We start from the raw sequence: 115343 nt of genomic DNA on the forward strand, positions 1-115343 counted from the left end.
CAGCATCGCCGCCGAAGCCTCTTATGCAACCGAAGCGAAGGTCCCCGAAAGCCTTCCCGAAGGCATCGCTACCGTCGCCGACCTGGGTCTTGCCGATGCTGGGGTAAAGCTGCGCGGGATCGTCGGGAGCGACGGTCGTCCGCATGCGGCTTCCGACGACGCCACGCTGGCGCCGGGCACCAGCCTGGTGCTCGAGGGCGATGACGAAGCGCTCGACCGGCTGTTCGCGCGCGTCCCGCTCGAGCAAGCGCGCGACGTCAAGCAATTGTCGAAGGACGAGCCCAACGAGGAAATGCGCACCGTCGAGGCGGTGATTCAGCCAGGCTCGTCGCTGATCGGCGAGTCCGCCGAACGCGCGCGGCTACAGGACCGGCACGGCGTCCAGTTGCTGGGGGTCGGCCGCAGCGATGCGCGGATCACCGAGCGCTTGCGCGACATTCAGCTTCGCGCGGGCGATGTGTTGGTGCTGCGGGCCGGCGAGAACACCCTGCCCGAGACGATGACCGAGCTCGGGCTGCTCCCGCTGGTCGAACGGATGGTCAAGCTCGGCGACCGGCGCCGGCGCTATGTTCCGGTGATGATCCTCGCCGTGGCGATGGTTCTGGTCGCGCTCAAGATCGTGCCCGTGGTCAGCGCGTTTTTCGGGGCGGCAGTGCTGATGATCGTGGTCGGGGCGCTGTCGACGCGCGAGGCCTATGGCGCGCTCGAGCCCGAAGTGCTGGTGCTGATCGGCGCGTTGACCCCGCTCAGCGAAGCCGTGCAGCATAGCGGCGGTACCGGCCTGATCGCGCATGCGCTGTCGGCGATGTTGCTCGGCATCCCGGCGATGCTCGCGCTCGGCGTCATCATGGTCGCGGCGATGGCCTGCTCGCCTTTTCTGCACAACGCGCCGACGGTCCTGGTGCTCGCGCCGATCGCGGTCGGCGTGGCGAGCGGCCTCCACCTCAACCCCGACCCGTTCCTGATGGCGGTGGCGACCGGCGCCGGCTGCGATTTCCTCACCCCGATCGGGCACCAGTGCAACACGCTGGTGATGGGCCCCGGCGGCTATCGCTTCGGGGATTATTGGAAGCTCGGCCTGCCCTTGTCCGTCCTGGTGATCCTGGTCGGGACGCCGCTGATCGCGTTGGTGTGGCATCTGGGCTAGCGCACGGTACGAACCGCCAAAACCCGCGGATTTGTTGACACATGCCGACCGCGTTGCAAAGGGTTGCCATGCCTAGCCCTCAGAGTCGCACCGTCTCGCTCCCGTCCGAGCTTGAGCAGTTCATCGAGGAGCGCGTCGCGCTCGGCGCTTACGCCACTGCCGACGCGGTCATAAGCGACGCGATCGCGCGGCTGCGCGACGAGCGGTCAGTCGACACGAAGGCAACCGCCCCATGGCTGATCGGCGGCGGAAGCTGCGGTGCGATGATCCGTGAGCGCGACTGGTCGCCGACGCCGCTCGGCAGCCTCGTCAGCTGGCCGGGATCGCTGCGCGCGACGGTCAACAACATCGTCAATTCGCCCGTCGCCAAGGTGCTGATGTGGGGCAGCGAGCACGTCATGCTCTATAATGACGCCTATAGCGTGATCGCGGGCGACAACCATCCGCGCGCGCTCGGCGGCACGGTGCGCGAGATCTGGCCCGAGATCTGGGACTTCAACAAAGCGATGTTGGCGACCGGGTTCCGCGGCGAAGTCCAGTCGCTCCCCGACCAGTCGATGGTGCTCAATCGCTACGGGAAACCCGAAACGGCGGTGTTCGACCTGTTCTACACCCCCGTCTATGACGATCACGGCGCCGTCGGCGGGGTAATGTGTACCGTCCTCGAGAATACCGAGAAGGTCGCGGCGCAACGCCTGCTCGCATGGCGCGAAGCCGAGCTGCGCACCGTCACCGACGCGATGCCGATCCTGATCTCGTATATCGATCGCGACCTGATCTATCGCTTCGCCAACAGCTATTACGAAACCTGGACCGGCCGGCCACGCAGCGAGATCATCGGCCGGTCGATCCGCGAGGTGATGGGCAACAAACTCTACCTCCGGCGTGCGCCGATGATCGCGCGCGCGCTCGCTGGCGAGGATATCACCGTCGACGACGTGATGCCGCATACCGACGGCCCACGGCGCGCGGAGATCCGCTATATCCCGCGCATCGAGGCCGACGGGTCGGTGCCGGGCTTCCACGTGATGGTGTTCGACATCGAGGAGCGCGTCCGCCGGGCCGAGGCGCTCGAGCGCGAGGCCGCGCATCGCGCGCGTGCCGAGGGGCAACTGCGCCACCTCAACGAGACGCTCGAAGCGCGCGTCATCCAGGAAATCGAGGAGCGCCGCCAGACCGAGGCGGTGCTCGCCCAGTCGCAGAAGATGGAGACGATCGGCAAGCTCACCGGCGGCGTGGCGCACGATTTCAACAATCTGCTGCAAGTCGTCTCGGGCAATCTGCAGCTGCTCGCCTTCGACGTCGCAGGCAACGCGCGCGCCGAGAAGCGCGTGACCAATGCGATGGCGGGCGTGTCGCGCGGTGCCAAGCTTGCGGCGCAACTGCTCGCCTTCGGCCGCCGCCAGGCGCTCGAGCCCAAGGTCGTCAATGTCACCCGCTTCGTACGCGGAATGGACGACATGCTGCGCCGCGCGATCGGCGAGGGCATCGAGATCGAGACGATCGTCGGCGGCGGGCTGTGGAACACCTTTGTCGATCCGGCGCAGATCGAGAATGCCTTGCTCAACCTCGCGATCAACGCGCGCGACGCGATGGACGGCCAGGGCAAGCTGACGATCGAGCTCGGCAATGCCAGCCTCGACGATGCATACGCCCGGACGCATGCCGAGGTGACACCCGGCCAATATGTCATGCTCGCGGTCAGCGACACCGGTACCGGGATGTCACCCGACATCATCGACAAGGTGTTCGAGCCGTTCTTCTCGACCAAGAGCGAGGGCAAGGGATCGGGGCTTGGCCTGTCGATGGTTTACGGTCTCGTCAAACAGTCGGGCGGCCACGTGAAGATCTATTCGGAGCTCGGCGAAGGCACGACGATCAAGCTGTATCTTCCGCGCGCGATGGCGTCGGAAGATCTCGAGGTCGCGGCGACTGCGGGGCCGATCGTCGGCGGGACCGAGACCGTGTTGGTGGTCGAGGACGATGACGAAGTCCGCGCAACGGTGGTCGAGATGCTCGGCGAGCTTGGCTATCAAGTGCTCAAGGCGGTCGATGCCAGCAGTGCGCTGAGCGTGATCGAGAGCGGCATTCCGATCGACATGCTGTTCACCGACGTCGTCATGCCTGGCCAGCTGAAGAGCCCCGAGCTCGCGCGCCGTGCGCGCGAGCGGCTGCCCGATCTCGCGGTGCTGTTCACCTCGGGCTATACCGAGAACTCGATCGTCCATGGCGGCAAGCTCGATGCCGGGATCGACTTGCTGTCGAAGCCCTACACGCGCGAGGCGCTCGCCCGGAAATTCGAGCAAATGCTCGCAGGCCAGCGCGCGCGGCGCGGGGTCGCCGAGCCCGGTGCAACCCCGCTGCCGCCCGCCGATCCGGCATCGTCGGCACGACCGATGGTGTTGCTCGTCGAGGACGACGCGATGATCCGCGCCGACACCGCAGCGATGCTCGAGGCAAGCGGCGTCGGCGTCGTCGAGGCGGCGAGCGCCGAGGACGCGGCGATGGCGCTGCAGACCGCCGCGATCGACGTGCTCGTGACCGACGTCAATCTGCCAGGCATGTCGGGGCCCGAGCTCGCATCGCGCGCGCGGACGCTGCGGCCGACGGTCGGGATCGTGTTCGCTACCGGCGATGCCGAAGCCGTGGCGGGGCTCGAGGACGCGCGAACGATCGTGCTCGCCAAGCCGTATGACGCGGATGCTCTCAAACGTGCGGTGCGCGTGGCACTGGGGAGGCCCGAGCTCGTCGCGCTCGACGCCCCCGCTGCAGCGGAGCGCACAACGACGGACTAATGGTTGCGGCGCTCGATTGCCGGCGCGCTGGTCGCGGCCGACCGGCATGGCGCGCAGACCATCGAAGGAACCCCGCGGCGGTCGATACGCTGTTTGCGGAGATCCTGTGCGATCAACGGCACCAGGCCATCACGGTGTTGCGCGTCGCAACGGCGACGTCGTGGCGGTTCGGTGTCTGGTCGCTCGCCGATCAGGGCGATCGCGCGAGATTCATCGTCTGGTCGATCTGATGCAGCGGCTTGCGGCCGCGCCCGACCTTGCCATGCGCTGAGCGGCGCACGCCTCCCGACGAGGGCGCGAGGGCGCGAGGACGCCGCTGACAGCGCCCGACGATACCGCTAGCGAAAGGCGTCCGCCGCGCCGATGTCGGCGCGTGGCGAATGCGGGTGAAGCATGATCGATTTCAAGACGGCGCTCTGGTTGACGCTCGGCGCGCTGCATCTCGCGGTGATCGTGCGTGCGATCCTGCTCGAGGGGCGCGACGCCTATGCGCGCGCGGCGTGGCTGCTGCTGCTGATCGCGTTGCCGGGGATCGGGACGGTGCTCTACCTGCTGTTCGGCGAGCCGTGGATCTCCACCGCGTTCAAGCAGCGCGCCCGCGCGGCGTACACGACGCTGTTGCCCTACGCGCCGTTGGCGCCGACGCCGATACTGTCTCCCGCGATGGAAGGCGCCTTCCGGACGTGCGAAGCGACGAGCCGGTGGCCGGTGGCAACGGGCAATACGGCGCAAGTCGCATCGGGCGCGGATGCGGCGATCACCGCGATCGTCGCCGATATCGATGCCGCGACGCGGACGGTCCATTTGTCCTTCTACATCTGGCTCGGCGACGGCAACGGCACCAAGGTCGTCGACGCCGTATGCCGCGCCGCGCGCCGCGGCGTCGCATGCCGGATCGTCGCCGATGCGATCGGCTCGCGCGCGCTGATCCGCTCGCGACAGTGGACTGCGATGCGCGACGCCGGTGCGCACGTCTACGCGTCGCTGCCCGTCCCGCTCGGGCTTGGCGTGCTTTCCGGGCATCGCACCGACTTGCGCAACCACCGCAAGATCATCGTCGTCGATGGCAGGATCACGTGGTGTGGCAGCCAGAACTGCGCCGACCCGGCCTTCCTCCCAAAGCGCCACTTCGCGCCGTGGGTCGACATCCTGATCCGCTACGAAGGCCCCGTCGCGCGCCAGGCCGAACTGATCTTCGCCTCGGCGTGGATGGCCGAGACCGGCGAGGACATGTGCCCCGTACTCGCAGCCGCCCCGCCTGCGCCGCGCGCCGCCGGCTTCCCGGCGATCGCGGTCGGCACCGGCCCGCTGTCGCCCCATGCGACGATGACCAACATCTTCATCGCGGTGCTCGCGGCGGCGCGCGAGCAAGCGGTGATCACCACCCCGTATTTCGCGCCGGATCCGCCCTTGCTCAACGCGATCATCGCTGCCGCGCGGCGCGGGGTACAGGTCACGATCGTCTTTCCGCAGCGCAACGACAGTCGCATCGTCGGCGCGATCAGCCGCGCCTATTACCCGGTGCTGGCGCGCGCGGGCGTCCATATTCACGAGTTTCGCGGCGGCCTGCTCCATGCCAAGACGCTCGTCGTCGACGAGGCGCTGGGGCTCGTCGGGTCGGCCAACATGGACCGCCGGAGCCTCGACCTCAATTTCGAGAACAACGTGCTGTTCGAATCGCCCGCACTGGCGGCCGAGGTCGGCGCGCAGCAACGCCGCTGGCTCGCCGCTGCGACCGAGATCGATCATGGTGGCGTCGCCCAGCGATCGCTCCCCCGCCGCTTCGTCGACAATCTGCTGACGATGGCCGCGCCGCTGTTCTGACGGCGCCCGAGCAGGAATCATGGCGAGACGACGGCGCCTTCACCCGCTCGAGCCCGACAGTGTCGTCGATCCGCCGGATCCTGACGGTATGCGCCCCGGGGACGATGCGCCGGGAACCCCGCTTCGACGATGCGAAGATTGTGTTCGACGGCGGCGGGTCGCTCTCGTCGCGGCTGTTGCTGCGCGGCTGGCAGACGGGCCGTGCGCGCAAGACCGCGATGTTTGCCTGCGCGATGTTCGCTCAGCCGATCGCGTTGGCCGCGCAGGCGCCCAGTATGTGGGTCGCGGTGCTGTCGATCGGCCTCGCGTGCGCGGCGCATCTGGGTTTTTCGGTCAGCGTCTATGCGCTGCCGGGCGACCTGGTCCCGCGCGGTCGCGCCGTTCGGTGATCGGGCTTGGCGGGCTGTCGGCGGGATGATCATGGCGAAGTTCGCCGGGACCATCCTCGATATGCTCGGCAGCTATCAGCCGATCTTCCTCATCGCCTCGTGCGCGTATATCGTCGCGTTGGGCGTGATCCCCTTGCTCGTTCCGCGCTATACGCCGGTTGCAGCGGAGCGGACCGGGTGACCGCCACTGACCAACCGGGAGACCGCTCGATGCTCATTCGCTCGCTTACGGCGTTGCTCGCGCTGAGCGTGCCCGCGCTCGCCACCGCCGCTCCGGCCTGCACCGCAAGCTGGAGCGCGAGCTGGGCCTCGTCGCAGCGCGATGCCGACCCGGCCGAGACCGGCATCGCCGCCAAGCTGCGCGATGCGACGCTGCGCCAGACGGTCCGGCTCTCGCGCGGCGGCAAGCGCGTGCGGATCCATCTGTCGAACCTCGTCGGGACCGCCCCGCTGACGATCGACTCGGCGCACGTGGCGCTGGCCGAGGCAAGCGGTTCGCCGAGCATCCGCGCCGGCAGCGACCATGCCGTCACGTTCGGCGGCCAATCCCAAATCAGCATACCGGCCGGCGCCGACTACGTTTCCGATCCGATCGCGCTCGACGCTCCCGATCGCGCGACCCTTTCGATCAGCCTCCATCTGCCCGAAGCGCCCTCCGCGGTGACCAGCCACCCGGGCTCACGTACGAGCAGCTACATCGCCGCGGGCAACCATAGCGGCGACACCACGCTCGTCGGCGACCGCGTCGAGCATTGGTATTTCGCATCGGGTGTCGATGTCGCCGGCTGCGGCAGGACGATCGTCGCACTCGGCGATTCGATCACCGACGGGCACGGCGCCACCACCGACCGCGACGATCGCTGGACCGACGTGCTCGCGGCCCGGCTCCCCGCCGGCTCGGGGCTGTCGCTCGTCAACCACGGGATCGGCGGCAATCGCGTGCTGCGCGACGGGCTCGGCCCCAACGCGCTTGCCCGGCTCGACCGCGACGTGCTCGCGCAAGCCGGCGTGCGCTATCTGATCGTGCTCGAGGGGGTCAACGATCTCGGCGTTCTCACGCGCGATCACCCGGTGTCCGCGGCCGAGCATGCCGCACTCGTCGCCGAGCTCGAGCAAGGCTATCGCCAGATCGTCGCGCGCGCGCATGCCCGCGGGATCAAGGTCATTGGCGCGACGATCCTGCCCGATGGCGGATCGGCCTATTATCATCCCGGCACAGCGGGCGAAGCCGATCGCCTCGCCGTGAACGCCTGGATCCGGACGTCGGGCGTGTTCGACGCAGTGGTCGATTTCGACGCGGTGATGCGTGATCCCGCCGATCCCGCCCGGCTGGCGGCGGCATTCGACTCGGGCGATGGACTGCACCCCTCGGCCAAGGGCTATGCCCGGATGGGCCAGGCGATCCCACTCGCGCTGTTTCGCTGAGGCGACGCCGCCTCGCCGCGGGCACCGTGGCGTCGAGCATCTCCGCGACCTTGCGGCCAAGCGCGGTTGCGTCGCGCAGCACGCGGACGAAGCCCACCGCCATCCGGCATCGCTATAGAAACGCGCGCCAAACGACACCGTCGGCAGCGATCCCCACGGTCGGTGCCGTGCGGACTGCGGAGCCTGGGTCCGCTTCTTTCCACCGCGATATCCGCCGGCGAAATCAGTCGCGGTGCAGCCAGCGCCTGTGGCGAGCGCGTTTGGCCTCGTAGAGCGCGGCATCGGCGCGACGCCACGCCGCATTGAAGCGCTCGACCGCAGTTGCGCCATCGTCCGCCTCGTTCGACACCGCCCCTACGCTCGCGCTGATCGATACCGTGACGCCCGCGCTCACCATGGCGTGATTGAGCGCTGTCTCGATCCGTTCGGCGACGGCTGCGACGCGGTCATCGGTCGATTCGGGCAACAGCACTGCGAATTCGTCGCCGCCGAGCCGGACGACATGATCGGTCGGCCGAACCGCATGGCGCAGGCGCTCAGCGACCTCGACCAGCACGGCATCCCCGACCGAATGGCCGAAGCTGTCGTTGATCGACTTGAAGCGATCCAGATCGATCGCCAGCACGCCGAGCGGCAGGCGCAATGCGGGGTCGGCAAGGCATTGGTCGAGGCCCCGCCGATTGAGCAGCCCCGTCAAGGGATCGGTTCCCGCTTCGGCTTCGGCCTTGAGTTGGCGCTCACGGTCTTCCGAGACGTCGATCGTCACGCCGACGATGCGAAGCGGGCTGCCGTCGGGCGCGCGCAGCAAGCGGCGGTCGCACCGCATCCAGCGCGGCCCTGCAATGGTCTGCAACGCATATTCGACCGACGTCTCGTCGATCGTCCCGTCGAGCAACGCCTGGACCGACGCCGCCTCGCGCGTCGGGGGCAGGATTCGCTCGGCGTAATCCGCGAGATCGGAGGAGGCACCCGTATCGCTGCCGGTGACGAAACGCTGGAACGACGGCGACATCTCGAAACGCATGCTTTCGACATCGATATGCCAGAAGCCACCGCGCACCGCTTCCATCGCCAGCATCAGCCGCGCGGTGATCTCCTGCTGCTCGCGTTCGGCCGTGCGGCGTTCCGAAACGTCTTCGATCTGCGCGATGAGCCGCACCGGGACGGCGCCGTCCAGCCCCCGCACCGCGGAGACGGCAAGCGTCGTGTGGACGACCTCGCCATCGCCGCGCAGATAGCGCTTGTCCATGCGATAGCCGGCGCGCCGTCCGGCGACCAACTGGCGGAATTGGCGATCGTCAGCCGCGACGTCATCGGGATGCGTGATCGCACGGAAATCGGTTCCGGTCAGCGCTTCGCTCGACCGGCCCAGCATCGTCGCGAAGGCCTCGTTGACGCGCTCCATCCGCCCATCGACGTTGATGACGACCATCCCGATCGGGGCATGATCGAAGGCATCGTCGAACATGCCTTCGGTCTCGACGATCCGCGCCTCGAGATCTTCACGAACGCTGATGTCGGTAACGAGCGCGACGACGCCAAGCACGCACCCGGCCGGATCGATATCGGGAACGTAGCTGCCTTGTACGCGGCGCGCATTGTTCCCGTCGAACAGCGTATATTCGGCTGTGACCGTCTTGCCCTGAAGCGCTGCCTCGAGCCGCATCTCCACGCTTTGATAGTTCGCCTCGCCGACGATCTCGCGGCACGTCCGGCCGATGATCTGCGCGGGCTTAAGGCCGCGCCACGTCGCATACGTCGCATTGGCGTAGCGATACCGCAGGTCGGGTCCGAAATAGGCGACGAGCCCCGGCAACATATCCAGCAGGCGGGAAGCGGTCGGCAGCAGCGTTTGCGTGGGCCATATCGTATCGAGATCGAACTTGCTCATACCGTTGCATAGAGCCTGTTTCCTTAACTGATCGTACTCGTGCTGGATGCCGACGGCACTTGCCCGCGCGGTGCGCGAGCGACGCCGCGAGCAGCGGGACGATCATCGCAGTTCGGTCCATCGACAAGACCACCGAGTGACGGGTGGGCGTGCGCTACGCCAGGATCACTATTGAACGCTGCCAGCGGCCGGCCGGATCGCGCCGCGCGTCATTTGCGTCCCTTGACCCCGAGCATCGCGATGCCCCCAGCCAGCGACAAGGCGGCAAGCGTCAGCAGCAGCGGAGCGAAGGACTGCGGGGTCGCCAGCCCCCAGGCCAATGCCGGCCCGATCAGCACTGGTGCCGTGTTCGACAGGTTGATCAGCCCCAGATCGCGTCCGCGCCGTCGTGGGTTTGGCAGCAATTGCATGACGAAGCCGATCTGCAGCGTCAGAAAGACCGACCAGCCGATTGAATACAGGCCGAAGCCGATCGCCGCGACGGCCCATCCCTGCGCGCCCGCCATCACCACCAGCCCCGTCGCATCGAGTAGCGCCGCCGCGACGAGGAAGGGCTTGCGGCGTCCGATCCGGTCCGACCAGCGGCCGAGCACGAGCGCGATCGGCAACGGCACGATATTGGCGGCGAGGATCAGCCCGCCGACCTCTACCGGCACGGTGGCGCGCGCGGACGGCGCGACGAATTGCTCCATGAAGAACAGCAGGTAGGCAAACAGCACATTGCCCGCGATCTGGACGAGCAGTCGCGCAATCCAGGCAAGCCCGAGGTCGCGCGACGACGCCGCGACGGTCCGACCGCCGGGCTGCGCGGTCGGTCTGGCGGACGTCGCCAGCAGCGGGATCAGGCACAGCGTCGCGATCACCCCGATCGCCGCGAGGCGAAGCCCCAGTCCCGGCGCGGTCCAGGCGATCAACAGCGGGCCGATGGCCGCGGCAAACGGCTGCGCGGCGCCAAGCAAGCCGCTCATCACGCCCTTCTGCCGATCGAGGCTCTCCTCGGCCAGCAACGCGACGAGCGGCGCGAGCGCGGCGTTGAGCGCCACCTGAAACACCATCACCGCGACGACGAGCATTTCAGGCGTGCGCGCGACCGCGATGCCGGCGTACGAAGCGAGCGTCGCGATCAGCCCCGCCGCGATCCACGGCCGCCGCCCACCGCCGCGTTCGAGCGCGCGGTCGCTCAGCCAGCCGAAGACGATCCCCGACACGCTCGCCATCACCGCCCCGGCGATCAGCGCCGTCGCGAGCACGCCGAACCGCGCGTCCCCCGCGATCTGCTCGACCCGCAGCGGCAGCAGCAGCGTCAGCAGCGGGAGATAGGCAATGACGCATCCGGCATAGCCGAGCGCACCCAGCACCGGAACCAACAGGGTCGATCGCGCGGCGCGGCGAGCGGAGAAGAAGCGGTCCTGATACACGGTCATACGCGCGACGCTTAGGACGTAGCACCCGCCACGGCCAAGCGTTTGAACGCGGTCAGCGGCGCGGTGCGGTCGATTGCCGCAATTCGAGCTTCGCCGACACGATGATCGGCTGCTCGGGTGCCTCGCGTCCCGCAAGCTCGCCGATAATGAGTTCGACCGCGCGCGCGGCCAGATCGGCGATCGGCTGGTCGATCGCGGTGAGCGGCGGATGCGTGAAGCGGACGATCGGGGTGTTGTCGAAGCTGATCAGCGACACATCGTGCGGCACCGCGATCCCGCGCTCGCGGCACAGTTCGAGCGTGGCAAGCGACATCTGATCGTTGCTGGCGATGATTGCGGTCGCCGGCTCGGCCGCGTCGAGCAATGCCGCCGCTGCGGCCCGGCCCGACGCATAGCCGAAATCGCCACGCGCGAGCAGATCGTCGGCGAGCCCCGCCGCCGCCATCGCCGCGCGCCAGCCGTCGATGCGCCACCCGCTCAACGTGTATTCGGAAGGGCCGGCGATGAAGCCGATCCGCTGATGGCCAAGGGCAATCAGGTGCTTCGTCGCCAGCTGTGCCGCGCGCTCGTCATCCATCGTCAGCGCGAAACCCGCGCCTGCGCGCCGCGAGCCGATCCGCGCGAAGCTGATCCGCTGCGCCTCGAGCAAGTCGATGATCAGCGGATTTTCCGAATGCGGCGGCGTCAGGATGACGCCGTCGGGCTGGAGCGCGGCGATCGCCCCCATCAGCTCGCGCGCGATATGGTCGCTATGCGTGTCGACCAGCTCGACGATCATGCGATAGCCGTAGGTCGCGCAGGTCAGCATCCCGCCGAGCAGCATCTGGTCGACCCAGTCGGTTCCCTCCCGCGCGCGCCAGTCGGCAATCGTACGCTCGCGGTCGTTGAGCGCGACGATCAGATACGAGCGCGAACCGCCCATCCGCTGCGCCGCGATCGAGGGGACGTAGCCGAGCCGGTCGATCGCTTCCTGCACCCGCGCGACCATCTCGGGCCGGACGCCGGCCTCCTTGTTGACGACACGGCTGACGGTCTGCAGCGACACCCCTGCATCCGCCGCGACATGCTTGATCGTGACGGCCTGCCGTCTGCGCACCATTCCGCTCAGCCGCCGCAATATTGCGCGACATAGTCGGCATGTGACGGCAACCCGGCGACGGTGCGGGCGACATTCTCGCGCAGTTTGCCCAGAAACCGCGCCAGTTCTTCATCGGGCAATTTGTCGGCGATCGGATGATAGGCGGCAGGCTCAATCCCCTGCCCCAGCATCACTTGCACCCAGCTATTCTCGGCGAACAGTTCCTCGTTGCGACGGAACACACGGCCGGTCTCGCGGAACAAGGCGATCTTCTGTGCCAGGCTCTCGGGCACCTCCATCGCCGCGCATTGCCGCCAGAACGGGGAGTCGCGGCGGTTGGTCGCCTTGTAGTGGAGGATCAGGAAGTCGCGGATCTGCTCCATGTCGGCGAATTGCTGGTCGTTGAATTCGGCCACGTCGCGCGGCGAGATCCCGCCGCCCGGCATCATCCGGATCAGCCGCAGGATCGCGCGCTGGATGAGATGGATGCTGGTCGATTCGAGCGGCTCCATGAACCCGCCCGACAGCCCGATCGCGACGACGTTGCGGTGCCATTGCCGGCGCCGCGCGCCGGTCACGAAGCGGATATTGTTCGGCTCGGTCAGCACCGTGCCCTCGACATTGCCGAGCAGGCGCTCGAGCGCGGCGTCGCGGTCGAGGTAGCGGCTGCAATAGACGATGCCGTTGCCGGTGCGATGCTGCAGCGGAATACGCCACTGCCAGCCCGCATCGTGCGCCATCGCGCGCGTATAGGGAACGGGTGGCCGGACGTTCTCGGTCTGCACCGCGATCGCCGAGTCACACGGCAGAAAGTGGCTCCAGTCGTCATAGCCGGCGTGCAACGCCTGCTCGATCAGCAGCGCGCGAAAGCCGGTACAGTCGAGGAACAGGTCACCCTCGACGACCACGCCAGATTCCAGATGCAGCGCGGCGACGTCGCCGGTCTCGCCATCGAGCGCGACGCGCGCGATCTTGCCTTCGATCCGCCGCGTGCCGTCACCCTCGGCCATCCGTCGCAGGAATTGCGAATAGAGCGAGGAATCGAGCTGATAGGCGTAGTTCATCCGCTCGTCGGGGAGATGCGCGAACTTGCCCTCCATCGCGGCGACCAGCTCGAGGCAATAGGCGTCGTAAGCCGCGTCATGCCCGCGCTCGCGGCCGTTCATCCAGAAATGCTGGAAGCCGGCCGACCAATGGTCCTGCCCGGTCGTCCCGAACGAGTGGAAATACCGGTCGGTCCCGTCCTTCCAGCCATCGAACAGGATGCCGAGCTTGAAGGTCGCCTGCGTCGCGCGCATGAAATCGGCCTCGCCGATGCCGAGCAGCCGATTGTAGGTCACGAGCGGCGGGATCGTCGATTCGCCCACCCCGACCGTCCCGATCGCATCGGATTCGATCAGCGTCACTTCGGCGGTGCGGCCCATCGTCCGCGCGATCGCGGCGGCGGCCATCCAGCCCGCGGTTCCGCCCCCGGCAACGACGATCCGGCGTGGGCTGGCGATCATTGGCTAAGGTTCCTGAGCAGGAAGGCGCGGATGCGATCGGCGCTTTCCGGGGTGAGCGGGGCGAGGATGCTGCGCCCCGCCTCCGGAATATGCGCGGTCACGTCGTCGCCGTTGTCGAACACGTAATAGTCGAACAGGTCGCGCCAATGCTGCTTCTGGTCGGCGGGCAAATCGCGGATCGCGAGCAGCGCATGGTTGAGCGCATCCTGCGGCGAGCCCATCCAGCGCGGCGTCTCGCGCCACCAATAGTTCACCAGCACGTTGAAATCGGCGAGCCCCTCGACGTGATGCCACCACAGCGCGGGGATATAGAGCGCATCGCCCGCTTCGAGTTCGGCGACCTGGGCGTACGCGAGCGCGTCGGGGAAACGCGGGTGCAGCTGCGCGTCGGGCGCATGGAAGTCGACCATGCTGATCGCGCGCCCCGCAGGCGTATTGTCGATCGGCCCGAGATGGAGATTGCGGAACTGCTCGCGCGGGAACAGCGTGAAACGCCGCCGCCCCGCCGCCACGCAAGCCAAATTGTTGGGCAGGTCGTTATGCGCGGCGATCCGCGTCTTTGTGCCGATCCAGATGCTTGCAAGACACGTCCGATCGCCGAGATCGACATGGTTCGCCTCATACAGCCCATCGAAGAACTGGTGCATGTCGATCGAGGCGAGATAGACCGGCGGTGCCCCCGCATTGCCTTCGATCGCGTCGATCCGTCCGAAGATGTCGGGCAGCTTGGCGCGCAGCGTGCGGAAATTCATCGCCATCGCCGCATCGTAGAACAGCCGGCCATCGCCGCCGGGCTCGCCGATCGCGACGGTGAAGCCGGTGTCGCGGTGGTGGCGCAGCAGATAAGCGCGCGCGTCGCGCGACGAGCGGCGCCCCGCCTCGACCAGCGGCCAGTCCTTGACCAGCCCGCGCACGACGAACGGCGCATCGGCCGCGCGCAGCCGCGCGTCGAGCTCGGCCGCGTCGGCGACCTCGACCTCGGGCACGGACGCGAGATCCTTGAAGACGCCGGGAACGGCTTCAGCCACGCAGGTCGCCCCGTCGGCTCTTGCGCTCGACCAGCTCGGCGACGTTGGCGAGCGAGGCGAGCGCCATGAACACTGGCAGCAGATACCCGTCGGCGTGGAGTTCCCCCAGCGCCACGGTGTCGAGCTGCTGCAGCCGTTCCTCGGCGATTCCGTGATAGCCGACCAGCCGGTTGGTGCTGCCGTCGGCGAGCGTGATCTCGAGCGTCAGCGGCTCGAGCAATTCGTGCCGCGCGAGCGCAGCAAAGAAGCCTTCGCTCGCTTGCCAGCCGGCATCGAGCTCGCCGAGCTGCGCGGCGATTGTCTCGAGATACGGCGTCGCCCGGCCGAGATCGTCGAACACGCGTACCCCCTCGCCGCCGGTCGCGACGCGGGGATGGTCGAGGTCGAGATGGATCTGTTTGTCGCCGCCGTCGGTCGCGGGATGCCCGATCAGGAAGGGCTGGATCTCGAGCGCGAGCGGACGGTAGCGGGCTTCCGACCGCTCGCCAGCCAAGAACAGGTTCTCGCCAGGTTCGAAGCCGAACATCGCGAGCGCCTGGAAGCGATCGCGCTGTGGGGTGAGACGAAACAGGATCGGATACTCGTTCTGCACGCGCCGAAACTCGCTCGGCACGATCAGGCACGACATCACCGCGTCGCCAAGCGCGGCACTACGCTCGGAGGTGATGCGGAGCGTTCGGTGATCGTCGCTGGTGAGCAGGACGTGGTTGGCCATCAGTTCATATGCTCCATAGCGATCGGTTGAGATGCCGCCCGGCACGCGTCGAGATACGCGCGGATCGGCGGCAGCGTGGCGACCATGCCGCGCGTGCGCTGGGCGATCGGGCCGAACGACGGTAGCGGACCGCCACGCAGCGGGCCGGGATCGGGGACCCGTGCCCCCATGCCGTACAGGATATACTGATAGCTCGCCGCCGGAAACAGCTCATCGACCATCGGCAGATCGGCGCGCGTCGGCGGCCGGTGCTGCCACAACGCGAGCAGTTCGGCGAGCCGCGGCGGAATTGAAGCCGGATCGCGGTGGTCCTGCCAATACCGCCCTTCGCGTCGGCTGAGCACGTAGTGCAGCTTGAGGAATTCGACGATCCGGTCCCAGCGATAGCGGAACAGCGTGTTGAAGCGCGCCGCCGTCAGCGGCATCGTTTCGCGCGTCGGCCAGTCGTCGAGCAGCGCGTCGAGCGCCAGCTCGATCGTCACGATCGCCGACGCCTCGAGCGGCTCGAGGAACCCCGCCGACAGCCCGATCGCGAGGCAATTGCCGGTCCAGAAGCGGTCGCGGTGGCCCGAGCGGAAGGTCAGCCGGCGCGGCGTGATCGGTTCGGCGCTGCCAAGATACGCGCTCAGCGTTTCCAGCGCCGCGTCGTCGCTCATGTGCGCGGAGGAATAGACGCAGCCGACACCGCGCCTGGTGGGCAAGCCAATGTCCCAGATCCAGCCCGCCGCATGCGCGGTCGCGTCGGTCTGCGCGGCGATCGGGCTGTCGGCGGCGACGGGGACCTGCACCGCCAGCGCGCGATCGTTGAACAGCACGTCGCTGCGGTCGATGAACGGCACGTCGCCCACGAGCAGCGCGGCGTGGCCGGTGCAATCGAGGAACAGATCGCCTGCGACGGCGCCGGTGTCGCGGGTGTTTACGGCGATCACCTCGCCCGTCTCCGTGCGATCGACACCGATCACATGATCGCGCACGTGCCGCACGCCGAGCCGTTCGGTCGCATGCCGCATCAGCAAAGCCGCGAGCTTGCCCGCATCGAGATGATAGCCATAGTTCAGCGCGCCCGCATAATCGGGCATCGATCGCTGGCGTGGCGCGAGGCACTGTCCTGCAACCTGCGATTGCGGCGTGACCACGTCGGCGAACGCGGCACCCGCGGCTTCGGCCTGCCACGCGGCGACGAGCGCGCGCGCGTCGGCTTCCAGGGGCGGCGTGAAGGGATGGAAGTAAACATCGTCCGCCGCGCCGGTCGCCCAGCCGTGGAAGCGCGAGCCATGCTTGAACGAAGCATCGCAGGCGAGCAGGAATTCGGCCTCGCCGATCCCGATCCGCTCGAGCGTCGCGCGCATCGTCGGCCACGTCCCCTCGCCCACCCCGATCGTCGCAACGTCGGGAGATTCGACGAGGGTCACGGTGATCGGATGCGCCGCGGAGGGCCGCGCCGCCGCGGCGATACGACACGCGGCAAGCCAACCGGCGGTACCGCCGCCGACGATGACGACTTTAGAGATGGCCGTATCCAATTGGCCCGTCCTGTTGCGGGGTCCGTACTCGGGCCCGGTTCGCTGACGCTTGTGCCGCGTGGCCCCGGAAAACGCCACCCTCGCATCGCGAGGGTGGCACCGGTTGCTAGAAGGAGATCCGCGCCCCCGCCGAGTAGCGTGGATCCTGCTTGGTCACGAACGTAACATTGCGGTCCGAGCGAAGATGGCCGCTGCGATTCTCGCTGTTGACGTTGATACCCTCGACGAACACCGAGATGTTCTTGGTGATCGCGTAGCTCGCGCTGACGTCGAGCTGGCCGTAGGTATTGATGTAGGTCGGGTTGACGCCGGCCCCCGCCAAATACCCCTTGCGCCAGTTATACGCGGCGCGCGCCTGCAGCCCGTTCTTGTCGTAGAACAGCACTGCGTTGGCGCTGTCCGAAAGACCCGTGATCGCGAACTGCGGCACGCTCGACGGCAGGCGGTTGTTATAGTTCTGATTGCCGCGGACGATCGTGTAGTTGAGGATGGTGCCGAACCCGGTGTTCCAGAAATTGTGCTGGATCGCGAATTCGAAGCCGTCGACACTGGCGGTCTGCGCGCTGTTGAACGGCGTCTGGATCACGAAGTTGACGAGCGGATCGTTCGCCTGCGCAACGATCGTCCCATTGACCACGCCGCCCGGATAATTGGCGCCGATATAGTCGCGGATCTGGGCGAAGGTCGCATTCGCTCCGAGTGCATTGAGCGCCGCCTGATACCGCGGACCGTTCTGCGTCACGCCGTTGAACGTCGTCGTCGGCGAGGTGATGCCCGGGATCGTCTGATTGACCACGGTCGTGCTGATATAGTTCGACACGTTCTTGTGGAAATAGCCGACCGAGATGTAGCTCTCCTTGGTGTAATACCATTCTGCCGACAGATCGATGTTCTTCGACTTGAACGGGATCAGATTAGGGTTGCCGACCGAGCCGGTACCACCGCCGACCCGGAACAGCTGATCGAGCCGGCGACCGCCCTGCAGACTGCCATAGTCCGCACGAGTGATGGTGTGGCTGTACGACGCCCGCAGCTTGATAGTGTCGGTCGGCTCGATGTCGAAATCGACCGACGGGAGCCAGTTCTGATAGCTACCCTTGAACGACGTGAAACCGTTGCCGTTGAACAGGATGTTGAACTCGTTCTGCGAGTTCTGCCGCGCGCCCGATGGGTTCGGCACGAGCGCGGTCGCGCTGACGTCGGTCGTTTCGTAGCGCACGCCACCGATGATGTGGCCGGGCACCGAGAACACGTCGAACTTGCCGTTGAACTGGAAGTACGGCGCGATCGTCTTCTCGCGGACGCGTGAATCGGTGGTGTACGGAAGCAGGCACTGGCCGGCCCCGCCACAGATCTTGTACGCCTGGTCGAGCAGCTTGACGACGCTCGGCAGGTCGAACGTGTAGAACGACTTGACGATGTCCGCAGAATTCGCGCCGCTGATCCCGGAGAACTTGTCGGGAATGCTGGTCAGCGTGAACAAGCTGTCGGGCAGCAATGCCGCCGCCGCCGCGCGTTGCGCCGCGCTGTCGCCGCCGGTTCCGCCCCACGTGTCGTTCTGCAACACGCTATAGGCCGAGCGGACCTTGTTGTCGGTGTATTGCACGCCCCAGTCGAGGCTTTCGAGGAAGCCGTGGCTGTGATCGTAATGCCCCTTCAGCTGGATCTGGTTGATCTCGTCGCGGAAGTAGGAATTGCGGAAGGCGTTGCCGGTCGGGACGATGTTCGCGGCATTGAGCGGATCGATGCCCGAATACATGTTGTACGAGATGACAGGCAGCTGGTTCTGGAAGTTGATCGTCTGGTTCTGGACACCGAACACCGCGGTGCCGACCGAGTTGCTGTTGCCGTACGGGCTGTTGGGCTTCGACGTCGCGGTCGAGTGATTGACGTCGAGCACGACGGTGACCCCGCCCGGCCCCTTCCAAGTGAGGTTGCCGCCGATCGCCTTGTTCTCGCTGCGCGCCGACGTCTGCGACGCCGAATACGCCAGATCCTTGGTCTCGCCCGCGCCGAACCGCTCGGTGTAGAAGTTCGGGCCCGCGACAGGGCCGTTGGTCCACGAGCTCGACGTGTCGTTGTGGTTGTACCAGATGCCGACGCTGTTATCGCGAATGTCGACGGTGTTGCGCGAATAGGTATAGTCGAACGTCGCGGTCAGGGTGTCGGTCGGCTTGAACTGGAGGACCGCCTGCCCGTTGATGCGCTGGCGCTTGCCGTTGACGACGTCGTAGCCCGCGTTCTGCGGCACCTGATAGACGTCGGTCGCGCCCGGGCGATTGGCGATGTTGGCGGCGCGCGGGTCGCCTGGTTGCGCGAGCGAACCCCAATTGTTCTCGGCACCGAGATAGCCGTCGCGGAAGCCGACATTGGCCTGGTTCGCGCTGAAACGCCGCTCCTGGAACGAACCGAGGATGAGCACGCCGATACGATCGTCGGCGAAGGTGTCGGAGAAGATGCCCGAAACTTCGGGCGTCACGTCCTTGCCGCCATTCTGCGACGTGTCGACCACGCCGCGCGCCGACAGCGAACCGCGCATGCCGGGCTTGTCGAACGGACGCGGGGTGCGAATGTTGATCGTCGAACCGATGCCGCCCGACGGAACGCTCGCGCGGCCCGACTTGTAGACTTCGAGCGCGGCGACGCCCTCCGAAGCGAGGTTCGCGAAATCGAACGAGCGCGAGACCGGTGCGCTGTTGCCGTCGCCGATCGTCGAGGTCGCGAGCTGGCGGCCGTTGAGCGTGACGAGATTGTACTCGGGGCCGAAGCCGCGGACGGTGACGAACTGGCCTTCGCCGTTCGAACGGTCGATCGACACGCCGGTGATGCGCTGGAGCGATTCGGCCAGGTTGGTGTCGGGGAACTTGCCGATATCCTCGGCCGAGATCGCGTCGACAATGCCCTGCGCGTTGCGCTTGAGGTTGATCGAGCTGCGGAGCGAAGCGCGGATGCCGGTGACGACGATATCACCGCTCGCATCGGTCCCGTCTGCGGTCGCGGTGCTCTGCGTCGTCGCGGTGCCGGTCGGCGCGTCCTGCGTGGTCGACGGACCGGTGTTGCCCATCGTCGATGCCGCGTCCTGCGCAACGGCCATCATCGGATAGCCCGCGAGCGCGAGCGTCGATACGCCAAGCGCCAAACGCGTCGCCAAACGGCTGCTAAAGCCCCCCATCATCATCCTCCCTGAGTAGCGGCGCGTTACCCCTGCGCCCTCTTGATTTGAGAACGTTCACTTGTTCCGCAGCAAAGCGATTGTCAAGTCGACGAACTGGCGGAAACGGGTGGTTGTGAACGTTCCCGGGATGTGCTGTCTAGGCACTGCAGGCGGCGGCACTGCCACGCGGGGTAGCCCGCGTCGGCGAGGGCAGCGCGCCAAGATCTGGGAGGATTTCTGAAATGGCGAAGACGATTCACCGCTGGCTGCTGGGCGCAACGCTGCTTTCCGGCATCGCCTCCGCGTCGCCCGTCGTCGCGCGCCAATCGCCCGCGAAAGCTGCGGCGCAGGACGCGCACGCGCGTGCGGCGGCGATCGTTGCCAAAATGACACTCGACGAGAAAATCGCCCTCGTTCACGGACTCTTCCCGCCAATGGCCAAGGGCAAGACGCCGAACGAGCTGATTCCGTCGGCCGGCCATATCGATGGCATTCCGCATCTGGGTGTTCCGCTGATTCGCGAAAGCGACGCCTCGCTTGGCGTCGCCAACCAGATCGAACAGCGCAAGGGCGACGTCGCGACCGCCCTCCCCTCGAGCCTGGCGACCGCGGCAACCTTCGATCCTGCGATCGCGCGAGCCGGCGGCGCGATGATCGGCGCCGAGGCGCGCGCCAAGCGCTTCACCGTGCTGCTTGCCGGCGGGGTCAATCTGACACGCGATCCGTGGAACGGCCGCAACTTTGAATATCTCGGCGAGGATCCGCTGCTTTCGGGCATGCTCGCGGGCGCCCACATCGCTGGCGTCCAGTCGAACCACATCGTTTCGACGGTCAAGCATTTCGCCCTCAATTCGCAGGAAACTGGCCGGACCGTCGTCGACGCCAGGATTGGCGAGGCGGCGCTGCGGATGAGCGACTTGCTCGCCTTCCAGATCGCGATCGAGACGGGCAAGCCCGGCTCGGTGATGTGCGCGTACAACAAGGTCAATGGCGACTGGGCGTGCGAGAATGCGCATCTGATGAACGACGTGCTCAAGCGCGACTGGGGCTATCGCGGCTGGGTGATGAGCGATTGGGGCGCGGTGCATTCGACCGCCAAGGCGGCGAACGCCGGGCTCGATCAGGAATCGGGGCAGGAACTCGATCGCGCCATCTATTTCGGTGATCCGCTCAAGACCGATATCGCCGCCGGCCGCGTGCCGATGGCCCGGCTCGACGACATGGTGATCCGCTATCTGACCGGGCTGATCGAGACCGGCGCCTATGATGCGCCCGCCGATACCGCGCAGCCGATCTCGTACGACGCGCATGCCGAAGTCGCACAGCGCGCCGCCGAAGCCGGGATCGTCCTGCTCAAGAACGAGGGCAACCTCCTGCCGCTTTCCCGCACAGCGAAGCGCGTCGTGCTGATCGGCGGGCGTGCCGATGTCGGCGTCCTGTCGGGCGGAGGATCGAGCCAGGTGCGTTCGGTCGGCGGCGCGCCGGTCGAGATCCCGCTCACCAGCGGTGCCGCGTCGTCGTTTGCGCGCATCACCTGGCACGCCTCCTCGCCGCTGCTCGCGATCCGCGCGGCGATGCCGCAAGCGCAGGTCACATGGATCGATGGCCGCGACCCGGCCGCCGCCGCTGCCGTCGCCAAGGCTGCCGACGTCGCAATCGTGTTCGCGACGCAATGGGCGACCGAGGCGCAGGACGTCGCCGACCTTTCGCTGCCCGACCGGCAGGACGACTTGATCGCCGCAGTCGCCGCCGCGCAGCCCAGGACGATCGCGGTGATGGAGACCGGCGGCCCCGTGCTGATGCCGTGGCTGTCGGCGGTGCCAGCAGTCGTCCAGGCCTGGTATCCCGGCCAGCGTGGCGGCCCCGCCATCGCCAACATCCTTACCGGTCGCGTCAATCCATCGGGTCGCTTGCCGATCACCTTCCCCGCCAGTGCAAGCCAGGCACCGCGCGCCGCTCCCGTCGGGCTCGACCGCCTGACCAGCGCCGAGGCGCAGGCCGCCGCCGACCCCGGCCATGCCAGCGACCATCAACTGGCGAGCTTCCCGATCGAGTACACCGAAGGTGCCGATGTCGGGTATCGCTGGTATGAAAAGACGCGTGCCACGCCGCTCTTCGCGTTCGGATACGGGCTTAGCTACACGCGCTTCGCCTATCGCAACCCGGTGGTGACGGGCGGCGCCAAGCTCAGCATCAGCTTCGAGGTCGTCAATACCGGACGCGTTGCGGGCGCCGACGTGCCGCAGATGTACGTTACGCGCGACGGCACCGCGGTGCCGATGCGACTCGCGGCATTCCAGCGCGTGACGCTGAAGCCGGGCGAGGCAAAGCGCGTCACGCTCGTCGCCGAGCCGCGGATCCTCGCGGATTACGATCCGGCGCTGCCCGGCTGGCGGGTCGCGGGTGGCCGCTACCGGGTGGCACTGGCGCATGATGCGACCGATCGCGCGCTTGTTTCGACCGCGAACGTCTCGGCGGCGACGATGAAACCCTAACCGACCGACAGGAAGGCGGTGACCGTCAGCCGCCCGTCCGCGGGATCGCCCGACAGCAATGCGTCGGGCGCGATCGCGCCGCTGTGGAGCAGATAGCTCGGGTAGACGAGCGCGCGGTTGTAGCGCGCCTCGATTTCGAGCGTGCGCTCGAATAGCGGCGTATCGCCCGTGACATAGCGCGCGGGCGGCACGCCGCCGTGGCGGAGCTCGGCCTCGAGCTGGCCGAAGAAGATCGGTGCGCGTTCGTCGTCGATCGTCTCGAACCCGGTCGAGCGATGCCGGAAGAAGGCGGTCCCGTCGGCATGGTGCGGGGCGAGATAGTGGACCAGCGCGATCCGGTCGGCGCCGAACGCGTCGCAATGCGGCAAGCGCTGGCGGATATCGAGGGCGGCGGGCGGCGTCGTGACGATCGAGAAGCTCGCGTCGATCAGGTCGACCGCACCGCCGCGCCCGAGCACCGGGCCGAGCACGCTCGCCAACACCGCGAGGTGCGTGGGCACATACGCCGGCGGAAGCGCCGCGCGGATACCCGGGTAATGCTGCGCGGCAGGACCAAAGCTCGCCGCGATCGCGGCCGCGCGCAACGCATCCGGATCGGCGGAAAAGCGGTCGATCACCACCACCGGCTGCGCCTCGCGCCCGACGCGGTGGACGGTGATCGTGGGTTCGCTCACGGTGCGCGCCAGTAGCGGACGTAGTCGACCGACATGCGCTGCGGCAGCGCGGCATCGTCGATCCCCTTGACCCCGCCCCAATCGCCACCGACCGCGAGATTGAGGATCAGCCGATACGGCACGGTGAACGGCCAGGCGGCATGTCCGCCCGGCTGATCGTCGACAACGCGCATATAGCCATGCCCGTCGACGCCGATCGTGATCGAATGGGGCCGCCAGTCGAGTTGATACCGGTGATAGGCGGAGCACGCGCTGGCAATGCGGGTTTCGGCGCCGCGCTGCGTACCGCGTACATGGTTGAACGCCCCGCTATGCACCGTGGCATGCACCACGCGTGGCTGCCAGCCGACCATCTCCATCAGGTCGATCTCCCCCATATCGGGCCACGTTCCGCTCTGGGGCAGCAACCAGATCGCGGGCCAGGTGCCGCGCCCGCACGGCAGCTTGGCGCGCACTTCGTAAAAACCGTAGCCGAGCGACTCACGGCTGACGAGCTTGGCCGAGCTGTATGCCTGCCCACCCCAGTCGGGCTCGGCGCGCAGCGCCTCACGCCGCGCCTCGATCACCAGCGCCCCGTGCTCGATCCGCGCATTCTCGCGCCGGTCGGCGGCGTAATATTGCTTCTCGTGATTGGCCCAGCCTTGCAGGTTGCGCTCGGTGTCGAAACGCCAGCGGGTCTGGTCGATCTTTTGGTTGAACTCGTCCGCCCAGACCGGCGGCGCCACGGGCGCGCGCATCGGCACGTCGACCGAATAGTTGGTCGCGGCCAGGCTGACCGCCTGCGCCAGCAGGATCGCTACAGCCGTCATCGTGTCACCTCGTCCAGCACAGACCGAGCTCCCGTCGTCGTGTCTGCAAGCCCCTTAAAGCGCGGGGGCGACCGAAACCAGCGCAGCGGCGAGGGTCATGCGCGCGCGACTAAGCGTCGGACGCGAAAACGCCGTAGCGCGCGCGCCAGGCGACGACTTCATCGTGGAGTTCGGCGGGTGCGGGGTCGCCCGAGAGGACGAAGCCGGCAATTTCGGCGTCGGGGTGCATCAACATCTTCTCGGACCCGTCGCTGAACCAGACGGGGACCAACCGATCGCACACGCTGTCGAGCACCGCGGCGGCCATGCCGTTTTCGATCGCGTTGCTCCCCTCGAGCGCGCGGACGGTGATCGACACGCCTTCGAGGCAGTTTTGCGGGTGCTGGACGAAGGTGAGCGAGACGAGCAGGCCCGATCGGTCGGGGCGCGCGTCCTCGGGCATGCGCGCGATGCGCCGCCACGCGCAGAACCAGGTGCGGCAGATGCGGGGGCGCACGGCGTGGATGCCGCATCCTTGCGTCGTAAGATGAACGCACGGCGTTCCCGCGGGCTTTGCGAACTCGGGCGTGTTGACCGTGAGAACGGTGCAACACGCGGTGCAATCGCCACACGCGCGGTCGGCAAGGACCGGGCCGAGCAACGTGGTTTCCAAGTCGGGGTCTGTCTCCACCCGGCGGGAGTGCCGCACGACGGCGTACGCCGTCAACCATCGTCGGTCGGCGAGGATCTATTCCGCAAAGCGGTGCGCGCAGCTTGAGCGGGCGTCGGCAACTGCGTGCGTCCGTCCTCCGCCCGGGTACACGCGCGCGCGCGGGGACAGGGCGGCGGGGCTAGCGTTCGCCGAACAGCTCGCGCTGTGTCTTTTCGAGCTCCTCGGCATAGCGCCGCCGGACGAACGATTCCGACAGGATGCCGAGCACCGCGCGATTGTCGTCGAGGACGGCGAGTTCGTCGGCGCCCGATGCGTCGAAGCGCCGCATCACCTCGGCAATGTCCATTCCCGGCGTCAGCGCCGCGTCGACGTTGATCGCGAGCTGGCCGACCGCGGCGTGGGTATCGAGGCCCTCGGCATAGGCTGCCGGCGTCTGGACGATGCCGGCGTAATGCGTCGCGCCATCGACCAGCACGGTACGGCTCGACGATCCGAGCGGGACATGGCTGCGGAACGTGCCAAGCGGCGTGTCCGCCGCCACCACCGCGACGCCGCGCCGCATCATCTGCCCCGCGGTCAAGGTCTTGACCCACCCGACGTCGCGCGCGCTCTTGATCGTCTCGCCGCGCAGATGCAGCCGCCAGGTCGAGAAGCTGTAGCCGAACGTCTCGCGCACGATCGTCGAGGAGACCAGCGCAGCCGCCAGCACCGCGCCGGTCAGCGCGAAATCCTGCGTCGCCTGCAGCACGACCATGGCCATCGTCATCGGCCCGCCGACCACCGCGACCGCGAGCGCTGCCATCCCGACGAGCGCGGCATTGCGCGGATCGACGACATCGTGACCGATCGCCAGCGCCAATCCACCTGCGAACAGATGACCGACCAGCGTGCCGAGAAACAGCGACGCGAAGAACAGCCCACCGCGGAAACCGAAGCCGAGCGACACGATCGACGCCGCGCATTTCACCAGCAACACCATCAGGATGAGCGTCAGCGGCGCACCGAGCGCGAGATCGGCATGGAGCGCGCCATGCCCCGCCGACAGCGCCTGCGGCGAGATCATCGCGATCGGGATCAGCAACAGGCCGCCGATCGCCGGCCGTGCCCAATCGAACAGGGGCAGCCGCCGCGTGCCCGCCTCGACCAATGCCACCGCGCGCATCAGCACGATCCCGAGCCCCGCGCAGATCGCACCGAGCCCGGCATAGATGAGGTAATGATGCGTCTCGGTCGGCATCGTCGCAGCGTCGATGACATAGGGCTGCGCGCCCAGGCCTTGCGCGACCAACGTGCCCGCGAGCGCCGCTGCGACCACCGGCGCGAGCGCCGACGGCGTGTACGCACCGATCACGATCTCGAAGGCGTAGAAGGCGCCGGCCAGCGGCGCCCCGAACGCGGCGCCGATCGCCGCCCCCGTTCCCGCACCGACAAGGTTACGCAGATCGGCACGCCGCAGATTGAACGCCCCGCCCGCGAGCGACGCCAGCGCGCCGCCGAGCTGCGCATAAGCCGCCTCGAGCCCGACCGACGCACCAAATCCGTTCGAAATCACCGTCTGGCCCGAAATCACCAGGCTGTCGCCGAGCGTCATGCGCCCGCCATGGAGCGCATTCGCCTCGACCGCGTCGACCAACCGCCGCCGCCGCGCGCGCACGCCCCAGGAGAAGGCAGCGAGCACGAGCCCGCCGACCGGGAGCACGAGCAACGCAGCCAGCGGCAGGGACGGTACGGCGCTGAGCCGCTGGCCCGGCGGCAGCCCGAACAGGATTCGCTGGATCGTCCGCGCCAGCGTCCCCTGGACGACGCTCAGCAGACCGGCCCCCGCCCCCACGATCGTCGCGAGTACGATGAACATCGCTTCGCTCGCGCGCACGCGGCGGCGAAACCATTTCAAGAGGGCTACGGCGCGCAGGGGATTTCCTTGTCGACTGGGTCGACCCGCGCCGACGGCCTGCGCCGTCGCGGGTCGATCAGGCTTAGCGCTTCAGGCGCGGGATGCCGATGAAGTCGCGCTTACCAAGCTTGACGCCCTGCGCGCGCAGGATGGCGTACGCGGTGGTGGCATGAAAATAGAAGTTCGGCTGCGAGAAGGAGAGCAGGAAATTGGCGCCCGTAAACGGCATCCGCGTCTCGCCGAACGCGAACTCGGTATCGCTGTCGGCCAGCGCATCGAACTCTGCGCGGTCGATCGCCTTGAGGCTCGCGATGGCGTCCTGCACGACGCCGTGCAGGCTCGCAAAGTCGGTCGGCCAGGGCTTCAGATCCGGGGAGAAGGTGCCCGCGCGGACGCCGTCGATCCCGCCGATCGAATGCGCCGCGCACGACTTAACCTGATAGCCGAACGGCAGCATGTCGGGCGCGAGGCGGGCGTCGATCAGCTCGGCCTCGGACGTCCCCTGCTCGGCGCAAAACGCCGCGGCCTTGTCGAGCAGCGCGTCGATCGCCCCGAGGATCTGAAGGTTGGACGGCACCACGGCATCGTATAGCGAAAAGGTCATCGTCCGGCTCCCATTGCAGTCGCGGCCTTATGCAGCGTCGGGCGCTTCGGGTCCACGTCCGTTCTTGACCCGGTTCAACCTCTTATAATGGCAGGCCGACGTAATTCTCCGCCACCGCCGTCTGCATCGCGGTCGAGCTGGCGAGATAGGCGAGCTCGGCCGATTGCATGCGGTGTTCGAACGGGCCGTCCTCGGGAAAGCGGTGCATCAGCTTAGTCAGGAACCAACTGAAACGCTCGGCCTTCCATATCCGTGCCAGCGCCTTGGCCTGATAGCCGTCGAGCCCGCTATCGTCGCCGCGCCGGTAATGCGCGATCATCGCCTGGCTGAGATAGGCGACGTCGGACGCCGCGAGGTTGAGCCCCTTCGCACCCGTCGGCGGCACGATGTGCGCCGCGTCGCCCGCGAGGAACAGCCGACCGTAGCGCATCGTCTCGAACACATACGATCGCAGCGGCGCGATCGACATTTCGAGCGCGGGCCCGCGCGTCACCGGGCCGGCGGCGAGCGGCGCGAAACGCGCCTCGAGCTCGTCCCACAACCGCGCCTCGGGCCATTGCTCGATCCGGTCGGTCAGCGGCACCTGGATGTAATAACGGCTCCGCGTCGGCGAGCGCATCGAGGCGAGCGCGAATCCCTTGGGGCCATTGGCGTAGATCAGCTCGGGATGGCATGGCGGCACGTCGGCCAAGATGCCGAGCCAGCCGAACGGATAGACGCGCTCGAACTCGCGCCGCTCGGCCATCGGGATCGCTTTGCGCGACGGGCCGTGAAAGCCGTCGCAGCCGGCGATGAAATCCGCCTCGATCCGCTGTTCGACGCCGTCGACGCTGAAGGTCACCGCCGCCCGGTCGTCGGTGAGATCATGCAGCGCGACATCCGAAGCACCATAGACGATCTCGATCCCGCGGGCCGGCGCCGCATCCATCAGGTCGCGCGTCACCTCGGTCTGGCCATAGACGGTGACGCGCTTGCCGGTCAGCGCGGCGATGTCGATGCGGATCAGATGTTCGCCATCGGCGAGGTTGAAGCCGTCTTCGACCATCCCCTCGGCGGTCAGTCGCTCGCCGAGCCCGAGCTGGTGGAGCAGATCGGTCGTGCCGCGTTCGAGCACCCCGGCGCGGATTCGCCCGAGAACGTAATCGGGCGTCTGGCGCTCGATCACGATCACATCGATTCCCTCGGCGCGAAGCAGATGCGCGAGCAGCAGCCCGGCAGGCCCCGCGCCGATCACCGCGACCTGCGTGCGGCGCGTGCTCATGCCGCCAGCTGACGCTCGAGCTGGTCGAGAATGCGGTAGCACGGCATGACCTGCGCGACGCTCGCATTGGGCTCGCGCCCCTCGCGGATCGCCGCGACGAATTCGCGGTCCTGCAGCTCGATGCCGTTGCTCGACACCGCCACGCCCGACAGGTCGATCGGCTCCTCGCGCCCCGTCACGAGATCGTCGTAGCGCGCAATCCAGGTGCCGTTGTCGCAGATGTAGCGGAAGAAGGTGCCGAGCGGCCCGTCATTGTTGAAGCTCAGCGACAGCGTGCAGATCGCGCCGCTCTCGGCCTTGAGCTGGATCGACATGTCCATCTCGATGCCGAGCTCGGGATGGAGCGGCCCGGCGATCGCATTGGCCTGGACGATCGGCCCCGCCTGATAGGCGAACAGGTCGACGGTGTGCGCGGCGTGGTGCCAGAGCAGATGGTCCGTCCAGCTGCGCGCCTCGCCTTTGGCGTTCATGTTCTTGCGGCGGAAGAAATAGGTCTGCACGTCCATCTGCTGGACAGCGAGGTCGCCCGCGACGATCTTGTCGTGAATGAACTGGTGCGACGGGTTGAAGCGCCGCGTATGGCCGACCATCGCGACGAGGCCGGTTTCCTCGGCCTTCGCCAGCACGGATTCACCGTCGGCGAGGCTGTCGCACAAAGGGATCTCGACCTGGACATGCTTGCCCGCCGCCATGCACTGGATCGCCTGCTCGGCATGCATCTGCGTCGGCGTCGCGAGGATCACCGCGTCGAGCCCGGGCTGTTCGAGCGCTTCGCTGAGCTCGGTGCAGGCATGCTGCACGCCATATTTGGCGGCGACCGCCTGGGTCGGCTCCAATCGGCGGCCGACGATCGAAACGACCTCGACTCCGTCGATCTTGGCGAGGGCGTCGAGATGCTTTTCCCCGAAAGCGCCGGCACCGGCGAGGGCGATCTTCATGGCAATGGCTCCAGAACGATGTGGCCGACGGCGGTGTTCGACGCCGGCACGTGATAATGACGGTGCAGTTCGCGCACCTCGGGCCCCAGCGCGCCGCGCATGATGAGCCACATGACGAGTTCGATCCCCTCGCTCCCCGCTTCGCGCAGATAGTCGATGTGCGGCATGTGCCGCAGCGCCTCTGGGTCGGCGGTGAGCTTGTCGAGGAAGGCGGTGTCCCACGCCTTGTTGATCAGACCGGCGCGCGGCCCCTGGAGCTGGTGGCTCATGCCGCCCGTGCCCCAGATCTGCACGTTGAGATCCTCCGGGTAGCTCGCCACCGCCCGCGCGATCGCCTCGCCGAGCAGCCAGCAGCGGTTGCCCGACGGCGGCGGATAGGTGACGACATTGACCGCGATCGGCACGACCTTGACCGGCCAGGCATCGACCTGCCCGAACATCAGCGACATCGGCACGGTCAGCCCGTGGTCGACCGCCATCGCGTTGATGATCGTCATGTCGAATTCGTCGAGGATGCAGCTCTGCGCGATGTGCCAGGCGAGATCGGCATGGCCCTGCACTTCGGGCACTGGGCGCGGGCCCCAGCCCTCGTCGGCGATCGGGAAGCTCTCGGCGCACCCGATCGCAAAGGTCGGGATGAAGGTCATGTCGAACGCCGAGGCGTGATCGTTATAGACCAGGATCACGACGTCGGGCTTCGTGTCCCGCTCATAGGCCCGCGCGAACTCGTAACCGGCGAAGACCGGCTGCCAATAGGGCTCGTCGGCCTTGCCGTTGTCGAGCGCGGCGCCGACTGCGGGGATGTGGCTGGTCGTGATGCCGGCGGTGATGCGGGCCATGTCAGTTCTCCGCCGTCGGCGCGTTGGGGATTTCGGCGGCGATCTCGGCCACCTCGGCGAGCGCGGCTTGCTCGGCATGCGAGCGCAAGCCCTCGGGCGAACGCCCACCGCCGAGCATCATCGCGGCATATTCCTCCTGGCTCATGCCGGTCATCGTGCCTGCGGCATATTGGAAGCTCTTGCCGTCGGTGGAGAAGATCTTCGCCAGGAAATAGATGTTCCCCCCTTCGTCGAGCATCGCATTGTAATCGCGCGCCAGCACCGCCGCCTTTTGCGCGTCGGTGAGCGGCCAGGCGTCGAGATAGGCGCGCTCGTCGGCCTTGAACCTTTCGCGATTTCCGGCCTGCATCAGGCTGAAGGCGAACTGGTTGAGGTGGAAGCCTTTGCGCGCACGCGCCGCGGTGTAGACGCGCGTGCCGGGGATCGTCTCCAGCTCGGCGAGATAGGCGTGAATGTCGCGTGGTGCCGTCATGCCCTTGCCGCCTCGGCGGCGATCAGGCGGCGGATGATCTGCCGCGCGCGCGTGCCGCCCTCGTCGATATTGTAGGCGTTGAGCTTGAGATCGGGGTTGAGCGCGATCGCGCGCTGCTGCGCCTCGAGGATTTCCTTGTCCTCCAGGAACACGCCGCCCTGCGCGCGCTTGAAGCGCGCGGTGAAGCCGGGATCGTCCTGGTCGAAGCTGCGCGCCATGCCCCAGAAATAGTGCATCGTGCCGTCGCTCTCGGGGGTCATGCAATCGACCACCATCCCGCGCACGCCCTGGTCATGGCTCTCGAGTGTCGCGCCCGCGCCGACCGGCGCGACGCCGACGTCGATCATCACCGAGGAGGGCGCGAGGAATTCGCAGATCTGCCAGCGATCGACCGGCCCGGGCTGCTTGAGCGCGCCTCGCCAGAAGGGCGGCGCATCGACGCCGGGCATCCAGCGCGCGACATAGGCGCGGTCGCCCTCGACGCGCGTCTGGAGCGGCGCTTCCATCAGTTCGGGCTGGCCGATCGAGCCCGAATGGACGTGCGTCTCGTGCGTCAGGTCCATGAGGTTGTCGATCATCAACCGGTAATCCGCCGCGACATGATAATAGCCGCCGTCGAAGGTCCAGCCCGGCGTCGAGCATGGCCACAGATCGGGGATCAGCGCTTCGTCGGCGCGGGCTTTGTCGCCGACCCACAGCCACACGAAGCGATGCTTCTCGGCGACGACATAGGTCTCGGCGCAGACGCGCGTATTCACGCGGTCGGTCTTGAGCGGCATTTCCTCGGCGACACCGTCGGGGCCGAGCTTCAGTCCATGATATTTGCAGCGGATCGAATCGCCTTCGCGGATCCCCATCGACAGCGGCAGCAAGCGGTGCGGGCAGGCATCGCGCATCGCCACGACCTGCCGGTCGAGCTTGCGATAGAGCATGATTGGCACGCCGCAGATCGTGCGCGCGAGCGGCTGATGGTCGACTTCGCTATCCCAGCCGGCGACGTACCAGGCGTTGGTGACCCAGGTGCTCACAATCCGCGCTCCTTCAATTTGGCATCGAGCCGCGGGAAGACGCGGCGCGCATTGCCCGCGAAGATCGCAGCGCGCTCGTCCTCGGGAATGGCCAGCGCGTCGACATAGCGCTTGGTGTCGTCGAAATAGTGGCCGGTCTGCGGATCGATCCCGCGCACCGCGCCGACCATCTCGCTGCCGAACAGGATGTTCTTGCTGTCGATGACTTCGGCCAGCAGGTTCACGCCGGGCTGGTGATAGACGCAGGTGTCGAAATACACGTTGTTCATCAGATGCGTCGCCAGATCGGGCTGCTTGAGCATGTCGGCGAGCCCGCGATAGCGCCCCCAATGATAGGGCACCGCGCCGCCGCCATGCGGGATGATGAAGCGCAGCGTCGGAAAATCGCGGAACAGGTCGCCCTGGATCAGCTGCATGAACGCGATCGTGTCGGCGGCGATGTAATAGGCGCCGGTCGCGTGCATCGCCGGATTGCACGATCCCGAGACGTGGATCATCGCGGGCACGTCGAGCTCGACCATCTTCTCGTAGAAGGGATGCCAGAAGCGGTCGGTCAGCGGCGGCGCGGTGAAGTGGCCACCGCCGGGATCGGGATTGAGGTTGCAGCCGATGAAGCCAAGCTCGGTAACGCAGCGCTCGAGTTCGGCGATCGAGCCCGCCATGTCGGCCTGCGGGTTCTGCGGCAGCATGCACACGCCGACGAAGGTTTCCGGGTATAGGTCGCAGACGCGCGCGATCAGGTCGTTCGACACCTGTGCCCATTGCAGCGCGATGCTTTCGTCGCCGACGTGCGGCGCCATCGTCGAGGCGCGCGGGCTGAAGATCGTCATGTCGGCGCCGCGCTCGCGGATCAGCTTGAGCTGGTTCGCCTCGATCGTCGCGCGGATCTCGTCGTCGCTGATCGCGGGGTAGGCCGGGACCGGGGTGCCCGCCTTGAACGCCGCGGTCTGTTCGGCGCGCCACGCGTCATGCTGGGGTGGGGCCGTGGTGTAATGGCCATGGCAGTCGATCACGAGGGTCATGCGGCACATCCGAGAGCAGGAGAAAGCCGCGCGTTGAGGAGCGCGAGCGTGGAATCGAGGGTATCGGTGGGGGCGACGCCGAGCGCACCGATCGCGCGCTGGCGCTCGGTGGTGGCGCGCGCCATTGCCGAGCCGGTGCCGAGGCCGTCGAGCGTCTTGACGACTTCGGCCATTTCCTCGGCGCGACGACCGCCATGGACGATCATCCGTTCGAGATTGTAGGCGCCGCGCTCGGCCCACGGCCGCGCGCGTTCGCTGGCGTCGAGCGAGGCGAGCACTTCGTCGCGCACGCCCGCTGCTTCGGCGGCGAGCAGGCATTCGGCGGTGAGCGCCTCGAGCCCCTTGACCATAACCGAGCGGATCATCTTGATCGCACTCGCGGCGCCGATGGTGTCGCCGACGATGCGGACGTTGGTGAAGCCGATAGCGGTTAGCGTTTCAGCGCCCGCTTCGGCATGGGGGCCGGCCACGAGCAGCGGCACCTTGCGACCGAGCGGATGCACCGGCGCCATCACCGCGACATCGACATAGCGGCCACCGGCCTGTTCGATCGCCTGCGCGGCGTGCCGCTTGGTTTCGGGGGCGACCGAGTTGAGGTCGCAGAACAAAGCGCCGGGCGCGATCGAACGCGCGGTTTCTTCGGCGGCAGCGCGCGCCTGGTCGGCGGTGACGAGCGACAGGATCACCGCCCTGCCCTCGACCGCCTCGCGGTTGGTCATCACGGCTTCTGCATGCAGCGTGGCGAAGTCCGCTAGTTTGGCGGCGCGCGTCGCGGGATAGGCGAGCTCGCGGTCATATCCCGATGCCGCGAGGCCACCGGCGAAGGCCATCGCCGCCTCTCCAAAACCGATGAAACTGGGATCTTGCGTCGCCATGGCAGGTTGGTGGCAAAGCCGCGCCCGCCCCGCCAATCACAATTGCACGCTGCTATCGGTTTTCCGGAAGTCTCGTTTCTCCGACCGCTGCATGGAGCAGCTGGAGGAAATGCTCCTGCTCGGGCGTGGGCCGCCAATTCTGGCGCACGGTAAGCCCGATCGTCCGAACGGCGTGGTCGATCGGAGCCCCGATCTGAGACAGCACGCCGGTCGCGAGCTCGGGCGCGACTTGGTCGGGCGACAGCAGCGTCAGGAAATCGCTGTCGCGCAGCACGCCGCGGATCACCATCACCGATCCGCATTCGATCGGGGCTTCGGGCACAGCGCCATCGGCGAACAGGCCCTGCCATAACGTGCGCAGCGGCGATCCATGCGGGGCGGCGATCCACGGATAGCGCAGCAAGTCGGCGGGTTCGGGCGTGCGACCGGCGAGCGGATGATCGACACGTCCGACGATCACCAGCCGATCCTCGAACAACGGCTTTTGCTCGAGCCCGGCAGGCGCGACGTCGCGCAAGGCGCCGATCATCACGTCGATCTCGCCATCGAGCAGCGGCTCGACAAGTTCGCGCCACGATCCCTCGCGCACGTCGACCGTGACACGCGCCTCGCTCCGCGCGAACGCCGCGATCGCGTGCGGCAGGACGAGCGCGCGGCACAAGGGCATCGCGCCGATCGCTATCCGCTCGGCAGCCCCCTCTGGCAGCGCCTCGACCAGCCCGGCGGCGAGTTCGAGCACCGCCAGCCGCGCGCCGCGCGCAAGGCGTCGCCCCGCATGCGTCAACGCCACGCCGCGCCCGCGCCGCTCGACCAAAGGCACGCCGTACAGACTTTCGAGATCGCGCACGGCTCGGTGCACCGCCGGCTGCGACTGCCCCTGCTGGAGCGCCGCCGCCGCGAAGCTGCCGGCATTCGCCAAGGCGAGGTACGCGCGCAACTGCGTCGCGGTGATCAGCCGTTCGGGCCGCGCGAACCCCCGCGCCCCGCTGCGCGCACTCGCCCGCGACGCCTCGGCGAGCCGCGCATAGGCGGCGCGGATCCGCACCACCAGCGCAGCGCCGGGGGCGGTCGCGCTCACGCCGTCGGCGCGGCGATCGAGCAAGGCGACGCCGAGCTGCCGCTCGACCTTGGCGATCCCCTGCGTCAGCGCCGGCTGCGACAGATTCTCCGCCTCGGCCGCAAGGCTGATGCTGCCGAGCTCCGTCGCGGTCGCCAAGGCATGAAGGTGCCGGAGATTAAGGTCGAGCGGATCGTGCGCCATACCCTCTCATAGTATAATCTTATGGCCGTGCACGAGATTTGATTTGGGGGTTTCGGCCGCGCCGGGCACTCCGACGCCGCAAGGAGAGTGAGCATGGCCGGACGCGTGGTACGCGAGATTTCGCGAGTGGAGCAGAGCGTGATCGATGGTCTCGCCCATGCCGGCGTGGCGACGGTGCACGAGGCGCAAGGGCGCATCGGCCTGCTCGCGCACTATATGCGGCCGATCTATTCGGGTGCGCGGATCGCCGGATCGGCGGTCACCATCTCGTCGCCGCCGGGCGACAATTGGATGCTCCACGTCGCGATCGAGCAATTGAAGGACGGCGACATCCTCGTTCTCGCGCCGACCTCGCCGTGCGTCGACGGCTATTTCGGCGACCTGCTGGCGACCAGCGCGATGGCACGCGGGTGTCGCGGGCTGGTGATCGATGCGGGCGTGCGCGACGTGCGCGACCTCAAGGAGATGGGCTTTCCCGTCTGGTCGAAGGCGGTGTTCGCGCAAGGGACGATCAAGGCGACCTTGGGCTCGGTCAACGTGCCGATCGTCTGCGCGGGCGCGGCGATCGAGGCGGGCGACGTGATCGTCGCCGATGACGACGGCGTCTGCGTCGTCAAACGCGCCGATGCGCCCGCCGTGCTCGAGGAGGCGCGCAAGCGCGAGGCGAACGAGGAATCGAAGCGCCAGCGGCTCGCGGCGGGCGAACTCGGGCTCGACATCTACGACATGCGCGGCAAGCTCGAAGCGCTGGGGCTGCGCTATGAGTGATGGCGTGCGCTGCATGTGGATGCGCGGCGGCACGTCGAAGGGCGCGTTCTTCCTCGCCGACGATCTCCCCGCCGATCCGGCAGCGCGCGATGCGTTCCTGCTGCGGGTGATGGGTTCGCCCGATCCGCGCCAGATCGACGGCATGGGCGGCGCCGATCCGCTGACCTCGAAGGTCGCGGTCGTCTCGAAATCGGCGCGCGAGGGCGTCGACGTCGACTATCTCTTCCTCCAGGTGTTCGTCGACCAGCCGCTCGTCAGCGACAGCCAGAATTGCGGCAACATGCTCGCCGGTGTCGGCCCGTTCGCGGTCGAGCGCGGGCTGGTGATGCCGAGCGGCGACGAAACCCGCGTCGCGATCTTCATGGAGAATACGGAACAAGTCGCGGTCGCCACGCTGCAGACCCCCGGCGGCCAGGTGCGCTACGACGGCGATGTTGCGATCAGCGGCGTCCCCGGCACCGCCGCGCCGATCCCGCTCGCGTTTCGCGATACCGCGGGATCGTCGTGCGGCGCGCTGCTGCCGACCGGCAACGGCGTCGACACGATCGACGGCATGGCGGTCACGCTGATCGACAACGGCATGCCGTGCGTCGTCTTCGCCGCCACCGATGTCGGCGTGACCGGTTATGAGGACCGCGAGACGCTCGACGCGAACGACGCGATGAAGGCGAAGATCGAGGCGATCCGCTTGAAGGCCGGCCCGCTGATGAACCTCGGCGACGTCACCGAAAAATCGGTCCCCAAGATGATGCTCGTCGCCGCGCCCAAGGATGGCGGCGCGATCGCGGTGCGCTCGCTCATCCCGCACCGCGTCCATACCTCGATCGGCGTGCTCGGCGCGGTCAGCGTCGCGACCGCGTGCCTGATCGAGGGCTCGCCCGCCGCCGCGCTCGCCCACGTGCCCGAGGGCAACACCAAGACGCTCGGCGTCGAGCATCCGAGCGGCGTCACCGAATGCGTCGTGACGATCGACGCCGGCGGCCAGCCGGTCGAGGCGGGCATGCTGCGCACCGCGCGCAAATTGATGGACGGAGAGGTTTTCGCATGAGCCGCACCAAGACCTGGGTCGACCAGCCGAGCGCGCCCGCCTACGCCCCGCCCCCCGGCGCGATCGACGCGCATGTCCACGTCTTCGGGCCCGAAGCCGACTTCCCGTTCAGCCCCAAGGCGAAATATCACCCCGAGGACGCCACGCCCGAGATGCTGTTCGCGCTGCGCGACCAGCTCGGCTTTGCGCGTAACGTGATCGTCCAGGCGAGCTGCCACGGCACCGACAATGCCGCGACGCTCAACGCAATCGCCAAGTCGGGCGGTGCCGCGCGCGGGGTCGCGGTGGTCAGCCCCGATATCGACGATGCCGAACTGCAGAAGCTCCACGACGGCGGCATCCGCGGCGTGCGCTTCAACTTCCTCAAGCGGCTGGTCGATGACGCGCCCAAGGACAAGTTCCTCAACATCGCGCGCCGCATCGCCCCGCTCGGCTGGCACGTCGTCGTCTATTTCGAGGCCGATATCCTCGAGGAGCTAGAGCCCTTCCTCGCCGCGATTCCGACGACGATCGTGGTCGATCACCTTGGCCGCCCCGACATCGCGCAGGGCCCCGGCGGCGCCGACATCACGCGCTTCGTCCAGCTGCTCGACGATCATCCCAACATCTGGACCAAGGTATCGGGCGCCGAACGCCTCTCGCCACAGGGCGCGCCGTTCGACGATTTCGTCGCGGTGATCCGCCCGGTGGTCGAGCGCTTCCCCGATCGCGTGCTGTGGGGCACCGACTGGCCGCACCCCAATATGGAGCATCGCATCCCCGACGACGGCACGCTGGTCGACGTCATCCCGCGAATTGCTCCGACTGCCGAGTTGCAGCGCAAGCTGCTGGTCGACAATCCGATGCGGCTGTATTGGCCCGAGCAACTGGGCTGACCCGCCCGTTGCATTCGGAGCTGCCATGACCTTGCCGACCCGCACGATCGGCCCGTTCACCGTCTCGGCGATCGGACTCGGCTGCATGAACCTCAGCCATGCTTACGGCGTGCCACCGAGCGCGGAGGACGGCGCGCGGTTGCTCAACGCAGCGCTCGATCTCGGCTACACGCTGCTCGATACCGCGGCGCTGTATGGCGGTGGCGAGAACGAGCGGCTGATCGGGCGCGCGGTGATGCATCGCCGCGCAGAATTCACGCTGTCCTCGAAATGCGTGCTCGACTTGGTCGATGGTAAGCGCATCCTCGACGCAACGCCAGCCGCGCTCACGCGCACGCTCGACGGCGCGCTGGGGCGGCTGGGGACCGACCATATCGATCTCTATTACATGCATCGCCTCGACCGGAAGGTACCGATCGAGGAGTCGGTCGGCGCCTTGGTCCGCGCCAAGGAAGCGGGCAAGATCGGCGCGATCGGGCTGTCGGAAATGTCCGCGGAGACGATCCGCCGTGCGCACGCCGTTCATCCGATCGCGGCGGTGCAGTCCGAATATTCGCCCGCAGTGCGCAATCCCGAAGTCGCCGTGCTCGATGCCTGCGCCGAGCTCGGCATCGCGCTCGTCGCTTTCTCGCCGGTGGCGCGCGGGCTCCTTGCTGGCGCGGTTCACGACGACAGCTATGCCGAGGGTGACATCCGCAGCCCGATGCCGCGCTTCGTCGAGCCGCTGCTGTCGCAGAATCTGAAAACCGTAGCGGGCTTCGACGCGCTTGCCGCGCAGGCGGGGCTGACGCCGGCGCAACTCGCGCTCGGCTGGGTGCTGGCGCAGCGGCCGTTCACCGTGCCGATTCCGGGGACGACCAGTCTGGCGCATCTCGCCGAAAATCTCGCCGCGGCAGAACGCCCGCTCGCCGCCGATCTGGTCGCTGCGGTCGACCGTCTTTTTCCGGCGGGGGCGCTCAAGGGCGCACGCTATCCCGCGGCGATGCAAGCGCAGATCGATACCGAAACCCTGCCGGGCGAAGAGCTCGCGGCCTAGGCAGGGCGTATCCCGGCGGCCGATGATCGCCAGCCGCGCGAATGACCGATTGGCAATCCGTCGCGCCCGAGCTACAACCATGATCGGGAAGCGTTTTCGCGTCCCGATGATCGCGCCGGTGCCCCGCGAGGGGCTTGAATGGGAATGCGGTGCGGGGTTCGCCCCAAATCCGCGGCTGTCCCTGCAACTGTGAGCGGTGAGCGACGGCGTCAGGCTCCACTCCGGAGCAGCCACTGGGACCGCGCATCGAGCGATGCGCTCCTGGGAAGGCGATGCCCGAGCTTTGACCCGCAAGCCAGGAGACCTGCCGGCGATAAGGTCGCTCTTGCTTCGGCCCAGGGGATGGCTGCGGCACGGTTCTCCGTCTGAGCGACGAACCTGTGTGGCTGGGGCCGCATCGGTGTGCGCTTGCGGGGGGCTTTCGGCGCCCATCGAAGGCGTGCGCCGACCGACATGAGGTCCCCGCCGGTCGTTGCCAGCGCCGAGGGAAACCCGATGTCCGATCTTACGAAAATCCCCGTTACCATCGTCACCGGCTTTCTCGGCGCGGGCAAGACGACGCTCATCAGCCATCTGATCCGCCAGTCGTGCGGTCGCCGGCTCGCGGTGATCGTCAACGAATTCGGCACGCTCGGCGTCGACGGCGATATCCTCAAGGGCTGTGCGATCCCCGATTGCCCGGCGGAGAATATCGTCGAACTGGCGAATGGCTGCATCTGCTGCACCGTCGCCGACGATTTCATCCCGACCGTCGAGACCCTGCTCGCGCTCGACCCGCGACCCGACCATATCCTGATCGAAACCTCGGGGCTCGCTTTACCCAAGCCGCTGCTCAAGGCATTCGACTGGCCGGCGATCCGCTCGCGGATCACCGTCGACGGTGTCATCGCGCTCGCCGATGCCGAGGCGGTCGCGGCAGGACGCTTCGCCCCCGATCTGGCGGCACTCGATGCGCAGCGCGCCGCCGATCCCAGCATCGACCATGAGACCCCGCTGTCCGAAGTGTTCGAGGATCAGCTCGCCTGCGCCGACATGGTGTTGCTCACCAAATGCGACCTGGCCGGAGCCGAAGGGATCGCCGCCGCGCGCGCGGTGATCGCCGCCGAGACGCCGCGCGCGCTGCCCGTGCTCGAACTGATCGACGGCGTCGTCGATCCGCGCATCGTGCTCGGCATCGGCGCCGCAGCAGAGGACGATATCGCCGCGCGCCCGTCGCATCATGACGGCGAGGACGAGCACGAGCATGACGATTTCGACAGCATCGTGCTCGACTTCGGCGAGATCGCCGCGCCCGATGACCTTGCCGCGCGGATCGAGACGCTCGGCGGCGGTGGCGAGGTGCTGCGCGTGAAGGGCTATGCCGCGGTGGCGGGCAAGCCGATGCGGCTGCTGGTCCAGGCGGTGGGCGCGCGTGTCCGCACGCATTATGACCGGCCGTGGCGGAGCGACGAACCGCGCGCCACGCGCCTGGTGGTAATCGCCGAGCGCGATCGTCTCGACCCCGCAGCGATCCGGGCGGCGCTGCAGGGCTGACGCTGCGATGCACGTCATCTTCCGCGAAACCCACGGGTTGGAGGAGAGCGCATCGCCGCGCGATCTGGGGCAGGACGCCGCCGATCTCGTGCTCTTGTCGTTCTCCGACAGCGATCTCGGCGCGTTCGCGGCCGGGTGGCGCAGCGCCGTGGCGGATGCGGGCGATGCCGCGCTGCCGAGCGTACGGCTCGCCAATCTCGCCGAGCTGACGCACCCGCTGTCGGTGGATACCTATGTCGAACGCACCTTGGCGGGCGCGAAGGGCATCCTGATCCGGCTGATCGGCGGGGCGGCCTATTGGTCCTATGGCCTGCAGCAGGTCGCCGCGCTGGCGCGGCGCGAGGGAATCGCGCTGGCGGTGATCCCCGCCGACGGGCGCCGCGACGAACGGCTCGAGGCCGCCTCGACGGTGCCGGTCTCGACGCTGCATCGGCTCGCGCAGCTGTGCGATATCGGCGGCGCGGCGGCGGCGCAGGCGGCGCTTGCGCAATTTGCGCTGGCGTCGGGCTGCTATGTGCGACCGGTCCATGGCGCGCGCGCGATCGCGCCGGTCGGGGGGTGGCAAGCCGGGCGCGGCATCGTCTGTCCCGCGGCGTTCGCGCTCACCGCGACGCGGCCGCGGATCCTGATCGTCTTCTACCGATCGTATCTCACCGCCGCCGATCTCGACCCGATCGCCGCGCTGCAAGCCGCATTCGAGGCGCGCGGCTGCGACGTCCTCGCGCTGTTCGCGCCGTCGCTCAAGGACCCGGAAGCGAGCGGCTGGATGCGGCGCTGGGTCGCGAGCCTCGCGCCTGCCGCGATCGTCAACGCGACCGCGTTCTCAGCGCGCGATGACACCGGAACCACGCCGCTCGATGGGGCGGGCGTGCCCGTGTTTCAGGTTGCGCTCGCGACATCGGATCGCGCGGCCTGGGCAGGCGCGCAGCGTGGGCTGTCGCCGGTCGATCTCGCGATGCATGTCGTGCTGCCCGAAGTCGACGGCCGCCTGTTCGCGGGCGTCGCGAGCTTCAAGGACGACGCGCCGTTCGATCCCGACCTGCAGTTCGCCCGCCGCGAGCATCGTGCCGATCCCGCGCGGGTGGCCGCCATCGTCGCACGGGTCCTCGGGTGGATCTCGCTCGCGCAGACTGCGGCGGCGGAGCGGCGGCTGGCGATCGTCGTCTCGACCTATCCGGGCAAAACGCACCAGATGGCGCATGCGGTCGGTCTCGACGCGATCGCCTCGGTCGCGGCGATGCTGGAGGATCTCGCTGGTGCCGGCTATACCACCGGACCCGGCCCCGCCGATCTGCCCGCCATGCTCGCGACGCAGACGCTCGACTGGCCGGTCGCGGAATATCGTGCGGCGTTACGCGGACTGCCGGCCACGTTGCGCGACGATCTCTTCGCCGCGTGGGGCGAGCCGGAGGACGACCCTACCGTCAGCGAGGGCCGGTTCCGCTTTGCCGCCTATGCCAGCGGCGAGAGCATCGTCGCGCTGCAACCCGAACGCGGGCGTCCCGCAGTCCGCGCGGACGAATATCACGATGTGACACGCTGCCCGCGCCATGGGTACGTCGCCTTCTACCTCTGGCTGCAGGCGCGCGGCACGCACGCGCTGGTCCACGTCGGCGCGCACGGCACGCTCGAATGGCTGCCGGGCAAGGCGGTCGCGCTGTCAGATGCCTGCTGGCCCGAGGCGCTGACCGGCGCGCTGCCCGTCATCTATCCGTTCATCGTCAACGATCCCGGCGAGGCGGCGCAGGCCAAGCGTCGCATCGGCGCGGTGACGATCGGGCATGTTCCCCCGCCGCTCGAGCGCAGCGGAGGTGGCGCCGGGCTTGGGCGGCTCGAGGCGTTGCTCGACGAATTCTCGAACGCCGACGGGCTCGATCCGCCGCGGCGCGCCCGGCTGCGCGGCGACATCCGCGACGAGGCGCGCGCGCTCGGGCTCGACGGGGTGCTCGGCCTCGACGCGGCGCGCTCGGATGCCGAGGCGATCACGCGGATCGACACCTTCGTCTGCGACGTCAAGGACAGCCAGTTCGGCGACGGGCTGCACGTCTTCGGTCGCGAGCACCAAGGTGCGGCGGAACGCGACGGACTGCTCGCCGCGCTCGATGGGCGACGTGTGGCGGCGGGGCCATCGGGCTCGCCGTGGCGCGGACGAAGCGACGTCCTGCCGACCGGACGCAACCTTTATACGACCGATCCGCGCGCGGTGCCGTCGCGCTCGGCGCACGCGCAGGGCGTGCGGCTCGCTGACGAACTGATCCGCCGCCACTTGCAGGATCAGGGCGACTATCCGCGCGCGCTCGTCATCGACCTGTGGGGATCGGCGACGATGCGCACCGCGGGCGAGGAGTTCGCGATGGCGCTCCATCTGCTCGGCGCAGAGCCGGTGTGGCACATGGGGTCGGAGCGTGTGACCGGGGTCGAAATCCTGCCGCTGCTGCTGCTCGACCGGCCGCGGATCGATGTCACGCTGCGCATCTCCGGCCTGTTCCGCGACGCCTTCCCGACGCTGTGCGCGATGTTCGGCCAGGCGGTGCGCGCGATCGCCGCGCGCGACGAGCCCGCCGATCGCAACCCGTTCGTCGGCGCACCGGCCGCCGCGCGCGTGTTCGGCCCCGCACCCGGCCGCTACGGCCTCGGCCTGGGCGACAGCGTCGACACCTACACGCCCGAGGCGCGCCGATCCGCGGGGGAAGCGTGGCTCGCCGCCTCGTCGCACGCCTTCGATGGCCAGGCCGAGCGTGCGGATCCCGCCGGGATCCGAGCGCGGGTCGCCGCCGCCGATCTGTTCGTCCATGTCCAGGACCTGCCCGAAACTGACCTGCTGCTCGCCGCCGATTATGCCGCGCACGAAGCCGGCTTCGCTGCCGCGCAGGCGGTGACGGGCGGGAATGCGACCGCCTACCACCTCGATGCGACCGATCCCGATCGCCCGCGCGCGCGGCCGCTTCCCGAAGAAATCGCGCGCGTCGTCCGCGCGCGCGCCGCGCACCCGGGCTGGATCGCCGGGATGATGCGACACGGCTATCGCGGCGCGGCCGAGATCGCGGCGACGCTCGATCATCTCGGCAGCTTCGCGCATCTCGCGGGCGCGGTGACGCCCGAGTCGTTCGACCTCTATTTCGACGCGACGTTGGCGCGCGACGATGTTCGTGGGTTTCTGGCCGACGCCAACCCGGGCGCGCTCGCGGCGATGGAGGCGCGCTTTGCGGCGTTGCGCGCGGCGGGCCTGTGGCAGACGCGGCGCAATTCGATCCTCGCGCAGCTGGACGGCGCGGCATGAGCGCGGTGCGTGGCTGGTGCCCGACCGCGTGGCGGCCGATGGCGGCGGGCGACGGCTTGCTCGTCCGCGTGCGGCCGCAGCTCGGGCGGCTCGACCGCAATCAGATGCTCGGCCTGTGCGCGGCGGCGGTGCGGTATGGCAACGGCCAGATCGACGTGACCAACCGCGCCAATCTGCAGATTCGCGGAGCTACCGACTCCAGTTGGGAAGCGCTTGTCGCCGCGCTGGTGGACCTGGCTTTGGTCGATCCCGATCCACAACGCGAAGCCCGCCGGGCGATCCTCGTCGCGCCCAACTGGCAGACAGGCGACGACACGTATCGCATCGCGACCGAACTCGAAGCGCGCCTCGCAGAACTTCCCGAGTTGCCGGGCAAGGTAGGCTTCGCAATCGACGCTGGTGCCGCACCGATCCTGACGACCGCGCCCGCCGACTTTCGCATCGAACGCGCCGCCACAGGCCGTCTGATCCTGCGAGCGGAGGGCCGCGAGCCTGGCGTTGCGATCGCGCTCGGCAAAGAAGTCGATGCGCTGATCGCGCTCGCCCAGTGGTTCGTCGCCACCGGCGGCGCAGAGGCCGGTCGGATGGCGCGCCATGCCGCACCGCTCTCCGACTGGGCCGCCGGCGACGATCGCCCCGCCCCGCCCGGAGCGCCGCTTGCCCCCGGCCGCCATCCGCTCGGTGCCGCGCAGCCGCTTCCGTTCGGCCGGATCGATGCCGACACCTTTATCGCGATGCTAGCCACCTCGCCCGCCAGCGCCGTCCGCACCACGCCGTGGCGCCTACTGCTGATCGAAGGCGCAACCCACATCCCCGCCCCCGACCCGCTCGCCGCGACCGATGCCTGTGTCGGCGCACCCGCCTGCCCGCAAGCCAGCGTCGCGACGCGTGACCTTGCCGCCCGGCTCGCCCCGTTCGTCGCCGGGCATCTCCACGTCTCGGGGTGCGCCAAGGGCTGCGCGCGCGCCGCCCCCGCTTCCGTCGTGCTGACCGGCCGCGACGGGCGCTACGACCTCGCGTTCGACGCCCGCGCCGGGGCGCCGCCGGCGCGCGCGGGGCTCGAAGTGCGCCAGATTCTCGACCATTTCGGAGCCGCCTGATGCCGCATGTCTATGAGACCGATGGCGCCGCAATCTATCGCCAGTCGTTCGCCACGATCCGTGCCGAAGCCGCGCTGTCGTGCTTCGACCGCGACGAGGAACCCGTCGCGGTGCGGATGATCCACGCCGCCGGGCTGGTCGAGCTCGCCGCCCACATCCGCTTCTCCCCCGGCTTCGCCAGCGTTGCGCGGGCAGCGCTACAAGCCGGCGCGCCGATCCTGTGCGACGCGCGCATGGTCACAGAAGGAATCACCCGCGCCCGCCTCCCCGCCGACAATCCCGTGATCTGTACGCTCCACGCGCCCGAGACGCCCGAGCTTGCCCGCGCGATGGGCAACACGCGCTCGGCAGCCGCGCTCGAACTGTGGCGCCCGCATCTCGCCGGCGCGCTGGTCGCGATCGGCAACGCGCCGACCGCCTTGTTCCATCTGCTCACCATGCTCGAAGACCCGGCGTGCCCGCGCCCTGCCGCGATCATCGGCTGTCCGGTCGGCTTTGTCGGCGCGATGGAGTCGAAGGCGGCGTTATGGGCCGAACAGCCGGTGCCGTGCGTCATCGTCGAGGGGCGGATGGGCGGCAGCGCGATCACCGTCGCCGCGATCAACGCACTGGCGAGCCGCACCGAATGACCTGCGGCACCATCCACGGCGTCGGCCTCGGCCCCGGCGCGCAGGATCTGATGAGCGTGCGCGCCGACCGGCTGGTGCGCCAGGCGCGCCATATCGCCTTCTTCCGCAAGGCCGGACGCCCCGGCCATGCGCGCTGTATCGTCGAGGGGATGCTGCGCGACGACGCGGTCGAATTCGCGATGGAATATCCCGTCACCACCGAGATCCCGCTCACCGACCCGCGCTACAACGCCCATCTGAGCGGCTTCTACGCCGAGTGCGCGCAACACCTCGCGACGCTGGCGCAGGGCGGCGCGGATGTCGTCGTGCTGTGCGAGGGCGATCCGTTCTTCTACGGGTCGTTCATGCACCTTCACAGCCGCCTGACCGGACTCGTGCCCGTCCAGGTCGTCCCCGGCATCACCGGCATGTCGGGCGCGTGGACCGCGAGCGCGCGACCGATCACCTGGGGCGACGACGTGCTGACCGTGCTGACCGCGACGATGCCCGAGGCCGAGCTCGCGCGGCGCATCCGCGATACCGACGCGCTGGTGGTGATGAAGATCGGCCGCCACCTCGGCAAATTGCGCCGGGCCGTCGCCGCTGCGGGGCGCGAGGATGCCGCCTGGTTGGTCGAACATGCCGCAATGCCCGACCAGCGCGTCACGCGGCTGGTCGATGCGGGCGCGGTCGCCCCCTATTTCGCGATCCTGCTGATCCACGGGCAAGGGCGGCGACCGTGACCGGCTGGCTCGCCATCGCCGGGCTGGGGCCCGGCGACGCGGCGCTGGTGACGCCCGAGGTGAGCGCGGCGCTCGCCGCGGCGACCGATGTGATCGGCTACATCCCCTATGTCGCGCGCGTCGCCCCGCGCGACGGGCTGACGCTGCATCCGTCCGACAATCGCGTCGAGCTCGAGCGCGCGCGGCACGCGCTCGAGCTCGCGCTCGCCGGGCATCGCGTCGTCGTCGTGTCGTCGGGCGATCCCGGCGTGTTCGCGATGGCGGCGGCGGTGTTCGAGGCGATCGAGCAGGGCGCGCCCGAATGGCGGACGCTCGACGTCCGGGTGCTTCCCGGGATCACCGCGATGCTTGCCGCCGCGGCGCGTGCCGGGGCGCCGCTGGGCCACGATTTCTGCGCGATCAACCTTTCCGACAATCTCAAGCCGCAGGCGGTGATCGATCGCCGCGTGCGGCTCGCGGCGGAGGCCGATTTCGCGATCGCCTTCTATAATCCGCGCTCGAAGGCTCGGCCCGACGGGTTGGTTTCGGCGCTGGCGATCCTGCGCGAGACCTGTGCCGACGCGCGCCCGGTGCTGTTCGCGCGCGCCGTCTCGACGCCCGACGAGCAGCTCGATGTCATCGCGCTGCCAGAGGCTCGCGCGGAGATGGCCGACATGCGCACGGTCGTCATCGTCGGCTCGAGCCGCACGCGGATGATCGCGGGCACCCGCTTCCTCTATACGCCGCGGTCGGCGGCATGATCGATCCAAGCCAGCACCGCGGCGACGTCGTGGACCTCGGTTCGTTCGGGGAGCCACGGGCGATCAATCATCACCACCGGCACGCCCAGGCTGCGCGCGGCGATCAGCTTCGCCTGCGCGCCGGTGCCGCCGGCATCCTTGCAGACGATCAGATCGATCGCGTTCTCCCGCAGCAGCGCGACATCGCCAGCGAGCGTGAACGGCCCGCGGTCCACCACCAGGCCGTAATCGGGCAACCCAACGGGCTCGGACGGGGTATCGACGAAGCGGAGCAAGTAACGATGCTGCGGTTGCGCCGCGAAGGCCGCGACATGCATCCGCCCCAGCGCGAGCATCACGTTTCGGTGTGGACCTGCAAGGGCAGCGACCGCCGCGGGAATATCGGCGACGCGGATCCAGCGGTCGCCATCCTCTTCGACCCAACCGGGACGGCTCAGCGCGATATGCGGAACGCCCGCTTGCGCCGCTCCAGTCACCGCGTTCGCGCTCATCTGCGCGGCGAAGGGATGCGTCGCATCGACCAGATGCGTGACCCGAGCTTCGCGCAGCCACGCCACCAACCCAGCAACCCCGCCGAAACCGCCGACCCGCACCGCCACCGGTTGCGGCTTCGGGCTGGCGACGCGCCCGGCATAGCTCAGCGTCGCGGGCACGCCGCGGTCGGCGAGCGCGGTCGCGAGCGCGCTGGCTTCGGTCGTGCCACCAAGGATCAGGACGTGCGTCATGGCTGAGGGTGTCGGCAATCCGTGGCTGACGATCGTCGGGATCGGCGAGGATGGACCGGCAGGCCTGTCCGCCGCAAGCCGCGATGCGATCGCGCAGGCCGATTGGCTGACGGGGGCGGCGCGGCACCTCGCCTTGCTCGCCGATCCGGGCTGCGAAACGGCATGCTGGCCGGTCCCCTTTGCCGACGGCATCGCGCCGGTGCTGGCGCGGCGTGGGCGCCGGGTGGTGATGCTCGTGTCGGGCGATCCGTTCTGGTTCGGCGCGGGGTCGGTCGTCACGCGGCAGCTGGCGCCGCACGAATGGGTGGCGCACCCTGCCCCGTCGAGCTTTGCGCTCGCCGCCGCGCGGCTCGGCTGGGCGATCGAGGAGACGCAGTGCCTCGGCCTCCACGCCGCGCCGTTCCAGCGGCTGCGCCAGCATCTCGCGCCCGGTAGCCGCGCGATCGTCACCGTCCGCGATGGCGGAGCGGTCGCCGGGTTAGCGGGCTATCTGACCGGGAGCGGCTTCGGCGAGAGCGCGCTGTGGATCCTCGAGGCGCTTGGCGGTCCGCGTGAACGCATTCGTCAGACCAGCGCGGCGTCAGACGCGTTCGCCGACATCCAGCATCCGGTCGCTGTCGCGATCGAGGTCGCTGGCGAGGGCGCGGTACTGCCAGGCGCCAGCGGCCGACCCGACGCCTGGTTTGCGCATGACGGGCAGATCACCAAGCAACCGATCCGCGCGCTTACCCTCTCGGCACTCGCTCCGCGTCCGGGGGAATTGCTGTGGGACATCGGCGCGGGATCGGGGTCGATCGCGATCGAATGGCTGCTCTGCGCCGCTTCGATGCGCGCGCTGGCGTTCGAAGCCGACCCGACCCGTGCCGCCCGCGCGCGCGACAATGCCGCCGCGCTCGGCATGGATCGGCTGCGCGTGATCGAGGGTCGTGTACCCGATACGCTTGCCGACCAGCCGATTCCCGATGCGGTCGTGATTGGCGGCGGGCTTTCCGAAGCGTTGCTCGTGTGGCTGTGGCAGCATCTGCCATCGGGTACGCGGCTCGTCGCCAACGCCGTCACGCTCGAATCCGAGGCGCTGCTCTCGCAGTGGCAGCGCGATAAGGGCGGCGACTTGCTGCGGATCGAACTCGCGCGGGCCGCCCCGATCGGCACTCGGCGTGGCTGGCGTTCGAACTATCCGATCGTGCAGTGGAGCGTGACGCTGTGATCGTCGCAGGCTTCGGCTATCGCACCGGCGCACGCGAGGACTCGCTGTCTGCAGCGCTTGATTTGGCGCGCGCCGGACATCCGCCGGTCACCGCGCTCGCGGCGCCATCCGACAAGACTGCGCTGCTCGCCGCGCTCGCCGAAGCGATGGGCATCCCCGTGCTCGCCGTTGCACCGCCAGCATTGCGCACCACGCCGACCGCGACCCAATCCCCCGCCAGCCTCGCCGCGCGCGGCGCGGGCAGCGTCGCCGAAGCCGCCGCGCTCGCCGCCGCCGGCCCCGGCGCACGCCTGATCGCGCATCGCCATATCTCCCCCGACCGCATGGCCAGCTGCGCCATCGCCGAAAGATTCGATCCATGACCATCCATTTCATCGGTGCCGGCCCCGGCGCACCCGACCTGCTGACGCTGCGCGGGCGCGACCGCATCGCCGGGTCGCCGGTCTGTCTCTATGCCGGGTCGCTCGTCCCGCAGGCGCTGCTCGAGCATTGCCCGCCCGGCGCGCGGATCGTGAACACCGCGCCGCTGTCGCTCGACGCGATCATCGAAGAGATCGCGGCGGCGGATGCGGCGGGCCAGGACGTCGCGCGGCTCCATTCGGGCGATCTCTCGATCTGGTCGGCGATGGGCGAGCAACTCCGCCGCCTGCGTGCGCTCGACATTCCGTTCACGATCACGCCGGGCGTCCCCGCCTTCGCCGCCGCCGCCGCGGCGCTCGAGGCCGAGCTGACGCTGCCCGGCCTAACGCAATCGGTTGTGCTAACGCGCACCCCCGGCCGCGCAAGCACGATGCCGCCCGCCGAGCGCCTCACCACCTTCGCCACCACCGGCGCGACGCTCGCGATCCATTTGTCGATCCACGCGCTCGATCGCGTCGTTGCAGACCTCATCCCCGCTTACGGGCCGGAGTGCCCGGTCGCGATCGTCTGGCGCGCGAGCTGGCCAGACGAGCAGATCGTCCGCGCGACGCTCGCGACGATCGCGACTGCTGCGGCGGACGGCCCCGAACGCACTGCGCTGATCCTCGTCGGCCCCGTGCTCGCGGCGGACGATTTCATCGAAAGCAGCCTCTACGCCCCCGGGTACGACCGCCGCTTCCGCCCGCAGAGCGCCACCTCGCCCTTCAGCGAGTCCGCGACATGACCCCCGGCCTGATGATCGCCGCGCCCGCCTCGGGCACCGGCAAGACGACCGTGATGCTCGGCCTGCTCCGCGCGCTGCGCGACGACGGCTTGAGCGTCCAACCGTTCAAAAGCGGCCCAGATTATATCGACCCCGCCTTCCACCATACGGCAAGCGGCCGGCGATCGTTCAACCTCGACAGTTGGGCGATGCCCGAGCCGATGCTCCACAGCCTCGCCGCCAGCGCGCGCGACGCCGATCTCGTGCTGGCCGAGGGATCGATGGGTCTGTTCGACGGAGTCGCGGCGGCGGGCGCGACGGGCAACGGCGCCAGCGCCGACGTCGCGCGGCGGATGGGATGGCCGGTGGTGCTCGTCATCGACGTGTCGGGCCAAGCGCAATCCGCCGCCGCGACCGCGCTCGGCTTCGCGCGCTACGATCCCGATCTGCGGATCGCGGGCGTGATCCTCAACCGCGTGGCGAGCCCGCGCCACGACCGGCTCGCGCGCAGCGGGATGGCGGCGGCAGGCATTCGCGTGTTCGGCGCGCTGCCGCGGCGGAGCGACCTCACGCTCCCCGAACGGCATCTGGGGCTGGTGCAGGCCGGCGAACATGCCGATCTCGACGCGCGCATCGCGCAGTACGCGACCTTCCTGCGCGAGCATGTCGACCTCGCCGCATTGCGCGAGGCCGCATCAGCTAAACCTCACATCGCGTCCGAAGAATGGCGTTTCGCACCCCCCGCACAGCGCATCGCGCTCGCACAGGACGCTGCGTTCTCCTTTACTTACCCGCATATCCTCGATGCGTGGCGTGACGCGGGCGCGGAGATCCTGCCCTTCTCGCCACTCGCCGACGAGGCGCCCAACGCCAGCGCAGACCTCGTCTGGCTGCCCGGCGGCTACCCCGAGCTCCACGCCGGCCGCCTCGCCGCCGCTTCGACCTTCCAAGCCGGCCTCGCCGAGCATGCCCGCACCCGCGCGATCCATGGCGAGTGCGGCGGCTATATGGCACTCGGCGAGGCGCTGATCGACGCCGACGGGACCAGCCACCGGATGGCGGGGCTGCTGGGGCTCGTCACCAGCTATGCGCAGCGCCGGATGCATCTCGGCTATCGCCATGCGACGCTGCTCGCACCGATGGCGGGGCTGCCCGGCGGCACGGCATTGCGTGGCCACGAATTTCATTATTCGACGATCCTCGACCAGCCCGACGCCGCGCTCGCGCATGTCGTCGATGCCGAGGGCAATGCCGTCGCCGAAGCCGGATCGTATCGCGGGCGCGTCTCGGGAACCTTCTTCCACCTGATCGCGCCCGCGCAATGACGGGCTTCGTGTCCTTCGTCGGATCGGGTCCGGGCGATCCCGAATTGCTGACGCTGAAGGCCGTCGCGCGGCTGCAGGCGGCCGATGTCGTGCTGTTCGACGATCTCTCGTCGGGTCCGCTGCTCGGCCATATCCGCCCCGGCGCCGAGCTCGTCGCGGTCGGCAAGCGCGCCGGTCGCGCTTCGCCGAGCCAGGCGCATGTTTCGCAACTGCTGGTCGATCATGCCGCGACCGGCGCGCGCGTCGTCCGGCTGAAGTCGGGCGACCCCGCGATCTTCGGCCGGCTCGAGGAAGAGATCGTCGCGCTCCGTGCCGCGGGGATCGCGTTCGAGATCGTCCCCGGCGTAACTTCGGCCTCGGCTGCCGCTGCCGCTGCGGCGATCCCGCTGACTCGCCGGCTCAGCGCGCGGCGGGTGCAGTTCGTCACCGGGCATGACGTTACCGGCGGCTTGCCCGGCGCACTCAACATGGCCGCGCTCGCCGATGCCGAGGCGACGACGGTGATCTTCATGCCCAAGCGCACCTTCGCCGCGCTCGTCGCGCGCCTCGTCGAGCACGGCCTGCCGCCGACCACCCCCGCCCTGCTCGCGGAAAATGTCGGGCATCCCGATCAGCGGCTGCTCCGCTCGACGATCGCAGCGCTGGCGCGAAGCCTCGCGACCGACATCGGCACGGCGCCGGCGCTGATCCTCTATGGCCCGCTGATGGAGGAGGAGGCGCCATGATCGACCTCGATCTGATCGGCATCGGCACGGGCAATCCCGATCACCTCACCCGCCAGGCCGAGGCGGCGATGAATGCCGCCGACCTGATCCTGCTGCCGCGCAAGGGCGACGCCAAGTCGGACCTGATCGACCTGCGCCGCACGCTCTGCGCCACCGCGCTGACGCAGCCGGTTCGGATCGTCGAGTTCGACCTGCCGGTCCGCGCCGCGACTGGTGAATACCTTACAGCCGTGGGCGACTGGCACGAGGCGATCGCCGCGACCTGGGCGGCGCAGATCGCCGAGCATCTACCGCAGGGCGGTCGGCTCGCGTTGCTCGTCTGGGGCGATCCATCGCTCTACGACAGCACGCTGCGCGTCGCCGAGCGGCTGCGGGCAGACGGCAAGGCGCTGCGCGTCCGGGTGATCCCCGGCATCACCAGCCTGCAGGCGCTGACCGCGGCGCATGCGATCCCGCTCAACACGCTCGGCGCGCCCGTTGTCATCACCACGGGTCGACGGCTGCGCGAGCATGGCTGGCCCGAGGCGGCCGACAGCGTCGCGGTGATGCTCGACGGCGATTGCTGCTTCACCACGCAGGCGCAGGAGGGTGTCGCGATCTGGTGGGGCGCCTATCTCGGCATGCCACACGAGGCGCTGATCGCCGGCTCGCTTGCCGACGTTGCCGAGGAGATCGTGGAGCGCCGCGCGGCGTTACGCGCCGAGCATGGCTGGATCATGGACATCTACCTGCTGCGCCGGACAGCACTGCCATGACGCCACCGATCTTCGACGCCGCTTTCATCGCGCGCCTGGATGACCTGTTCCGCTGGCGGCGCGACGTCCGGCATTTCGATACGCGGCCGATCCCCGAGCGAGATCTGCAGGACCTGATCGCGACGGTCGCCTTTGCGCCGTCGGTCGGCAATGCGCAGCCCTGGCGGATCATCCGCATCCGTTCACCGGCGTTGCGCGACCGTCTTGCCGAGCATGTCGATACGGCCAGCCACGCCGCGGCCGATCGCATCGCCGATCCGGCCCGCCGCGCGCACTATTCGACCCTGAAGCTCCACGGCCTGCGCGAGGCCCCCGAGATCCTGGCGGTGTTCAACGCGCTCGATCCGCTGGCCGGCCACGGCCTCGGCCGCGCGACGATCGCCGAGACGTTGCGCGACTCCACCGTAACCGCGATCCACACGCTCTGGCTCGCGGCCCATGCGCGCGGCTACGGTCTCGGCTGGGTGTCGATCCTCAATGCCGACGCGGTGACGGCGCTGCTCGACGTGCCAGCGACTTGGTCGTTCGTCGCCCTGCTGTGCCTCGGCACGCCGCTCGCCTCCTCGGATATTCCCGAACTCGAGCGCCGCGACTGGCAAGCGCGCGAACCGCTCGCCGATCGCCTCTTCGAGCGCTGACGATGCGCGCTTGCCCGCGCGCGGTCGTTTCGATACGCCATCACCCGAGGCGAACGGTCCCCAGGATCGCCCGGCTCGTGACTACGCTGGTGTCCCGCGAGGGGCTTAAAAGGGAACGCGGTGAGGGGGTTACCCCGAAGCCGAGGCTGTCCCTGCAACTGTAAGCGGCGAGCGCGCTGCACATCGCCCGCGTCTGTGCGACGGGGGCAGCCACTGGGACGGACACGTTTGCGTGATCGCCCTGGGAAGGCCGTGCAGCGTGGCGGTGACCCGTGAGCCAGGAGACCTGCCGGCGTGGGTCGCTCTTGCCTTGGTCCAGGGGATGGCCGCGGCACGGTGAAGTCCGTCGAGCGACGAAGGTGCGGGGGGCCGCACGAGCAGGCGTGCCGGTCGCGATGGCGTCCGGGCGGCACGACTGTCGCCGTCGATACGGAAGGCCCGCCGGTTTCGTCCGACGCCGGGGGACGTTTCATGCGATTTCGATCGTTCTGCGCGGATTGGGTGACGATCGCGCATCACTCCAGCGCGCAGCGGGCGGCCCGATGACCGGGCTCCAGCCAAGCCGCAAACGGCGTTTGCGGGCGCGCATCATCGCGCTGTTCGCGCTGCTTCTCGCGGCGAATATCGGCGCGTGGATCTGGGCCGGCAGCCTGTTCCACGCCGCCCCTGCCATGCTCGGCACCGCGCTGCTCGCCTGGACGCTGGGGCTGCGCCACGCGGTCGATGCCGATCACATCGCCGCGATCGACAACGTCACGCGCAAGCTGATGCAGGACGGCACTCGGCCGATCAGCGTCGGCCTGTGGTTCGCGATCGGGCACAGCGCGGTGATCCTGATCGCCTCGGTCGCGATCGCCGCCACCGCCAACGCGCTCGCGCAGTTCGAGACGCTCAAGGCGGCGGGGAGCGTCATCGCGACGATGTTCTCCGCCGGCTTCCTCTTCGCGATCGCGGCGATCAACCTCGTCATCCTCCGCTCGGTGTGGAAGACCTTTCGCCACGTGCGCGACGGCGGCAGCTACGACGCCGACGATCTCGACGTGCTGCTCGCCGGCAAGGGGCCCCTCTCGCGCCTGTTCCGGCCGTTGTTCCGGTTGATCACGCGGCCGTGGCACATGGCACCGCTCGGTTTCCTCTTCGGCCTCGGCTTCGATACCGCGACCGAAGTCGCGATCCTCGGCCTCTCGACCGCACAGGCGGCGCACGGCTTCTCGTTTGCCGCGGTGCTGGTGTTCCCGGCGCTGTTCGCGGTCGGGATGGCGCTGGTCGATACCGCCGACGCCATCCTCATGCTTGGCGCGTATGAATGGGCGTTCGTCCGACCGATCCGCAAACTGTACTATAACGTGACGATCACCGCGGTCTCGGCGCTGGTCGCGGTGATGATCGGCGGGATCGAAGCCGCCGCCTTGCTGGCCGACAAGCTCAGCCTGTCGGGCGGGGTGTGGGACGTGGCGACCGGGCTCGGCAGCCACCTCAATCTGCTCGGCTTCTGGATCATCGGATTGTTCGCCAGCGCCTGGATCGTCAGCTTCCTAATCTACCGCTTGATGCGCTTCGACGAGATCGCGGTCGATGAGCCGCCCCCAGCGCTCGCCCCGTAGCGGGGCGTAAGGCGGCCTTGCGCGGGGCCGCCTCGACCTCCGCCATCCAGTGCGGGATATGCTGTGCGGCGAGCATCGCCTCGGGCGCGATCCGGTCGGCGACGACCGCGAAGCGACCGCCATCGACGAGCACTTCGGGCACCAGTGCGCGGCAATTGTAGGTCGACGCCATCGTCGCGCCATACGCCCCGGCGGTGCGGAACACGGCGAGGTCTCCCGCCGCCACCGCATCGATCTCACGCCCCATTGCGAAGGTGTCACCACTTTCGCAGACCGGGCCGGCAATGTTGGCGGTCATCCGCTGCCCGCTCGGCCGGACCGCCACGAAATCGTGGAACGCGTCATACAGCGCCGGCCGCGCAAGATCGTTCATCGCAGCGTCGACGATGACATAGGGGTCGACCGCGCCCGGCTTCACCCACAGCACTTCGGTCAGCAGCACGCCCGAGTCGCCGGCGATGAAGCGGCCAGGCTCGAACAGCAGCGTCACATCCCAGCCGCGCGTCACGCGCGCCACCATCGCGCCGTACGCCGCCGGGCTCGGCATTTGCTCGCCCGGCCGGTACGACAAGCCAAGACCTCCCCCGAGATCGACGTGCGTGATCGTGTGCTCCGCCGCGCGCAGCCGCGCCACAAGCTCGCCGACGCGCGCGTAAGCGGCTTCGAGCGGCGCAAGATCCGACAACTGGCTGCCGATATGGATCGCGATCCCGCGCAAATCGAGCCCGTCGCGCCCGGCGAGACGCGCATAGATCGCCGCCGCATCGTCCAGCGCGACACCGAACTTGTTCTGCTTGCGGCCAGTCGAGATCTTCGCGTGGGTGCCCGCGTCGACATCGGGATTCACGCGCAGCACGGCGGGCGCGCGCAGGCCGCGCGCTGCCGCCATCGCGGCGAGGACCACGCCTTCCTCTTCGAGCTCGAGGTTGAACTGCCCGATCCCGGCGTCGAGCGCGGCGGCGAGTTCACGACGGGATTTTCCCACCCCCGAAAAGACGATGCTCTCAGCCGGCATTCCTGCGGCGCGTGCATGCAGCATCTCGCCCGCCGAAACGATATCGGCGCCATAGCCTTCCGCGGCGAGCAGCTTTAGCACCGCAAGGTTGGGATTCGCCTTCACCGCAAAGGCAAGCTGTTTGCGCGGCACGGACGCCAGCCCGGCGCGGAACGCCCGCGCGGAGGTGCGGAGCGCGGCGGTCGAATAGACATAGGCCGGGGTGCCGACCGCGGCGGCGATCGCCGGCAGCGCGACGTCCTCGACATGGAGGACGCCGTCGCGACAGTCGAAAGGAAGAGGCATGGCAGTCCGTTCTGGAAAGGGTCGTGTGGAGACGCGTGGATCAAGCGTTGCCGTCGTCGGTCCGCTTGTGCCGTCGGTCGCGGATCGCCTGCGCGAGCAGGCGGTGCCGGCTGCGCTCGACACGAAGCGCGGCGGGGACGCGCCTCCCCTGGACGATGAGGACGAGCCCGGTGAGCGTCAGGATGAATGCGACGAGGCTCGCCGCCGCGTGCGTGCCATCGCCATTTGCCACGCGGACCGTAGTGGCGACGACGACCAGCGCGACGCCGAGCCCGCGCCACAGGAGATCGCGCTGCGTCATGCCGCGATCCGTGCCGCCGGGTGATCCGCGATGACCGCGTGGCCGGCGCACAGCGCGGTCCGCTCGGCGCGGATTGCAGCGTCGCCATGGGCCCCGCCGCAGCCGTGCCACAGCACGATGTCGGCCGGAAAATCGCATTCCGCGCCTAACGCCGCAACCGGATCGCCGCGTTCGAAGACGATGCCGATCGCCGGGTCGCGGAATGCCGCCGCGGCAACCCTGGCGCGCCCGATCAGCGTCGGGGCGGCGTCGATGCCGCGCGCCTCGATCGCGGTGAAGCCGAGCGCGCGCGCGAACCGCACCGCGCACAGCAGCAGCGTCCCCGCCCCGCAATCGACATCGACGATCCGCACGCTGCAGCGCTTGGCGGCGCGCAAGGCGGCGAGCGTCGCTGCAACCTCGGGCCAGCGCGTGTCGCGGCAGCGCGGGCGGCGCGGGGCAGCGACGATGCGTTTGCGGGCACTGCGGTGAAGGCAGGACGGGCCATCGATCGTATGTTCGGCAGCATAGGTCATTGCTGTGCACCCGAAAGCGCATTGCGGCGGGAGATCGGGCGCATCAGGCGGCCTTCCGATGATCGCGCGCGGTTTCCCACGGCTGAACCGGCGCAAAGGAAATCGTCGCGACCAGCGGAGACGCCGCCATCTCGATCACAGCGCCCGCAAAGGCATGCAGCTCGCTGCGCGCAAAACCGATCGCTGCGGCACGCGACACGAAGCGGCCTTCGAGCGCGCCGCCGCTATCCTGCACCAGCCAATGGCCGGCGCGATCCTGTCCAACTTTCAAAACCGGGCGCGCTTGGTCGGGCTCCGGGTTGAGTGATGCTGTCATGTCTCGACTTCCTCATGCGGATCATCCCAGAAACCGATACCGCCGAAGCGACGCTCGAGAGCGGATGTCCTTGCAGGAAGCCAAATAGCGACTGCGCGCATAAAGGCGCGAGACTGTTTGGGCGGCAAACGCGTAGAATCCGCGTAATCCCCGCCGGATGCTTGCATCCGTCGAAGCCTGCACGGGCTGCTAGTCTCGTCCTATGGCGCGGAGCCCCGAACACGGATTTTGCGTATCAGGATCGCATGATCGCGCGGGTCTGCGGCGGGTTCGTTGCCGTGGGCTGCCCCCCGAGGCAGCCTCGGTCCGAGGATGACGATCCGGAGCTCTGAAAATCCTGCATCGTGCCGAGAATGGCTGACGACATCAGGAAAACCGCGGCGAATGATCGCTCCGATCAGTGTGATCGGAAAATGGCCCGAGATAGGGCACAAAGTGCGTGGCTTATCCTCCTGTCGGCGGTAGAACAGCCCACAGGAAATGGGCGCACACTCGGTATGGCACAAACGTTGGAACTCCCGTCTGCCCCGAACCGCCACATCCGTCTTGTCAAAGATAGCCCGATTCCGTCGGTGATCAGTGATCCGCGATTGCCCGACAATCCGATCGTCGCCTGCAACGATGCGTTCTGCGATTTGACCGGATATCCGGCAGATCTCGTCGTCGGACGGAACTGCCGTTTCCTCTCTGGCCCCGCGACCGAACCCTGGCTGACCGAGGAAATCCGGCGCGGGGTGCGCGAGCATCGCCCCGTGCTCGTCGAAATCCTCAACTACAAGCGCAGCGGCCAGCCGTTTCGCAATGCCGTGCTCGTCGCGCCGATCTATGACGAGCAGGACGCGTTGCTGTATTTCCTCGGATCGCAACTCGAGATCGACGCCGGCGCGGCAAGCCCATCGAGCATGCGCCGTATCCGCGCGGCGGAAATGGTCAAGGCGCTGTCGCCGCGGCAGGGCCAGGTGCTCAAGCTCGTCGCGAACGGCCTGCTCAACAAGCAGATCGCGGGCGAACTCAATCTGGCCGAAAAGACGGTCAAGATGCACCGTGCCATTCTGATGGATCGCCTGGGGTTGAACACGACCGCAGACCTTATCCGCCTCGCTGTCGAGGCTGGCCTGTAATACCGCGTTATCCCGGTACGGCACAAAGCCCGTATCGCCGCCGCTACCGGCTCATTCTAGGAAAGTGGGGTCGCCACAGCGGCATTGCCGCACCCGTTCAGCCATTCGGTGTGCGGTCAGGGTTACCCTCGCCCGTGTGGTGCTGCTGTGGCGACAAATCTGGAGATGAAGGGGCGCTCCGCCACGACTGAGCGGCATCCTGAATCCCCCCCTGCCCGGCGCATCCGTGCCGCGTACCCTTGCGACGGAGATTCCGATGGATATCGTCACGCCCTTTCAATTCTCGCTCGTCTACAATGCGTTCTCGTTCACCTTCGCGGCGATGGGCGCCGCCACCGCATTCCTCTGGCTCAGCCGTGGGCAAGTCGCGCCGGCCTATCGCACCGCGCTGACCATCTCGGGGCTCGTCACCGGAATCGCCGCCTATCACTATTTCCGGATCTTCGAGAGCTGGAACGAAGCCTATACCTTCAAGGACGGCATCGTCACCGCGACGGGCTTCGCGTTCAACGATGCGTATCGCTACGTCGACTGGCTGTTGACCGTGCCGCTGCTGCTGATCGAACTCGTGCTCGTGATGCGGCTGTCGCGCGAGGAGACGTCGTCCAAGGCGATCCGCCTCGGCTCGGCGGCGGCGCTGATGATTATCCTCGGCTATCCCGGTGAAATCGCCAGCGACATCCCGACCCGCGCGATCTGGGGCACGCTCTCGGCGATCCCGTTCGTCTACATCGTGTGGGAATTGTTCAGCGGCCTCGGCGCCTCAATCAAGCAGCAGCCTGCCAGCGCACAAGGTCTGGTCCGCAAGGCGCGCCTGCTGACCTTCGCGTCGTGGGGTTTCTACCCGATCGTCTACATGGCACCGTATGCCGGGCTGACCGGTGGCAACGTTACCACGACGATCCAGATCGGGTACACGATCGCCGATATCGTCGCCAAGGCCGGCCTCGGCATCCTGATTTTCCTGATCGCGGTCCGCAAGTCGGAAGCCGAAGCCGACGGGCATAAGGGCTATGCTGCCTGATCGCATGACGGCGCTTGCCCACCCGCACCCGCCATCGGCTCGCCGTGCCCCTCCCGGGCGCGGCGATGTCGTGTATCCAGCCTATTGGATCGCGGCGGCCGGACTGATCGGGATGACGCTGATGGGCGTTCCGCTCACGCAAACCGCCGCCGCGCTGGTCTTTATCGGGGGCGGGCTCCCGCACGGGGCCTATGACATCGCGCTGTTGCGTCGATCGGTCGCACTCGACCGTGCGGGGCTCTGGCTCGCAATCGGCGGATATGTGGCGATCGCCGTGCTGATGGTCGCGCTGTGGATGACGCTGCCGCTGGTCGCTCTTGTGGTGTTCCTGGCGGTCGCATCGGTCCATTTCGGCGAGGATTGGCCGATGCTCGAAGAGCCGCTGCTGCGGTTTGCCGCGGGCGCCGCGGTGATTGCGGCGGCGACGCTTGGTCATCCCGCCGAGGTGTCCACGCTGTTCGTCGCGATGAGCGATCCGCGCGCGGCGGTCATTGCGCAAATCATCACCGCCGCAGCGCCGGTCGCGCTGCTCGTCACCGCGGTCGGCGTCGCGCTTGCGTGGCGCGATGGCAGCCGCCACTGGGCTGCGGCGATGAGTCTGTGCCTTGTCCTGCTCGTCATCCTCCCGCCCGTCACGGGCTTCGCGCTGTTTTTCGTCTTCCTCCATTCGCCGCGGCACTTGGCGCAGACCCGTTCGGCCTTACATGACATGACACTAGGGCGCTGGATCGGGACTGGCGCTTTGCTCTCCGGCCTCGCGATCCTTGGCTGGTGGGGCCTGCGTGGCTTGGTACCGTCCAACGTCGACGCAAGCCTGGTCGCGCAGGCGTTTCAACTGCTAGCGTCGGTGGCGGTCCCGCATTTGTTGCTCTCGCGCTGGATCGAAAGACGGCTTATCGCCGTGCCTTACTCTCACGAAAAGACATCGACCCCATGACCCGTCGTACTGCGATCGTAATTGGCTCCGGCATTGGCGGCATCGCGTGCGCGATCCGCTTGCAGAGCCTCGGCTTCGACACCAGGATCGTCGAACAACTCGATGATGTCGGGGGCCGCGCCTATGTCCGGCGCGCGGAGGGCTTCACCTTCGACATGGGGCCGACCGTGCTGACCGTGCCGCATTTCATCGAGGAACTGTTCTCGCTTGAGCGCGATCACGCGATGCTGGCGCAACCCGACTTTCCCGCCGACGTGCTTGCCGAAAAGCGCATTCTCGAAGGTGTCAGCGGTGGGCCCAACACCAGTCGCTATCTCGAGATCGTCCCCGTCCTGCCCTTCTACCGGATCTATTTCGACGACGGCACTTTCTTCGATTACGACGCCGACCCGGTCAACGTCCGCGCGCAGATCGCCCAGCTCGCGCCCGAGGATCTCGACGGCTACGAACGCTTCCACGAAGCCGCGCGTGCGATCTTCCAGCGTGGCTTCCTCGAGCTCGGCTACACTTATTTCGGCAGCCTCGGCTCGATGCTCGGCGTCGTGCCCGACTTGCTCAAGCTCGGCGCGGTCCAGCCGCTGTTCTCGCTCATCAGCAAATATTTCAAGAGCGACAAGATGCGGCAAGTGTTCAGCTTCGAGCCGCTGTTGATCGGCGGCAACCCGCTGAAGGTGCCCGCGATCTATGCGATGATCCATTTCGTTGAAAAGACCTGGGGCGTGCATTTCGCGATGGGCGGCACCGGCGCGCTGGTGAAGGCGATGGTGACCAAGTTCGAGGAGCTCGGCGGGACGGTACAGCTCAACGCCGAGGTTGCGCGGATCGACGTCGAGAAGCGCGGCAGCAAGCGCGTCGCGACGGGCGTGACGCTGGCGTCGGGCGAGCGGCTCGCCGCCGATCTCGTCGTGTCGAACGGCGATTATGCGACGACCTATCTCAAGCTGATCGACAAGGCGCATCGGCGGATCAATCGAGACGCGGTGGTCAAGTTCCGCAAGCAAAGCATGTCGCTGATGGTGATCTATTTCGGCTATCAGAAGCGCGACGGCGATCCCGACCTGCGCCACCACAACATCATCCTCGGCCCGCGCTACGAGGAACTGCTGACCGACATTTTCGAGCGCAAGATCCTCGCGGAAGACTTCTCGCAATATCTCCACATCCCGACGATGACCGACCCCAGCCTCGCGCCGCCAGGGCATCACGCGGCCTACACGCTGATCCCCGTCCCCAACACGCTCGGCGATGTCGACTGGGACGTGGTAGGCGACGCGTTCGCGCAGAAGGTGCTGACCTTCCTCGACGAGCGCGGCTACATCCCCGACCTCGGCGAGCGGCTGGTCTATCAGAGCTTCGTCACGCCCGACTATTTCGAGCAAGTGCTCGGCGCGTATGCGGGCAACGGCTTCGGGGTCGAGCCGCGGCTGACGCAGACGGCTTTCTTCCGCCCGCACAATCGCAGCGAGGACATCACCAACCTCTATCTTGTTGGCCAAGGCACGCAGCCGGGCGGCGGGACGCCGTCGGTGATGATGTCCGCGAAGATGACAGCACGCGAGATCGCGCGCGATTACGCCATCGATCCGGCGATCGTCGCGGGCGTCCCGGCGGCGCGCTAGGCTGGGCCGATCCGGTCGGCGAGCATCCGGCCGGACAGCCACGCGCTTTCGATCCGCGGCGCGACCAGCCAGTCGCCGACCGCGCCGATGCGCTTGGCGGGATTCCACAGCGCCCCGTGCTGTGTCGCCCTGACGCGGGCATAGCGCCAGCGGTGACCGATCCGGACGGTGGGCGGGGGCAGTGCGCGCGTGGCTTGGTCCGCCAGCGCGGCGAGCAAAGCGTCTACGACGCTCTCGGCCGCATCCTCGAGATGTAGGCGGGACCAGTCCGGCGTCGCCTGGAGCACCCAGGCTTCCCCAGCGCCGCGTCCGGGCTTGGCGCTGTTGCGGGCCGCCCAGCCGAGGATGCCGGTGTCGCGGAGAATGTCGGTTGCTATCGCGATCGGTTCGTCGAACGCCAGCATCGCGGTCCAGCACGGTGCCGACGGGCACGCCTGCGCCATCGCCGCCATCGCGGGATCATGCGCGACCAGCAGCGGTGCTGCCTGCTCGGCAGGCGTCGCGATCACGACCGCGTCGAACGCCATGTCCGAAGCAGGATCGAGCTTCCAGACCGCGCCGTCCTGGCGGATCGTGTCGACCTTGGTGGTCCAGTGGACGTCCAACCGCTCGGCGATGGCCTTGACCACCGCGCTCATCCCGGGCGTTCCGACCCAGGCATCGTCCCCCGCGCTCGGCCATGCCGCCGTGACGTTCGCGGCGGCCCACTGCGCGACTTGCGCGGCAAAGGCGGAATCGCGTGCCGTGAAATATTGCGCGCCGTGGTCGAAGGCGACGTCGCCGTCGGGTCCGGGCGCGCGCCGCGTCGCCATCCGCCCGCCGGGCCCGCGCCCTTTGTCGAACATCAGGACGGTGTGGCCGCGGGCCTGCAGCGTTTCAGCGCAGGACGCCCCTGCGATCCCTGCGCCGACGATGGCGATCTTCATTCGAGTTCCCGTCCGATAGGCACGACGTGTGACACCGGCGGCGCTATAAAGACCAAGCGCCGCCGGTGTCGACGGTCAGGCCTTGGGCAAGATCACGGCGTCGATGACGTGAATCACGCCGTTCGTGCACTCGATGTCGGCAGTGACGACCTTCGCGCCGTCGACGGTCACGCCATTCGTTCCATCGACATGGACGGTCGCACCGCCGGCAGTGGCCGGGTCGAGCACCTGGCCGGCGACATCAGCCGCCATCACCTTGCCGGGAACGACGTGGAGGAGGAGGATCGCGGTCAGCTGGTCCTTGTTCTCGGGCTTGACGAGCGTCTCGACGGTCCCTGCGGGCAGGGCTGCGAACGCGTCGTCCGACGGCGCGAACACGGTGAAGGGACCGGCCCCTTTCAGCGTCTCGACAAGGCCAGCGGCAGTCACCGCGGCGACCAGGGTCGAGAAGGAACCCGCAGCAACGGCGGTATCGACGATATCGTGGCGTGGATCGGTCATTATGGAATCCTTTGGCTGGGCCGGTGTCGCGCCTGAAGTCAGCGCATACCGCCTCTTGCGAGTTGGTATCGCTGCGCCCCGACGCTGCGTCGCCTTCCCATAGTGACAGCGGACTCCCAATACGGGCTTTGGCCCACCTTGGCGTTCACCTCTCCGATAATTGCCCCGGATATGCGATCCCGCCGTCCCCTTGATGCTGCTGCGTTGGGTGAAGGGGCCGTCACGCGGTGCAATCCGTACGCCCCTGTAACACAGCGAGCGCGCGATGCCGCGCCCATCGCGTTCGCGCTCAGGAGAACTAGCTCTCGAACGCGGCCTTGCTGAGATTGTCGAGCGTAGCCGATCCGCCGATCGGCAACGGTGCGATCAGCCGTCAGTGTGCATCGCTAGGCCATGACGGACGAGAATTGCCTGCGGGTCCGCATCGCGACCGCGGAAGGCGCGGAAGCTCTCTGCGGCTGGACGACTGGCGCCGCGCGAAAGCACCTCTTCGCGAAACAGAGCGGCGGTGGCGCGGTCGACCAATCCTGCCTCCGCAAAACGCTGGAACCCGTCCGCCGCAAGCACTTCCGCCCACAGATAGCTGTAATAGCCCGATGCATAGCCGCCGGCGAAGATATGGGTGAAGCCGTGCGGGAAGCGGTGCCATGCCGGTGGGTGGACCACCGCGACCTCGTCGCGCACCGCCTCGATCACCTCCATCGGGTCGCTGCCCAGCGTGCCCAGATGCAGCAGCAGGTCGAACAGCGCGAATTCCACCTGGCGGACGACGAACATGCCCGACAGGAACCGGCGCGCCGCCACCAGCGTGTCGAACACCCCGTCTGGCAACCGCGCACCGGTTTGGTGATGGCCCGACATGCCGCTCAGCACGTCGCGGTCCCAGGCGAAATCCTCCATCAACTGGCTCGGCAGCTCGATCGCATCCCATTCGAACCCGTTGGTGCCGGCAATGCTGGGACGATCGACGCGGGTGAACAAATGGTGCAGGCAATGCCCGGTCTCGTGCAGGAAGGTGACCACTTCCCGGTGGGTGAGCAGCGAAGGGCTTGCCTCGGTTTTCGGTGCGAAGTTGCAGACGAGATAGGCGACCGGCACCTGTCGTCTGTTGCCATCCTTCAGCCGCGGACGCGCCTGCGCCATCCACGCGCCGCCGCGCTTGCCGCTGCGGGCGTGCAGGTCGACATAGATACCGGCGATGACCGCGCCATCCTCGTCCGTCACGTCGTAATAGCAGGCATCGGGATGATAGACGGGCACGTCGGCGCGCGCGATCATGCGGATGCCGAACAGACGATCGAGCAGCCGCTGCCAGCCGGCGATGACGCGTTCGACGGGAAAATAAGCGCGCACCGCCTGCTCGTCGACGGCATAGCGCGCGGCGCGCAGCCGATCCGAGACATAGGCCAGATCCCAGGGTTGAAGCGCCGCGATCCCCAGATGGTCGGCGGCGTACCCCGCCAGCTCGGCATATTCGCGGGTCGCGGCAGGCTTCGCCCGGCGGCCGAGATCGCGGAGAAAAGCCAGCACCGCGCCGGCGTCGGGTGCCATCTTGGTGGCCAGCGACCAAGCGACCGGATCGGTGAAGCCGAGCAACCGCGCACCCTTGCGCCGCAGGTCCAGGATCGCCGCGATCCGGCTCGAATTGTCGAACTGGTCCGCATGCGGTCCCTGATCCGATGCGCGCGTGCCAAATGCGGTATACACCCGCTCGCGCAGGCCGCGGTCCTCGGCAAACGTCAGGACGGCGTTCACGCTCGGCATCTGGAGCGTCACGACCCATCCGGGCAGTCCGCGCGCGGCGGCCGCGGCGGCGAACATCGCCGTGTCGGCCTCCGAAATGCCGGCCAACAAGGCCGCATCCTCGACATGCTCGAACCAGGCGTCGGTCGCATCGAGCACGGCGTTGCCGAATGCGGTCGACAGGTGCGACAATTCGACCGAGATCGCCGCAAAGCGCGCGCGCTCCGCTGCCTCCAATGCGACGCCTGCCAAGGCGAAATCGCGGATCCTGTGCTCGACGGCGGCGCGGTCGGGATCCGCCAGCGCCGCGAATTCCGGGGTCGTGGTGAGCGCGACGAGCACTGCATACACCGCCTGATTCTGCATCACCTGCAGGCTGTTTTCGACCAACCTTTCCTGCCCGGCCACGAAAGCGGCGCGCAGTTCGGGCGTGTCGGCGACAGCGTGCAGGTGCGAAACCGCAGACCAGACCGCCGTGATCGCAGTGTCTGCCCGCTCGAGCGGCAACCATGCCTCGGCAAAGCTGCTCGGCTGCGTCGCAACGATCCGCGCAACCACCGCGCGATGGTCGGCAATGACCTTGTCGAGCGCGGGCGCAACGTGCTCCGGCCGGATATCGCCGAAACGCGGCAGGTCCAGCGTGTCGAGCAGAGGGTTCGTCATCGTTTCATCCACTTCAGGTTTCAAACCATCAACGCGGTATCGACGCCGTCGGCGGCAATCGCACGGGCTTTATTTCCGGCGAGGAGGGGCTCGGCTGTCAGCTACGCTGGTGGGCACCAAAGCTCGATTGGGGTGTTTCGACCTGATGACCATCTCCGAGCCCGTCAACGCAAACCGTGCCGCCACTCACGGACGTGCGCCCTTGCGGATCGCCGTTATCGCGCATCTTCGTCATCCGATTGCAATGCCGTTCATGGGCGGCATGGAAGCGCATTGTCATCAGCTCGTCACAGCGCTGGTCGCCCGCGGCCATGAGGTCACGCTGTTCGCCAGCGGCGACAGCGACCCTGCGCTGCCGCTTCACCCCATCGCCGAACGCCATTACGAGGCCGTGCTGCCGTGGGCGCAATGGCACGGAACACGCGACCTCACCGCATTCCAAGACGTCGCCTTCGGTCACGCCTGGGACGAGATCGCCGGAGGGGACTTCGATATCGTTCACAACAACACGATGCACCCGACGTTGCACGTGCTCGCCAAGCGCGATCGCAAACCGATGGTGACGTCGCTCCACGTCCCTCCTTTCGCGGGCCTCGCCGACTCGATCGCGGCCAATATTGCGGCCTGGATGCTTCAGACGACCACGTCGCAGGCGCATCTGGCCACGTGGTGGACTACCCCGCCCGACACTGCATCGGTCGTCCATAACGGCATCGACACCGCACGCTGGCAATTCCGCTCGACCGGCAACGGTCGGGCGGTCTGGGCGGGGCGCATAACGCCGAACAAGGGCACCGCCGTCGCGCTCGAGGCGGCGCGTCTGGCCGGCATAGGCCTGGACGTGATCGGGCCGATCGACTGCATGGATTACTTCACCGATCACGTCGCACCGCTGCTCGACGAGGCCCGGGTCTATCATGGCCATCTGGGCGGTGAGGCGTTGGTCGATGCGATCGGCGCGGCATCGGTCTTGCTCTCGACCCCGATGTGGGACGAACCGTTCGGCCTCATCGCCGCGGAAGCGCTCGCGTGCGGCGTCCCCGTCGCAGCGCTCGATCGCGGGGCGATGCACGAAGTCGTGGGCGATTGCGGCGCGCTCGCGACCGACGCGGCGACGCTTGCCGAGGCTATCGGTCGCGCCCGAGCGTTTCCGCGTGCCGCATGCCGGGACCGCGTGACACGCGAGTTCTCGCTGACATCGATGCTCGACGGGTATGCAGCCGCCTATGCCGCCGCGATCGCGGGCGCGCGCGCCTCGAGCTGCGCCAGCACGACCGAGGTGCTCGCATAGGGCTGGTCGGCCTGCTGGCGGGTCAGCGCCAGATCGTCCTCGCCGACCTCCCGCAACCGAACATGCTCGCCATCGCGCAGCGTGATCAAGCCCATCAGCGTGAACGCCTTGAGCCAATGCTCCATCGTGAAATGCCCCCATTTGTCGCGGAAGCGCGCGGCGTTGGCGATCACGCTGTCGATATGGTGGACGGGCGGCATGTGGTGCGGGTGGTATTGATGATAGACTCGCGCGCCGCGCACCCAGTTGATCGGCACGCCCGCGGTCATCGCGACGCGCCCGAAATCGGTGTCCTCCCCGCCGTAACCGACATAGCGTTCGTCGAAACCGCCGAGTGCGACGAACGTCGCGCGCCGCATCGCGAAGTTGAGCGACCAGAAACAGCGATAGTCGGTGCAATCGCCCAGCGCCTCGACCGGTGGCCCCGCCCGGTCCGAATGCTTGACCCCGATCGCGGCGAACCGGTCGAAATCGAGCCCCTCCGCGGTGGCGCCCGACGGCAGGTACAAGACCTCCCCCATCAGCACCGCGTCGACCGATCGCAACTGCGCCAGATAGTCCGCGACGAGCGACGGCTCGGGAATGCAGTCGACGTCGAGAAAGATCAGATGCTCACCGTGCGCTGCCTCGGCGGCGGTATTCCGCGCCGATGCCAACGGGATGCCGTCGGCCCCCATCAGGATTTGCCGCACCGGAAACCGTGTCTCGGGCAAGTCATACGCTTCGTTTTGCATCACCGCGATCACCAACTCGTCGGGCGTTTCCGTCTGCAGATCGAGGGCACGGACGACGTTGACCAAATGCGCCGAGCGACCATGGGCGAGCGTACAGATCGAGACGGTCATGACAGGCTTTCACAAAGGAGCTGATCGACAGGGGCGAGTTCGGGCGATGCCGCGACCCGGGGCGGCGCCCAGGCCGAGTCCGCGACGCGCGACAGCCATGCGGCGACATCCCGTGCCGCAGTGGCGTCGTAGAGCGCGCGTTGCCGCGACAGGTCGAGCGACGCAGCGTGCGCCCAGGCCTGGGTCCAGGCGCCGACATGCGACGGCCAATGCTCGAGCATGGTCGCCGCGCCGGCGTGATCGAGCATCCGCGCTTTCCACAGCTGTTCGTCGAAATAGCGCCATTCGGGCACGACGATCCACGGGCGCCCGACCGCCGCTATCATATGGACCGTCGTATTGCCGGCCGAGGAGACGACGCGATCCGCGGCCGCGATATACAGCGCGGGCGTATCGACCCACCCGAGATGCCGGAGGTTGCCGGGCGCCGTCGCGTGCCACTCGTGTTCGACCGACCCGATCGTCAGCCAGAGCACGTTCGGCTCGGCCCGCGCGCCAAGCGTGAGCGGGGTCGCGGGCGTGCCGCTACCCCCGCCCCCGGCGATCACGACGACGATCTCGGCATCGAGCGGCAGGCCAAGCGCAGTCCGCGCAGCGTCGCGCTCGATCGTGTCGACCGCAACCCCAACGCCTGGCGCATAGTGCGTCTTTGCGAGCATCCACGCCGGCCGCCCCGGCTGTTCGAGCGTCGGCGCATAGGGTGCCAAGATCCCCAGCGCCGATTCATACGCCGCCATATGCCCCGGATCGTTACGGTCGCCGTGCTGGAGGACGCTTATGCACGGAACCGACGCGATCCGGGCGAGCTGCGCGAGTTCGGCCGATACGTCGGTGATGAACAGTGCAGGCTGGGCGGTATCGAACCACGACGCGATGACCGCGACAGCGTGCGTGATGCTCTTCCAGCCGAGCGGCGCGCAATGGAGGTTCGCGGGCGTCGGTGCGTTTGCCAGACCGGCCGGTTCGTCGCCGACCGCTTCGAACAGCGACGGGATCGTGCGCACCGTGACGTTCGCGGCAAGCGGCGGGAAGATGTCGGCGCGCGCCGAGAAGAGCACCACCGGACGGTCAGCGGGCAAGGCATTGACGATCGCCGCGGCGCGCTCGGCATGGCCGCGCCCCTGATGATGGACGAAATAGCCGATCGGCCGCGTCATGCCGCGCGCGCCATGGCAAAGGCGCGCATACCCTCGACGACGCCGGCGGCATGCGCGCGGCGTGCGAGGTAGATCGTCGGACGCCCGATCAGTTCGGCAAGCTCGGTGCTGTAATTGGCGACGAGGATGCCGTTCTGGCACTGCGCGAGCATATCGAGATCGTTGCCGCTATCGCCGGCGGCATAGACCTGATCGGGTGCGACCCCCAAGGCGCGCGCCGCCCATTGCATCGCGGCACCCTTGCCGGCGCGCGTCGGAACGATGTCGAGCAACCGCCCGTGACTGTGGATCACGCGCACCGGCAGATCGGCGACCGCGCTGCGGATGGCAGCGACCACCGCGGGCTCCTCGGCGAAATAGCTGCGCTTGTGGCGGCGTTGCTCGACCGCCGGCTGGCGCTCGACGCCTGCAAGGCCCGAGACGCGCGCATCGACCGCTGCCGGATCCCAGCCGCGATCGATGTGCGCGGCATAGTCGGCGTCCGCGACGAGCCGCGCGCCGTGACGCCAGTAGATTTCGGCGCCGACCGAGGTGATCAGGACGTCGGGCGCGGGTTGCCCCCATTCGCCGAGCAATCGCTCGGCTTCCTGCAGCGACCGCCCGGTCGCGACACCGAAGGCGAGGTTGGGTTCAGCCTCGAGATACGCCGCCATGCCGAGTGCGCCGACGGTGCACCCCGTCAGCGTATTGTCGATATCGCAGAGCAATAACCGCGAGGGGCGCGGTTTCGCCGGGGCGACCGTGGCAAGACCCTCGACGATCGCGACGAACCGCGCCGCATAGCCATGCCAGTCGAGCGCCCGCGCATTTACGCGTCCGGCGCTCGACGCCCGCGCCCATGCCATCTCGTCGTCGAGCAATGTCGTGATCGCAGCCGCGAAGCTCGCGGGATCGCGCGGATCGGCGACCATGCCGTGGCCCAGTCGCGCGACGATGTCGGCAGGACCGCCGTGGCACGTCGCCACCACCGGCAGCCCGTGCAGGGCCGCTTCGGTCAGCGTCAATCCGTAAGGTTCGGTCAGCGCGGGATTGACGAAGATGCCCCGCGTTTCGCGGGCAAGCGCGTAAAGCGCGGCAACATCGTCGGCGGTATGGCGCTTCGGCAGCGCCAGCGTCCCGTAAAGATCGTGGCGGTCGAGTCCGGCCAGCAGGCCCGCGATCACGCTGCGCTGTTCATCCTCGCCCGTGTGGGGGCCGTCGCGCAGACCCGCGACAATCACCAGATTGGCGCGATCGCGTAGCCCGGCATCGGCCGCGAAAAGGTCGATCAGCCCGCCGAGGTTCTTTTTCGCAACGGGCCGTGCGATCGCGAGGATCATCGGCTTGTCGGGATCGCGCAGGAACGGCGCGATCAACGCGCGGGCGCGGGTCAAATCGCTTGGCGTGGTCTGCGCGAGCCCGGCCCCGGGCGGGACACAATGGATCTTTGCGGGGCACGCCGCGGGATACGCCATCAGCTGCCGCTCGGCCTCGTCGCGCGACGATGCAATAATCGCATCGGCGGCAGCGATCGCGCGATTCTCCTCGGCGATCCGCGACGCCATCGCCTCGCTAAGCCCCGTCGCATGGTTCGCCTTGTCGATGCCGAGCGAATGCGCGGTGTAGACGAAGGGAATGTCGAAACGATCGCGCACCGCCGCAGCGACGTCGGCCGCGTCGGCGAAATGGGCATGAATAACATCGGGGCGCCGCTCGAGCGTCGCGATGTGCGCGATCAACGCCTCGGCGAAAGCGGGACGATCGGCCGCCGCAGCGCCCTTGCAGAGGTATTGCCGATCGGCGGTTCCGATGCGACGGATCGCGAGTTTTTCGGTGATCGGCTCGAACGGGACCGCATAGGCTGCACCTAGAGTCCCGTCTTCGATCAAGCGCGTGACGATCTCGACCCGGTTGACATCGCCGCGTTGCGCCAACGCCTGGGCGGCCCCCAGCGCATAGGTAATATGTCCACCGGTATCTTCGGTCAGGCCGAATTCGATGGGCGGGCCTTTAAGGCACCCGCCAAGGGCAATCGACATGATGAACAAGGGACGCAAAACCTCAAGTCACGGGATAGGTGCTCCTGCCGGAGCCGACCCCATTAACGCAGGGTTCATGGTGAGGTTGCGCATGCGAACCCCAATTGCCCTGGATTTTATATTGATTTGCATCAGCGCGAAGGCTCCTACTCTTTAGTGGGCGGGTACTTCGACGCATGACATCGCCCTGCACTTACGGCCTGAGGCGTCGAATCCGCGAGACACGCGTTCAGCGGTGATGTGGAGGTCGAGAATGCGCGCAGAAAATAAAATACCCAGAAGACCTGGGCAGATTGGCATCGTCGAAATCGGGCACGATTGGATCCTTCGGACCGCTCTCATTTTCCCCGCGTCAGGTCGCCCATGCAAAGTCTCATAGCGATCCCGACCTACCAGCGCGCGCATCAGATCGTGCGTGCCGTCGAAGCGGCGTTGGCGCAATCGCAGCACGACGTCGGCGTCGTCGTTATCGACGATGGATCGACCGATGAAACCCAAGCCGCGTGTGCGCGGTGGTTCGGCCATCCCCGCTTCGGCTACATCAAGCTCGACCGGAACCTCGGCACGGCGGCTGCCAAGAATGTCGCGCTTGCGCTGCTTGCGTTCGATGCGATCACCTTCCACGATTCCGACGACATTCCGCATATCGACAAGCTGCTCCGCCAACAGCGCACGCTCTCGCGCTCGGGTCTTGTCGCTGCCGATTGCGCGCCCTGGCATCTTGCAGGCGGCGACCAGGTCGCGGATGCGCCGGCCGAGCTCGACCTGGTGCTGACCGCGCATCGCTTCGTCTCCGCGGATGGTCGCGCGGCGCGGATTGCCCGCACGCTGTCGCTGGTCGAGGATTTCTTCCCCAATCTGCAATTCTCTGCGGGACCGCCCGGCGACTGGGTGCTGATCAACAGCGGGTTGTTCCGACGTCATCTCTTCACCCGGATCGGCGGCTATGCCGAGAGCGTCGAGGAAGATCGCGACCTGCGGAACCGCGCGCTGATGGCGGGCGCGCATATCTGGTTCATCGACGATGTCCTGCTCGACAAATACGAGCAACCCGATAGCCTGACCGCAGCCACCGCGACGGGCTATTCGAGCACGCGGCGCAGAGACGATCGCGCAGCCTTATGGCAGAGGGTCGCCGACTGGCGTCCGGGAACCTCCCCCGCCCCGGTCCCGATCGATCTCGCCGACATGGGCATTGCCTTCGCGTCTTTGCCGAAACCCCTGGTCGTCGCGACCGATATCGCCCTGACGCCAGCGACGCGCGTCCGGCTCGACGCCATCGTGGCGGAACTCGCATGAGCCAGTCGCTGCTCGTCATAGCGCCGCATGCAGACGACGAAATCCTGGGCGCGGGGGCGATCATGGCGCGCGCCGCGCAGGCCGGTGCGCGGGTGGCCGTCATCGTCGCGACCGACGGCGCGGCGTCCGACCCCGGGCGCGACGCCACGACCTTGGCGAGCCTGCGGCGCGAAGAATGCCGGGCCGGGCTCGAGCGGATGCTGGTATATGTCCCCCCGCTCCTCTTCCTCGACCAGCCCGATGGCAGCCTGTCGAGCACCGCGATCCCCCGCCCCCATATGGCCGCACTCGCGGCATTTGTCGCTGAGGCGGCGCCGGATACGATTCTCGTCACCGATCCTGCTGACGGGCACGCCGATCACAAGGCCGCGTTCGGCCTCGCCAGCTGCATCATCGGCTCGGGTACCGGCCGGATGCTTCAAGTGATGCCGGTGAGCCAGCGAGTCGATCGCCGGTTCGACCCGACCGGCTATGACGCCATCCCGGTCGGGGATTTCGCCGCGCGCAAGCGGGCAGCCCTCAACTGTCACCGGAGCCAGCTCGACCCGGTTGCGGGATTTTCGCTCGCGCCCGACATTTGCGACGCGTTCACCACGGTCGAATATGTGCGGACCGCTTATGACCGCCTCGACCGGAGCAACGACGCGATCCCTGCCGCGCATTTCGATTCGCTGTTCACGCAGTCGCCCGACCCGTGGCGCTATGACAGCGAGCCCTATGAACGCGATCGGTTCCAGCGGACGGTCGCCGCGCTGTCCGGGCGCCGCTATCGCTCCGCGCTCGAACTGGGCTGCGCGAACGGCGCGCTGACCGAACAGCTCGCGCCGCTGTGCGACCGGTTGCTCGCGACCGACGCTTCGCTGACCGCACTGAGCGCCGCGCGCGATCGCATCGGTGCGCGCGCGAATGTCGTGCTCGAGCAACGGACGATGCCACAGGATATGCCCGACGCGCGCTTCGACCTGATCGTCGCGAGCGACATGCTGTATTATCTCGGCCTCGACGGCGTTGTCGCGCTGATGGACGCGATCGAGCGGTCTGCGACGCCCGATGCGCGCATCTTCCTGGCCAGCTATCTCGGCGAGACCGATACCGTCATCACCGGCGAGATGGCCGCCGAGATCGCGATCGCGCATCTTCCGGGCTGGACGCGGATCCACGCCGAACGCACCGATCGACTCAGGATCGACGTGATGGCCCGGGTATGATCAGCGATATCGTCGCCATCGCGATACCCGCTTACGATGAAGCCGACCGGATCGGGCGATGCCTCGACTCGCTCGCGGCGCAGGACGATCCCGGGCCGATCGTCGCGGTCGTCGTCGCCAACAATTGCAGCGATGCGACCGCCGCGATCGCGCGCGCGCCGCGCGCGATCCAAGTCCATGTCATCGAGCACGCCTTCGCCGATCACGAACGCGGCGCGGGTGCTGCGCGGCGCATGGCGATGGCGCAGGCTGCGCAGCTTGGGACGATCGTGCTCACCACCGATGCCGACTGCGTTGCCGATCGCGACTGGGTCCGCGCGCATCGCGCGGCCTTTGCGCGCGGCGCCGATGCGGTGGCGGGGCGGGTCAGCGCAGACTGGTCGGAATTGTCGCTCCACCCCGCCCCCGCGCTGCGGATCGGCGAGCTCGAATGGACCTATCTCGGCCTGATCGCCGAGGCCGAGCCGCTTTTCGACCCGCTCGTGCACGACCCCGCCCCCCGCCACGCCCAACGCTGCGGCGCCAATCTCGGCATAACCCGCGCGATGCTCGAGCGGGTCGGCGGAGTGCCAGCGCTGGCGACCGGCGAAGACCGCGCGCTGCTTGCCGCGGTCGAGCTGGCGGACGGTCGCATCCGCCACGATCGCGCGCCGCATGTCACGGCCTCGGCACGCCTGGTCGGACGCGCCGGCGGTGGCATGGCCGACGCGTTGCGCCTGCGGCTGGCGGCCGACTATCTGTGCGATGACCAGCTCGCGCCTGCCGATGCGCTGGTCGCGATGTGGCGAGCGCGTCATGCCGCACGCGCCGCATGGCGGGCCGATGCGACGGATCGATCGACCTTCGGCGCCGCGTGGGCGGCGACCGTGCGCAAATCGCATATCGCCCCCCGGCTGCGCCCGGCCGACCTCCCTGCCGAAATCGACCGCCTGCGCGACTGGATAGCCTCGAATGCCTGAGACGATATTGGCGGATGATCTGCTCGCGGCGATCCGCGCCGGCGACGAAGCGCTCGATCGCGGTTTGCGCGGGCCGGCCATCGAGCTCGCGCTGCTTGCAGACGCCGGCTTGCTCTTGGCGCCGTTACCCGTGGGTCGCGGTGGCCGTGGCTGGGGCACCAGCGCGGCGGGCGCCGAGCCGATGCTCGCGCTGTTGGCGACGCTGGGTGGCGCCAGCCTCCCGCTTGCGCGGATCTACGAAGGGCATGTCAACGCGATCAAGCTCGTCCTGCGCCATGGGGACCGGGACCAGCAGGACCGGGTCTGCGATGCGGTCGCTGCGGGCGCGATCCTCGGCGTCTGGGGAGCCGAGCGCGATCGACCGGTCAGCATCGGCGCAGGCGGGCTTCTGACGGGGGTCAAGACGTTCGCCTCGGGGCTCGGCGACGTGACGCTCGCTATCGTCACCGCGCGTGTCGCCGATGGGCTGCGGATGGTGCTGACCGACGCCACCGATCCCGCGCGCGGCGAAATCCTCGATTGGGACGTCGACGGCATGGTCGGGAGCCAATCGGGCCGGTTCGAGTGTACGGGGCTCCCGGCGGGGCCGGCAGACTGCCTCGGCGCGGTCGATGCGCTGTTCATCGAACCTGATTTCAACGGCGGAGTGTGGCGGTTGTGCGCTTGCTATGCGGGCGCGATGGAGCGGTTGGCGCGCTTGACCTCCCGCCAGGTGGACCGGACAGGCAGTCGCGGCGACCCGCTCGCCGCGCATCGGCTCGGGCATCTTGCGATCGAGGCGAAGGGCGCCGCATTGTGGGCCCGCGCCGCCTGCCTCGCGGTGGAAACCCCGCAAGCGCCCCCGGGCGAGGCGGTGGCGACCACTTTGTTCGCGCGCGAGGCGATCGAGCAAGCCGCAACGCGCATGCTGGCGTTGGTCGAGCGCATCAACGGCACCGCGATGCATCGCCGCGGCAGCGAGATCGGTCGGCTGTCGCGCGATCTTCGCCTGTATCTCCGCCAGGCCGATCTCGACGGGAAACTACGCGTCGCGACGGCGGATTGGTTCGTCGTTTAGCCAAAATCGAGCTGCCGGCCGGGCCTCGGCGCGGTCGGGATACCGGTCACGGTGCCCTACGTAAGACCAGCCGAAAAAGTTCGATGACGGACTCGAGGCAGCCTTGCCAAGCGTGCACTAGCCGCGGCCCGCGCCGCAATACGAACCTGCGCTATGACGGGAATGTCCCGGCGCGCCCCGGTCTGCTGCCGCAATCGGCGAGTGACGGCGGGCGCATCAGCCTGCATGGCGGTTGCAAGACTTTCAGGGAGGATCCTACGATGAGCTTTTGCGACGCGGTATGGGAAGACGTTGCCCCGCTGCGACAGTCCATCCTCGCGCAGCCGTTTCTCGCAGAACTCGCCGACGGATCGCTCCCGCCCGACAGCTTTCGGCATTACATCGTGCAGGACAGCCTGTATCTGGCCGAGTACGCACGCGTCCTGGCGATCGCCGCGGCGCGCGCCCCGAGTGCCGCGGCTCGGCTCGAATTTTCCGACGGCGCCAAGGTTGCGGTGCAGGTCGAGGAAATCCTGCACCAGACCTTCTTCGAACACTTCGATATCACCCCCGCAATGGTGGCCATGAGCGAGCCAAGCCCGGTCTGTCTCGGCTATACCGGATACCTTGCGAGCCTCGCTGCCACGCGGAGCTACAAGGAACTGATCGCCGGGATCCTGCCGTGCTTTTCGGTATATTGGGAGGTTGGATGCGCGATCAAATCGATCGCCGGATCGCCCAATCCGTACGAGGCGTGGATCACCACCTATGCCGACCCCGGATTTGGCGAAGCAACGCGTCGGGTCAGCGCTTTGGTGGATCACGCCGCAAGCGTTTCGACGCCATCGGTGCGCGCGGCAATGGCCAAGGCTTTTCGCACGGCCACCCGCTACGAATGGATGTTCTGGGATTCCGCCTATCGGCAGCTCGACTGGCCGATATAGCATTCGATGACGCCCGCCCCGTGTCGTCGGTACCGCCTTCACCCCATCTGAATCTGTTGGCTGACCCCGACCATCTGCCAGCGCTCGGCCGCGTATTCTGCTGTTCTACGGTTCGCTGCGTGCGAAATCGACCCGCCAAAGTGCTTAGCCGGGCGAGGTAGGGCCTTCCCGCTCGCTCCGGTTGCGGCCGGCGCGCTGCCAAGGCCAGCAGCCTTCGATCTCGGTCTCGAGCGAGAAGCTGAGAAAGGTCCGGATCACGATGATGCCGCCGAGCAGCGCAACGCTCTGGACGGTGAGCGGTGCGGTAATCGTCGAGATGATGTCCGCCCCGACCAGCAACTCGAGCCCGAGCAGGATGCCGCGACCGAGGTTGGACCTGCAGTCCTGATAGGCGGCCTGCCACTGGCCACTGCGCAATCCCGATCGCACGAACAGGACCGCCGCCAGCGCGACCCCGCCGATGATGATTCCGACGCCGACGAGTTCGAGCAGCTTGGCGAGCTGATCGACGAAGGCGTGCGCCCCTGCGGTGTTCATCCCATCCCTCCGCGCGCTTGCAGGTCGCGCCTTTCGAAGGACCGCGTCGCGCTCACCCTTCGATGCCCCGTTCGCGTGCCCAGACGATCGCCGCACTGCGGCGGTTGACGCCGATCTTCGCGTACAACCGCGCCACATGGTTGCGCACCGTGTTGCGCGACAGCGCGAGCTTTTCGGCGATGCCGCTATCGTCGACGCCCTGGCAGATCAGTTCGAGCACCTCTCGCTCGCGTGGGCTGATATCGGCAGCATCCTTTTTCACCAGTGCCGCGCCGCGCGGGCCTCGCAGCGTCGCCAATTTGTCCATGATCGAGCGACTGAGCCAGTTGGCGTCCTTCATCACCGCCTCGATCGCCTCGACCAGTTCCAGCTCGCTTCGCCGACGCGCGCTGATGTCCTGATAGAGCCAGAGCACGCACTCGTCGCTGCGCACGCTGATCCGTTCGGCCGAGACGATGCAATCGACCGGCGCGCCGTCCTTGCCGATCACGCGGACGTCATGCCCGCGAAAGCCGCTGCGCGACACGATCTCCGCCTCCAGCCCCTCGCGCTGCGCGGCGTCGTTCCAGAGCTGCAGATCGTCCGCGACCCTGCCGATGGCATCGTGCCCGGAATAGCCGGTCAGGCGCCGGAACGCGTCGTTGACGTTGATGATGCGATAGTCGTCGCCCTTGGTCACCACCATCGCGACGGGCGCCATGTCGAACACCGTCGCGAAATGCTGCTCGCTGGTCTGAAGGGCACGCTCCGCCCGGCGGCGCGGCTCGAGATCGGCGAAGGTGAACAGCAGGCACGGGTCGTTTTCGACCTCGATCGGCTGGCCGGCAAGGATGACGAGCTTGGTCGATCCGTCAGCGAGCGGCAGCTCGGCCTCAAGCTGCGGGATGACCTTGCCCGCCGCGACGCAGTCCTTGACGTGTTCGCGCCGATCGACGTTGGCCAGAAGGTCGAGCTCGAACAGGCTGCGACCGACGATGTCGCCGCGATGATAGCCGCCGAGATCGAAAAAGCCCTGATTGGCGCGGACATAGCGCTGGTCCGACACGCGGACGATGATCGCGGGTGCGGGATTGGCCTGGAACATCGCCTCGAAGCGGTCCTCTGCGTCGAAGCGCTCCGACACGTCGTGGATGACCAGCGCCAGGCAGTCGGGTTCGCCGCCATCGTCGTCCATCGCGACGTCGCGCACTTGATGGACCCAGCGCGGCGTGTTGCTGCCGAGCGGCGCGACATCGACGATCAGGTCGGGGAAGCTCTCGCCCGCGAGCAAGCGCACGAGCGGATATTCGCGGCGCGGCAGGCGGCGCTGGTCGCGGTAGCGCAGGCAGAAGCGCTGCGCATAATCGTCCGCCGTCGCGCCCAGATCCTCGACCGTGTCGATGCCGTGCATCTCCAGCGCTGCGGCATTGGCGCTGAGGATGACGCCGGTCGGGTCCATCAGAATGACGCCGGCGAGCAGACTTTCCATCAACTGCTCGAGATGATGGAGCGTGGGACCGTGAACGGGGCGATTTGTGCGAGAGATCATCGTGTCGAAGCGCAACACAGCGCTGCAAGTTCCCTCGCCAGCGCGGCAATCTACCAATCGTGCTGATGCGAAACAACCAAGCCGAGCGGTGGCCGCGGATGACGGAACTGGAACATCGACGCCTTCCCCTTGGTTTTAGTCGCCTTACCAAAACTGGAGGGCTTTACCTATGAATCTTATCATTCTTCTCGTCGTCGGCGGGCTCATCGGCTGGGTTGCCAGCATGATCATGCGGACCGACGGCCAACAGGGAATCATCCTCAACGTCGTCGTCGGGATCGTCGGCGCGCTGCTCGCCGGGTTCATCATCACCCCGCTCATCGGCGGCGCGTCGATCATGGATGGCGCGATCAACATCCAGTCGATCCTGGTGTCGCTGCTCGGCGCGGTCGTGTTGCTTGCGATCGTCAACCTTCTTCGTCGCGGCACCGTTCGCTGAGGGACAACGCGGCGATCCGGCTCCGGATCGCCGCGGCATTTTTAGGATCGCGGTGCAGTCGGCACCGATCACAGGAGAGCAATCGTGAAGCGTATCATTTTGGCCGCCGCCGCCGTCGCGGCATTGTCGTCGAGCGCGCTCGCGCAGTCCGCGCATCCCGGATCGCACAACCCAGCCATCAAGGACAGCGACGTCGGTCATGTCGCGACCCCGGCAAGCGGCAGCAATTCGTTCACCGAAGCGCAGGCCCGCGGTCGGATCGCCAAGGCCGGCTATGCCAGCGTCTCGAAGCTGGCGAAGGACCGCGACGGCGTCTGGCGTGGCGTGGCGATGCGCCATGGCAAGCGGGTGCAAGTCGGGCTCGACTATAAGGGCAACGTTACAACCCGCTAAGCGACACCTTCAGGAGAGACATCATGACCAAGACCATCACCCGCCTGTTTGATAGCTATGCCGACGCGACCAACGTGGTGAACGAACTCGAACGGCTCGGCGTCCCGCACGACCACCTCAGCATCATCGCCAACTCGCGCGACCATACCGACCGTGACGGCACGACCGGCATCGACGACGTCAATGACGACGGTGACGTGACGCGTGGCGCCTCGACCGGCGCGCTGCTGGGCGGCGCGGGCGGCTTGCTCGCTGGCCTCGGTCTGCTCGCAATCCCAGGCCTGGGTCCGATCGTGGCGGCGGGCTGGCTCGCGTCCACTGCGGTCGGCGCTGGGATCGGCGCGGCCGGTGGCGCAGCAACCGGTGGGGTCGTCGGGGCGCTGAAGGAAGCGGGCCATACCGAGGAAGAGGCAAACGTCTATTCCGAGGGCGTACGCCGCGGCGGCACCTTGGTCAGCGCTCGAGTCGATGATGCGCTCGTTGCAGATGCCGAGGCGGCGCTTGAGCGCAACAAGTCGGTCGAGGCCACCACGCGCGGCGCCGCCTATCGCCAGTCGGGCTGGAACAGCTTCGACGACACGGCGCCCGCCTACACCGACGACGACGTTGCGGCCGAGCGCGCGCGCTACGGCAACACGTCGAGCCTCTGATCGCGCAGACGGTCCGTCCTTTAGGGGACGGACCGTACTTGCAGCACCAAGCCCCAGGCATGTCCTCTCGGTCGTGCTGAGCAGCGTCCCGCTACCAGTCCGCCCCCTCACCCTGTTGGGGCGTTTGAAGCTGGTCTGCTTTGCGTCGGCCTCTGACCCGCGATCAAATATGACGTTTTTCGTTTCATCGCGCAGTCGAGATCGAGTGACGTGGCGCCACAACTGCCGTTAGGCCTGTCATGATCTTTCGAGCGCATGGCACTTGCGCGAACCAGCATTCCAGGCGCAAAGACAGGGCGTGGTGGGGTGATGGTAATGCGAATTTCGGACACCGTGTTGTTGCCGCGCCCTAGCGATGATCGCGTTGCGGATGCTGATTTCGACTCAGGTGGCATCGATCGATCGTCTCTCCTCAAGGCGATCGGCGCGCTGACCCCCGCCGTCGCGCTGGCGGCATGTGGCGGCGATGGTGGCTCCAGCGCATCCAGCAGCAGCCCGCCGCCCCCGATCGTGGTGGCGCAAGCAATCACGTCCAGCCAGGCGAGCCGCTTTCTAGCGCAATCAACGATGGGTGCGACGCGCGCCATGATCACCGAGGTCGTGTCGTCCGGTTTCGATGGCTGGTTGACTGCACAGTTCGCGCGAGCCCGGACGACGACGCATTGGGACTGGCTGGTCGCAAACGGTTACAATGCCGCCGCCAACATCAATAGCCAAACCGGCTTCGATCCGACGATGTGGCGTGGGATGATTTCCGACCCCGACCAGGTGCGCCAGCGCGTCGGCATGGCGTTGCTCGACATGCTGGTGGTTGGCATCGACGGGGTGAACGTCAACTGGAAGGCGTTTGCGACGGCCGCCTATGTCGACGTGCTGCTCGACAACGCCTTCAGCACGTATCGCCAGATCCTTGGCGCGATCACTACCAATCCCGCGATGGGATCGTTCCTCACCTTCCTCGGTAATCGCAAGGCCAATGCGACGACGGGATCGCAGCCCGACGAGAATTACGCGCGCGAGCTGATGCAGCTGTTCACGCTGGGGCTCTACCAGCTCAACATGGACGGCAGCATCAAGACCGCGAACGGTGCCCCGCTCGAGACCTATACCCAAGCCGACGTCTCGGGCCTCGCGCGCGTGTTCACCGGCCTCTCGCTCGCCTCGAGCAGCACGACCACGCCCGATGTCTACCGAGCCCCGCTGGTGATGAACGCGGCGCTCAACGAGACCGGGAGCGCCAGCTTTCTCGGCACCAGCGTGTCGGGTGGCGGCATGGCGGCGGTCAACACCGCGCTCGACACGATCTTCGCGCATCCCAACGTGCCGCCCTTCGTCTCGAAACAGCTCATCCAGCGATTGGTCACGAGCAATCCCTCGCCGGGCTATATCGGGCGCGTGGCGGGAGTGTTCGCCGACAACGGCAAGGGCGTGCGCGGCGACATGCAAGCGGTGCTCCGCGCGATCCTGCTCGATACCGAGGCGCGCAGCGACGCCACGCTGAGCGCGACCGCCGCGGGCAAACTGCGCGAGCCCGTGCTGCGACTGACGAGCTGGGCGCGCGCTTATGGTGTCACATCGCCGTCTGCCGCCTGGGCGATCGGCGACACGTCGAGCACGACGACACGGCTCGGCCAGGCGATGGGGCGCAGCCAGACGGTCTTCAACTGGTTCCGCCCCGGCTACACCCCGCCCGACACCGCGATCGCCACCGCCGGGCTGGTTGCGCCCGAGTTCCAGATCACCAACGAACAGTCCGTCGTCGCCTATGTCAATTTCATGCAGACGCTCGTCGCCAGCGGGATCGGCGACGTGAAGGCCGACTATACCGACATCCTGACCAAGGCATCGGATAGCGCAGCGCTGGTCGACGAGGTCAACGCGGTGCTGGCGGCGGGGCAATTGTCCGCGACCACCATCGCTTCGATCAAGAGCGCGGTCGACAGCGTCGCGGCGACCGCGACCAACGGAGCGAGCACCCGTGTTCAGATCGCGATCCTCCTGGCGCTTGCGTCGCCCGATTATCTGACGGTGAAGTGACATGAGCGTTTTCGATCACGATGAGTCACGGCGCGCATTCCTTCGCCGGTCGGCGCAATTGGGGCTGGCGGGCGTTGCGACACCCTTCGTCACCAGCCTGGGCGCAATCGGCGAGGCCGCGGCGGCGACGGCGGGCGATTACAAGGCGCTGGTCTGCATCTTCCTGTACGGCGGCAACGATTACGCCAACACGCTGCCACCCTACGACGCGGAGAGCTATGCGCTCTATCAGGCGCAGCGCTCGAACATCGCGCACGCCCGCGATGCGCTCGCGGCAACCGCGCTGAGCCCGACGAACAGTCTCGGCGGGCGGCAATATGCGATGGCGCCGACGATGGCGTCGCTCCTCCCGGTGTTCAACGCCGGCAAGATGGCGGTCGCGCTCAACGTCGGCACGCTCGTTCAGCCGACGACCAAGGCGCAGTACAGCGCCGCCTCGGTCCGGCTGCCGCCGAAATTGTTCAGCCACAACGACCAGCAAAGCTATTTCCAGGCATCGAGCCCCGAAGGCGCGACCTCGGGCTGGGGCGGGCGGATGGGCGATCTGTTCGAAAGCGGCAACGGCACCGCGACGCTGACGTGCATCAATGCCAGCGGCAATGCGGTGTACCTCGCCGGCAAACAGGCGATCCAATATGCGATCGGCACGGGTGGCCCGACCGCGCTGATCAACAATGCGACGAGCCTATACGGCTCGCCCACCGCCGCGTCGACGCTGCGCACGCTGATGACCGCGTCCTCAGGCAACATCCTCGCGAACGAACACGGCAAGGTCAGCGCGCGGGCGCTCAACCTCTACAGCCAGGTCTCGAGCGCGCTGGCGAGCGCACCCGCGGCGAACTTCCCGCTCTTTCCGACGACCAACTCGCTCGCGCTGCAATTGCGCATCGTCGCGCAGATGATCTCGGTGTCGCAAACGCTGAGCGCCAAACGGCAAGTGTTCTTCGTTTCGCTCGGCGGCTTCGACATGCACCAGAACCTCGCCACCGCGCACCCAACGCAGATCGGGCTCGTCGCCGATGCGATGCGCGCGTTCTACGACACGACCGTTGCGCTGGGCGTTTCCAACCAAGTGACCGCCTTCACCGCGAGCGATTTCGGCCGCACGCTCGTGTCGAACACCAGCGGTGCCGATCATGGCTGGGGGTCGATGCACTTCGTCATGGGCGGCGCGGTCAACGGGCGGAAGATCTACGGCACCCCGCCGGCGATCGGCAACGGCACCGCCGACGATGTCGGGCAAGGCCGCTTGCTGCCGACGATTTCGGTCGATCAATATGCCGCGACACTCGCGAGCTGGTTCGGCGTGTCGGCCGGCGCCATGCCGACGGTGTTGCCGAACATCGGCAATTACAATCCGTCGTCCTGGAATCTCGGTTTCGTCTGATTTCAGCGTAGGAGTCGCGGCGTCATCGTGGAGCGGATCCCTGCCAATTGACCCGCAAGCCGTCTCCCCCGACTGCATTTCCGGCCAACTTTAGACACGCATTCATCGGTCGCGCACGTCGGTCTCTTCGACGAGCAGGTGTCGGCGCCGTTCGGCTCGGATCGAACTGCTCGCAGCATCGAGGGGGAAACTTCGAGTACCCCTGCCAACCCAGGGACCGATTGTGTATCGGGTGCGTATGCAGATGACGTTATCCCCTTCCCGACCCCGGTACGAAGCGGCCAGCATGTCGTCCCGGAACTGTTGAATGGCGCTCGGCGTCAGACAGGGTCGTGGCGGTGTTCCGCCCCGGCCGACCAGCTGGCGCGAGCGGCTCGGTGCGTTGCGCAACCTGCCACCGTTCCTTGCAATGGTGTGGGACAGCAGTTGGCAGCTGACCGCCACGACCGTGGCCGTACGGTTGGTGCGTGCACTGCTTCCGGTGGCGACGCTGTTTGTCGGCAAGCTCATCATCGACGAGGTCGTGCATTTAAGTCACCTCGCGGTTCGCCCCGATAGCCTCGCGGCTTGGCTGGGCTCCGGTCTGCTCGGCCGGCTCGAGGTGCTCCTGCTGGTCGAGTTCGCTCTGGCGGTCGCCTCCGATCTCCTCGGCCGGGCCGTCTCGTTGGTCGACGGGCTGCTCTCCGACCGTGTCAGCAACGACGCGAGCGTACGGCTGATGGAACACGCCGCCACCCTCGATCTCGCCGACTTTGAAGACGCGGCCTTCCAGGACCGCATGGATCGCGCGCGCATGCAGGCGAGCGGGCGCATGTCGCTGATGGGGCAGCTGTTCGGACAGGTACAAGACATCGTCACGGTATTGAGCTTCGCCGCCGGCCTGGTCGTCTATGCGCCGTGGCTGATCGTCCTGCTCGCCATCGCGCTGGTACCCTCGTTCCTCGGCGAGGCGCACTTCAACGCGCTGAGTTACGCGCTCAGCTACGTCCGCACGCCGCAACGCCGCGAGCTCGATTATGTCCGACAGGTCGCGGCAAGCGCGGACACGGCCAAGGAGGTCAAGATCTTCGGCCTCAGCCCGTTCCTGATCGACCGGTATCGCACCATCTCACGCGACACCTACCAGGCGAGCAGGCGGTTGGCGCTGCGCCGCGCAGTCTGGGGATCCGGCTTCACAGCCCTCGGCACGGTCGCCTATTACGCCGCCTACGCCTACATCGCCTGGCGCGCGGTGAACGGGGTCATCACCATCGGCGACCTCACCTTCCTCGCCGCCTCGTTCCTGCGACTTCGTGGGCTATTGGAAAACTTGCTCACCGGCTTTTCCTCGACCGCTGGGCAGGCATTGTACATCGACGACCTGTTCTCCTTCTTGCGGACGGAGCCGGGCATCCGCTCGCCCGCAGGAGCGCTGCCGTTTCCCGATCCGGTCCGGCAAGGCTTCGTCTTCGAGGATGTGGGCTTCCGCTATGCAGGTGCCGAACGATGGGCGGTGCGGCATCTGTCGTTCACGTTAGCGCCGGGCGAGGTGCTAGCGTTGGTCGGCGAGAACGGAGCTGGCAAGACCACCCTCGTGAAGCTGCTCTCGCGGCTCTACGATCCTGTCGAGGGCCGCGTCCTGCTCGATGGACGCGACCTGCGCGACTACGACCTCGACAGCCTGCGCGCCGCGATCGGCGTGATCTTCCAAGACTTCGTCCGCTATAATCTGCCCGCCGCCGACAACATCGCGGTCGGCCGCATCGACGCGCGGGGCGATCGCACGCGGATCGAGGCTGCGGCATCCGCCGCGCTCGCGGACGGTGTGGTTGCCAACCTACCGAACGGCTATGACCAGATGATCGGCAAGCGGTTCCAGGGCGGCGTCGACCTGTCGGGCGGCGAGTGGCAGAAGATGGCGATCGCCCGCGCCTATATGCGCGACGCCCAAGTGTTGATTCTCGACGAGCCCACGGCGGCGCTTGATGCGCGAGCGGAATATGAGGTGTTCAAACGGTTCCGCGAGTTGAGCGCCGGACGCTCGGCCGTGCTGATCTCGCACCGCTTCTCCAGCGTGCGAATGGCGGATCGGATCCTCGTCCTCAGCAACGGTCGTGTCGAGGCATCCGGGACCCATGGCGATCTGCTCGCTGCCGGCGGCCGCTATGCCGAGTTGTTCGAACTCCAGGCCGCGGGCTATCGGTGACGGGCACCTGCCCGAATTCCAGTACCCAGCACTCCGCGTTGGCGGCACCTTGAACCTTATGCGCTGAATGGGGCCGCGGCGGCCTATGTCCTCCTCACTCACGCGGACGAACGAAATTGCGTTGCGGGCGAAAGTGCCGAGCGGCTCGTCCGGCTCCGACAGCACAACCTTCCCGTTCGTGACTGCGCCCCAAGGCGGCGCTTGCCGAATGCGCACTCCTGAAACGCGATTCCTCCTCTACGGGTTTTATCGAGAAACCACAGCGACTTAATCTTTCTTGGCCATTTCGGTTTTTCGTTTTGCAGGCTCGGTTCGGTTTCGGGCGGCGTTACGCTACGTTAGCCGCGACACATCGGGGCGCACCGGGCGACCCATGCGACCCTTCTCACGCAGATCCGCTGCGCGCGGCCGCGCCGGAGTTGCGAACGGCAGTTCTCTGTGGAAATGTCGCTTCATGACCATGACCGGGGTTCACGACCCATATCTCGTCTCCCTGTCGATCGTGATCGCGATTATCGGATCGTTTACCGCGCTCAGCCTCGCGAGCCGGATCCGGCGCTCGAGCGGCCGTTCCCGCGCCGCCTGGCTCGCGGCGGCTGCGGCTGCGCTCGGGGGCGGAATCTGGTCGATGCACTTCGTCGCGATGCTCGCATTCAGCATGCCCGGCATGTTGATGCGCTACGAGCTCGCCCCGACGCTGCTCTCGCTATGTCTCGCTATCGGGTTCACCGGCGCGGGCCTGGCGATCGTCGATTGGCAGCGCGCGTCGGTTTCCAGAATGCTCGCGGCGGGCCTGTTGATCGGCACTGGCGTTGCTTCGATGCACTATCTCGGAATGGCGGCGATGCGTATGTCCGCGACCCTGCGCTACGACACGCGATGGGTTGCCGTTTCCGTTGCGATCGCGATCGTCGCTGCGACATTGGCCGTCTGGCTGGCGGGTCGCGATCAGCGATCGGGCGGCCGCGCGGGAGCCTCGGTCGTCATGGGGTTCGCCATCGCCGGCATGCATTACGTCGGAATGTACGCAGCGACGTTCACGCGGTCGCGCGGCGTCGGCGAGGCGAACGGGCTTGCGAGCCTGGGACAGGCGTACCTGGCGACCGCGATCGGCTTGGTCACGCTTTTCGTTCTGCTGCTCGGCCTGGCGGCGGTTTGGGTCGAGCACCTTTTGCGGACAAGCGCCGAGCGCGAGGAACGCCTGCACTTCTTCAGCGAGCTCAACGACCGGCTGCTCCGATCGTCAGACGCATGGCATGCGATGAGCGCCGCCTCGGAATTGCTCGGACGCAAGCTGAGCGCATCGCGCTGCGCCTATGCCGACGTCGATCGCGACGGCGACCGGTTCTGGATCCGGAGCGACTATACCGCGCCGGGACAGGAAAGTTCGGTCGGGGCATACAGTCTCGACCTGTTCGGGCCCCGCGCAGCGAGCAACCTTCGCGCCGGGGAGGCGGTCGTCTTGCGCGATATCGCCCGCGAACTTGAGCCCGGCGGTGGGCGCGAGATGTTCCAGGGCATCTCGATCGACGCGATCATCTGCTGCCCGCTGATCGGCGGCGACGGTCGGCTTTCGGCTATAATGGCGGTGCATCAGGACCACCCGCGCGATTGGACCGCAAACGAGATCCTGCTCGTCAAGGAGGTGGTCGAGCGGTGCTGGGCGCATGTCGGGCGGATCGGCGCGGAGGCGCGGCTGCGGGAAAGCGAGGAGCGCCTGCGGCTCGCGGTCGACAATGCCGAGATCGGCTTCTGGGATCTGGACGTCGTCAACGACGCCTTGGTCTGGCCCGCGCGCACCAAGGCGATGTTCGGCATCTCTCCCGACGTTCCGGTCACGCTGACGGACTTTTACGAAGGCTTGCACCCCGAAGATCGCGAACCGACCGCCGTCGCGTTCACCGCGGCGATCGACCCCGGCCAGCGCGCGCTCTACGACGTGGAGTATCGCACGGTCGGCAAGGAGGACGGGATCGTCCGCTGGATCGCCGCCAAGGGTCGCGGCGTCTTCGATCAATCGGGTCGCTGCCTCCGCGTCGCGGGCACGGTCGTCGAGATTACGGGGCGTAAGCGGGCCGAGGAAGCGCTGCGCGAGCTCAACGCGACGCTGGAAGCCCGCATAGCGACGGCGCTCAAAGACCGCGAGGAAGTGCAAGAGGCGCTGCGCCAGAGCCAGAAGATGGAAAGCATGGGTCAGCTGACCGGCGGCGTGGCGCATGATTTCAACAACCTGCTCACGCCGATCATCGGCAGCTTGGACCTGCTCCAGCGCAAGGGCGTCGGCGGGGAACGCGAGCAGCGTCTGATCGCGGGCGCCATGCAATCGGCGGAACGCGCAAAGATCCTCGTTCAGCGATTGTTGGCGTTTGCGCGGCGTCAGCCGCTCCAACCCGTGGCGGTCGACATCGGCAAGCTCGTGAGCGGCATGGGCGAGCTCATATCGAGCACCACCGGCCCCCAGGTCCATGTGGTGATCGACGCAGGCGCCGACCTACCCTGCGCGCGCGCCGACCATAACCAGCTCGAGATGGCCATCCTAAACCTCTCGGTCAACGCGCGCGACGCGATGCCGGATGGCGGCACGTTGCGCCTGTCGGCGAGCACCGCGGCCATTGGGCAAGGCCACCGCTCTGGTCTCGACCCCGACCGCTATCTCTGCATTGCAATCTCGGACACCGGATCCGGAATGGACGAGGCAACGCTCGCGCGCGCGACCGAGCCGTTCTTTTCCACCAAGGGTGTGGGCAAAGGGACCGGCCTGGGCTTGTCGATGGTCCACGGACTGGCCTCGCAGCTCGGCGGCGCGCTCACGCTGCACAGTCAGACCGGCGTCGGCACGACCGTCGAGCTGTGGCTACCGGTGAGCGCTGGGGAAACACCAGTAGAGATGGCCTTCGAAAAGATCGTTTCGCACGTCGCCACCGGCACTGCACTGGTCGTCGATGACGAGGATTTGGTGCGCATGACCACCGCGGACATGTTGATCGATCTGGGATATCACGTCATCGAGGCAAGCTCGGGCGAGGGAGCGATGCGGTTGATCGGCGCGGGCGTTCGATTCGATGTGCTCGTGACCGACCATCTGATGCCGGGGATGACGGGCACCGACCTCGCTTACGCCGTGCGCGACCTGTCCCCCGAGCGCCCAGTGCTCATCGTCTCGGGTTACGCGGAAACAGCCGGGATCGACGCCACCCTTCCGCGGCTGACGAAACCGTTCCGCAGGGACGACCTGGCAGCGGCCTTGAGCCAGTTGAGAAGCTGAAACGGGCGGCGCGGCCCCAGGACGACATCCACGTGGTCCCGAAGCTGCGCAACCCCGGCCACTTGTCTCGCTCCTGTTTTGCGCCGAACCGACTGCGTCCTCCTGTTCGGGCTTCATCTGGCCGGTGTCAGGGATTACCGACGGGGGATGGGCTTCGGCTTCGCCGACGGGTTTGCGCCGGACGTTCTCGTACAGAGCCAGGTCATACGCGGCCAATGTGACCGCCGCCGCCGATCGCGGGTAGATTTCGTCACCTCGCGCTGGAATTTGCGCGCGAACTTGCGCTGCCGCATTTCACCGTGCGGTTCCAAAACCTTCTGTATCCTGGTGTCCACGAAACCGGCACCAGCTGAGCGCGCCGGTCCCGGCCCTGCTGCAATGTCAGCTTGGCTCCCCCGCCGCGATGCCACGCAACCGCGATTCCAAGCCGCGGATAGCGATCGGGCGACAGCCGCTTCTTGTCAATGTCGAACCGATACGTAAATCGCCAGAGCTTCGAGCGGTTCGGGCAGACGAACGCATAGAGGCTGTCGCTGAGTGCCATGGGGATATCTCCTGCATGGATGCAGCATTGGATCCTCAAAATATCCCAAGAAACTCAACATCATTGGCCAAAAACGCGGCCAAGCGCGCGCGGCGAGCGGCGAGCGGCGAGCGGCGACGAATTGGCGACAAGCCACGGAAAGCAGGCACAAAAAAACCGCCTCGGGGTATCCTGAGACGGTTTGGTATGTGGGTGTGGTTGCGGGGACCCGCAACCAACTCGACTTGCGTCAGCAACGCAACCATATGCTGACCACACGTTTCGCGGTGGGATCCACCTCCTACAACGCTCTTTTTCGAACTGCCGCATAGAGCATGAATGGCAAATGCTGGCCGCTTCCGAGGCTCAAAAGTCGTTCATCAGAGCCAGAAGATATGGTCGCGGCGAGCGCTGTGGCGAAGAAGAAGACGGTCGGGCGTTGATCGTAGCGGGTAACGACGCGACGCTAGTCCTTCAGGCGGCCGAACATGATCGCGATGCGGCTGCGGCTTCGGTAGCGGCGCTTGTCGTATTTGATGGGCACGTTCCGGGATTTTCGTCCCGGAATGCAGGGCATTATGCCTTTGCCTGAAGAGCGTCCCTGTACCGGTCTGCGTCGTAACCGCTGTCGGCAAGCATCCAATGCGCCATGGGAAGATCGTCGAGCAGCGCTGCAGCGCCGGCGTATCGCTGACAGATCTAGCGGTCATGAAGGAGTTCAGAGGGCGACCGTTCGCGTCGGTGACGGCCTGACGCTTCGTGCTCATGCCGCCCTTGGTACGACCGATGAGCCGCCCGAGATCCCCTTTTTAACCCGCAGGCTCGATGCCGTGCGGTGTGCCTTCAGATAGATGCGTCGCTCACGATCGTCCTGGGCGTGACGCTCGCAGCGGCCAGTTCATCCATAAATGCACTAACACGCCCCTCACGCCCTACCGCCTCCATCGCATGTAGAGGCTCTTGCGCGGTCCGTACTACTTGGGCGCATCGGACCAGCACAGCCCGTTGCGGTTTGCGGTTTGCGGTTTGCGGTTTGCGGTTTGCGGTTTGCGACGAAGATGCCGCTCAATACCCGCCGATAATCAACCCGGGGCTTGCCGTGGCTCTTGGAAAAATGCCGTTCAAGCCATCTGCTCGTCGCTCAACCGATACAGGTGGCTCATCGCCGTCGCCCCGCACCGCCTAATTTAGATCAAGCCACTAGCATCAATGGGCAGTAACCTTAGGCTATTGATATAATAAACATAATATATGTCATCGGACCGAATTCTTCCTCGGTCTTCCCAACGTTTGACCGCCGACCAATCATAAGCGAGAGGGCGAAAATGCTGCCAGCGAAAATCTACGCGAACTCGATATATTCAGCGGCTTTGGCATAAAGATCGAAGTGGCGGCGGGTTATGCGAAGGCGGGGAAAAACGCGGATTGTCGACCACAGTATCAATTAAGCGGATATCATACGTGTGCACTCGACGACCTTCCTTTCGTAGCATATAGCGTTCGGGCGTCAGACGAGCCTCTCTATACGCACGAGCAGGACGCCTTCGGTCACCTGACCGCCTTCACTGGCATTCAGATGGGTGACGGTGCCAGCGAACGGGGCGGCAAGACTATGCTCCATCTTCATTGCCTCCAACGTGACAAGTTTCTGCCCAGCCTTAACCGCGTTACCCACCGCCACATCGACGGCGATTATTCGTCCCGGCATAGGTGACAGAATTGCCCCGTCTGCAGCGCCGCCAGCCGCATGGCCTGAGCCCCGCCACGCGCCTAAATGCCATACTTGGCCCCGTTCCGCGATTAGGCCATCGCTCCGCGTCGAACTCTCTCCGTCCTCGGGCAGGGCAATCTCGATCTCAGCACCATCGAGCAGAAAGGTACCTGAATCGCGGCGTGCGGCGTTGAGACGGAAACCAGAGATTGGGCCGGGCGCAGCCAGCGCACGCGCGGCGCTAGCCAGTGCGTCAGCGCTTGGCCGAGGTGGCGACATAAGCGCAACGCTCTCGCGGGCAATCAGCCCCGTGTCGATTGCCGCCTTGACGAACGCTGGATGATCGAGAAGCAGGACCAAGAAACCCGCGTTCGAGCGCACCGGCCAAACGATCGCGCCTTCGAGAGCAGCGACCAGTGACTTGCGGGCCATCTCGCGGTCAGTGCCACAGGCGATCACTTTGGCTATCATCGGATCGTAGAAGGGCGATATTTCCGAACCCTGTTCGACGCCGGTATCGACGCGGGCCGCGCTTCCGAGGTCGAACCGTTCGAGGCGACCGATCGATGGCAGGAAACCCTTAGCGGGGTCTTCGGCGTAGAGCCGCGCCTCCATCGCCCAACCTTGGATGGCAAGCTCGTTCTGCGTCTTTGGTAGCGGCTCGCCGCTCGCAACCTGCAATTGCCATTCGACGAGATCCTGTCCGGTAATTTCCTCCGTCACCGGATGTTCGACCTGAAGCCGGGTATTCATTTCCATGAACCAGATGCGATCGGCGCGCAGGCCATCGCTCGCGTCCGCAATGAACTCGATCGTACCGGCGCCGACATACTCGACCGCTTTGGCCGCCTTGACCGCAGCTTGGCAGATGCTGTCCCGGGTCACGGTATCCATGCCGGGGGCTGGCGCTTCCTCGATCACCTTCTGGTGGCGACGCTGGAGAGAACAATCGCGTTCGAAAAGGTGGACGACGTTGCCGTATGAATCGCCGAACACTTGGACTTCGATGTGCCGCGGGGAAAGGATATACTTTTCGATCAGCACGTCGCTATTGCCGAAGCTAGAAGCCGCCTCGCGTTGGCACGAAAGCAGCGCATCCCCAAAATCGGCGATTTCGTTAACGCGCCGCATGCCCTTACCGCCGCCGCCTGCGACTGCCTTGATCAGCACTGGATAGCCAATTTTTGCCGCTTCGGCCGAAAGCCGCTCTGGCGTCTGATCGGCTCCGAGATAGCCCGGCGTGACCGGCACACCAGCGTCAATCATGCGCTGCTTAGCGGCGTCCTTGAGGCCCATTTCGCGAATGCTGTCGGGATTTGGGCCTACCCAGATCAAGCCGGCGTCGATCACCGACTTCGCAAAATCGGCATTTTCACTCAGGAAGCCGTAGCCTGGGTGAATTGCGTCGACCCCAGTCTGTAACGCGGCGGCGATGATTTTCTCGCCCACGAGATAGCTTTCTCGCGCCGGACTTGGTCCGATACGAACGGCGGCGTCCGCTTCCCGGACATGCATCGCCGTGGCGTCGGCATCGGAATACACTGCAACCGTGCGGATCCCCATACGCCGCGCGGTGCGGATGATGCGGCAGGCGATCTCGCCGCGATTGGCGATAAGCAAGGACTGAAGCATCGTCACATCCTGAAAACGCCGAACGCTGGGCGTTCGGGTATTGGAGCATTGAGCGTCGCCGCAAACGCAAGCCCTAACACATCGCGCGTCTGCGCCGGGTCGATGATGCCGTCGTCCCACAGTCGCGCGGTCGCGTACCAGGGATTGCCCTCGTCTTCGTATTTCTGGCGGATGGGAGCCTTGAAGGCCTCGGCCTCGTCGTCCGACCAACCGTCGGCATCACGGTGCACTGTCGCCAGCACAGACGCCGCCTGCTCGCCGCCCATCACCGAGATGCGGCTGTTGGGCCAGGAGAACAGGAAGCGCGGCGAATAGGCCCGCCCGCACATGCCGTAATTGCCCGCCCCGAAGCTCCCGCCGATCAGCACGGTGATCTTCGGCACCGTCGCCGTCGCCACCGCGGTGACGAGCTTGGCGCCATGCTTGGCGATCCCCTCGGCCTCGTATTTGCCGCCGACCATGAAGCCCGAGATGTTCTGCAGGAACAGCAGCGGGATGCGCCGCTGGCACGCGAGCTCGATGAAATGCGCGCCCTTCTGCGCGCTTTCTGAGAACAGCACGCCGTTATTGGCGAGGATCGCGACCGGCATCCCCCAGATATGCGCGAAGCCGCAGACCAGCGACGTCCCGTACAGCGCCTTGAACTCGTGGAATTCCGACCCGTCGACCAAACGCGCGATGATCTCGTGCACGTCGTACGGCGCGCGAACGTCGCTCGGCACGATGCCATACAGCTCCTCCGCATCGAACTTCGGCGGCCGCGGCTCCTTGAGATTGACGTCGCCCCCGCGCTGCGGCTGCAAGGTCGAGACGATGTCGCGCACGATCGTCAGCGCATGTTCGTCATTCTCGGCGACATGATCGACCACGCCCGAGCGCCGCCCATGCGTATCGGCGCCGCCCAGTTCCTCCGCCGAGATCACCTCGCCCGTCGCGGCCTTCACCAAAGGCGGCCCCGCGAGGAAGATCGTCCCCTGCCCGCGCACGATGATCGTCTCGTCGGACATAGCGGGAACATAGGCGCCACCCGCGGTGCACGACCCCATCACGCACGCAATCTGCGGAATGCCCTTCGCGCTCATGTTCGCCTGGTTGAAGAAGATCCGCCCGAAATGGTCGCGGTCGGGAAAGACCTCGGCCTGATGCGGCAGGTTCGCGCCGCCCGAATCGACGAGGTAGATGCACGGCAGCATGTTGGCCTCTGCAATCTCCTGCGCGCGGAGGTGCTTTTTGACGGTCAGCGGGTAATAGGTCCCGCCCTTCACCGTCGCATCGTTGCAGACGATCATGCACCGCCGCCCCGAGACGCGCCCGATCCCGGCGATCAGGCCAGCGCCCGGCACCTCGTCGTCGTACAGCCCATTGGCGACGAGCTGGCCGATCTCGAGAAACGGCGAGCCCGGATCGAGCAACCGCTCGACGCGCTCGCGCGGGAGCAGCTTGCCGCGTGCGGTATGGCGCTCGCGGCTCTTCGCGTTGCCGCCGAGCGTAGCCTGCGCGACGTCGGCGCGCAGGCGCTCGACCAGCGCGCAATTGTACGCGGCGTTGGCGCGAAAGTTTTCGCTATCAGGCGACAGCGCGGAGGTGCGGACGGGCGCGCTCACAACCCCCTCTCCCTTCGGGATCGGGCGAAGAAAACTGGAACCGCGCTCACTGGGCCACCCGCTCGCTCGCGCCGATCAGCTCGCGCCCGATCAGCATCCGCCTGATCTCGTTCGTTCCAGCACCGATATCGAGCAGTTTGGCGTCACGATAATGGCGCTCGACCGGCCAGTCCTTGGTATAGCCCGCCCCGCCCAGGGCCTGCACCGCCTCATTGGCGACCTTCACTGCATTCTCGCTCGCGAGCAAAATCGCTCCCGCCGCATCGAAGCGCGTCGTCCGCCCGTCATCGCAGCTGCGCGCCACCGCATAGACATAGGCCCGCGCCGAATTGAGCGCGACGTACATATCGGCGACCTTGGCCTGCATCAGCTGGAAGCTGCCGATCGCCTTGCCGAACTGCCGCCGCTCGCGCACGTACGGCACGACCACGTCGAGGCACGCCTGCATGATCCCGAGCTGGATGCCCGCAAGCACGGTACGCTCATAGTCGAGCCCCGACATCAGCACGCCGACGCCGCCATTCTCCGGGCCCATAATATTCTCTTCCGGCACCTCGCAATCGGTGAAGACGAGCTCGGCGGTGGGGCTGCCGCGCATCCCCATCTTGTCGATCTTCTGGCCGATCGCGAAGCCGGGCATGTCCTTCTCGATCAGGAAGGTGGTGATGCCGCGCGAGCCCTCGCCGGTCTTCGCATAGACGACGAGCGTGTCGGCACAGGCGGCGTTGGTGATCCAGAACTTGGTGCCGTTGAGCACATAGCCGCCCTGCACCTTGTCGGCCTTGAGCTTCATGCCGACGACGTCCGAGCCGGCGCCCGCCTCGGACATGGCGAGGCTCCCGACATGCTCGCCCGAAATCAGCTTGGGGAGATATTTCGCCTTCTGCTCCGGCGACGCCCAGCGTGCGATCTGGTTGACGCACAGGTTCGAATGCGCGCCATAGCTCAGGCCCACCGAAGCGGACGCGCGCGACACTTCCTCGCACGCGATGACATGCTCGAGATAGCCGAGCCCGAGTCCGCCATCCTCTTCCGCAACGGTGACGCCGTGCAGCCCGAGCGCGCCCATTTCGGGCCAGAGGCTCTGAGGAAACCAGTCCTCGGCATCGATCTTTGCCGCGATCGGCGCGATCCGGTCGGTCGCGAAGCGCTGCGTCGTGTCGCGGATCATATCCGCCGTCTCGCCCAGCGCGAAGTCGAATTCTGGTGTCATGCAACCTCTCCCCGGGCCGTGATCAACGCGATTTAGCAGCGCTTGCTCATCCCGAAAAATTGAAGGTTTAGCGCCAACGGTATAGATGTGGCCTATGATCGATCGCTATCTCATTCGTTATTTTCTCGCGGTCATCGACCACGGAACTTTCTCCCGGGCAGCCCAGCAATGCCATGTGTCGCAACCGACGCTGTCGATCGGGATCGCCAAGCTGGAGACACTCCTTGACCGAGTGGTATTTTACCGAACCAATCGTCGCGTGGAGTTGACCCCCGCAGGCATGCGTTTCGCGACCCACGCGCGTCGAATCGAGGCGGAGTTTGCGATCGCCGAACGAGACCTCGGCGAAGATGCGCCGACCAAGCCCCTTCGGATTGGCGTTCTTACCACCTTGCCCTCGGCCTGGATTGGCCACGCGCTCGCCGCGGTATATCACATTCAGGCGGACGAACGGATCGAGATTGTCGAAGGACGGGCACGTGATCTTGTGCAGATGCTCGATCGCAAACGCGTTGATGCCGTGCTCGGCCTCGTTTCCGAACACGAGTCTGCGCACCGACAGGTGTTCCGTGAAGGCTATGCAATGGCGATTGCGAGCGACCATCCTCTGGCCAAGAACGACAGTGTCTGCGCCGAGGACCTAGGCGGCGAGGCAATGATAGTTCGGCGGCACTGCGAGGCACTTCTCGATATCAGCCGTTTCTTCACTGACCGAGGCGTACGTCCATTCATGGCGGCGAGAACGACGAGCGATGATCACGCGCTGGCGTATGTTCGAGCCGGACTCGGCATGACGGTCATGCCGCGTTGCTTTTCTGGCGCCGGCGCCGGCATCGCAATGCCTACGCTTACTGGGTTCAATCAGACCCGAAGCATAGGATTTCGTTTCGTAGAACGATCGCGACCTCGCGTAGAGCAAAGTGTTTCTTTTCAGCGGTTCGCTGCGGCACTTGGCGAGTTCGCGTCTAAGCGTGTCGCGACTGACTAGCACGCCGGGCTGGGCGGCTCTCGAAACAGCGGGATCTGGGCGGCAACCTGTAGCGTTTTTTCGCTGATCAGCAATTGGTCAATCATAGGATTTTGGAATTATATTCCTATCCATAAAATGCGATATCCAATAGCGGAACATATCTTCGGTATCACACACCTTGGTAAAACCCGCTTTCCGCAGTTTGATGGTGCTGATAAAAGCCGGAGGCGGCGCAACGTCTAATCCAAACCCAAAAAGGAAGTCAGTAACAAAATGAGACTCACCTAATAGCTTATCTATACTTAAGGGCTTTAGCCTATACTTATCGACAATATTATCCCAAACTGAGGACTTCTGCGGTAGCAGCGTTGCCAACTAGCATGGTGCATCGGGGCCGGCCTCAGCGCCTAGTGCGTCAGCGATTGCTGGCCAAACGCTGCGCCATTCGAATACGTCTCCATTTGTAATGTTGAAGACTTGATTTTGTGCTTGTGGAGCATCAGCGGCCCATACCAGCGCCTCTCCTAATAAGCGCGCATCAAGAGCTTCTGTCACGTACGCCGCTCCGCCGGGGAAGCCAAAAGGGATTCCCTCTTCACGGCATATTGCGGCGAAGGCCCCGAGCACAGGAGCAACATTCATAACAGCGCCATAGGCTCCACCCATTACCATAGGGGGTCGGAGGATTGTAAATCGAAAGCCTTTCTCGATGGACCTTTCCCGCAAATAGTCCTGCTGCAACCAATAGAAATTCTCGTGCGGATCTCTAGGAGAGCGTTCGCGTGCGGGTATATCTAATGGATGAATATGAAGACCGTAGGCTTTTGTTCCTTGCATGATCGATACATGCGTTAAAAAGTTTCGCTTATTAAAAAGTGGCTCGAGACAGTTTTGAAGCATTTCAAGATTTATTTGCATTCGGTCCCTGTCGAACCAACCCGATATTAGCCCCGGCGCTTCTGAAACGGCTGCAAAAACTACGTGGGTGATGCCACCGAGCGAGGCAAGCTCGGTATGGACTGCGTTCTTGTCGGTGAGGTCGACAGAAATATGGACAACTGAACCAGACGGCCGAAGGTCGGGCTTCCGTCGCGATAACGACACCACCTCCCAGCCGGAGTTGGCAAATGCCGCCACGGCAGATGTGCCGACAACGCCACTCGCACCAACGACAAGTACTTTCCCTACCATAAAACGTATCCATCCGGCGGGTGCCGCCTTGCGGAGTGTGGGTCGGGGATAGAGTACGTCCTTACAGTCGTACGTAAGGACGTCCGTTCCGATCATGGCACAGGTAACGATATTGGCAGGGCCAGAGCGTCGGCGTCGCTGGAGCGATGAGCAGCGCGAGCGGATTCTGGCGGATGCTCTCCGGCCTGGCGCCAGGGTTTGCGATGTGGCCCGACGCCATGACGTTGCCCGCAGCCTGATCTACGAGTGGCGTCGGGCCGCACTGCGCAGGGTGGATCCGGTGTTCGTGCCGGCGGTGGTGATGGACGAGCCGGCCGAGCAAGCGTCCGAGCCTGTCGTCGCGGCCGTGCTGGATCTGCCCGACGGCAGACGGCTGAGGATCTTCAACTCGGCGTCGCCGGCGTTGGCGGCGGCGGCGCTGAAGGCGCTGCGGTGATCCCACCGGGCGCGCGGGTGTGGATCGCGATGGGCCACACAGACATGAGGAAGGGGATGCAGGGCTTGGCGCTGCTCGTACAGCAGCACCTCCACCGCGATCCTCACGCGGGCGATCTCTTCGTGTTCCGGGGTCGGCTCGGATCGCTGGTCAAGATCATCTGGCACGACGGCCTGGGCATGTCGCTCTATGCGAAGCGGCTGGAGAAGGGGCGGTTCATCTGGCCCTCGGCGAACGACGGCGTCGTGTCGCTGTCAGCCTCGCAGCTGGCCTGCCTGCTCGACGGGATCGACTGGCGTAATCCGCAGTACAGCTGGCGCCCGACGAGCGCCGGATAGAGCATTATCGCCTTGCACCAAGGGGCGGAGAGTGATTCACTCTGCCTCATGGAAGCTGCCATATCGCCCCTTCCGGACGACGTCGAAGCGCTGAAGGCGCTGCTCGCCGCTGCCCTGGAACGTGCTGACGAGGCTGAAGCGCGCGCTGCCAACGCCTTGGCCCGGGAGAGCGCCATCGAGGCAGTGATCGCCCATCTCAAGCTGCAGATCGCCAAGCTCAGGCGTGAGCAGTACGGTCCGAGCGCCGAGCGTAGCCGCCGCCTTCTCGAGCAGATGGAGTTACGGCTCGAGGATCTCGAGGCCGACACAAGCGAGGACGATCTTGCCGCCGAGGTTGCCGCCGCCAGCACTACCAACGTTGCCCCGTTCGAGCGTAAGCGGCCGATGCGCAAGCCGTTCCCCGAGCACCTGCCGCGCGAGCGTGTTGTCATACCAGCACCGTGCTCGTGTCCGGCCTGCGGCGGCTCGCGCCTGTCCCGGCTCGGCGAGGACGTGACAGAGACGCTTGAGGTGATCCCGCGGTCGTGGAAGGTCATCCAGACGGTCCGCGAGAAGGTCTCGTGCCGGGACTGCCAGACTATCAGCCAGCCGCCAGCGCCGTTCCACGTCGTGCCGCGCGGATGGGCGGGGGCCAGCTTCCTCGCCATGCTGCTGTTCGAGAAGTACGGCCAACACCAGCCGCTCAACCGCCAGGCCGAGCGGTTCGCGCGCGAAGGCGTACCGCTGAGCGTCTCGACGCTCGCCGACCAGGTTGGTGCCGCCGTATTCGCGCTGATGCCACTCTACAGGCGGATCGAGGCTCACATCCTCGCCGCTGAGCGCTTGCACGGTGACGATACGACCGTTCCTGTCATGGCTAAGGTCAAGGCCGATGTTGCTCGGCTGTGGGTTTATGTCCGGGACGATCGGCCGTTTGCCGGCGCCGCCCCACCCGCGGCGCTGTTCCACTACTCACGTGACAGGCGCGGCGAGCACCCACAGGCACATCTCGCGTCCTGGTCAGGGATATTCCAGGCTGACGCCTATGGCGGATATGGCGAGCTGTACCGCGAAGGTCGTGCGCCAGGCCCAGTGCGCGAAGCCGGGTGCTTCGCGCACGCCCGACGCAAGTTCTTCGAGCTCGCCGACGTCGCAGGCGCCGCGCGCAAGAAGAGCCGCGGCGAGCGGACCGGCATGATCTACCCGATCGCGCTCGAAGCGGTGCGGCGGCTTGACGCTCTGTTCGACGTCGAGCGCACCATCAACGGCAAGTCCGCTGCCGACCGGCTCGCGGTACGCAAGACACTCAGCGCGCCGCTGATGACCGAGCTCCACACCTGGCTCACCGCCCAACGCGCGATCCTGTCGCGCAACCACGATCTCGCCAAGGCGTGTCTCTACATGCTGCGCCGCTGGGATGCGTTCACGCGCTTCCTCGACGATGGGCGGGTCTGCCTCACCAACAATTCCGCCGAGCGCGCCCTTCGCTGCGTCCCGCTCGGCCGCAAGGCTTGGCTGTTCTGCGGCTCGGACCGCGGCGGTCAGCGCGCCGCCGTCCTTTACACGCTGATCCAGACCGCCCGCCTCAACGATGTCGACCCGCAAGCCTGGCTTGCCGACGTGCTCGCCCGCATCGCGGACCACCCCGCGGCTCGGCTCGACGAGCTATTGCCGTGGAACTGGGCACCTCGGATCCAGGTCGCGAAGGCCGCCTGATGTCGGCACCGTCGATGGTGTTCACCGCTCGCTACGCCGCGAGCTGGCTCGGCGTCGACATCGACGTGGTCGAGGTACTTGCCCAGGAGATGTCGCCCGAAGATGGTTGCCTGAACGTCATCGAAAGCCTCGACGACGACGCTGTCTCCACAACTGCGTTCACCAGACGCGGTCTCGACCACCTCGACGAACTTCTCGACCAACGCCGCTCGGACTTCATACAGGAAAGCTAACACCATCCGCGGCCCTCGCCGGATGGGTACCATAAAACTCTCCTGCTGATCGCTTTATATGAGATCAGTTGAACTGCACCCATCATCTAGTTGAGACAGGGAAGTATATACCAGTATTATGCCTATGTATTTATTAAATAAAGACAGCTTTGCCGCCTAATTGCTGGTCGAAATCGCGATATGCTGCATCGGCTTCCTCGATAGTCCAACGATCGGTGAACAGGCGATCGACCTCGATTCCGTGGTTAGCAATGAATTGCGTGCATTCAGCCTGGCCGACGTTCGAGAAAGTCCATGATCCCATAATCGTCAGCTGCTTGCGCATAATGTCGGGACTGACGTTGAAGGTGACGTCGCCGCCCTCGCCAACGAAACAAGCAGTCGCCCATTTTCCGCAACTACGAACCGCGCCTAATCGTCCGGCAGCAACGCCAGACGTATCGAACGCCTTGCTGACACCGCGTCCACCGGTCAGAGCCATAATTGCCTCTACCGGGTCAGCCACCGAGGCGTCGATCGCATGCACTGCGCCGAACTCCAGCGCCCGCTCCACTCGCTCGCCACTGATATCGACTGCGATCACTTGTGCACCCATAGCCGCGGCAAGCTGCGTCGCTGAAAGGCCAACCGGACCTTGCCCGAACACCGCGACGGTATCTCGAGCACTTACTTCCGCGCGGACCAGCGCTTGGTAGGCGGTGCCGGTCCCACACGAGATTGCAGCCCCAGTCGCGAAAGAAAGCTCTTCGGGCAATGCGACCAGCGTGCGAGCCGGTACCTTCATATATGGCGCATGCCCACCGTGCCCGTTAAGGCCATAGGTCACCGGTCCGTTCTCGCACATTTGCCACCAGCCTGTGCGGCAACTCGGGCACGCGTGGCATCCGTCATAGTGATAAACCATGGCGCGCATGCCTATCCGCGCCATCCGCGGATCGACGTCGCGGCCTACCGCAACCACCTCTCCCGCAGGCTCATGCCCCGCGATGATAGGCTCGCCAGTGTCGCGCAATCCGAGCGCCTTAAATGCGGCGCCAGCTGGTGGCCGATAGAATTTCAGGTCACTGCCACACATCCCCGATGCGCGGATCGCGAGCACAACTTCTTCTGGACCGGGCTCCGGATCCGGAAAATCCATCAGTTCCAGGGTACGGTCGCCGGTAAATACTACGCCACGCATGTCAGATCCTCAATCTAGCTTAAGCCACACCGACTTGGTGTAGAGATATTCATCAATGTGGCGTCGCCCGCCTTTGGCACCGAATCCGCTCATGCGGAATCCTTCGGAGGTCACGGCAGGCTCCGTTGCGCCGTAACAATTAACCCACATCATCCCGGTTCGGACGGCGCGCACGACGCGGTGCGCGGTCGAGAGATCGCGAGTCCATACCGCCCCACCAAGACCGTATTGTGTGTCGTTTGCAATCCGCACCGCATCCGCAGCATCATCGAATGGAATGACCGAAGCGACAGGGCCGAAGATCTCCTCGCGTGCCACTCGCATGTCGTTTGACACGCCTACGAGCACCGTCGGGGGCACGAAAAAGCCGCCCGCGAGATCTCCTCCAAGCCGTGTGCCTCCAGCGATCACCTCCGCGCCGCCCTCGCGCGCGATGTCGATGTACGAGGTCACTGTTTGGAGCTGCCGCGCCGAGACGATCGGACCAAGTTGGCTTGTCGGATCGATGCTGTGACCGACCTTCAGGGTCTTGGCGTATTCGGCGAGCCGCTGCACGAAGTCGTCGTGAATTGAACGCTGCACCAGGATGCGGGAGCCCGCGTAACAGATCTGGCCAGTGTTGTTAAAACATCCTAACGCCGCGCCGGCCACAGCGCGATCAAGATCAGCGTCGCCGAACACGATATCGGCAGATTTTCCGCCGAGTTCGACCGACACGCGCTTCATGTTAGTTGCGGCCATTTCCATGATCCGACGTCCGGTTGCCGTCGATCCCGTGAAAGCGATTTTGTCGACGTCGGGATGCGACGCCAACGCTGCACCGGCATCGTGGCCGTAGCCGGGCACGACATTCACTACGCCGTCGGGTAGGCCAGCATCCTGCATGATCTGCGCGAGAGCAAGAGCGGAAAGCGGTGCGTCCTCAGCAGGTTTCAATACTAGCGTACAGCCGGTCGCGAGCGTTGGCCCGATGCTCCACAATTGTGAGATTAGTGGACCGTTCCAAGGGATGATCCCGGCCACTACGCCGATAGGATCCCGGAGCGAGTAGCTGAGCATGTCACCAGGGAACGAGTTTTTTGTTGTCTCACCGTAGATGCCAACCGCCTGCGCTGCGTAAAAGCGCAAAGCCTGGAGCAAGAACCGTTTGAACATAGCGGTGCGCGCAATCGGCGCTCCCATGTCGAGTGTCTCTAGCCAAGCAAGCTCATCAAAGCGTTCTTCAGCGAGATCGGCAATTTTAAGCAGTAACGCCTGCCGGTCGAATGGCTTAAACTGACTCCATGGACCTTCGAACGCAGCTCGCGCGGCCGCCACGGCTCGGTCGACGTCGGCGGCGGCGCCCTCCGCAACCTGCACGATCACTTGGCCCGTCGAAGGGTTAACTACGTCAAATGTCTTGCCGGACAGCGCATCGACCCAATCGCCGCCAATGAATAGTTTTTTAGGCTGCTTCAGGAACGGGTGTTGCTGGGTATAATCCATTAATTGAGTCCTAGTCGCATTTCAGGAAATACTGCATCTTCGGCACGCGCGATCTCTGTCGCAATCTGTGTAAGGCAACCCGGACAGGCGAAGCGGCGAAGCACCATTGGATCATCGATGAATCGAGCAGGATCGGGTGCACTAGGAATCTGCGTTACCGGCCCTTCGTGCATCAGTGCACCCGCCTTGTAGCTGCCGGAATAGCCAGCCAGCCGTTCGCCACAATGAGCGCAAGCGAGGATACGTTCGCCATCGACGTCGCGCGCGATTACGTATTCGTGGACGGCGCGGTCGAGCTCGCCGGTGGCGGCAGTGGCGGCGGCCGTATCAGTTTCTTGTCGCGACCAAGCGCGCCGTTCCGCCCGCAACGCCTTTCGGCGTGCGGTGGTCGCCTCCGCATCGCCGGCGATGACGCCATAGATACGTTCCGCTGCATCCTGTGAAACCGCATCATCGGCGAGATCGCGTTCCACGAGCGCGGGGTCCCGCTCGAGTGGATCGCCGTACCCTCCGCCGCCCCCGATTCGAACCTCGAACACGTCTCCATGCCCGAGTGAAGTGCCGTTCGATTTACCGCTTAGCCACACTGTATCGCCGGTGAGGTCTATTGCGCCCTGCGGAAGGACCCGTGCGACCATGCGCTCGTTCAGGTCAGTATCGTGTCGAATTAGATAGTGGCTCGCGGGCGACGGGTAGCCGCCAAACAGACCTTGCCCGTTCTGCGTCGTCGCGCCCTGCCCTCCGGTGTTGGTGACGATCGACATCGATTGTGCGCGATAGGGCGTGATCGCGACACGCAGTCCGTTGCCGCCGCGCCATTTACCGGCACCGCCGCTGTCGCGGTCGCTGCGCCGATAAAGGCACATTAGCGGATACCATTGTTCAATCTGTTCGACATTGAGGATCATCGACAACGGACTGAAGGTAGGTCCGCCGCTGTCGATCCCGTCACCAAACGATCGCGCGCCGGATCCGCAGGCAAAACAGTCGAGAATTGCTTGGCCAAAAAAATTGCCGCGATCATCGAAGCCGACCAGTACCGGCAAAACATAGTCCGCACACGGCGCGACCAGATCTTCCTTGGTATCGGGGTCGCACGCCATCATCCGCGCCAGGATAGCCTGCATCGCGTTCATCATCGGGACAGAATGCAGAATCCCACCGCTGACCGCTGCGGGATGATCCACGCAGGTAAGTAATCCGGGCGTTGGTTCGTAGTCAATTTGACGTTCGCCTCCGCCATAAGCGAACAGCTGCTCGAATAGCATTGAGACAGAAACAATGCCGGTGATAGATCCCGCCCAAGTAACGAACGGAATGCCGTTGGTCCCTATAGTTTGCGCGTCGGTGCCTGCGTTTGACACGGCCAGCCGGTCGCCACGTTTGGTCACGGTCAATTGGGTACGCTGGTTGTGTCGGATGCCTGGCAACGGCTCGTCAATGTAGCGGGTTTCTGTCCAGGTGCCGTCGGGAATCGCATTCAATTTACGCTGAAAATTCTGCTGCGCTTGGTCAAGCATCCTCCGCATAGCGGCCTTCACCGTCGTCGCGCCGAACCGGGTACAAAGTGCCATCACCTGATCGCGCGCGAATACGACGCCGGCAATTTGGGCGCGAAGATCAAGGGCAACCATGTCTGGCAACCGCGACTGGCGAAGGTACATCGCCTCGAGGTCCGGGCGCATCACGCCCTTCTCAACCAGTTTGAACGGAGGCAACACGACCGGGTCAGAATGCACGTCCTCAGAATTCTGCGGCCAACCTCCCGGCACAATTCCGCCTAAATCATACTGATGCCCAGCATTGGCGACCCAGCCAAACAAGCGGCCCTCAACGAAGATTGGTGCAGCGAACAGTACGTCCATCTGATGGCAGGCCGCGATCCATGGATCATTGCAGCAGTAAATGTCGCCGTCGTCGATTCCTGGAAGTTTAGAGTAATGTTCGAGGATATAACGAATGCCAAGCGGGGCACCGGCGTTCAGGAATTGGACGTAGGGCGCGTTAAGTACCACTTCCGCGTCCTCGGTCAAAATCGACATGTTGAAGTCGAGCGTCGCGAGGACTGGTGATCCTGAAATGCGCGTGATTGTATCGCCGTGCGCCATGTTGATGGTCCACAGCTTCTGGCGGATCACCTCGAAATCGACCGGATCAAGTTCGGCTATCGCGTCGTCATGGAAGTTAATCCCAGCATCGACACGCGTGCGCCAATCCCCCTTCGGCCGGTAACTATGGACTTTCCCGGTCCAGGCGATGTCTTTTGCCGAGCTTACGGCTGTCTCTTGAGTGATATCAATAACAGGGGCACTGGCCATCATTCTGCTCCTACGGTCAGGACGACGCTGCCGCTTACGTGGATCGTCGCCGATGCGTCGCGATCAACGAGAATAGTGGTATCGGGGAATTCGAGGATCGCGGGGCCGGACGTGACGCTGCCCGGTGGAAGGCGGGATCCGTCGTATACGGGCGTAACAAGCCGCTCACCGGACCACATCACCACTCGTGTCGTCTTGGCCTCCGGCGTAGAATTACCGCTTTCCAAGTCGATCGCCTCAAGTGTGACCGCACTAAGCGCTGCGCGACCTCGGACCTGCAGACTTGTCAGCTGGAAGCCGGCAGCCGCATAGCCACTGCCCTTACCGAACAGTCGCTCGTAGTCCGCCTCGAAGGTAGCAACCATCCGACCGACCGTGGCCCCGTCATACACTCCGCCCTCTACGGCGACTGAGACTTGATTCGTCTGGAGTGCGTAGCGGAGTTCGGCATGATGTTCGAGCGTGACGGCGTCCTTCGCCACACCCTGCTTTGCCAGCTTGGCAAGGACGCGTTCCTCGAGCTCACGAAGGCGCGCGTTTATCGTAGCAGGATCGAAGGGGCTTCCGAGACCTAGGCCGACGCTTTCCGTGATCAGCGCATCCGATGCAGTAATTCCGAAGGCTGACCAGCCTGCCGCAAGATCGCTTAAGGGAATTACTGCCGTCTTCATTCCCAATTCGCGCGCAATCGCTGCTGCGTGCAGTCCGCCCCCGCCGCCAAAACCGTACAGAACAAAATCGCGTGCATCGTAGCCTTGCTGGGTCAGCGTTAGCCAAATCGCATCCGCCATCTGGCTGTTGACGATTCGCATCGCCGCCGCCGCAGTCGCCTCGGCATCCATGCCAAACGGCGAACCGAGTTCAGCTAGCGCCGCGCGCGCAGGCTCGAGGTCGAGCATGATGCGACCGCCGAAGAAATAGTCTGGATCGAAATAGCCGAGTACCGCCGCCGCATCGGTGACCGTCGGGCGGGTGCCTCCGCGTCCAAAGCAGATGGGCCCAGGTCGCGCGGCAGCGCTTTCCGGGCCTACCTTTAACGACTGACCGTCCGAATGAACGATACTGCCACCACCCGAGCCGACTGACCGCACGTCCAGTGTAGGCACAAAATATTCGTATTGACCGTGACTGGCTGTCGCTCGTCGGACAGGGGTTCCGGCGAAGATTGTTCCGATGTCCAGTGTCGTGCCGCCGACGTCCGCTGTCACCACATTATTCACGCCGCCCACCTGGGTCCGCGCCAAATTCGCGGCACCTATCAACCCCGCAACCGGGCCCGACCCGATCGTTAGGACCGGTAGCGCTCGGGCATTGTCGGCGTCGATAAGTCCGCCTGAGCAGGACATGATCTGCAGTTTGTCATGATAACCGTGGGTCGCAAGGTCGACCTCGAGCGCCGCGAGATAATGCTGCATCGGCGGCCCAATCATCGCATTGATGATCGTCGCGACGCTACGCTCATATTCGCCAACGCGCGCACTGACCTCCGACGAGATTGAAACGAAAATTCCCGGCGCCATTTCGCGTACGAGATGTTGCAATCGCTGTTCGTGCGCCGGGTTGGCCGTCGCCCAAATCAGCGAGATTGCGATCGCTTCGACGCCCGCGTCGATCAACCGTTGAATTGATGCGCGCGCGTGCACTTCGTTGAGCTCGACTGCGATAGCGCCGTCGAAGGTGATGCGTTCGTCGATCTCCTCGCAGAGAGTGCGAGGTACGAGCGCGGCGGGCTTCGTCTGTTTGGCGACGTGCGCGATGTAGTTAGCGGGCATCCATTTCAGACGCCCACCCGATAGCATTATGAAGGTCGCATCGGCATGGCCGCGCGTCGCGAGCAAGCCCACCTTGGCAGTCTTGCCCTCGACGAGCGCATTCGTACCGACCGTGCAACCGTGATATACGTGCGCATCGCCTAGCATCTCCTCTAGGGAGACGCCGTGCATGGTGGCGGCGGCCCTGAGCGCGTCAACGAAGCCCGACTGGAAATCAGGCGGGGTTGACGACGCCTTACCGATTTTGACCGCGACACCGCCGTCGGCGGAGGTGTCGAGCACCACGCAGTCGGTAAATGTTCCACCGATATCGACACCAACGATAAAGCGCACAATGTTCCTTCCCGAATCTTGTCAAACAGAAGATTATCATCGCTACTACGATAACATAAAGTAGTTCATGCTAGTTTTTGATACTTAGTGTTATGCCATATGTGGCAGGCAGCCCGACGAAACGAACTGTATTATCCAGATAATGATTCGCGTTCGTGATATAGTATTTGTCGAGCACGTTTTTGCCCCACAATGTTACTTTTGTCTTCCCACCAGGCAATTCGAACCCCAATTGCGCATCTACAGTTGCGTAACTCGGAATGACGAATGGACGATTGGTCGTCGTAATATGGCGATCGCTTGGTAGATCTCGGAAAGCGATGTCTCGACCGCCGAGCGTCGTAATCGAAGATGTTTGCCCGCGCAAATTGACCCCTGCTGTAATAGCGCTTTGATTGTCCATCGAGTGTCGATAATCGACGCCTGCGCTATAGGACCACTTTGGAGTAAAGGGTAATTCACTTCCGGTAAAATTACATGATGCGGGCGCGCCACCGGGGCCGGTACAACTATTCCCATAAGCAGTCGGCCCGACGAAAGGCGTGCCGCTATTTGTCAAAACCTTCGAATTAAGATAGGTTAAGTTACCCTGAACGGTAAGCTCACGAACCGGACGTAAGGTTAAATCTGCTTCTGCGCCATAGATCCTCGACTTTGGCACGTTAAGCAAGGTATCGAGGACATCAAATACTGGATCCACAATCTTCCCACGGACCTGCTTATCCTTGTAGTCATAGTAAAACACCGCTGCGTTTAATCTAATTCTCCGATCAGCAAGGGCGGTTTTGACGCCAGCTTCGTAGGATGTCACAGACTCTTGTTTGACCGGAATATATTCCGAAAAACTAGATGCGGATAAGGTCGGATAGCTTCCGGCTTTATAACCACGAGATACGTTTGCATAGAGCAAAGTATCCGATGTAACGTGATAGTCAACTCCTCCAATCCAGGAGAAGTTGTGTTCAGCAAGCGTATTAGTGAAGTGGTCTCCAGGCACACCTTGGAAGTTAAGTACATAGCAACCGCCCGGTCCGATTGGCGTAAACGGGACCGTCCCGAGCAGACCGCCGAGCGCATTAAAAAGTGCAGCCACTTTGCCATCACCGTTAGCGGTTCCGCACAAATCCGCTCTGTTTTGAGTGTTTGTGTACCGGCCACCTGCTTTAAGAGTCAGTTTAGTCGACAAATCATATTGGACGTTGGCGAAGGCAGCATAGTTCCTCAATCGCTGCGTTACCTGACTACCCGTCGAGTTGATCCCAAGAGTCCCTGGATTCGATGATGATCCATCCAAAAAACGAAGGGTTTGGTCCTCAAACGTCCGACTCTTTTCGTAATTCGCGCCGACCACCCAACGGAAATTGGTTTTAGATGCGTTGGCCAGGCGCAACTCTTGATAGAAGGAGCGAATATTACCCGGGCTCGGAGTTAGGTCGGCGACTAGTGCCGAGGTTCCGTCCTCATCGCTCGACAGTCGCTGATCAAAATACAGATAGGACGTGAGCGATGTCAGCGTAGCAAACGTGCCAAGATCGAGATCTGCGCGCAATGATCCTTGGACGAACCGGCGGTTGCTGCTCGGCCTATAGAATCCGGTTGACCAATCTGCGGCAGTCGGTGTCTGCGGCGAGAATGGATAGTTTTGCACAACCGGCTGAACATTAGCAGGTTGTTGCGGACGGATCGCGATCAACTGCGCAGCCTGCGGCTCGGAAGTATCCTTCCAGCCGTTTACGGATAGCAAAAACCGCAGAGCGGATGTCGGTTCCCATGATGTCGAGAACCGTGCCGCTATATATTCGACGGCACCGTTGCGGTCGTTTGGCCGGGTGTAGCTTGTCTGCCAGCCGTCGCGGTGCGAACCGGTGATAGCGAGACGAGCGTTCACAGTGTCCGTGACGGCACCACTGATATACGCGTTGCCATCGATCTCGTTGAAGCGGCCATAACTCAGGTCGGCGCCAATTCGTGTTTCCGCCGTCGGCTTGTTGGTGATATAGTTAATTGCGCCTCCGGTCGCATTTTCGCCGAAGAGAGTTCCTTGCGGACCCTTTAGCGCTTCCAGCCGCTGCAAGTCGTAAGCTGAATGGAGCGTCAACACTGGGAAGGGTAACGGGACTTCGTCCGTATAAACGCTGACCGAAGGATAAACGCCGAGCGAAGACTCGTTGAAACCTACGCCGCGGAGAGTGTAGATCGGCGTTGATGTCCCGCTTTCCGAATACTTCAGGCCGGGCACTACCGCCGCAATGTCCTGTGCCGAGGTTATTTTTCTCGCGGCCAACGCGTCGCCGGAGATTGCTGTGACCGACAGTCCAACTCGATTGAGACTTTCTTCCCGCTTGTTAGCCGTTACGATGATGTCCCCCTCGCTTGAGAGCACCGTTTGTGATTGCGTTGGTGCTGGCTGCGACGTCGAGGTCGCTGGAACCCCTGTGCTGGGCAAGCCTTGCCCAGTCTGATTGGTAGTAGCCTGCTGCGCTGAAGCGTTGCTTGCTAGCAACGCGCCTGCAGCCACGGATGCGAGATACCCCGCAGTACGGAAACCCTTCATCAATCCTCTCCCCCCGTTTTTCGGTGTGGAGCATCGACTTTCCGCTAAATTTTCGGATACGTCAATTGTTGGACCATAGAATTAGAAATTATTTTTCGACGGCAACCAGACGCGAGCCGTTCCCTTTGCGGTGGTATCTCCGAGTTGATTGTCTACCCACAGCTCAAGATCGACCGCGTGACGATCGCCGTCGATCTGCTTGTCAACAACTCGGCCTCGACACCACGACACGTCGCCAAAAATATTAGGTCTCCGAACGGAAACGTTGAGGCGATGGAGGAAACCCGCGTCGCCGATCCAATTGGTCATCAGCTGCCCGAGCCACGAGATACGTTGTGGACCGACGTCATAACCGCCCGGCATTCCCACTTCGCGCGCCATTTTCGCCTCGGTATGACCACGCGCTGCGCTATCCTGCGCGTTGGTCTCGGGATTTATGAAGGCGTCGGCAGGATGACGCTTACGGTGCATAGCCGCGCGACGGTGTGCTTGGTAGCTATGGCCGCCGCCCGAATACCAGCAAATCATGTCGGTGATGTTGAGCGGCCCCTTCAGCATTGGCTGGATTTCGCTGTCGATCTCGACATCTTCCCAGAATCGTGGCGCCGCCCCGCGGAGCTCCTCTGTTTCCACCGCATGAGCAATGGATTCGAGTTCTTCGGGAGAGTAGCGATGAGTTTCGCGCGGCGCGTAGCTCAAGCCGCCACTTGCCTTCGACCGCGCAGTCCGAGCCGTGCTGCCGTGCGCACGACACACGAGTTGGCCGTGCTGGTTGGTATAAAGCGTCTCGCCGGTCTGAATGATGAATTTCGCTGCCTTGCCGCCTTCCTTTTCGACCGCGTCGAGCAGGCGCGCACTGACCGTAAAGCTGTCGCGGTGGCGGATGGGCTCGTACCATTCGAAGTCGGTGCCGCCGTAAAGCCATTGAATCCCGCGCAGCTTCGGCGCCACGACCGTCGTGTCGATCGTATAAAGGAAACAGCCTGGTGCGAGTGCCGACTTCCATGGCGACGACGCGCCGTAAGCCGGATCAGTAAACAACGGATTATCGTCGCCCAACCCCCAGCAGAAATGGCGGACTGCATCGGGTGCGGCTTCGGTGTTCCATTGCTGACCGGTACGACGCAGTTCGACCCCGATGAGGCTGCGCGCTTCCTCCAAGGCTCCTTCCCAAAGCGCGGGAGTCTGAGATGGGGCGGCTGCGACGTCGGTCATGCAATTACTCCGGCTGCGGACAGTTCTGCGATTGTTGTGTCGGAAAGGCCAAGCAGGCCGCCGAAGACTTGCGTATTATGCTCACCTGGCAATGGTCCTCGTCGATCGATGACCGGGGCCATGCGCGAGAAGCGCCAAGGTCCGCGAAACACCTCTTCGGTACCATACCCTGGGATATCTACGGGATGTTTGACGCCACGTGCGCTAAAGTGAGGATCGCGCCACATCTCGTCGATCGACAAGACGGGAGTGGCTGCGATACCGATCGCGCGCAGCCGGGCTACCAGATCGTCACGCTCTTGTGTTACGGTCCATGCGGCCATTGCAGCGTCGAGTTCAGCAACATTGGCCAAGCGGCTCGCGCGATCACCAAAGCGTTTATCGGACGCCAGTCCGACCATCGTGGCAAGCGAACACCACGCGGATTCGTTGACCGCGGCAAGGGTTAGCCAACGATCCTCGCCCGACGCCGGGTAAATGCCGTGCGGAGCGATGTGCGGGTGCCGATTGCCGGTCGGCGTCGGCTGTTCACCTTTGATCTGCGTCGCAACGATTTGCGGTCGCAAGGTCCCCGCCAGCGCCTCAACCTGTGAAAGGTCTATATAGCACCCCTCTCCCGTCGCTCTCGCGCGACGCAGTGCTGCGAGCGCAGTGAGCAACCCGTGAACCGAAGCATTAGGATCTCCAAGGCCGACGTTAAGCGCACCGATCGGCGCTTCATCCGGATAGCCGACGAGAGCCTCCAGCCCGGCAAAACTAGACATAGTTGGTGCATAGGCGCGCATTCCGGCCAGTACCCCGAACTGCCCTGCCGCCGACATCGCAAGCATCACGATCCGCGGATTGACCGAACGGAACAGCTCATAGCCAAGCCCCGACCGCTCAAGCGAACCGGGCGACATATTCTCGATTACCAGATCACTGGTCGCAATCAATTCGCGGATTAGTTCGACTGCGCGTGGCTCCTTGGCATTTAGCGTCACGCCCAGCTTGCCGTGATTCACTTGATGGTACATCGGCGACATCTGCGTTGATGACCCCTCGACCAGTACGCCGTCACGGAAAATCTTACCGCTGAGCCGCAGCGTATCTGGACGCTTGCCGTGTTCGATCTTGATGACCTCCGCGCCCAGTTCGCCGAGCATCGTTCCCACCCACGGCGCCGACCAGACCCAACCGAAATCGATTACACGCATGCCTGCCAGGGGCCGGTTTGCCGGACCGGTAGACGCCGGTGGCGCATCTGTCGCAAGCAACCCACTCGCGAGATCGCGTTCACCGTCGCGTCGGGCGGCTGTGGCGCGGAACGGCAAGCCGGGCAGGGTAAGTTTGCGACCCGCTACGTCCTGATCGTGCAGGAAGCCATCGGCGTGGAACCCAGGAGTAGCAATCACATCTGCAATAGACCGAACCGGCGACATGATCAGATTGTTGGCAATCGCGAGGCGTTCAAGTTCGGCCATATCATGCTGCGCCAGCCACGGCTTAACTAATGCGTCGACCTCGTCAGGATAATCGCGCCCCATAGCGCGAAGACTTTGGTAGCGCGGGTCTGCGGCCCAGGCGGGATTGCCCATCACAGTGACAAGGCGGTTCCATTCGTCGCGTGATCGACCGCACAGGCACACCTCGCCATCAGCACACGGCAGGATCGCGAACGGATAAGCGCCGCCCGAACTGGACGCACGGCGGCCGTTGCGATGCCATGCCATACCGTGGTGAATGTAGAAGCGACTATTACCGCCAACATAACTGGCCAACACGTCGGCTAGCGCCACATCGACCACCTGCCCTAATCCGTCGCGTTCGCGAGCGGTCAAGGCAGCGAGAGTTCCTGCGGCAAGGACAGCCCCTCCCTGATGCTCGAGAATACCAGCCGGGATCGACAGCGGTGCACGGTCAGGCTCACCGAGCGCCCAAGCGACACCGCTTAGCGCCTGCGCATCGAGCGCTGTGGCGGGTATGTCTGCATATGGGCCATCGAGGCCGAATATAGAGTGCACGCCGATGACTAGGCGGGGATACCGGGCAATGAGCACGTCGAGCCCCCCCACCGCCAAAACAAGGGCTTCGCGATCGTCGCACAGCAGCACGTCTGCGGATTCGAGAACCGCCTCCAGCGAATCCCGCGGCACGAGAGTTTTTCCCTGTGCGAGGGATGCGGCTGCAAGCGCCAGGGAATCATCTCCTGCTGCTGGCAGGTCACCGACGCGGGTCACGGTCGCGCCCATAGCTGCGAGCAGCCATCCGGCATAGGCGGCAGGAATATCCAGGCTCGCCAACTCAACCACCCTAATAGTGTCCGTCATAGCCATGCCTTTGCTTCAAGTGCGATAACGCCGGCAGGCCCGTACGCGCGCAGCGACCAATTTTGGTCGCCGCGCGCGGACAACGCCAGGGTCAGCGGAGCTCCGCAGACCATCGGCGCGAGATTGCGGCTTTCGAACCCGGCGGGATCTTGACCGACATGCGCTCGGAACATCTCGAGCAACAGCATGGCCGGGAGGCTGCCGTTGACCAGCAAGCTGGAATACCCTTCCTCAGCCTGCGCGTACGGCAGGTCATAATGGATTCGATGCGGATTATCAGTGATCGCCGAATAGCGGAATAACATAGCTTCGTCGGGCGTCACGACGCGGGTGACGTCTGCAGGCGGCAGAACGGCGATGATCGGCTTCGCCATCGGCGTCGCATTACCCGGATCGGCCTCACGCAGGACATAGCTGTTGGTTTCGATCACCACTGGATCGGGGTTATCGCCGATGAGGATACGATGCTCGACATCAACGAGCGCGAACCTCCCCGACCGCCCGGATTTGATAACGACGTCCGCCTGGCGGCTTTCACGCCGCACCGCTGCGCCGATCACGATGTCCCCACCAAACGCGATACGGCGCCCGCCCATCATCAGCCGTGGCAGGCCCAGATCCGGCAGTGTAACGCCCAAATGCGCCGCGCCGTCGGCTCGCAGTTGCGACTGGCGTGTGGGCGGATTGAACAGCAACACATGCCAGCCACGCGGCATTATCCCACCCTGTTCAAACATCTCAGGATCGCGGTCGAGCAGCGCCGCCATGCGCCGAACGAGCGTCACCGCGCAGACATCGTTGGCGTGTTCGACATGTGCCGGAGTTTCCGAATCGACGATCATGCCAACAACCGTCCACCAGAGACTTCAACACGGCGGCCTACCCACTCGTCGAGCTCCATCCCGGCAAGTACGGTAGCTTCGTCCGACACTGCGAGCGCGCGTTCGCCTGCGGGCGTATCGAGCAACGCCACTGCAATCGGAGCAGCGCCACGGGTATGCAATACGGTACAGCCGGCAATGACGCCCGGACCGCTATAATCTTGCACGACGGGCAAAGGCTGGGCGCTGGCCATCCCCGCGACCTCCGCGGTCACGTCCCGCCGCACGAAGCCGTGCTTCGGTGGATCAATCGACCACAGAGCAAATGCCTGCTTCGTCAAAATACCCGACACGCACGAAAGAAGGGCCGTGCGTCCTACGCCCGCGCGTAACAATTCGGCGGCTCGTGCGGTCGCCTGAAAGAAGTAGTTGTTATACGGCCCGCCGGCGAACGCCATGCCGCCCGTTATCGTCAAATCAATACCGGCGCCAAGCCCAGCTGCATCAGCAGCCATGTCTACAGCGACCGGAAAACAGCTGTATAGATCAACTAGATCGATTTCGTCGATCGCCGTACCGGCTGCTGCCAGCACGGCCGCCGCGCTCGTGTCTGCACCGGGCGATCGAGTTAGGTCACGACGAGCGGACAACGGCACCATGTGGTTCGACTCGGCACTCGCAACCGGAAAGATCCAACGTGCGCGATCGATTCCTAATGCCTCGGCTCGCCGCGCCGAGCATAAAAGCAGCGCAGCTGCCTGATCGACGTTCCAAGTCGAACACTGCGCGCGGGTGTATGGAAACGCCTGCATTGGATTACGAGGGCCGGCATTGCGGACTTCGGCAATACTGGGTTGCTGGCGATTCCAGGCGTGGGGATTATTCGCGGCGATTTCCGCAAACCGCGCCGACCTCGTGGCTAAACGATCACGGTGCGCGTCGATGTCCAAGCCGGCCGCGGCACGGCGCGCGCTTTCTAATATAGCGTACAGTCCAACCGGCATCGTCAGGCCGGCCGCGAGTTCTGCCGGATGGCGCAATTCCGCGGCGGGTTCCAATCGCATATCGGGGTCGTCATCCTGATCGCGCTCGACCGCTTCATTTGCGGTCA

Annotated in this window: 94 protein-coding genes, 2 pseudogenes and 2 riboswitches (2 of these 98 only partly in view); of the genes and pseudogenes, 47 read left to right on the top strand and 49 right to left on the bottom strand. The window is 66.0% G+C overall.

Annotated elements, in window-relative coordinates; genetic code table 11:
* The 6 genes and pseudogenes from IE187_RS17405 to IE187_RS17435 all read left to right on the top strand — a co-directional run.
* Positions 1–1147, top strand: partial view of an SLC13 family permease gene (locus IE187_RS17405; protein WP_189677288.1) — the 3' portion only. 629 nt of this gene lie to the left of the window's left edge; the window shows 1147 of its 1776 coding nt (coding positions 630–1776); the start codon falls outside the window, past its left edge; it ends in the stop codon at positions 1145–1147.
* 68 nt (positions 1148–1215) lie between these two features.
* A complete protein-coding gene (locus IE187_RS17410; RefSeq protein ID WP_189677289.1) occupies positions 1216–3942 on the top strand; it encodes a hybrid sensor histidine kinase/response regulator in 2727 nt (908 codons plus the stop codon).
* Positions 3942–4172 (top strand): BLUF domain-containing protein, encoded by a 231-nt coding sequence (locus tag IE187_RS17415; protein ID WP_189677290.1) that lies wholly within the window; start codon positions 3942–3944, stop codon positions 4170–4172. The genes IE187_RS17410 and IE187_RS17415 overlap by 1 nt, the downstream gene beginning before the upstream one ends.
* Positions 4173–4335: 163 nt before the next feature.
* Positions 4336–5766 (top strand): phospholipase D-like domain-containing protein, encoded by a 1431-nt coding sequence (locus tag IE187_RS17420; protein WP_189677291.1) that lies wholly within the window; start codon positions 4336–4338, stop codon positions 5764–5766.
* Between the two features lie 152 nt (positions 5767–5918).
* Positions 5919–6336 (top strand): annotated as a pseudogene (locus IE187_RS21415) (MFS transporter); the annotation flags it as partial.
* Positions 6337–6365: 29 nt separating this feature from the next.
* A complete protein-coding gene (locus IE187_RS17435) occupies positions 6366–7580 on the top strand; it encodes an SGNH/GDSL hydrolase family protein (RefSeq protein ID WP_189677294.1) in 1215 nt (404 codons plus the stop codon).
* 223 nt (positions 7581–7803) lie between these two features.
* On the opposite strand, the gene IE187_RS17440 is transcribed toward IE187_RS17435, so the two are convergent.
* From IE187_RS17440 to IE187_RS17475, 8 genes are all read right to left on the bottom strand, one after another.
* A complete protein-coding gene (locus tag IE187_RS17440; RefSeq protein ID WP_189677295.1) occupies positions 7804–9471 on the bottom strand; it encodes a GGDEF and EAL domain-containing protein in 1668 nt (555 codons plus the stop codon).
* A gap of 209 nt (positions 9472–9680) precedes the next feature.
* Positions 9681–10895: an MFS transporter gene (locus IE187_RS17445; RefSeq protein WP_189677296.1), complete on the bottom strand. Its 1215-nt coding sequence runs from the start codon at positions 10893–10895 to the stop codon at positions 9681–9683.
* A 52-nt stretch (positions 10896–10947) separates the two neighbouring features.
* On the bottom strand, positions 10948–11994 hold the full coding sequence (locus tag IE187_RS17450; RefSeq protein WP_189677297.1) for a LacI family DNA-binding transcriptional regulator: 1047 nt from the start codon (positions 11992–11994) through the stop codon (positions 10948–10950).
* A 5-nt stretch (positions 11995–11999) separates the two neighbouring features.
* On the bottom strand, positions 12000–13478 hold the full coding sequence (locus IE187_RS17455; RefSeq protein ID WP_189677298.1) for a tryptophan halogenase family protein: 1479 nt from the start codon (positions 13476–13478) through the stop codon (positions 12000–12002).
* Positions 13475–14506: a cupin-like domain-containing protein gene (locus IE187_RS17460; protein ID WP_189677299.1), complete on the bottom strand. Its 1032-nt coding sequence runs from the start codon at positions 14504–14506 to the stop codon at positions 13475–13477. Before IE187_RS17460 ends, IE187_RS17455 begins: the two co-directional genes overlap by 4 nt.
* Positions 14499–15221 carry a SapC family protein gene (locus IE187_RS17465; RefSeq protein WP_189677300.1) on the bottom strand — a complete coding sequence of 241 codons (723 nt, stop codon included), beginning with the start codon at positions 15219–15221 and terminating at the stop codon, positions 14499–14501. Before IE187_RS17465 ends, IE187_RS17460 begins: the two co-directional genes overlap by 8 nt.
* On the bottom strand, positions 15221–16744 hold the full coding sequence (locus IE187_RS17470) for a tryptophan halogenase family protein (protein WP_189677301.1): 1524 nt from the start codon (positions 16742–16744) through the stop codon (positions 15221–15223). The genes IE187_RS17465 and IE187_RS17470 overlap by 1 nt, the downstream gene beginning before the upstream one ends.
* A 106-nt stretch (positions 16745–16850) precedes the next feature.
* Complete coding sequence (locus tag IE187_RS17475; RefSeq protein ID WP_189677302.1) at positions 16851–19922, bottom strand: TonB-dependent receptor; 3072 nt, start codon at positions 19920–19922, stop codon at positions 16851–16853.
* 218 nt (positions 19923–20140) lie between these two features.
* On the opposite strand from IE187_RS17475, the gene IE187_RS17480 reads away from it, so the two are divergent.
* The gene (locus IE187_RS17480; RefSeq protein WP_189677303.1) at positions 20141–22393 is read left to right on the top strand and encodes a beta-glucosidase family protein; all 2253 of its coding nucleotides are present in this window, start codon (positions 20141–20143) and stop codon (positions 22391–22393) included.
* Here IE187_RS17480 and IE187_RS17485 read toward each other — a convergent pair.
* The 13 genes from IE187_RS17485 to IE187_RS17545 all read right to left on the bottom strand — a co-directional run bounded on the left by IE187_RS17485 (position 22390) and on the right by IE187_RS17545 (position 34722).
* Positions 22390–23067 carry a DUF6445 family protein gene (locus IE187_RS17485; protein ID WP_229839480.1) on the bottom strand — a complete coding sequence of 226 codons (678 nt, stop codon included), beginning with the start codon at positions 23065–23067 and terminating at the stop codon, positions 22390–22392. The two genes, IE187_RS17480 and IE187_RS17485, sit on opposite strands and share 4 nt — an antisense overlap.
* The gene (locus IE187_RS17490) at positions 23064–23876 is read right to left on the bottom strand and encodes a glycoside hydrolase family 16 protein (RefSeq protein ID WP_189677304.1); all 813 of its coding nucleotides are present in this window, start codon (positions 23874–23876) and stop codon (positions 23064–23066) included. Before IE187_RS17490 ends, IE187_RS17485 begins: the two co-directional genes overlap by 4 nt.
* A 109-nt stretch (positions 23877–23985) precedes the next feature.
* Positions 23986–24546 carry a YkgJ family cysteine cluster protein gene (locus IE187_RS17495; RefSeq protein WP_189677305.1) on the bottom strand — a complete coding sequence of 187 codons (561 nt, stop codon included), beginning with the start codon at positions 24544–24546 and terminating at the stop codon, positions 23986–23988.
* A gap of 160 nt (positions 24547–24706) precedes the next feature.
* Positions 24707–26383, bottom strand: a complete 1677-nt coding sequence (locus tag IE187_RS17500) for a chloride channel protein (protein WP_189677306.1) — start codon at positions 26381–26383, stop codon at positions 24707–24709.
* A gap of 121 nt (positions 26384–26504) precedes the next feature.
* Positions 26505–27026: a DUF1993 domain-containing protein gene (locus IE187_RS17505; protein ID WP_189677307.1), complete on the bottom strand. Its 522-nt coding sequence runs from the start codon at positions 27024–27026 to the stop codon at positions 26505–26507.
* An 82-nt stretch (positions 27027–27108) separates the two neighbouring features.
* Positions 27109–28287 carry a 4-hydroxybenzoate 3-monooxygenase gene (gene pobA / locus IE187_RS17510; RefSeq protein WP_189677308.1) on the bottom strand — a complete coding sequence of 393 codons (1179 nt, stop codon included), beginning with the start codon at positions 28285–28287 and terminating at the stop codon, positions 27109–27111.
* Entirely contained in the window at positions 28284–29225 is a 942-nt protein-coding gene (locus IE187_RS17515; protein ID WP_189677309.1) for a Gfo/Idh/MocA family oxidoreductase, read from the bottom strand. Before IE187_RS17515 ends, pobA begins: the two co-directional genes overlap by 4 nt.
* Positions 29222–30064, bottom strand: coding sequence for a class III extradiol dioxygenase subunit beta (locus IE187_RS17520; protein ID WP_189677310.1), 843 nt, complete (start codon positions 30062–30064; stop codon positions 29222–29224). Before IE187_RS17520 ends, IE187_RS17515 begins: the two co-directional genes overlap by 4 nt.
* Before the next feature lies 1 nt (position 30065).
* Complete coding sequence (gene ligA / locus IE187_RS17525) at positions 30066–30536, bottom strand: protocatechuate 4,5-dioxygenase subunit alpha (protein ID WP_189677311.1); 471 nt, start codon at positions 30534–30536, stop codon at positions 30066–30068.
* On the bottom strand, positions 30533–31564 hold the full coding sequence (locus IE187_RS17530; RefSeq protein ID WP_189677312.1) for a Rieske 2Fe-2S domain-containing protein: 1032 nt from the start codon (positions 31562–31564) through the stop codon (positions 30533–30535). Before IE187_RS17530 ends, ligA begins: the two co-directional genes overlap by 4 nt.
* Complete coding sequence (locus tag IE187_RS17535) at positions 31561–32586, bottom strand: amidohydrolase family protein (RefSeq protein WP_189677313.1); 1026 nt, start codon at positions 32584–32586, stop codon at positions 31561–31563. The genes IE187_RS17530 and IE187_RS17535 overlap by 4 nt, the downstream gene beginning before the upstream one ends.
* Positions 32583–33461, bottom strand: coding sequence for an NAD(P)-dependent oxidoreductase (locus IE187_RS17540; protein WP_189677314.1), 879 nt, complete (start codon positions 33459–33461; stop codon positions 32583–32585). The genes IE187_RS17535 and IE187_RS17540 overlap by 4 nt, the downstream gene beginning before the upstream one ends.
* 52 nt (positions 33462–33513) lie before the next feature.
* Entirely contained in the window at positions 33514–34722 is a 1209-nt protein-coding gene (locus IE187_RS17545; RefSeq protein ID WP_189677315.1) for a LysR family transcriptional regulator, read from the bottom strand.
* A gap of 93 nt (positions 34723–34815) precedes the next feature.
* Here IE187_RS17545 and IE187_RS17550 point away from each other — a divergent pair, with 93 nt between their 5' ends.
* From IE187_RS17550 to cobJ, 10 genes are all read left to right on the top strand, one after another.
* Complete coding sequence (locus IE187_RS17550) at positions 34816–35490, top strand: 4-carboxy-4-hydroxy-2-oxoadipate aldolase/oxaloacetate decarboxylase (RefSeq protein ID WP_189677316.1); 675 nt, start codon at positions 34816–34818, stop codon at positions 35488–35490.
* The gene (locus IE187_RS17555; protein ID WP_189677317.1) at positions 35483–36538 is read left to right on the top strand and encodes a 4-oxalomesaconate tautomerase; all 1056 of its coding nucleotides are present in this window, start codon (positions 35483–35485) and stop codon (positions 36536–36538) included. Before IE187_RS17550 ends, IE187_RS17555 begins: the two co-directional genes overlap by 8 nt.
* Entirely contained in the window at positions 36535–37413 is an 879-nt protein-coding gene (locus tag IE187_RS17560) for an amidohydrolase family protein (protein WP_189677318.1), read from the top strand. The genes IE187_RS17555 and IE187_RS17560 overlap by 4 nt, the downstream gene beginning before the upstream one ends.
* A gap of 25 nt (positions 37414–37438) precedes the next feature.
* A complete protein-coding gene (locus IE187_RS17565; RefSeq protein WP_189677319.1) occupies positions 37439–38449 on the top strand; it encodes an aldo/keto reductase in 1011 nt (336 codons plus the stop codon).
* 99 nt (positions 38450–38548) lie between these two features.
* A riboswitch (cobalamin riboswitch) is annotated at positions 38549–38775 on the top strand.
* 169 nt (positions 38776–38944) lie between these two features.
* A complete protein-coding gene (gene cobW / locus IE187_RS17570; protein ID WP_189677320.1) occupies positions 38945–39982 on the top strand; it encodes a cobalamin biosynthesis protein CobW in 1038 nt (345 codons plus the stop codon).
* 7 nt (positions 39983–39989) lie between these two features.
* The gene (cobN, locus tag IE187_RS17575) at positions 39990–43262 is read left to right on the top strand and encodes a cobaltochelatase subunit CobN (protein ID WP_189677321.1); all 3273 of its coding nucleotides are present in this window, start codon (positions 39990–39992) and stop codon (positions 43260–43262) included.
* Positions 43259–44362, top strand: a complete 1104-nt coding sequence (locus tag IE187_RS17580) for a ferredoxin-like domain-containing protein (RefSeq protein WP_189677322.1) — start codon at positions 43259–43261, stop codon at positions 44360–44362. Before cobN ends, IE187_RS17580 begins: the two co-directional genes overlap by 4 nt.
* The gene (locus IE187_RS17585) at positions 44362–44991 is read left to right on the top strand and encodes a precorrin-8X methylmutase (RefSeq protein ID WP_189677323.1); all 630 of its coding nucleotides are present in this window, start codon (positions 44362–44364) and stop codon (positions 44989–44991) included. The genes IE187_RS17580 and IE187_RS17585 overlap by 1 nt, the downstream gene beginning before the upstream one ends.
* Positions 44988–45713 carry a precorrin-2 C(20)-methyltransferase gene (cobI, locus tag IE187_RS17590; RefSeq protein WP_189677324.1) on the top strand — a complete coding sequence of 242 codons (726 nt, stop codon included), beginning with the start codon at positions 44988–44990 and terminating at the stop codon, positions 45711–45713. The genes IE187_RS17585 and cobI overlap by 4 nt, the downstream gene beginning before the upstream one ends.
* Positions 45710–46453 carry a precorrin-3B C(17)-methyltransferase gene (gene cobJ / locus IE187_RS17595; protein WP_189677325.1) on the top strand — a complete coding sequence of 248 codons (744 nt, stop codon included), beginning with the start codon at positions 45710–45712 and terminating at the stop codon, positions 46451–46453. Before cobI ends, cobJ begins: the two co-directional genes overlap by 4 nt.
* On the opposite strand, the gene IE187_RS17600 is transcribed toward cobJ, so the two are convergent.
* Positions 46429–47178 (bottom strand): cobalt-precorrin-6A reductase, encoded by a 750-nt coding sequence (locus IE187_RS17600; protein ID WP_189677326.1) that lies wholly within the window; start codon positions 47176–47178, stop codon positions 46429–46431. The two genes, cobJ and IE187_RS17600, sit on opposite strands and share 25 nt — an antisense overlap.
* On the opposite strand from IE187_RS17600, the gene cbiE reads away from it, so the two are divergent.
* From cbiE to IE187_RS17640, 8 genes are all read left to right on the top strand, one after another.
* Positions 47177–48385, top strand: coding sequence for a precorrin-6y C5,15-methyltransferase (decarboxylating) subunit CbiE (gene cbiE / locus IE187_RS17605; protein WP_189677327.1), 1209 nt, complete (start codon positions 47177–47179; stop codon positions 48383–48385). The two genes, IE187_RS17600 and cbiE, sit on opposite strands and share 2 nt — an antisense overlap.
* The gene (locus tag IE187_RS17610; protein ID WP_229839481.1) at positions 48367–48747 is read left to right on the top strand and encodes a cobalamin biosynthesis protein; all 381 of its coding nucleotides are present in this window, start codon (positions 48367–48369) and stop codon (positions 48745–48747) included. The genes cbiE and IE187_RS17610 overlap by 19 nt, the downstream gene beginning before the upstream one ends.
* The gene (gene cobM, locus IE187_RS17615; protein ID WP_189677328.1) at positions 48744–49529 is read left to right on the top strand and encodes a precorrin-4 C(11)-methyltransferase; all 786 of its coding nucleotides are present in this window, start codon (positions 48744–48746) and stop codon (positions 49527–49529) included. The genes IE187_RS17610 and cobM overlap by 4 nt, the downstream gene beginning before the upstream one ends.
* Entirely contained in the window at positions 49526–50833 is a 1308-nt protein-coding gene (locus IE187_RS17620; protein WP_189677329.1) for a cobyrinic acid a,c-diamide synthase CobB, read from the top strand. The genes cobM and IE187_RS17620 overlap by 4 nt, the downstream gene beginning before the upstream one ends.
* A complete protein-coding gene (gene cobA / locus IE187_RS17625) occupies positions 50830–51558 on the top strand; it encodes a uroporphyrinogen-III C-methyltransferase (protein WP_189677330.1) in 729 nt (242 codons plus the stop codon). Before IE187_RS17620 ends, cobA begins: the two co-directional genes overlap by 4 nt.
* Positions 51555–52313 (top strand): precorrin-6A synthase (deacetylating), encoded by a 759-nt coding sequence (gene cobF, locus IE187_RS17630; RefSeq protein WP_189677331.1) that lies wholly within the window; start codon positions 51555–51557, stop codon positions 52311–52313. Before cobA ends, cobF begins: the two co-directional genes overlap by 4 nt.
* Positions 52310–52951, top strand: coding sequence for a 5,6-dimethylbenzimidazole synthase (bluB, locus tag IE187_RS17635; RefSeq protein ID WP_189677332.1), 642 nt, complete (start codon positions 52310–52312; stop codon positions 52949–52951). The genes cobF and bluB overlap by 4 nt, the downstream gene beginning before the upstream one ends.
* Before the next feature lie 70 nt (positions 52952–53021).
* A riboswitch (cobalamin riboswitch) is annotated at positions 53022–53259 on the top strand.
* Between the two features lie 234 nt (positions 53260–53493).
* On the top strand, positions 53494–54555 hold the full coding sequence (locus tag IE187_RS17640; protein ID WP_189677333.1) for a HoxN/HupN/NixA family nickel/cobalt transporter: 1062 nt from the start codon (positions 53494–53496) through the stop codon (positions 54553–54555).
* Here the strand turns inward: IE187_RS17640 and lysA are convergent.
* From lysA to IE187_RS17660, 4 genes are read right to left on the bottom strand one after another with little or no spacing between them, the layout of a single operon-like run.
* The gene (lysA, locus tag IE187_RS17645; protein ID WP_189677334.1) at positions 54479–55855 is read right to left on the bottom strand and encodes a diaminopimelate decarboxylase; all 1377 of its coding nucleotides are present in this window, start codon (positions 55853–55855) and stop codon (positions 54479–54481) included. The genes IE187_RS17640 and lysA overlap by 77 nt on opposite strands.
* Before the next feature lie 40 nt (positions 55856–55895).
* On the bottom strand, positions 55896–56156 hold the full coding sequence (locus IE187_RS17650) for a hypothetical protein (protein WP_189677335.1): 261 nt from the start codon (positions 56154–56156) through the stop codon (positions 55896–55898).
* Complete coding sequence (locus tag IE187_RS17655; protein WP_189677337.1) at positions 56153–56671, bottom strand: SAM-dependent methyltransferase; 519 nt, start codon at positions 56669–56671, stop codon at positions 56153–56155. The genes IE187_RS17650 and IE187_RS17655 overlap by 4 nt, the downstream gene beginning before the upstream one ends.
* Before the next feature lie 43 nt (positions 56672–56714).
* Positions 56715–56987 carry a hypothetical protein gene (locus IE187_RS17660; protein ID WP_189677338.1) on the bottom strand — a complete coding sequence of 91 codons (273 nt, stop codon included), beginning with the start codon at positions 56985–56987 and terminating at the stop codon, positions 56715–56717.
* Positions 56988–57484: 497 nt separating this feature from the next.
* Here IE187_RS17660 and IE187_RS17665 point away from each other — a divergent pair, with 497 nt between their 5' ends.
* The 4 genes from IE187_RS17665 to crtI all read left to right on the top strand — a co-directional run bounded on the left by IE187_RS17665 (position 57485) and on the right by crtI (position 61688).
* The gene (locus IE187_RS17665) at positions 57485–58108 is read left to right on the top strand and encodes a LuxR C-terminal-related transcriptional regulator (protein ID WP_189677463.1); all 624 of its coding nucleotides are present in this window, start codon (positions 57485–57487) and stop codon (positions 58106–58108) included.
* A 256-nt stretch (positions 58109–58364) separates the two neighbouring features.
* A complete protein-coding gene (locus IE187_RS17670) occupies positions 58365–59132 on the top strand; it encodes a bacteriorhodopsin-like (RefSeq protein ID WP_189677339.1) in 768 nt (255 codons plus the stop codon).
* 70 nt (positions 59133–59202) lie between these two features.
* Positions 59203–60069 (top strand): Brp/Blh family beta-carotene 15,15'-dioxygenase, encoded by an 867-nt coding sequence (locus tag IE187_RS17675; protein WP_229839482.1) that lies wholly within the window; start codon positions 59203–59205, stop codon positions 60067–60069.
* A complete protein-coding gene (gene crtI / locus IE187_RS17680; protein ID WP_189677341.1) occupies positions 60066–61688 on the top strand; it encodes a phytoene desaturase family protein in 1623 nt (540 codons plus the stop codon). The genes IE187_RS17675 and crtI overlap by 4 nt, the downstream gene beginning before the upstream one ends.
* On the opposite strand, the gene IE187_RS17685 is transcribed toward crtI, so the two are convergent.
* The 3 genes from IE187_RS17685 to IE187_RS17695 all read right to left on the bottom strand — a co-directional run bounded on the left by IE187_RS17685 (position 61685) and on the right by IE187_RS17695 (position 65521).
* A complete protein-coding gene (locus IE187_RS17685) occupies positions 61685–62614 on the bottom strand; it encodes an NAD(P)/FAD-dependent oxidoreductase (protein ID WP_189677342.1) in 930 nt (309 codons plus the stop codon). The two genes, crtI and IE187_RS17685, sit on opposite strands and share 4 nt — an antisense overlap.
* 75 nt (positions 62615–62689) lie before the next feature.
* The gene (locus IE187_RS17690) at positions 62690–63115 is read right to left on the bottom strand and encodes a fasciclin domain-containing protein (RefSeq protein WP_133187797.1); all 426 of its coding nucleotides are present in this window, start codon (positions 63113–63115) and stop codon (positions 62690–62692) included.
* A 366-nt stretch (positions 63116–63481) separates the two neighbouring features.
* The gene (locus tag IE187_RS17695; RefSeq protein ID WP_189677343.1) at positions 63482–65521 is read right to left on the bottom strand and encodes a M3 family metallopeptidase; all 2040 of its coding nucleotides are present in this window, start codon (positions 65519–65521) and stop codon (positions 63482–63484) included.
* A 145-nt stretch (positions 65522–65666) separates the two neighbouring features.
* On the opposite strand from IE187_RS17695, the gene IE187_RS17700 reads away from it, so the two are divergent.
* On the top strand, positions 65667–66812 hold the full coding sequence (locus IE187_RS17700; protein WP_229839483.1) for a glycosyltransferase: 1146 nt from the start codon (positions 65667–65669) through the stop codon (positions 66810–66812).
* Here IE187_RS17700 and IE187_RS17705 read toward each other — a convergent pair.
* The 3 genes from IE187_RS17705 to IE187_RS17715 are packed head-to-tail and all read right to left on the bottom strand — an operon-like array spanning position 66746 to position 70832.
* Positions 66746–67657 carry a galactosyltransferase-related protein gene (locus IE187_RS17705; protein ID WP_189677345.1) on the bottom strand — a complete coding sequence of 304 codons (912 nt, stop codon included), beginning with the start codon at positions 67655–67657 and terminating at the stop codon, positions 66746–66748. The two genes, IE187_RS17700 and IE187_RS17705, sit on opposite strands and share 67 nt — an antisense overlap.
* A complete protein-coding gene (locus IE187_RS17710) occupies positions 67654–68814 on the bottom strand; it encodes a glycosyltransferase (RefSeq protein WP_189677346.1) in 1161 nt (386 codons plus the stop codon). The genes IE187_RS17705 and IE187_RS17710 overlap by 4 nt, the downstream gene beginning before the upstream one ends.
* Complete coding sequence (locus tag IE187_RS17715; protein WP_189677347.1) at positions 68811–70832, bottom strand: HAD-IIB family hydrolase; 2022 nt, start codon at positions 70830–70832, stop codon at positions 68811–68813. The genes IE187_RS17710 and IE187_RS17715 overlap by 4 nt, the downstream gene beginning before the upstream one ends.
* A 363-nt stretch (positions 70833–71195) precedes the next feature.
* Here IE187_RS17715 and IE187_RS17720 point away from each other — a divergent pair, with 363 nt between their 5' ends.
* The 5 genes from IE187_RS17720 (at position 71196) to IE187_RS17740 (ending at position 76278) form a co-directional block, all read left to right on the top strand.
* Entirely contained in the window at positions 71196–72131 is a 936-nt protein-coding gene (locus tag IE187_RS17720) for a glycosyltransferase family 2 protein (RefSeq protein WP_189677348.1), read from the top strand.
* Positions 72128–73339 carry a bifunctional PIG-L family deacetylase/class I SAM-dependent methyltransferase gene (locus tag IE187_RS17725; protein ID WP_189677349.1) on the top strand — a complete coding sequence of 404 codons (1212 nt, stop codon included), beginning with the start codon at positions 72128–72130 and terminating at the stop codon, positions 73337–73339. Before IE187_RS17720 ends, IE187_RS17725 begins: the two co-directional genes overlap by 4 nt.
* A complete protein-coding gene (locus tag IE187_RS17730) occupies positions 73336–74298 on the top strand; it encodes a glycosyltransferase family 2 protein (RefSeq protein WP_189677350.1) in 963 nt (320 codons plus the stop codon). The genes IE187_RS17725 and IE187_RS17730 overlap by 4 nt, the downstream gene beginning before the upstream one ends.
* Entirely contained in the window at positions 74291–75355 is a 1065-nt protein-coding gene (locus IE187_RS17735; protein ID WP_189677351.1) for an acyl-CoA dehydrogenase family protein, read from the top strand. Before IE187_RS17730 ends, IE187_RS17735 begins: the two co-directional genes overlap by 8 nt.
* 260 nt (positions 75356–75615) lie before the next feature.
* The gene (locus IE187_RS17740; RefSeq protein ID WP_189677352.1) at positions 75616–76278 is read left to right on the top strand and encodes a TenA family protein; all 663 of its coding nucleotides are present in this window, start codon (positions 75616–75618) and stop codon (positions 76276–76278) included.
* 144 nt (positions 76279–76422) lie between these two features.
* On the opposite strand, the gene IE187_RS17745 is transcribed toward IE187_RS17740, so the two are convergent.
* A complete protein-coding gene (locus IE187_RS17745) occupies positions 76423–76815 on the bottom strand; it encodes a DUF1622 domain-containing protein (protein ID WP_189677353.1) in 393 nt (130 codons plus the stop codon).
* A 52-nt stretch (positions 76816–76867) separates the two neighbouring features.
* On the bottom strand, positions 76868–78283 hold the full coding sequence (locus IE187_RS17750; RefSeq protein ID WP_229839484.1) for a PAS domain S-box protein: 1416 nt from the start codon (positions 78281–78283) through the stop codon (positions 76868–76870).
* A gap of 229 nt (positions 78284–78512) precedes the next feature.
* Here IE187_RS17750 and IE187_RS17755 point away from each other — a divergent pair, with 229 nt between their 5' ends.
* From IE187_RS17755 to IE187_RS17785, 7 genes are all read left to right on the top strand, one after another.
* Positions 78513–78782: a GlsB/YeaQ/YmgE family stress response membrane protein gene (locus IE187_RS17755; protein WP_189677354.1), complete on the top strand. Its 270-nt coding sequence runs from the start codon at positions 78513–78515 to the stop codon at positions 78780–78782.
* 84 nt (positions 78783–78866) lie between these two features.
* Positions 78867–79175 carry a hypothetical protein gene (locus IE187_RS17760; protein ID WP_189677355.1) on the top strand — a complete coding sequence of 103 codons (309 nt, stop codon included), beginning with the start codon at positions 78867–78869 and terminating at the stop codon, positions 79173–79175.
* Between the two features lie 23 nt (positions 79176–79198).
* Positions 79199–79825, top strand: a complete 627-nt coding sequence (locus IE187_RS17765) for a general stress protein (protein ID WP_189677356.1) — start codon at positions 79199–79201, stop codon at positions 79823–79825.
* A 315-nt stretch (positions 79826–80140) separates the two neighbouring features.
* On the top strand, positions 80141–81862 hold the full coding sequence (locus IE187_RS17770) for a DUF1800 domain-containing protein (RefSeq protein ID WP_268249526.1): 1722 nt from the start codon (positions 80141–80143) through the stop codon (positions 81860–81862).
* A gap of 1 nt (position 81863) precedes the next feature.
* Positions 81864–83249, top strand: coding sequence for a DUF1501 domain-containing protein (locus IE187_RS17775; RefSeq protein WP_189677358.1), 1386 nt, complete (start codon positions 81864–81866; stop codon positions 83247–83249).
* Between the two features lie 307 nt (positions 83250–83556).
* Entirely contained in the window at positions 83557–85434 is a 1878-nt protein-coding gene (locus tag IE187_RS17780; protein ID WP_189677359.1) for an ABC transporter ATP-binding protein, read from the top strand.
* 454 nt (positions 85435–85888) lie between these two features.
* Entirely contained in the window at positions 85889–88699 is a 2811-nt protein-coding gene (locus IE187_RS17785; RefSeq protein WP_189677360.1) for an MHYT domain-containing protein, read from the top strand.
* A gap of 250 nt (positions 88700–88949) precedes the next feature.
* Here IE187_RS17785 and IE187_RS17790 read toward each other — a convergent pair whose 3' ends face one another.
* The 5 genes and pseudogenes from IE187_RS17790 to IE187_RS17810 form a co-directional block, all read right to left on the bottom strand.
* The gene (locus IE187_RS17790; protein WP_189677361.1) at positions 88950–89243 is read right to left on the bottom strand and encodes a hypothetical protein; all 294 of its coding nucleotides are present in this window, start codon (positions 89241–89243) and stop codon (positions 88950–88952) included.
* Between the two features lie 359 nt (positions 89244–89602).
* Positions 89603–90385: pseudogene (locus IE187_RS17795) on the bottom strand (IS5 family transposase).
* A gap of 344 nt (positions 90386–90729) precedes the next feature.
* Positions 90730–92565 carry an acetyl/propionyl/methylcrotonyl-CoA carboxylase subunit alpha gene (locus IE187_RS17800; protein ID WP_189677362.1) on the bottom strand — a complete coding sequence of 612 codons (1836 nt, stop codon included), beginning with the start codon at positions 92563–92565 and terminating at the stop codon, positions 90730–90732.
* 2 nt (positions 92566–92567) lie between these two features.
* Positions 92568–94169, bottom strand: coding sequence for a carboxyl transferase domain-containing protein (locus IE187_RS17805; RefSeq protein WP_189677363.1), 1602 nt, complete (start codon positions 94167–94169; stop codon positions 92568–92570).
* Positions 94170–94215: 46 nt separating this feature from the next.
* The gene (locus IE187_RS17810) at positions 94216–95382 is read right to left on the bottom strand and encodes an isovaleryl-CoA dehydrogenase (protein WP_189677364.1); all 1167 of its coding nucleotides are present in this window, start codon (positions 95380–95382) and stop codon (positions 94216–94218) included.
* A 94-nt stretch (positions 95383–95476) separates the two neighbouring features.
* On the opposite strand from IE187_RS17810, the gene IE187_RS17815 reads away from it, so the two are divergent.
* Positions 95477–96370, top strand: coding sequence for a LysR family transcriptional regulator (locus IE187_RS17815; protein ID WP_189677365.1), 894 nt, complete (start codon positions 95477–95479; stop codon positions 96368–96370).
* A 357-nt stretch (positions 96371–96727) separates the two neighbouring features.
* Here IE187_RS17815 and IE187_RS17820 read toward each other — a convergent pair whose 3' ends face one another.
* The gene (locus tag IE187_RS17820) at positions 96728–97543 is read right to left on the bottom strand and encodes an NAD-dependent epimerase/dehydratase family protein (protein ID WP_229839486.1); all 816 of its coding nucleotides are present in this window, start codon (positions 97541–97543) and stop codon (positions 96728–96730) included.
* Between the two features lie 94 nt (positions 97544–97637).
* On the opposite strand from IE187_RS17820, the gene tnpA reads away from it, so the two are divergent.
* From tnpA to IE187_RS17840, 4 genes are read left to right on the top strand one after another with little or no spacing between them, the layout of a single operon-like run.
* Positions 97638–97979: an IS66-like element accessory protein TnpA gene (gene tnpA, locus IE187_RS17825; protein ID WP_189677366.1), complete on the top strand. Its 342-nt coding sequence runs from the start codon at positions 97638–97640 to the stop codon at positions 97977–97979.
* A gap of 17 nt (positions 97980–97996) precedes the next feature.
* Entirely contained in the window at positions 97997–98317 is a 321-nt protein-coding gene (gene tnpB, locus IE187_RS17830) for an IS66 family insertion sequence element accessory protein TnpB (protein WP_268249529.1), read from the top strand.
* Between the two features lie 48 nt (positions 98318–98365).
* Positions 98366–100012, top strand: a complete 1647-nt coding sequence (gene tnpC / locus IE187_RS17835) for an IS66 family transposase (protein WP_189677367.1) — start codon at positions 98366–98368, stop codon at positions 100010–100012.
* Positions 99970–100245: a hypothetical protein gene (locus IE187_RS17840; RefSeq protein ID WP_189677368.1), complete on the top strand. Its 276-nt coding sequence runs from the start codon at positions 99970–99972 to the stop codon at positions 100243–100245. Before tnpC ends, IE187_RS17840 begins: the two co-directional genes overlap by 43 nt.
* A gap of 133 nt (positions 100246–100378) precedes the next feature.
* Here IE187_RS17840 and IE187_RS17845 read toward each other — a convergent pair whose 3' ends face one another.
* From IE187_RS17845 to IE187_RS17885, 9 genes are all read right to left on the bottom strand, one after another.
* Positions 100379–101425: a zinc-dependent alcohol dehydrogenase family protein gene (locus tag IE187_RS17845; protein ID WP_189677369.1), complete on the bottom strand. Its 1047-nt coding sequence runs from the start codon at positions 101423–101425 to the stop codon at positions 100379–100381.
* Positions 101426–101434: 9 nt separating this feature from the next.
* Positions 101435–102910: an aldehyde dehydrogenase family protein gene (locus IE187_RS17850; RefSeq protein ID WP_189677370.1), complete on the bottom strand. Its 1476-nt coding sequence runs from the start codon at positions 102908–102910 to the stop codon at positions 101435–101437.
* Complete coding sequence (locus tag IE187_RS17855) at positions 102910–105228, bottom strand: hydantoinase B/oxoprolinase family protein (RefSeq protein ID WP_189677371.1); 2319 nt, start codon at positions 105226–105228, stop codon at positions 102910–102912. The genes IE187_RS17850 and IE187_RS17855 overlap by 1 nt, the downstream gene beginning before the upstream one ends.
* Positions 105228–107333, bottom strand: coding sequence for a hydantoinase/oxoprolinase family protein (locus IE187_RS17860; protein ID WP_189677372.1), 2106 nt, complete (start codon positions 107331–107333; stop codon positions 105228–105230). The genes IE187_RS17855 and IE187_RS17860 overlap by 1 nt, the downstream gene beginning before the upstream one ends.
* Positions 107334–107403: 70 nt before the next feature.
* Positions 107404–109887 (bottom strand): TonB-dependent receptor, encoded by a 2484-nt coding sequence (locus tag IE187_RS17865; protein WP_189677373.1) that lies wholly within the window; start codon positions 109885–109887, stop codon positions 107404–107406.
* A gap of 81 nt (positions 109888–109968) precedes the next feature.
* Entirely contained in the window at positions 109969–111102 is a 1134-nt protein-coding gene (locus IE187_RS17870) for an FAS1-like dehydratase domain-containing protein (RefSeq protein ID WP_189677374.1), read from the bottom strand.
* Positions 111099–113411, bottom strand: coding sequence for a CaiB/BaiF CoA-transferase family protein (locus IE187_RS17875; RefSeq protein ID WP_189677375.1), 2313 nt, complete (start codon positions 113409–113411; stop codon positions 111099–111101). Before IE187_RS17875 ends, IE187_RS17870 begins: the two co-directional genes overlap by 4 nt.
* A complete protein-coding gene (locus IE187_RS17880) occupies positions 113408–114253 on the bottom strand; it encodes an HTD2 family dehydratase (protein WP_189677376.1) in 846 nt (281 codons plus the stop codon). Before IE187_RS17880 ends, IE187_RS17875 begins: the two co-directional genes overlap by 4 nt.
* Positions 114250–115343: the 3' portion of an acetyl-CoA acetyltransferase gene (locus IE187_RS17885; protein ID WP_189677377.1), read on the bottom strand. The gene runs 379 nt beyond the window's last position; 1094 of the gene's 1473 nt are visible here — the last part of the coding sequence; its start codon lies off the right edge, out of view; the stop codon is at positions 114250–114252. The genes IE187_RS17880 and IE187_RS17885 overlap by 4 nt, the downstream gene beginning before the upstream one ends.

This window comes from Sphingomonas glacialis, from assembly GCF_014653575.1.
Taxonomy (GTDB): Bacteria; Pseudomonadota; Alphaproteobacteria; order Sphingomonadales; family Sphingomonadaceae; genus Sphingomonas; species Sphingomonas glacialis.

What these genes read in the sequence shown, in the direction of transcription:
- IE187_RS17420 (WP_189677291.1), top strand. Translation starts at nt 4,336, where the DNA reads ATGATCGATTTCAAGACGGCGCTCTGGTTGACGCTCGGCGCGCTGCAT.
- IE187_RS17815 (WP_189677365.1), top strand. Translation starts at nt 95,477, where the DNA reads ATGATCGATCGCTATCTCATTCGTTATTTTCTCGCGGTCATCGACCAC.
- IE187_RS17785 (WP_189677360.1), top strand. Translation starts at nt 85,889, where the DNA reads ATGACCATGACCGGGGTTCACGACCCATATCTCGTCTCCCTGTCGATC.
- IE187_RS17440 (WP_189677295.1), bottom strand. Translation starts at nt 9,471, where the DNA reads ATGAGCAAGTTCGATCTCGATACGATATGGCCCACGCAAACGCTGCTG.
- crtI (WP_189677341.1), top strand. Translation starts at nt 60,066, where the DNA reads ATGACCCGTCGTACTGCGATCGTAATTGGCTCCGGCATTGGCGGCATC.
- IE187_RS17585 (WP_189677323.1), top strand. Translation starts at nt 44,362, where the DNA reads ATGCCGCATGTCTATGAGACCGATGGCGCCGCAATCTATCGCCAGTCG.
- cobI (WP_189677324.1), top strand. Translation starts at nt 44,988, where the DNA reads ATGACCTGCGGCACCATCCACGGCGTCGGCCTCGGCCCCGGCGCGCAG.
- IE187_RS17700 (WP_229839483.1), top strand. Translation starts at nt 65,667, where the DNA reads ATGACCATCTCCGAGCCCGTCAACGCAAACCGTGCCGCCACTCACGGA.
- IE187_RS17520 (WP_189677310.1), bottom strand. Translation starts at nt 30,064, where the DNA reads ATGGCCCGCATCACCGCCGGCATCACGACCAGCCACATCCCCGCAGTC.
- IE187_RS17560 (WP_189677318.1), top strand. Translation starts at nt 36,535, where the DNA reads ATGAGCCGCACCAAGACCTGGGTCGACCAGCCGAGCGCGCCCGCCTAC.
- lysA (WP_189677334.1), bottom strand. Translation starts at nt 55,855, where the DNA reads ATGCCTCTTCCTTTCGACTGTCGCGACGGCGTCCTCCATGTCGAGGAC.
- pobA (WP_189677308.1), bottom strand. Translation starts at nt 28,287, where the DNA reads ATGAGCACGCGCCGCACGCAGGTCGCGGTGATCGGCGCGGGGCCTGCC.
- IE187_RS17450 (WP_189677297.1), bottom strand. Translation starts at nt 11,994, where the DNA reads ATGGTGCGCAGACGGCAGGCCGTCACGATCAAGCATGTCGCGGCGGAT.
- IE187_RS17415 (WP_189677290.1), top strand. Translation starts at nt 3,942, where the DNA reads ATGGTTGCGGCGCTCGATTGCCGGCGCGCTGGTCGCGGCCGACCGGCA.
- IE187_RS17640 (WP_189677333.1), top strand. Translation starts at nt 53,494, where the DNA reads ATGACCGGGCTCCAGCCAAGCCGCAAACGGCGTTTGCGGGCGCGCATC.
- IE187_RS17665 (WP_189677463.1), top strand. Translation starts at nt 57,485, where the DNA reads ATGGCACAAACGTTGGAACTCCCGTCTGCCCCGAACCGCCACATCCGT.
- IE187_RS17600 (WP_189677326.1), bottom strand. Translation starts at nt 47,178, where the DNA reads ATGACGCACGTCCTGATCCTTGGTGGCACGACCGAAGCCAGCGCGCTC.
- cobM (WP_189677328.1), top strand. Translation starts at nt 48,744, where the DNA reads ATGACCATCCATTTCATCGGTGCCGGCCCCGGCGCACCCGACCTGCTG.
- IE187_RS17650 (WP_189677335.1), bottom strand. Translation starts at nt 56,156, where the DNA reads ATGACGCAGCGCGATCTCCTGTGGCGCGGGCTCGGCGTCGCGCTGGTC.
- IE187_RS17770 (WP_268249526.1), top strand. Translation starts at nt 80,141, where the DNA reads ATGCGAATTTCGGACACCGTGTTGTTGCCGCGCCCTAGCGATGATCGC.
- IE187_RS17810 (WP_189677364.1), bottom strand. Translation starts at nt 95,382, where the DNA reads ATGACACCAGAATTCGACTTCGCGCTGGGCGAGACGGCGGATATGATC.
- IE187_RS17780 (WP_189677359.1), top strand. Translation starts at nt 83,557, where the DNA reads ATGGCGCTCGGCGTCAGACAGGGTCGTGGCGGTGTTCCGCCCCGGCCG.
- cobW (WP_189677320.1), top strand. Translation starts at nt 38,945, where the DNA reads ATGTCCGATCTTACGAAAATCCCCGTTACCATCGTCACCGGCTTTCTC.
- IE187_RS17445 (WP_189677296.1), bottom strand. Translation starts at nt 10,895, where the DNA reads ATGACCGTGTATCAGGACCGCTTCTTCTCCGCTCGCCGCGCCGCGCGA.
- IE187_RS17765 (WP_189677356.1), top strand. Translation starts at nt 79,199, where the DNA reads ATGACCAAGACCATCACCCGCCTGTTTGATAGCTATGCCGACGCGACC.
- IE187_RS17565 (WP_189677319.1), top strand. Translation starts at nt 37,439, where the DNA reads ATGACCTTGCCGACCCGCACGATCGGCCCGTTCACCGTCTCGGCGATC.
- IE187_RS17500 (WP_189677306.1), bottom strand. Translation starts at nt 26,383, where the DNA reads ATGTTCATCGTACTCGCGACGATCGTGGGGGCGGGGGCCGGTCTGCTG.
- IE187_RS17820 (WP_229839486.1), bottom strand. Translation starts at nt 97,543, where the DNA reads ATGGTAGGGAAAGTACTTGTCGTTGGTGCGAGTGGCGTTGTCGGCACA.
- IE187_RS17855 (WP_189677371.1), bottom strand. Translation starts at nt 105,228, where the DNA reads ATGGCCAGTGCCCCTGTTATTGATATCACTCAAGAGACAGCCGTAAGC.
- IE187_RS17540 (WP_189677314.1), bottom strand. Translation starts at nt 33,461, where the DNA reads ATGGCGACGCAAGATCCCAGTTTCATCGGTTTTGGAGAGGCGGCGATG.
- cobN (WP_189677321.1), top strand. Translation starts at nt 39,990, where the DNA reads ATGCACGTCATCTTCCGCGAAACCCACGGGTTGGAGGAGAGCGCATCG.
- IE187_RS17455 (WP_189677298.1), bottom strand. Translation starts at nt 13,478, where the DNA reads ATGATCGCCAGCCCACGCCGGATCGTCGTTGCCGGGGGCGGAACCGCG.
- IE187_RS17850 (WP_189677370.1), bottom strand. Translation starts at nt 102,910, where the DNA reads ATGGATTATACCCAGCAACACCCGTTCCTGAAGCAGCCTAAAAAACTA.
- tnpC (WP_189677367.1), top strand. Translation starts at nt 98,366, where the DNA reads ATGGAAGCTGCCATATCGCCCCTTCCGGACGACGTCGAAGCGCTGAAG.
- IE187_RS17720 (WP_189677348.1), top strand. Translation starts at nt 71,196, where the DNA reads ATGCAAAGTCTCATAGCGATCCCGACCTACCAGCGCGCGCATCAGATC.
- IE187_RS17555 (WP_189677317.1), top strand. Translation starts at nt 35,483, where the DNA reads ATGAGTGATGGCGTGCGCTGCATGTGGATGCGCGGCGGCACGTCGAAG.
- cbiE (WP_189677327.1), top strand. Translation starts at nt 47,177, where the DNA reads ATGGCTGAGGGTGTCGGCAATCCGTGGCTGACGATCGTCGGGATCGGC.
- IE187_RS17800 (WP_189677362.1), bottom strand. Translation starts at nt 92,565, where the DNA reads ATGCTTCAGTCCTTGCTTATCGCCAATCGCGGCGAGATCGCCTGCCGC.
- IE187_RS17690 (WP_133187797.1), bottom strand. Translation starts at nt 63,115, where the DNA reads ATGACCGATCCACGCCACGATATCGTCGATACCGCCGTTGCTGCGGGT.
- IE187_RS17845 (WP_189677369.1), bottom strand. Translation starts at nt 101,425, where the DNA reads ATGCGTGGCGTAGTATTTACCGGCGACCGTACCCTGGAACTGATGGAT.
- IE187_RS17655 (WP_189677337.1), bottom strand. Translation starts at nt 56,671, where the DNA reads ATGACCTATGCTGCCGAACATACGATCGATGGCCCGTCCTGCCTTCAC.
- IE187_RS17465 (WP_189677300.1), bottom strand. Translation starts at nt 15,221, where the DNA reads ATGGCCAACCACGTCCTGCTCACCAGCGACGATCACCGAACGCTCCGC.
- IE187_RS17865 (WP_189677373.1), bottom strand. Translation starts at nt 109,887, where the DNA reads ATGAAGGGTTTCCGTACTGCGGGGTATCTCGCATCCGTGGCTGCAGGC.
- IE187_RS17505 (WP_189677307.1), bottom strand. Translation starts at nt 27,026, where the DNA reads ATGACCTTTTCGCTATACGATGCCGTGGTGCCGTCCAACCTTCAGATC.
- cobF (WP_189677331.1), top strand. Translation starts at nt 51,555, where the DNA reads ATGATCGACCTCGATCTGATCGGCATCGGCACGGGCAATCCCGATCAC.
- IE187_RS17410 (WP_189677289.1), top strand. Translation starts at nt 1,216, where the DNA reads ATGCCTAGCCCTCAGAGTCGCACCGTCTCGCTCCCGTCCGAGCTTGAG.
- IE187_RS17515 (WP_189677309.1), bottom strand. Translation starts at nt 29,225, where the DNA reads ATGAAGATCGCCCTCGCCGGTGCCGGCGCTTTCGGGGAAAAGCATCTC.
- IE187_RS17775 (WP_189677358.1), top strand. Translation starts at nt 81,864, where the DNA reads ATGAGCGTTTTCGATCACGATGAGTCACGGCGCGCATTCCTTCGCCGG.
- IE187_RS17875 (WP_189677375.1), bottom strand. Translation starts at nt 113,411, where the DNA reads ATGACGGACACTATTAGGGTGGTTGAGTTGGCGAGCCTGGATATTCCT.
- IE187_RS17435 (WP_189677294.1), top strand. Translation starts at nt 6,366, where the DNA reads ATGCTCATTCGCTCGCTTACGGCGTTGCTCGCGCTGAGCGTGCCCGCG.
- IE187_RS17535 (WP_189677313.1), bottom strand. Translation starts at nt 32,586, where the DNA reads ATGACCCTCGTGATCGACTGCCATGGCCATTACACCACGGCCCCACCC.
- IE187_RS17740 (WP_189677352.1), top strand. Translation starts at nt 75,616, where the DNA reads ATGAGCTTTTGCGACGCGGTATGGGAAGACGTTGCCCCGCTGCGACAG.
- bluB (WP_189677332.1), top strand. Translation starts at nt 52,310, where the DNA reads ATGACGCCACCGATCTTCGACGCCGCTTTCATCGCGCGCCTGGATGAC.
- IE187_RS17475 (WP_189677302.1), bottom strand. Translation starts at nt 19,922, where the DNA reads ATGATGATGGGGGGCTTTAGCAGCCGTTTGGCGACGCGTTTGGCGCTT.
- IE187_RS17750 (WP_229839484.1), bottom strand. Translation starts at nt 78,283, where the DNA reads ATGGAAAGTCTGCTCGCCGGCGTCATTCTGATGGACCCGACCGGCGTC.
- IE187_RS17620 (WP_189677329.1), top strand. Translation starts at nt 49,526, where the DNA reads ATGACCCCCGGCCTGATGATCGCCGCGCCCGCCTCGGGCACCGGCAAG.
- IE187_RS17545 (WP_189677315.1), bottom strand. Translation starts at nt 34,722, where the DNA reads ATGGCGCACGATCCGCTCGACCTTAATCTCCGGCACCTTCATGCCTTG.
- IE187_RS17880 (WP_189677376.1), bottom strand. Translation starts at nt 114,253, where the DNA reads ATGATCGTCGATTCGGAAACTCCGGCACATGTCGAACACGCCAACGAT.
- IE187_RS17730 (WP_189677350.1), top strand. Translation starts at nt 73,336, where the DNA reads ATGATCAGCGATATCGTCGCCATCGCGATACCCGCTTACGATGAAGCC.
- IE187_RS17745 (WP_189677353.1), bottom strand. Translation starts at nt 76,815, where the DNA reads ATGAACACCGCAGGGGCGCACGCCTTCGTCGATCAGCTCGCCAAGCTG.
- IE187_RS17725 (WP_189677349.1), top strand. Translation starts at nt 72,128, where the DNA reads ATGAGCCAGTCGCTGCTCGTCATAGCGCCGCATGCAGACGACGAAATC.
- IE187_RS17735 (WP_189677351.1), top strand. Translation starts at nt 74,291, where the DNA reads ATGCCTGAGACGATATTGGCGGATGATCTGCTCGCGGCGATCCGCGCC.
- IE187_RS17550 (WP_189677316.1), top strand. Translation starts at nt 34,816, where the DNA reads ATGGCCGGACGCGTGGTACGCGAGATTTCGCGAGTGGAGCAGAGCGTG.
- cobA (WP_189677330.1), top strand. Translation starts at nt 50,830, where the DNA reads ATGACGGGCTTCGTGTCCTTCGTCGGATCGGGTCCGGGCGATCCCGAA.
- IE187_RS17685 (WP_189677342.1), bottom strand. Translation starts at nt 62,614, where the DNA reads ATGAAGATCGCCATCGTCGGCGCAGGGATCGCAGGGGCGTCCTGCGCT.
- IE187_RS17695 (WP_189677343.1), bottom strand. Translation starts at nt 65,521, where the DNA reads ATGACGAACCCTCTGCTCGACACGCTGGACCTGCCGCGTTTCGGCGAT.
- IE187_RS17670 (WP_189677339.1), top strand. Translation starts at nt 58,365, where the DNA reads ATGGATATCGTCACGCCCTTTCAATTCTCGCTCGTCTACAATGCGTTC.
- IE187_RS17705 (WP_189677345.1), bottom strand. Translation starts at nt 67,657, where the DNA reads ATGACCGTCTCGATCTGTACGCTCGCCCATGGTCGCTCGGCGCATTTG.
- tnpA (WP_189677366.1), top strand. Translation starts at nt 97,638, where the DNA reads ATGGCACAGGTAACGATATTGGCAGGGCCAGAGCGTCGGCGTCGCTGG.
- IE187_RS17490 (WP_189677304.1), bottom strand. Translation starts at nt 23,876, where the DNA reads ATGACGGCTGTAGCGATCCTGCTGGCGCAGGCGGTCAGCCTGGCCGCG.
- IE187_RS17715 (WP_189677347.1), bottom strand. Translation starts at nt 70,832, where the DNA reads ATGTCGATTGCCCTTGGCGGGTGCCTTAAAGGCCCGCCCATCGAATTC.
- IE187_RS17580 (WP_189677322.1), top strand. Translation starts at nt 43,259, where the DNA reads ATGAGCGCGGTGCGTGGCTGGTGCCCGACCGCGTGGCGGCCGATGGCG.
- IE187_RS17870 (WP_189677374.1), bottom strand. Translation starts at nt 111,102, where the DNA reads ATGACCGACGTCGCAGCCGCCCCATCTCAGACTCCCGCGCTTTGGGAA.
- IE187_RS17790 (WP_189677361.1), bottom strand. Translation starts at nt 89,243, where the DNA reads ATGGCACTCAGCGACAGCCTCTATGCGTTCGTCTGCCCGAACCGCTCG.
- IE187_RS17755 (WP_189677354.1), top strand. Translation starts at nt 78,513, where the DNA reads ATGAATCTTATCATTCTTCTCGTCGTCGGCGGGCTCATCGGCTGGGTT.
- ligA (WP_189677311.1), bottom strand. Translation starts at nt 30,536, where the DNA reads ATGACGGCACCACGCGACATTCACGCCTATCTCGCCGAGCTGGAGACG.
- IE187_RS17660 (WP_189677338.1), bottom strand. Translation starts at nt 56,987, where the DNA reads ATGACAGCATCACTCAACCCGGAGCCCGACCAAGCGCGCCCGGTTTTG.
- IE187_RS17710 (WP_189677346.1), bottom strand. Translation starts at nt 68,814, where the DNA reads ATGACGCGGCCGATCGGCTATTTCGTCCATCATCAGGGGCGCGGCCAT.
- IE187_RS17480 (WP_189677303.1), top strand. Translation starts at nt 20,141, where the DNA reads ATGGCGAAGACGATTCACCGCTGGCTGCTGGGCGCAACGCTGCTTTCC.